The sequence below is a fragment of the Candidatus Pantoea symbiotica genome, from assembly GCF_056491525.1.
Window position 1 is genome coordinate 2,581,120 of sequence record NZ_JBSZHR010000002.1, and the last position, 115,343, is coordinate 2,696,462.

At 54.9% G+C, this 115,343-nt stretch carries 104 protein-coding genes, 1 tRNA gene and 1 pseudogene (2 of these 106 only partly in view); 37 read left to right on the forward strand and 69 right to left on the reverse strand.

Going from position 1 to position 115,343, the window contains the following annotated elements:
- From ACXIZX_RS12560 to yejF, 5 genes are all read left to right on the forward strand, one after another.
- Positions 1 to 1,361: the 3' portion of a cyclic di-GMP phosphodiesterase gene (locus ACXIZX_RS12560; RefSeq protein WP_154155883.1), read on the forward strand. It extends 205 nt beyond the left edge of the window; the window shows 1,361 of its 1,566 coding nt (coding positions 206-1,566); its start codon lies beyond the left edge, outside the window; the stop codon is at positions 1,359 to 1,361.
- Between the two features lie 65 nt (positions 1,362 to 1,426).
- Positions 1,427 to 3,235 carry an extracellular solute-binding protein gene (locus tag ACXIZX_RS12565; protein ID WP_479404283.1) on the forward strand — a complete coding sequence of 603 codons (1,809 nt, stop codon included), beginning with the start codon at positions 1,427 to 1,429 and terminating at the stop codon, positions 3,233 to 3,235.
- A gap of 10 nt (positions 3,236 to 3,245) precedes the next feature.
- Positions 3,246 to 4,337: a microcin C ABC transporter permease YejB gene (locus ACXIZX_RS12570; RefSeq protein WP_479404284.1), complete on the forward strand. Its 1,092-nt coding sequence runs from the start codon at positions 3,246 to 3,248 to the stop codon at positions 4,335 to 4,337.
- Entirely contained in the window at positions 4,337 to 5,359 is a 1,023-nt protein-coding gene (locus tag ACXIZX_RS12575; protein WP_479404285.1) for an ABC transporter permease, read from the forward strand. The genes ACXIZX_RS12570 and ACXIZX_RS12575 overlap by 1 nt, the downstream gene beginning before the upstream one ends.
- Complete coding sequence (yejF, locus tag ACXIZX_RS12580; protein WP_479404286.1) at positions 5,360 to 6,949, forward strand: microcin C ABC transporter ATP-binding protein YejF; 1,590 nt, start codon at positions 5,360 to 5,362, stop codon at positions 6,947 to 6,949.
- On the opposite strand, the gene ACXIZX_RS12585 is transcribed toward yejF, so the two are convergent.
- The 3 genes from ACXIZX_RS12585 to rsuA form a co-directional block, all read right to left on the reverse strand.
- Positions 6,943 to 7,269, reverse strand: coding sequence for a YejG family protein (locus tag ACXIZX_RS12585; protein WP_008105027.1), 327 nt, complete (start codon positions 7,267 to 7,269; stop codon positions 6,943 to 6,945). The genes yejF and ACXIZX_RS12585 overlap by 7 nt on opposite strands.
- A gap of 382 nt (positions 7,270 to 7,651) precedes the next feature.
- Positions 7,652 to 8,845 (reverse strand): Bcr/CflA family multidrug efflux MFS transporter, encoded by a 1,194-nt coding sequence (locus tag ACXIZX_RS12590; protein WP_061717808.1) that lies wholly within the window; start codon positions 8,843 to 8,845, stop codon positions 7,652 to 7,654.
- 12 nt (positions 8,846 to 8,857) lie between these two features.
- On the reverse strand, positions 8,858 to 9,580 hold the full coding sequence (rsuA, locus tag ACXIZX_RS12595) for a 16S rRNA pseudouridine(516) synthase RsuA (protein WP_061717809.1): 723 nt from the start codon (positions 9,578 to 9,580) through the stop codon (positions 8,858 to 8,860).
- Between the two features lie 166 nt (positions 9,581 to 9,746).
- On the opposite strand from rsuA, the gene radD reads away from it, so the two are divergent.
- Both radD and rplY read left to right on the forward strand, forming a co-directional pair.
- The gene (gene radD / locus ACXIZX_RS12600) at positions 9,747 to 11,501 is read left to right on the forward strand and encodes a DNA repair helicase RadD (RefSeq protein ID WP_479404287.1); all 1,755 of its coding nucleotides are present in this window, start codon (positions 9,747 to 9,749) and stop codon (positions 11,499 to 11,501) included.
- A gap of 131 nt (positions 11,502 to 11,632) precedes the next feature.
- Positions 11,633 to 11,917, forward strand: coding sequence for a 50S ribosomal protein L25 (gene rplY, locus ACXIZX_RS12605; RefSeq protein WP_008105033.1), 285 nt, complete (start codon positions 11,633 to 11,635; stop codon positions 11,915 to 11,917).
- A gap of 57 nt (positions 11,918 to 11,974) precedes the next feature.
- Here the strand turns inward: rplY and yejK are convergent, their stop codons facing one another.
- Positions 11,975 to 12,979, reverse strand: a complete 1,005-nt coding sequence (yejK, locus tag ACXIZX_RS12610; RefSeq protein WP_479404288.1) for a nucleoid-associated protein YejK — start codon at positions 12,977 to 12,979, stop codon at positions 11,975 to 11,977.
- A gap of 158 nt (positions 12,980 to 13,137) precedes the next feature.
- On the opposite strand from yejK, the gene ACXIZX_RS12615 reads away from it, so the two are divergent.
- The 3 genes from ACXIZX_RS12615 (at position 13,138) to ACXIZX_RS12625 (ending at position 15,289) form a co-directional block, all read left to right on the forward strand.
- The gene (locus ACXIZX_RS12615; RefSeq protein ID WP_036648480.1) at positions 13,138 to 13,365 is read left to right on the forward strand and encodes a YejL family protein; all 228 of its coding nucleotides are present in this window, start codon (positions 13,138 to 13,140) and stop codon (positions 13,363 to 13,365) included.
- Positions 13,366 to 13,387: 22 nt separating this feature from the next.
- Positions 13,388 to 15,142 (forward strand): LPS biosynthesis-modulating metalloenzyme YejM, encoded by a 1,755-nt coding sequence (gene yejM, locus ACXIZX_RS12620; RefSeq protein WP_479404289.1) that lies wholly within the window; start codon positions 13,388 to 13,390, stop codon positions 15,140 to 15,142.
- A gap of 70 nt (positions 15,143 to 15,212) precedes the next feature.
- Positions 15,213 to 15,289 (forward strand) — tRNA-Pro (locus tag ACXIZX_RS12625).
- 64 nt (positions 15,290 to 15,353) lie between these two features.
- Here the strand turns inward: ACXIZX_RS12625 and ACXIZX_RS12630 are convergent.
- From ACXIZX_RS12630 to ACXIZX_RS12645, 4 genes and pseudogenes are all read right to left on the reverse strand, one after another.
- Complete coding sequence (locus ACXIZX_RS12630; protein ID WP_479404290.1) at positions 15,354 to 16,055, reverse strand: hypothetical protein; 702 nt, start codon at positions 16,053 to 16,055, stop codon at positions 15,354 to 15,356.
- Between the two features lie 226 nt (positions 16,056 to 16,281).
- Positions 16,282 to 16,707 carry an arsenate reductase (glutaredoxin) gene (gene arsC / locus ACXIZX_RS12635; RefSeq protein WP_479404291.1) on the reverse strand — a complete coding sequence of 142 codons (426 nt, stop codon included), beginning with the start codon at positions 16,705 to 16,707 and terminating at the stop codon, positions 16,282 to 16,284.
- A gap of 96 nt (positions 16,708 to 16,803) precedes the next feature.
- Positions 16,804 to 16,905, reverse strand: a pseudogene (locus ACXIZX_RS12640) (ArsB/NhaD family transporter); the annotation flags it as partial.
- A 41-nt stretch (positions 16,906 to 16,946) separates the two neighbouring features.
- The gene (locus tag ACXIZX_RS12645) at positions 16,947 to 17,267 is read right to left on the reverse strand and encodes a metalloregulator ArsR/SmtB family transcription factor (RefSeq protein WP_479404292.1); all 321 of its coding nucleotides are present in this window, start codon (positions 17,265 to 17,267) and stop codon (positions 16,947 to 16,949) included.
- Positions 17,268 to 17,355: 88 nt separating this feature from the next.
- Between ACXIZX_RS12645 and arsH the strand changes: the two genes are divergently transcribed.
- The 3 genes from arsH to ACXIZX_RS12660 all read left to right on the forward strand — a co-directional run bounded on the left by arsH (position 17,356) and on the right by ACXIZX_RS12660 (position 19,278).
- The gene (arsH, locus tag ACXIZX_RS12650; RefSeq protein WP_479404293.1) at positions 17,356 to 18,057 is read left to right on the forward strand and encodes an arsenical resistance protein ArsH; all 702 of its coding nucleotides are present in this window, start codon (positions 17,356 to 17,358) and stop codon (positions 18,055 to 18,057) included.
- 217 nt (positions 18,058 to 18,274) lie between these two features.
- The gene (locus ACXIZX_RS12655) at positions 18,275 to 18,478 is read left to right on the forward strand and encodes a hypothetical protein (protein ID WP_008105079.1); all 204 of its coding nucleotides are present in this window, start codon (positions 18,275 to 18,277) and stop codon (positions 18,476 to 18,478) included.
- Positions 18,479 to 18,555: 77 nt separating this feature from the next.
- A complete protein-coding gene (locus ACXIZX_RS12660) occupies positions 18,556 to 19,278 on the forward strand; it encodes a 4'-phosphopantetheinyl transferase family protein (RefSeq protein ID WP_179450063.1) in 723 nt (240 codons plus the stop codon).
- Positions 19,279 to 19,434: 156 nt separating this feature from the next.
- Here the strand turns inward: ACXIZX_RS12660 and ACXIZX_RS12665 are convergent, their stop codons facing one another.
- The 3 genes from ACXIZX_RS12665 to apbE all read right to left on the reverse strand — a co-directional run bounded on the left by ACXIZX_RS12665 (position 19,435) and on the right by apbE (position 22,963).
- Complete coding sequence (locus tag ACXIZX_RS12665; protein WP_479404294.1) at positions 19,435 to 21,087, reverse strand: multidrug ABC transporter permease/ATP-binding protein; 1,653 nt, start codon at positions 21,085 to 21,087, stop codon at positions 19,435 to 19,437.
- Between the two features lie 185 nt (positions 21,088 to 21,272).
- Positions 21,273 to 21,914, reverse strand: coding sequence for a DNA oxidative demethylase AlkB (gene alkB, locus ACXIZX_RS12670; protein ID WP_312664696.1), 642 nt, complete (start codon positions 21,912 to 21,914; stop codon positions 21,273 to 21,275).
- An 11-nt stretch (positions 21,915 to 21,925) separates the two neighbouring features.
- Positions 21,926 to 22,963 (reverse strand): FAD:protein FMN transferase ApbE, encoded by a 1,038-nt coding sequence (gene apbE / locus ACXIZX_RS12675; protein ID WP_479404295.1) that lies wholly within the window; start codon positions 22,961 to 22,963, stop codon positions 21,926 to 21,928.
- Between the two features lie 402 nt (positions 22,964 to 23,365).
- Here apbE and ACXIZX_RS12680 point away from each other — a divergent pair, with 402 nt between their 5' ends.
- Positions 23,366 to 23,524 (forward strand): hypothetical protein, encoded by a 159-nt coding sequence (locus tag ACXIZX_RS12680; protein ID WP_176973727.1) that lies wholly within the window; start codon positions 23,366 to 23,368, stop codon positions 23,522 to 23,524.
- 3 nt (positions 23,525 to 23,527) lie between these two features.
- Here the strand turns inward: ACXIZX_RS12680 and ACXIZX_RS12685 are convergent, their stop codons facing one another.
- The gene (locus ACXIZX_RS12685) at positions 23,528 to 23,983 is read right to left on the reverse strand and encodes a nuclear transport factor 2 family protein (protein ID WP_479404296.1); all 456 of its coding nucleotides are present in this window, start codon (positions 23,981 to 23,983) and stop codon (positions 23,528 to 23,530) included.
- A gap of 93 nt (positions 23,984 to 24,076) precedes the next feature.
- Between ACXIZX_RS12685 and ACXIZX_RS12690 the strand changes: the two genes are divergently transcribed.
- Positions 24,077 to 24,640 (forward strand): TetR/AcrR family transcriptional regulator, encoded by a 564-nt coding sequence (locus ACXIZX_RS12690; protein ID WP_179450052.1) that lies wholly within the window; start codon positions 24,077 to 24,079, stop codon positions 24,638 to 24,640.
- Positions 24,641 to 24,664: 24 nt separating this feature from the next.
- Here ACXIZX_RS12690 and ompC read toward each other — a convergent pair whose 3' ends face one another.
- The 4 genes from ompC to ACXIZX_RS12710 form a co-directional block, all read right to left on the reverse strand.
- Positions 24,665 to 25,789 carry a porin OmpC gene (gene ompC / locus ACXIZX_RS12695; protein WP_008105096.1) on the reverse strand — a complete coding sequence of 375 codons (1,125 nt, stop codon included), beginning with the start codon at positions 25,787 to 25,789 and terminating at the stop codon, positions 24,665 to 24,667.
- 597 nt (positions 25,790 to 26,386) lie between these two features.
- On the reverse strand, positions 26,387 to 27,556 hold the full coding sequence (locus ACXIZX_RS12700) for a beta-barrel domain-containing protein (protein ID WP_479404297.1): 1,170 nt from the start codon (positions 27,554 to 27,556) through the stop codon (positions 26,387 to 26,389).
- Entirely contained in the window at positions 27,553 to 29,685 is a 2,133-nt protein-coding gene (locus ACXIZX_RS12705; protein ID WP_479404298.1) for a type I secretion system permease/ATPase, read from the reverse strand. Before ACXIZX_RS12705 ends, ACXIZX_RS12700 begins: the two co-directional genes overlap by 4 nt.
- Positions 29,686 to 29,757: 72 nt before the next feature.
- The gene (locus ACXIZX_RS12710; protein WP_479404299.1) at positions 29,758 to 31,221 is read right to left on the reverse strand and encodes an Ig-like domain-containing protein; all 1,464 of its coding nucleotides are present in this window, start codon (positions 31,219 to 31,221) and stop codon (positions 29,758 to 29,760) included.
- A 219-nt stretch (positions 31,222 to 31,440) separates the two neighbouring features.
- Here ACXIZX_RS12710 and ACXIZX_RS12715 point away from each other — a divergent pair, with 219 nt between their 5' ends.
- From ACXIZX_RS12715 to rcsB, 4 genes are read left to right on the forward strand one after another with little or no spacing between them, the layout of a single operon-like run.
- On the forward strand, positions 31,441 to 31,785 hold the full coding sequence (locus tag ACXIZX_RS12715) for a hypothetical protein (RefSeq protein WP_479404300.1): 345 nt from the start codon (positions 31,441 to 31,443) through the stop codon (positions 31,783 to 31,785).
- Positions 31,782 to 32,936 (forward strand): MFS transporter, encoded by a 1,155-nt coding sequence (locus ACXIZX_RS12720; protein ID WP_154155848.1) that lies wholly within the window; start codon positions 31,782 to 31,784, stop codon positions 32,934 to 32,936. Before ACXIZX_RS12715 ends, ACXIZX_RS12720 begins: the two co-directional genes overlap by 4 nt.
- Positions 32,937 to 32,959: 23 nt before the next feature.
- Positions 32,960 to 35,626, forward strand: a complete 2,667-nt coding sequence (rcsD, locus tag ACXIZX_RS12725) for a phosphotransferase RcsD (RefSeq protein WP_479404878.1) — start codon at positions 32,960 to 32,962, stop codon at positions 35,624 to 35,626.
- Between the two features lies 1 nt (position 35,627).
- The gene (rcsB, locus tag ACXIZX_RS12730; RefSeq protein WP_007889370.1) at positions 35,628 to 36,278 is read left to right on the forward strand and encodes a response regulator transcription factor RcsB; all 651 of its coding nucleotides are present in this window, start codon (positions 35,628 to 35,630) and stop codon (positions 36,276 to 36,278) included.
- A gap of 49 nt (positions 36,279 to 36,327) precedes the next feature.
- On the opposite strand, the gene rcsC is transcribed toward rcsB, so the two are convergent.
- Both rcsC and gyrA read right to left on the reverse strand, forming a co-directional pair.
- On the reverse strand, positions 36,328 to 39,183 hold the full coding sequence (rcsC, locus tag ACXIZX_RS12735; RefSeq protein ID WP_479404301.1) for a two-component system sensor histidine kinase RcsC: 2,856 nt from the start codon (positions 39,181 to 39,183) through the stop codon (positions 36,328 to 36,330).
- Between the two features lie 163 nt (positions 39,184 to 39,346).
- Positions 39,347 to 41,986, reverse strand: coding sequence for a DNA topoisomerase (ATP-hydrolyzing) subunit A (gene gyrA, locus ACXIZX_RS12740; RefSeq protein ID WP_008105113.1), 2,640 nt, complete (start codon positions 41,984 to 41,986; stop codon positions 39,347 to 39,349).
- Between the two features lie 176 nt (positions 41,987 to 42,162).
- Between gyrA and ubiG the strand changes: the two genes are divergently transcribed.
- From ubiG to yfaE, 4 genes are all read left to right on the forward strand, one after another.
- Entirely contained in the window at positions 42,163 to 42,888 is a 726-nt protein-coding gene (gene ubiG / locus ACXIZX_RS12745; protein WP_008105116.1) for a bifunctional 2-polyprenyl-6-hydroxyphenol methylase/3-demethylubiquinol 3-O-methyltransferase UbiG, read from the forward strand.
- A 577-nt stretch (positions 42,889 to 43,465) separates the two neighbouring features.
- On the forward strand, positions 43,466 to 45,751 hold the full coding sequence (nrdA, locus tag ACXIZX_RS12750) for a class 1a ribonucleoside-diphosphate reductase subunit alpha (RefSeq protein WP_154190330.1): 2,286 nt from the start codon (positions 43,466 to 43,468) through the stop codon (positions 45,749 to 45,751).
- Positions 45,752 to 45,809: 58 nt separating this feature from the next.
- Positions 45,810 to 46,940 (forward strand): class Ia ribonucleoside-diphosphate reductase subunit beta, encoded by a 1,131-nt coding sequence (gene nrdB, locus ACXIZX_RS12755; protein ID WP_008105120.1) that lies wholly within the window; start codon positions 45,810 to 45,812, stop codon positions 46,938 to 46,940.
- A 2-nt stretch (positions 46,941 to 46,942) separates the two neighbouring features.
- The gene (gene yfaE / locus ACXIZX_RS12760) at positions 46,943 to 47,203 is read left to right on the forward strand and encodes a class I ribonucleotide reductase maintenance protein YfaE (protein WP_061717835.1); all 261 of its coding nucleotides are present in this window, start codon (positions 46,943 to 46,945) and stop codon (positions 47,201 to 47,203) included.
- A 39-nt stretch (positions 47,204 to 47,242) separates the two neighbouring features.
- On the opposite strand, the gene ACXIZX_RS12765 is transcribed toward yfaE, so the two are convergent.
- A complete protein-coding gene (locus ACXIZX_RS12765) occupies positions 47,243 to 48,439 on the reverse strand; it encodes a nicotinamide mononucleotide deamidase-related protein YfaY (protein WP_479404302.1) in 1,197 nt (398 codons plus the stop codon).
- A gap of 145 nt (positions 48,440 to 48,584) precedes the next feature.
- Positions 48,585 to 48,893 carry a stress response protein ElaB gene (elaB, locus tag ACXIZX_RS12770; RefSeq protein WP_008105125.1) on the reverse strand — a complete coding sequence of 103 codons (309 nt, stop codon included), beginning with the start codon at positions 48,891 to 48,893 and terminating at the stop codon, positions 48,585 to 48,587.
- Between the two features lie 291 nt (positions 48,894 to 49,184).
- Here elaB and ACXIZX_RS12775 point away from each other — a divergent pair, with 291 nt between their 5' ends.
- Positions 49,185 to 50,843, forward strand: coding sequence for a glucan biosynthesis protein D (locus tag ACXIZX_RS12775; protein ID WP_179450034.1), 1,659 nt, complete (start codon positions 49,185 to 49,187; stop codon positions 50,841 to 50,843).
- A 29-nt stretch (positions 50,844 to 50,872) separates the two neighbouring features.
- On the opposite strand, the gene ACXIZX_RS12780 is transcribed toward ACXIZX_RS12775, so the two are convergent.
- From ACXIZX_RS12780 to lrhA, 15 genes are all read right to left on the reverse strand, one after another.
- Entirely contained in the window at positions 50,873 to 51,325 is a 453-nt protein-coding gene (locus ACXIZX_RS12780) for a GNAT family N-acetyltransferase (RefSeq protein ID WP_008105129.1), read from the reverse strand.
- A gap of 188 nt (positions 51,326 to 51,513) precedes the next feature.
- On the reverse strand, positions 51,514 to 52,971 hold the full coding sequence (gene nuoN, locus ACXIZX_RS12785) for an NADH-quinone oxidoreductase subunit NuoN (RefSeq protein ID WP_479404303.1): 1,458 nt from the start codon (positions 52,969 to 52,971) through the stop codon (positions 51,514 to 51,516).
- Between the two features lie 6 nt (positions 52,972 to 52,977).
- Positions 52,978 to 54,498, reverse strand: a complete 1,521-nt coding sequence (gene nuoM, locus ACXIZX_RS12790) for an NADH-quinone oxidoreductase subunit M (protein ID WP_036648497.1) — start codon at positions 54,496 to 54,498, stop codon at positions 52,978 to 52,980.
- Between the two features lie 84 nt (positions 54,499 to 54,582).
- The gene (gene nuoL, locus ACXIZX_RS12795) at positions 54,583 to 56,418 is read right to left on the reverse strand and encodes an NADH-quinone oxidoreductase subunit L (protein WP_061717841.1); all 1,836 of its coding nucleotides are present in this window, start codon (positions 56,416 to 56,418) and stop codon (positions 54,583 to 54,585) included.
- Complete coding sequence (gene nuoK, locus ACXIZX_RS12800) at positions 56,415 to 56,717, reverse strand: NADH-quinone oxidoreductase subunit NuoK (protein ID WP_007889334.1); 303 nt, start codon at positions 56,715 to 56,717, stop codon at positions 56,415 to 56,417. Before nuoK ends, nuoL begins: the two co-directional genes overlap by 4 nt.
- Positions 56,714 to 57,265, reverse strand: a complete 552-nt coding sequence (gene nuoJ, locus ACXIZX_RS12805) for an NADH-quinone oxidoreductase subunit J (protein WP_008105138.1) — start codon at positions 57,263 to 57,265, stop codon at positions 56,714 to 56,716. The genes nuoK and nuoJ overlap by 4 nt, the downstream gene beginning before the upstream one ends.
- 10 nt (positions 57,266 to 57,275) lie before the next feature.
- Complete coding sequence (nuoI, locus tag ACXIZX_RS12810) at positions 57,276 to 57,818, reverse strand: NADH-quinone oxidoreductase subunit NuoI (protein ID WP_007889332.1); 543 nt, start codon at positions 57,816 to 57,818, stop codon at positions 57,276 to 57,278.
- Between the two features lie 11 nt (positions 57,819 to 57,829).
- Positions 57,830 to 58,807, reverse strand: coding sequence for an NADH-quinone oxidoreductase subunit NuoH (gene nuoH, locus ACXIZX_RS12815; RefSeq protein WP_479404304.1), 978 nt, complete (start codon positions 58,805 to 58,807; stop codon positions 57,830 to 57,832).
- The gene (gene nuoG / locus ACXIZX_RS12820; protein WP_036648501.1) at positions 58,804 to 61,527 is read right to left on the reverse strand and encodes an NADH-quinone oxidoreductase subunit NuoG; all 2,724 of its coding nucleotides are present in this window, start codon (positions 61,525 to 61,527) and stop codon (positions 58,804 to 58,806) included. Before nuoG ends, nuoH begins: the two co-directional genes overlap by 4 nt.
- Positions 61,528 to 61,630: 103 nt before the next feature.
- Complete coding sequence (gene nuoF / locus ACXIZX_RS12825) at positions 61,631 to 62,971, reverse strand: NADH-quinone oxidoreductase subunit NuoF (RefSeq protein ID WP_176519213.1); 1,341 nt, start codon at positions 62,969 to 62,971, stop codon at positions 61,631 to 61,633.
- A 2-nt stretch (positions 62,972 to 62,973) separates the two neighbouring features.
- Entirely contained in the window at positions 62,974 to 63,489 is a 516-nt protein-coding gene (nuoE, locus tag ACXIZX_RS12830) for an NADH-quinone oxidoreductase subunit NuoE (RefSeq protein WP_008105146.1), read from the reverse strand.
- Positions 63,490 to 63,491: 2 nt separating this feature from the next.
- Positions 63,492 to 65,291, reverse strand: coding sequence for an NADH-quinone oxidoreductase subunit C/D (gene nuoC, locus ACXIZX_RS12835; protein WP_008105149.1), 1,800 nt, complete (start codon positions 65,289 to 65,291; stop codon positions 63,492 to 63,494).
- Positions 65,292 to 65,407: 116 nt separating this feature from the next.
- On the reverse strand, positions 65,408 to 66,088 hold the full coding sequence (locus ACXIZX_RS12840) for a NuoB/complex I 20 kDa subunit family protein (RefSeq protein WP_008105151.1): 681 nt from the start codon (positions 66,086 to 66,088) through the stop codon (positions 65,408 to 65,410).
- A 15-nt stretch (positions 66,089 to 66,103) separates the two neighbouring features.
- Positions 66,104 to 66,547: an NADH-quinone oxidoreductase subunit A gene (locus ACXIZX_RS12845; RefSeq protein ID WP_007889316.1), complete on the reverse strand. Its 444-nt coding sequence runs from the start codon at positions 66,545 to 66,547 to the stop codon at positions 66,104 to 66,106.
- 660 nt (positions 66,548 to 67,207) lie between these two features.
- Entirely contained in the window at positions 67,208 to 68,131 is a 924-nt protein-coding gene (gene lrhA / locus ACXIZX_RS12850) for a transcriptional regulator LrhA (protein ID WP_007889314.1), read from the reverse strand.
- Between the two features lie 796 nt (positions 68,132 to 68,927).
- Between lrhA and ACXIZX_RS12855 the strand changes: the two genes are divergently transcribed.
- The 3 genes from ACXIZX_RS12855 (at position 68,928) to yfbR (ending at position 70,987) form a co-directional block, all read left to right on the forward strand.
- Positions 68,928 to 69,116: a hypothetical protein gene (locus tag ACXIZX_RS12855; RefSeq protein ID WP_139221411.1), complete on the forward strand. Its 189-nt coding sequence runs from the start codon at positions 68,928 to 68,930 to the stop codon at positions 69,114 to 69,116.
- Entirely contained in the window at positions 69,100 to 70,317 is a 1,218-nt protein-coding gene (locus ACXIZX_RS12860) for a pyridoxal phosphate-dependent aminotransferase (protein WP_008105154.1), read from the forward strand. Before ACXIZX_RS12855 ends, ACXIZX_RS12860 begins: the two co-directional genes overlap by 17 nt.
- Positions 70,318 to 70,387: 70 nt before the next feature.
- A complete protein-coding gene (gene yfbR, locus ACXIZX_RS12865; RefSeq protein ID WP_008105157.1) occupies positions 70,388 to 70,987 on the forward strand; it encodes a 5'-deoxynucleotidase in 600 nt (199 codons plus the stop codon).
- Between the two features lie 27 nt (positions 70,988 to 71,014).
- Here the strand turns inward: yfbR and ACXIZX_RS12870 are convergent, their stop codons facing one another.
- The 3 genes from ACXIZX_RS12870 to yfbV all read right to left on the reverse strand — a co-directional run bounded on the left by ACXIZX_RS12870 (position 71,015) and on the right by yfbV (position 72,786).
- Complete coding sequence (locus tag ACXIZX_RS12870) at positions 71,015 to 71,674, reverse strand: sugar phosphatase (protein ID WP_479404305.1); 660 nt, start codon at positions 71,672 to 71,674, stop codon at positions 71,015 to 71,017.
- Positions 71,675 to 71,688: 14 nt separating this feature from the next.
- Positions 71,689 to 72,183: a YfbU family protein gene (locus tag ACXIZX_RS12875; protein ID WP_008105160.1), complete on the reverse strand. Its 495-nt coding sequence runs from the start codon at positions 72,181 to 72,183 to the stop codon at positions 71,689 to 71,691.
- A gap of 150 nt (positions 72,184 to 72,333) precedes the next feature.
- Positions 72,334 to 72,786 carry a terminus macrodomain insulation protein YfbV gene (yfbV, locus tag ACXIZX_RS12880; RefSeq protein ID WP_008105162.1) on the reverse strand — a complete coding sequence of 151 codons (453 nt, stop codon included), beginning with the start codon at positions 72,784 to 72,786 and terminating at the stop codon, positions 72,334 to 72,336.
- A gap of 338 nt (positions 72,787 to 73,124) precedes the next feature.
- On the opposite strand from yfbV, the gene ackA reads away from it, so the two are divergent.
- The 3 genes from ackA to ACXIZX_RS12895 all read left to right on the forward strand — a co-directional run bounded on the left by ackA (position 73,125) and on the right by ACXIZX_RS12895 (position 77,933).
- Positions 73,125 to 74,327 carry an acetate kinase gene (gene ackA, locus ACXIZX_RS12885; RefSeq protein ID WP_479404306.1) on the forward strand — a complete coding sequence of 401 codons (1,203 nt, stop codon included), beginning with the start codon at positions 73,125 to 73,127 and terminating at the stop codon, positions 74,325 to 74,327.
- Between the two features lie 73 nt (positions 74,328 to 74,400).
- On the forward strand, positions 74,401 to 76,545 hold the full coding sequence (gene pta, locus ACXIZX_RS12890; RefSeq protein WP_479404307.1) for a phosphate acetyltransferase: 2,145 nt from the start codon (positions 74,401 to 74,403) through the stop codon (positions 76,543 to 76,545).
- Positions 76,546 to 76,673: 128 nt separating this feature from the next.
- A complete protein-coding gene (locus ACXIZX_RS12895; protein ID WP_479404308.1) occupies positions 76,674 to 77,933 on the forward strand; it encodes a 4-aminobutyrate--2-oxoglutarate transaminase in 1,260 nt (419 codons plus the stop codon).
- A 43-nt stretch (positions 77,934 to 77,976) separates the two neighbouring features.
- On the opposite strand, the gene yfcD is transcribed toward ACXIZX_RS12895, so the two are convergent.
- Both yfcD and yfcF read right to left on the reverse strand, forming a co-directional pair.
- Positions 77,977 to 78,522 (reverse strand): NUDIX hydrolase YfcD, encoded by a 546-nt coding sequence (yfcD, locus tag ACXIZX_RS12900; protein WP_007889295.1) that lies wholly within the window; start codon positions 78,520 to 78,522, stop codon positions 77,977 to 77,979.
- Positions 78,523 to 78,633: 111 nt separating this feature from the next.
- On the reverse strand, positions 78,634 to 79,275 hold the full coding sequence (gene yfcF / locus ACXIZX_RS12905; protein WP_061717846.1) for a glutathione transferase: 642 nt from the start codon (positions 79,273 to 79,275) through the stop codon (positions 78,634 to 78,636).
- A 204-nt stretch (positions 79,276 to 79,479) separates the two neighbouring features.
- On the opposite strand from yfcF, the gene ACXIZX_RS12910 reads away from it, so the two are divergent.
- Complete coding sequence (locus ACXIZX_RS12910; RefSeq protein ID WP_479404309.1) at positions 79,480 to 80,373, forward strand: TIGR01777 family oxidoreductase; 894 nt, start codon at positions 79,480 to 79,482, stop codon at positions 80,371 to 80,373.
- Between the two features lie 32 nt (positions 80,374 to 80,405).
- On the opposite strand, the gene ACXIZX_RS12915 is transcribed toward ACXIZX_RS12910, so the two are convergent.
- Genes ACXIZX_RS12915 through dalD form a run of 3 tightly spaced genes read right to left on the reverse strand, consistent with a single transcriptional unit; the run spans position 80,406 to position 84,583 of the window.
- Entirely contained in the window at positions 80,406 to 81,686 is a 1,281-nt protein-coding gene (locus tag ACXIZX_RS12915) for an MFS transporter (RefSeq protein WP_479404310.1), read from the reverse strand.
- Positions 81,687 to 81,708: 22 nt separating this feature from the next.
- Positions 81,709 to 83,178: a xylulokinase gene (xylB, locus tag ACXIZX_RS12920; RefSeq protein WP_479404311.1), complete on the reverse strand. Its 1,470-nt coding sequence runs from the start codon at positions 83,176 to 83,178 to the stop codon at positions 81,709 to 81,711.
- A gap of 10 nt (positions 83,179 to 83,188) precedes the next feature.
- On the reverse strand, positions 83,189 to 84,583 hold the full coding sequence (dalD, locus tag ACXIZX_RS12925) for a D-arabinitol 4-dehydrogenase (protein WP_479404312.1): 1,395 nt from the start codon (positions 84,581 to 84,583) through the stop codon (positions 83,189 to 83,191).
- Positions 84,584 to 84,778: 195 nt separating this feature from the next.
- Between dalD and ACXIZX_RS12930 the strand changes: the two genes are divergently transcribed.
- Positions 84,779 to 85,726, forward strand: coding sequence for a sugar-binding transcriptional regulator (locus tag ACXIZX_RS12930; protein ID WP_479404313.1), 948 nt, complete (start codon positions 84,779 to 84,781; stop codon positions 85,724 to 85,726).
- A gap of 59 nt (positions 85,727 to 85,785) precedes the next feature.
- Here the strand turns inward: ACXIZX_RS12930 and hisP are convergent, their stop codons facing one another.
- The 15 genes from hisP to ACXIZX_RS13005 form a co-directional block, all read right to left on the reverse strand.
- Positions 85,786 to 86,559 carry a histidine ABC transporter ATP-binding protein HisP gene (hisP, locus tag ACXIZX_RS12935; RefSeq protein WP_008105186.1) on the reverse strand — a complete coding sequence of 258 codons (774 nt, stop codon included), beginning with the start codon at positions 86,557 to 86,559 and terminating at the stop codon, positions 85,786 to 85,788.
- A gap of 8 nt (positions 86,560 to 86,567) precedes the next feature.
- On the reverse strand, positions 86,568 to 87,284 hold the full coding sequence (locus ACXIZX_RS12940; RefSeq protein ID WP_008105190.1) for an ABC transporter permease: 717 nt from the start codon (positions 87,282 to 87,284) through the stop codon (positions 86,568 to 86,570).
- On the reverse strand, positions 87,281 to 87,967 hold the full coding sequence (locus tag ACXIZX_RS12945) for a histidine ABC transporter permease HisQ (RefSeq protein ID WP_008105192.1): 687 nt from the start codon (positions 87,965 to 87,967) through the stop codon (positions 87,281 to 87,283). The genes ACXIZX_RS12940 and ACXIZX_RS12945 overlap by 4 nt, the downstream gene beginning before the upstream one ends.
- A gap of 194 nt (positions 87,968 to 88,161) precedes the next feature.
- The gene (gene argT, locus ACXIZX_RS12950; RefSeq protein WP_008105195.1) at positions 88,162 to 88,944 is read right to left on the reverse strand and encodes a lysine/arginine/ornithine ABC transporter substrate-binding protein ArgT; all 783 of its coding nucleotides are present in this window, start codon (positions 88,942 to 88,944) and stop codon (positions 88,162 to 88,164) included.
- A 278-nt stretch (positions 88,945 to 89,222) separates the two neighbouring features.
- Positions 89,223 to 89,792 carry a UbiX family flavin prenyltransferase gene (locus ACXIZX_RS12955; protein WP_061717852.1) on the reverse strand — a complete coding sequence of 190 codons (570 nt, stop codon included), beginning with the start codon at positions 89,790 to 89,792 and terminating at the stop codon, positions 89,223 to 89,225.
- 116 nt (positions 89,793 to 89,908) lie between these two features.
- Positions 89,909 to 91,426, reverse strand: a complete 1,518-nt coding sequence (gene purF / locus ACXIZX_RS12960) for an amidophosphoribosyltransferase (protein ID WP_008105199.1) — start codon at positions 91,424 to 91,426, stop codon at positions 89,909 to 89,911.
- Positions 91,427 to 91,462: 36 nt separating this feature from the next.
- A complete protein-coding gene (cvpA, locus tag ACXIZX_RS12965) occupies positions 91,463 to 91,948 on the reverse strand; it encodes a colicin V production protein (protein WP_008105200.1) in 486 nt (161 codons plus the stop codon).
- A gap of 237 nt (positions 91,949 to 92,185) precedes the next feature.
- On the reverse strand, positions 92,186 to 92,935 hold the full coding sequence (gene dedD / locus ACXIZX_RS12970) for a cell division protein DedD (RefSeq protein WP_008105201.1): 750 nt from the start codon (positions 92,933 to 92,935) through the stop codon (positions 92,186 to 92,188).
- Positions 92,925 to 94,193: a bifunctional tetrahydrofolate synthase/dihydrofolate synthase gene (gene folC, locus ACXIZX_RS12975; protein ID WP_479404314.1), complete on the reverse strand. Its 1,269-nt coding sequence runs from the start codon at positions 94,191 to 94,193 to the stop codon at positions 92,925 to 92,927. Before folC ends, dedD begins: the two co-directional genes overlap by 11 nt.
- Before the next feature lie 66 nt (positions 94,194 to 94,259).
- Positions 94,260 to 95,168: an acetyl-CoA carboxylase, carboxyltransferase subunit beta gene (gene accD, locus ACXIZX_RS12980; RefSeq protein ID WP_008105205.1), complete on the reverse strand. Its 909-nt coding sequence runs from the start codon at positions 95,166 to 95,168 to the stop codon at positions 94,260 to 94,262.
- A 132-nt stretch (positions 95,169 to 95,300) separates the two neighbouring features.
- Complete coding sequence (locus ACXIZX_RS12985) at positions 95,301 to 95,954, reverse strand: DedA family protein (RefSeq protein WP_479404315.1); 654 nt, start codon at positions 95,952 to 95,954, stop codon at positions 95,301 to 95,303.
- A gap of 27 nt (positions 95,955 to 95,981) precedes the next feature.
- Positions 95,982 to 96,788, reverse strand: coding sequence for a tRNA pseudouridine(38-40) synthase TruA (gene truA / locus ACXIZX_RS12990; protein WP_479404316.1), 807 nt, complete (start codon positions 96,786 to 96,788; stop codon positions 95,982 to 95,984).
- Positions 96,788 to 97,798 (reverse strand): aspartate-semialdehyde dehydrogenase, encoded by a 1,011-nt coding sequence (locus tag ACXIZX_RS12995; protein ID WP_008101230.1) that lies wholly within the window; start codon positions 97,796 to 97,798, stop codon positions 96,788 to 96,790. Before ACXIZX_RS12995 ends, truA begins: the two co-directional genes overlap by 1 nt.
- 101 nt (positions 97,799 to 97,899) lie before the next feature.
- Positions 97,900 to 99,024 carry a 4-phosphoerythronate dehydrogenase PdxB gene (pdxB, locus tag ACXIZX_RS13000; RefSeq protein WP_479404317.1) on the reverse strand — a complete coding sequence of 375 codons (1,125 nt, stop codon included), beginning with the start codon at positions 99,022 to 99,024 and terminating at the stop codon, positions 97,900 to 97,902.
- 58 nt (positions 99,025 to 99,082) lie between these two features.
- Positions 99,083 to 99,862 (reverse strand): AraC family transcriptional regulator, encoded by a 780-nt coding sequence (locus ACXIZX_RS13005; protein WP_479404318.1) that lies wholly within the window; start codon positions 99,860 to 99,862, stop codon positions 99,083 to 99,085.
- 94 nt (positions 99,863 to 99,956) lie between these two features.
- On the opposite strand from ACXIZX_RS13005, the gene ACXIZX_RS13010 reads away from it, so the two are divergent.
- Together ACXIZX_RS13010 and flk are read left to right on the forward strand one after the other, a co-directional pair.
- Complete coding sequence (locus ACXIZX_RS13010; protein ID WP_479404319.1) at positions 99,957 to 100,862, forward strand: DMT family transporter; 906 nt, start codon at positions 99,957 to 99,959, stop codon at positions 100,860 to 100,862.
- A gap of 112 nt (positions 100,863 to 100,974) precedes the next feature.
- A complete protein-coding gene (gene flk / locus ACXIZX_RS13015; RefSeq protein ID WP_008101238.1) occupies positions 100,975 to 102,006 on the forward strand; it encodes a flagella biosynthesis regulator Flk in 1,032 nt (343 codons plus the stop codon).
- Here the strand turns inward: flk and ACXIZX_RS13020 are convergent.
- Entirely contained in the window at positions 102,003 to 102,446 is a 444-nt protein-coding gene (locus ACXIZX_RS13020) for a rhodanese-like domain-containing protein (RefSeq protein WP_479404320.1), read from the reverse strand. The genes flk and ACXIZX_RS13020 overlap by 4 nt on opposite strands.
- An 86-nt stretch (positions 102,447 to 102,532) precedes the next feature.
- On the opposite strand from ACXIZX_RS13020, the gene pdxR reads away from it, so the two are divergent.
- On the forward strand, positions 102,533 to 103,969 hold the full coding sequence (gene pdxR / locus ACXIZX_RS13025) for a MocR-like pyridoxine biosynthesis transcription factor PdxR (RefSeq protein WP_479404321.1): 1,437 nt from the start codon (positions 102,533 to 102,535) through the stop codon (positions 103,967 to 103,969).
- Here the strand turns inward: pdxR and ACXIZX_RS13030 are convergent.
- Positions 103,932 to 105,113 (reverse strand): arabinose transporter, encoded by a 1,182-nt coding sequence (locus ACXIZX_RS13030; protein ID WP_479404322.1) that lies wholly within the window; start codon positions 105,111 to 105,113, stop codon positions 103,932 to 103,934. The two genes, pdxR and ACXIZX_RS13030, sit on opposite strands and share 38 nt — an antisense overlap.
- Before the next feature lie 311 nt (positions 105,114 to 105,424).
- Entirely contained in the window at positions 105,425 to 106,639 is a 1,215-nt protein-coding gene (fabB, locus tag ACXIZX_RS13035) for a beta-ketoacyl-ACP synthase I (RefSeq protein WP_061717863.1), read from the reverse strand.
- Between the two features lie 153 nt (positions 106,640 to 106,792).
- Here fabB and mnmC point away from each other — a divergent pair, with 153 nt between their 5' ends.
- Positions 106,793 to 108,805, forward strand: coding sequence for a bifunctional tRNA (5-methylaminomethyl-2-thiouridine)(34)-methyltransferase MnmC2/FAD-dependent 5-carboxymethylaminomethyl-2-thiouridine(34) oxidoreductase MnmC1 (mnmC, locus tag ACXIZX_RS13040; RefSeq protein WP_479404323.1), 2,013 nt, complete (start codon positions 106,793 to 106,795; stop codon positions 108,803 to 108,805).
- Positions 108,806 to 108,834: 29 nt separating this feature from the next.
- Here mnmC and ACXIZX_RS13045 read toward each other — a convergent pair whose 3' ends face one another.
- The 6 genes from ACXIZX_RS13045 to prmB all read right to left on the reverse strand — a co-directional run bounded on the left by ACXIZX_RS13045 (position 108,835) and on the right by prmB (position 113,463).
- Entirely contained in the window at positions 108,835 to 109,116 is a 282-nt protein-coding gene (locus ACXIZX_RS13045; RefSeq protein WP_008101252.1) for a YfcL family protein, read from the reverse strand.
- A 30-nt stretch (positions 109,117 to 109,146) separates the two neighbouring features.
- Positions 109,147 to 109,692, reverse strand: coding sequence for an elongation factor P hydroxylase (locus ACXIZX_RS13050; RefSeq protein WP_479404324.1), 546 nt, complete (start codon positions 109,690 to 109,692; stop codon positions 109,147 to 109,149).
- A 67-nt stretch (positions 109,693 to 109,759) separates the two neighbouring features.
- A complete protein-coding gene (locus tag ACXIZX_RS13055) occupies positions 109,760 to 110,557 on the reverse strand; it encodes a sulfite exporter TauE/SafE family protein (RefSeq protein WP_008101255.1) in 798 nt (265 codons plus the stop codon).
- Between the two features lie 8 nt (positions 110,558 to 110,565).
- A complete protein-coding gene (mepA, locus tag ACXIZX_RS13060; RefSeq protein WP_176971202.1) occupies positions 110,566 to 111,390 on the reverse strand; it encodes a penicillin-insensitive murein endopeptidase in 825 nt (274 codons plus the stop codon).
- Positions 111,391 to 111,398: 8 nt separating this feature from the next.
- Positions 111,399 to 112,484, reverse strand: a complete 1,086-nt coding sequence (aroC, locus tag ACXIZX_RS13065; RefSeq protein WP_479404325.1) for a chorismate synthase — start codon at positions 112,482 to 112,484, stop codon at positions 111,399 to 111,401.
- Between the two features lie 46 nt (positions 112,485 to 112,530).
- On the reverse strand, positions 112,531 to 113,463 hold the full coding sequence (prmB, locus tag ACXIZX_RS13070; RefSeq protein WP_008101261.1) for a 50S ribosomal protein L3 N(5)-glutamine methyltransferase: 933 nt from the start codon (positions 113,461 to 113,463) through the stop codon (positions 112,531 to 112,533).
- Between the two features lie 159 nt (positions 113,464 to 113,622).
- Here prmB and smrB point away from each other — a divergent pair, with 159 nt between their 5' ends.
- Complete coding sequence (smrB, locus tag ACXIZX_RS13075) at positions 113,623 to 114,171, forward strand: endonuclease SmrB (protein ID WP_061717868.1); 549 nt, start codon at positions 113,623 to 113,625, stop codon at positions 114,169 to 114,171.
- Positions 114,172 to 114,234: 63 nt separating this feature from the next.
- On the opposite strand, the gene sixA is transcribed toward smrB, so the two are convergent.
- Both sixA and fadJ read right to left on the reverse strand, forming a co-directional pair.
- Entirely contained in the window at positions 114,235 to 114,717 is a 483-nt protein-coding gene (sixA, locus tag ACXIZX_RS13080) for a phosphohistidine phosphatase SixA (protein ID WP_036647371.1), read from the reverse strand.
- Positions 114,718 to 114,912: 195 nt separating this feature from the next.
- On the reverse strand, positions 114,913 to 115,343 hold the 3' end of the coding sequence (fadJ, locus tag ACXIZX_RS13085; RefSeq protein WP_479404326.1) for a fatty acid oxidation complex subunit alpha FadJ. It continues 1,699 nt past the right edge of the window; 431 of the gene's 2,130 nt are visible here — the last part of the coding sequence; the start codon falls outside the window, past its right edge; the stop codon is at positions 114,913 to 114,915.

Here is a 115,343-nt window from a genome sequence, read left to right on the forward strand (position 1 = left end):
CGCTTTATCCACTGCAGCAATACACACAATTAACCTGTAACAGCGTCGGCCGTGAGCTGACTTCTCGCGCCGCGTTTGCCGGGAATATCCGCGCCATCCTGCTGGTCCGCGACAGTAATGCTTACTGCTCTTCTGCTACGGGCAGTTTTTTGCTGGCTGCCAACGCGATATCGCCTGAATCTGAACTGGAACGCGATCGCGATATGCGCTTACTGGAAGGCACGCCATTGCTACCAACGAAACCGGCGCTGGCGCTTTGGCTGAAAAATCCAGGTTCGGCAGAGACCGGCATTCTGGCCACCATGAACATTAGCCTGACGCCTTACCAGTTGCTGGCTTCCTATCATCCCGAAATCACCGGTATGGCGTTGGTGATCGGTAATAAGGCGCTACTCAGCGGCAGCAATAAGGTGGTGCACGCCAGTGATTTGCCTGCATCGCTGCATGAAATAGCCTTTAACAATAGCGACCTGCACTTTGTGCTGTTTGGCAGCACCTTAGCGCCACGTGATTACTCACTGACGCTGCTCACTGGGATACTATTTTCCTTACTGGTTTCCGCTTTGAGTTGGCTATTGCTGACTCGACATCAGCGTCCGGGCAAAGAGATCATGCAGGGAATCAAACGCGGGCAGTTTCACGTTGAATACCAACCGCTGGTTACCGCACATGATGGACAACCTTACGGCGTGGAAGCGCTGCTGCGCTGGACGCATCCCACTGAAGGCATGATTCCGCCTGATGCCTTTATAAGCTACGCCGAAGCGCAAAACCTGATTATTCCGCTCACCCAGCATCTGTTTACCCTGGTGGCACGCGATGCACAGTTTCTCTGTAAACAACTGCCGCGTGGCACACGTCTGAGCCTCAATCTCTCGCCGCTGCATCTCGCCTCAGAGAGTTTCCGTCATGATGTACAGGTATGGATTAACGCCATGCCGCCTGATCATTTCAACTATGTGTTTGAGATTACCGAACGCACTATGGTCGGGGAAAAAAATGCCGGTGAAATCTTCGCCTGGCTGCACGAAAACAATTTCAAAATTGCGATTGATGATTTTGGCACCGGACACAGTGCGCTGATCTACCTGGAAAAATATCCTTTCGATTATCTGAAAATCGATCGTGGATTCGTGCAAAGCATTGGTACGGAAACCGTTACCTCGCCGGTTCTTGATGCGGTGCTGCTGCTGGCGAAAAAACTTAACCTGAAAACCGTGGCGGAAGGCGTTGAAACCGGCGACCAAGCGGCATGGCTGGTGAATCGCGGCGTGACGCATTTACAGGGCTATCTGTTTAGCCGCCCGCTACGACCTGAAAAACTCGCCAGTTACTTCCAACGCCAGCGCATACTGAGTTAGCATCACGCGAACCCCATGAAACTGCTACCATAAAGTGCGGAACACCACAGGAGATCGCCTCACTTATGCTGCTGCGTCTTGTCACAGCGTTATTGTTTTGTAGCGCCATTGCGCCGCTGCATGCCGCAACCATCAACGAAAGCTATGCCTTTGCTAAACTGGGCGAGCCGAAATATGCGGTCAATTTCACGCACTACGATTACGCCAATCCCGCCGCACCTAAAGGCGGCATAATCACGCTGGCGGTGGTCGGCACCTACGACAACTTCAATCGCTTCGCCTCGCGCGGCAATCCCGGCATTGGCACCGATACGCTGTATGACGGCCTGTTTACCACCTCCGATGATGAACCTGGCAGCTACTATCCGCTGATCGCTGAATCGGCGCGCTATCCTGACGACTATCGCTGGATGGAAGTCTCGATCAATCCACATGCGCAGTTTCAGGACGGAACACCGATTACCGCGCAGGATGTGGCTTTTACCTTTCAGAAATTCATGACGGAAGGTGTACCGCAATTCCGCGTGGCGTTTCGCGACGTGCAAGTTAAAGCGCTTAACCGCCTCACCGTGCGCATCGACATGCCGAAGCCGGACAAGGATCGGGTTCTCAGTTGGTTGACGCTGCCGGTTATTCCGGAAAAATTCTGGCAAAACAAAAAGTTTAATGAGCCGATTGGTTATCCGCCGCTGGCCAGCGGGCCCTATCGCGTCACCTCGTATAAATCGGGTCAGTTTATCCAGTACAGCCGGGTGAAAGATTACTGGGCGGCCAATCTGCCGGTCAATCGCGGACGCTTTAACTTCGATACCCTGCGTTATGACTATTATCTCGATGACAACGTGGCGTTCGAGGCCTTCAAAGCCGGCGCTTACGATTTGCGTGAAGAGAGTTCAGCCAAGAAATGGGCCACGCAATATCGCGGGCGCAACTTTGATAGTCACGCCATCGTCAAATCAACCATTCCCAACACCGTTTCCACCGACACGCGTTGGCTGGCCTTTAACAACGAAAAGCCGCTGTTCGCCGATCGTCGCGTACGCGAAGCCATCACGCTGGCGTTCGATTTTGAGTGGATGAATAAAGCGTTGTTCTACGGCGCCTATAAACGCACGCGCAGCTATTTCCAGAACACCGAATATGCTGCACTTGGCTATCCCAAAGCCGAGCAGCTGATCCTACTGGCGCCGTACAAGGCGCAGCTGCCAGCGGAAGTGTTCAACAATGAGTATGCCCCGCCCCGTTCCGACGGCAGCGGTTTCGATCGCGGCAACCTGTTGCAAGCCATGAAGCTGCTAAAACAAGCTGGCTGGGAGATTAAAAACCAGCAGCTGGTGAACGTGAAAACCGGCCAGCCGTTCCGTTTCGAATTACTGATGCGCAGCGGCACGCAAAACGACTGGGCGCTGCCGTTCCAGCACAGCCTGCAACGGCTTGGTATTCAGGTCACATTGCGCCAGATTGACAGCTCGCAATATTTACGGCGTTTACGCGAAGGTGACTACGACATGATTCCGTCACTCTATTACGCGATGCCATGGCCCTCCACCAGCTTGCGCACCATCTGGCAGTCTGAGTTCATCAACTCTTCATGGAATACGCCGCGCGTGAAAGATCCCATCGTCGACCATTTTGTCCAGCAGATCGTGGAGCATCAGGGCGATGAGAAAGCGCTGCTGCCGCTCGGCCAGGCGCTGGATCGCATCCTGCTGTGGAATGCCTACATGATTCCGATGTGGTACAGCGCGGAAGATCGCATGGCGTATTGGGACAAGTTTTCCCATCCCGAGATTAAACCCGCGTTTGCTACCGGTCTGGAAAACTGGTGGTACGATGTGAACAAAGCCGGGCGATTGCCGGCCGATCGACGCTGAGGAGCACGGTTTGGCAGCCTATTTTCTTCGCAGGTTACTGCTGATCATCCCCACGCTGTGGGCGATCATCACCCTGAACTTCTTTATTGTGCAGATAGCACCAGGCGGCCCGGTGGATCAGGCGTTAGCCAACGTGCAGTTTGGTCACAGCACCGGTATTCCCGGCTCAGGCGGTGGCGACGCCGGCGCGCGTGGGTCACTGGTGCGCGACAATCCCGGCGACAGCCAATATCGCGGCGCACGCGGCCTGGATCCGGAAGTGATCGCGGAAATTAAGCATCGTTACGGCTTCGATAAGCCGCTGCTGCAGCGTTACGGCGAAATGCTGTGGAACTACATCCGTTTTGATTTCGGCGACAGCCTGTTCCGCAGCGCATCGGTGCTGCAGTTAATCAAAGAGAGTTTGCCGGTCTCGGTCAGTTTGGGATTGTGGAGCACCTTGATCATTTATCTGGTGTCGATTCCGCTGGGCATCAAAAAAGCGGTGCGTAACGGCAGCGCTTTCGATATCTGGAGCAGCACCTTTATCATCATTGGCTATTCGATTCCGGCATTCCTGTTCGGCATCATGCTGATTGTGCTGTTCGCCGGCGGCAGCTACTTCGATTGGTTCCCGCTGCGCGGCCTGACGTCACCGCAGTTTGATGCGCTGCCGTGGTACAGCAAAATCACCGATTACCTGTGGCACATCACGCTGCCGGTGCTGGCGACGGTGATTGGCGGTTTTGCCACGCTGACCATGCTGACCAAAAACTCCTTCCTCGATGAGATCCGCAAACAATACGTGGTCACCGCGCGCGCCAAAGGGCTGGATGAGAAGCGCGTGCTGTACGGCCACGTGTTCCGCAATGCCATGCTGCTGGTGATCGCTGGTTTTCCTGCCACCTTCATCAGCATGTTTTTCACCAGCTCGGTGTTAATTGAGGTGATGTTCTCGCTCAATGGTTTGGGCCTACTCGGCTACGACGCCACCATCCAGCGCGATTATCCGGTAATGTTTGGCACGCTTTACATCTTCACCCTGATTGGCCTGCTGATGAACATTCTCAGCGATCTGACCTACACGCTGGTCGATCCGCGCATTGATTTTGAGGAACGCTGATGCGCTTATCTCCTATTAACCAACAGCGCTGGCAGCGTTTTCGCCATAACCGTCGCGGTTACTGGTCGCTGTGGATTTTCCTGATCATTTTTGTCCTGTCGTTGGGCGCTGAGTTGCTGGCCAACGACAAACCGCTGCTAGTACATTATCAGCAGCGCTGGTACATGCCGCTGCTGTTCAACTACAGCGAAAGTGATTACGGCGGCGATTTCTCTACGCCCGCTGATTATCAGGATCCGTGGTTGAAGCAGCGCATCGATCAGCAAGGTTGGGCGATTTGGGCACCGATTCGCTTTAGCGACAGCACCATCAACTTCGCTACCGATGTGCCCTTCCCTTCTCCGCCTTCGGCGCAAAACTGGCTCGGTACAGATGCTAACGGCGGCGATGTGCTGGCGCGCTTGCTGTATGGCACGCGCATCTCATTGCTGTTCGGCATTATGCTGACGCTGTTCTCCAGCGTGATTGGCATCGTGGTCGGCGCGGTGCAAGGCTACTTTGGTGGCCGCATCGATTTGGTCGGCCAGCGGCTGATTGAAGTGTGGTCCGGTATGCCTTCGCTGTTCCTGCTAATTCTGCTCTCCAGCGTGATTCAGCCCGGCTTCTGGTGGCTGCTGCTGGTTACCGTGGTGTTTGGCTGGATGAGCCTGGTGAGCGTGGTGCGCGCCGAATTCCTGCGTGCGCGTAACTACGATTATATCCGTGCGGCGCGCGCGCTCGGCGTCAGCGACAGCCGCATTATGCTGCGCCACATGCTGCCAAACGCCATGGTCGCCACGCTGACGTTTTTGCCGTTTATCCTGTGCGGCTCAATCACCACGTTAACCTCGCTCGACTTCCTTGGTTTTGGTTTGCCAGTCGGATCGCCATCGCTCGGCGAGCTGCTGTTACAGGGCAAAAACAATTTACAGGCGCCGTGGCTGGGGCTGGCGGGCTTCTTTGCCCTCGCCCTGCTGCTGTCGTTACTGATCTTTATCGGCGAAGCGGTACGCGATGCCTTTGACCCGAGCCGAGGACGCTAAATGAGCCTGCTAACGGTGAATCATCTGGCGGTGGCCTTTCAGGATCGCCGCGTGGTGGAAGACATTTCGCTGCAGATTGATGCCGGCGAAACGCTGGCGCTGGTGGGCGAATCCGGTTCCGGTAAAAGCGTTACCGCGCTGTCGATCATGCGCTTATTGCCGCAGCCGCCGGTCAACTATCCGCAAGGCGAAATTCTGTTTAACGGCCAGGATATTCTGCAGGCCAGCGAACGCACCCTGCGCGGGCTGCGTGGCAACCAGATGGCGATGATTTTTCAGGAGCCGATGGTGTCGCTCAATCCGCTGCACAATGTGGAAAAGCAGCTGTATGAAGTGCTGTCGGTGCATCGCGGGATGCGACGCGAAGCCGCGCGTGGCGAAATGCTCAGTTGCCTGGATCGCGTCGGCATTCGTAATGCGGCGTCTCGTTTGCAGGATTTTCCACACCAGCTTTCCGGTGGCGAGCGACAGCGCGTAATGATCGCCATGGCGCTGCTGACGCAGCCGAAGCTGCTGATCGCCGATGAACCGACCACCGCGCTGGATGTCACGGTTCAGGCGCAGATTCTGCAACTGCTGCGCGAACTGCAGCGTGAACTCAATATGGGCATGCTGTTCATCACCCACAACCTGAATATTGTGCGTCAGCTGGCGCACAGCGTCACGGTGATGAGAAATGGCCGCGGTGTGGAACACAATCGCTGCGATTTGCTGTTTAGCCAACCGCAGCAGCCCTACACGCGTGAGCTGATCGCCGCAGAGCCGGATGGTCAACCGGTGCCGCTGCAGGATGCTAAACCGCTGTTGCAGGTGAAGAATCTGCAGGTTGGTTTCCCGATCCGGCGTGGATTGCTGCGTCGCACCGTGGCAGAGAAGCTGGCACTTAAGGATCTCAGCTTTACGCTGCGGCGTGGCGAAAGCCTGGGATTGGTCGGCGAATCGGGTTCTGGTAAAAGCACCACGGGCCTGGCGCTGCTGCGCTTAATCACCGCGCGCGGTGAGATCTGGTTTGAGGGCCAGCCGCTGCATCAGCTGTCGCCAAAGCAATTATTGCCGCTGCGCCAGCGCATTCAGGTGGTATTTCAGGATCCCAATTCATCGCTCAATCCGCGCATGACGGTGCAACAGGTGATTGCGGAAGGCTTAGCGGTGCATCGTCCTGAATTGAGCAATGCGGAGCAGGAAGCCAAAGTGATTGCGGTGATGCAGGAAGTAGGACTCGATGCCGACAGCCGTTCACGTTATCCGGCGGAGTTTTCCGGCGGTCAGCGCCAGCGTATCGCTATCGCCCGCGCGTTGATCCTTGAGCCGCAGCTGATTGTGCTGGATGAACCCACCTCGTCGCTGGACCGCTCGGTGCAAAAGCAAATTCTGACCTTGCTGCGTCGTTTACAGCAACAGCATCAGCTCGCCTATCTGTTTATCAGTCATGACTTGCAGGTGGTGCGTGCGCTCTGTCATCAGCTAATTGTGCTGCGTCAGGGTGAAGTGGTGGAACAAGGTGATTGCGAAACACTTTTTAACGCACCAGCAGCCGATTACACGCGGCAGCTACTGGCGTCAGCGCAGGGAAAAGATCTGAGTCAGTGACCATCGAAGGTTTCGGCGATAGCAACACCCTGATTTTTCAGGCAGCAGTTGGTCGCGCTTTCGTCATCACGTTGAATCAGCAGACAAGGCTGCCCTTCACACTGAGCGATTTTGCATTCGACCTGAATCTGCGCCAGCGTTTCTTTCAGCTGGTGCAGAATTTCCAGCGCCGGATGACCATCGTGGCTCAGCAGACGCAGCACCACTAAATCTTCAGCATGCACGCCATTCGCAGCTTCCTGACGCTCGATTTCACCCGCATGTTCAAGCGACCAGCGATAATGTTGTGGCAAGCGATGCACAACGGAAAGTTGCAGCATAGTTATACGGCCCCCAGAGACGTTAACTTTATTCACGACGACGGCACAACGTGGTGAATCCCAACCTGGTTAGCTCAGAATACAAACTCAGTCTGCCTTCTCGTTTTAAGCACTAAGCGTGTAGCCAATTTATAATTTGCGAGGCTTCTCACATTTATGCCTATGTTTACCGTGTTCGGCTGCGGTTAACAATCATTTTAGACGCAATCTCGTTACTTTTTTATCTCTAAATTTTCACATAATGGAAACATTAAGCATAACGAATGAATGGGGATTAGCGAGTGAGGGGAGAGATTTAAGTTAGGCCAGGTCGCCATAAATGGCGACCCTACGGAAAGATTCAGGATATGTAAGGTCGCCATTCATGGCGACCTTGAGGATGTCACGCTGCCCGTTGAGGCCGTGAAGCATAGGTGAACAGCACAATCGAGATGGTGGCGCACAGTGCAATCGTAGCCACCATCGGCCATGCGCTGTTAATGCTGACTAATGAGAGCAGCGCGCCAACTAAGGCACCGACACCAAAACGCAGCGTACCCGCCAGCGAAGAAGCCGTGCCCGCCATATGTGGGAACTCATCCAGAATCACCGCCATCGCATTCGACGACACCGTCGAGACGCAGCCAATAAACATCGCCACGCCAAACACCAGCGACAGGAAACCTAAATCCAGCGCGCTAGAGATCAGCAGCCAAACGCCCATCGCAAACTGAATCACCAATCCCAGGCGGAACATTTTCACCGGACCAAAGCGGCGCACGGCGCGGCTGTTGATCAGTGTCATCACGAACAGGAACACCACGTTCAGGCCAAAGTAATAGCCGAAGTTCTGCGGTGAAACGTGGTTCACTTCGATGTACACAAACGGACCGGCGTTGAGGAAGGTGAATAATCCGGCAAAGGAGAAACCGCTCGCCAGCATGTAACTGAAGGCGCGTTTATGGCGCACCAGCGCCACGAAGTTGCCTAAGGTGGTACGCAGATGAAAGCGCTGCCGCTGTTCAGGCTTAAGCGTTTCACGGATTTGCGTCACCACTAGCACCGTGGTAATCAGCGCGGCACCCGCCAGCGTCCAGAAGATGGCGTGCCAGTTCCACAGCAACAGTAGCCAGCCACCGATAATCGGTGCCAGCAACGGCGCTATGGTGGTCACCAGCATCACGAATGACATCATGCGCGAGAAGTCCTCTTTCGAGTAGGTATCGCGCATCAAGGCGTTGATCACCACGCTGGCAGCAGCGGCCGATAAGCCGTGCAGGAAGCGCATAAAGATCAGCTGATCGATGGTTTGTGACAGCGCACAAGCCGCAGCGGCGCAGGCAAAGATCAGCGTGCCCAGCACAATCACCGGTTTACGTCCGTAGCTGTCCGCCAGTGGGCCATAAACTAACTGGCCAATGGCGAAACCGAGGATGTAGAGGTTGAGCGTCATCTGCACGCTGCCCGCCGAAACCGCAAACTCATGGGCGATTTGCGGCATGGCCGGCAGATACATATCAATCGAAAGCGGCATCAACATCGCCAGCAATCCGAGGATGACCACTAAACCAACCGGTGAATTCTTTTCCTTGCGCACCGCGTTCTCCCGCTATTTGCGTTGTTTGAGTTCTTCTGGCAGGCCGATGCTGTCGACCTCTTGCTGGGTCAATTCACGATATTCACCTTCACCGAGATCTTCATCGAGCTCGATGTCACCAATACGTTCGCGATGCAGCGCCGATACATGGTTACCCATCGCCGCAAACATGCGTTTAACCTGATGGTAGCGCCCTTCACTGATGGTCAAGCGTGCCGCTTTCTCATCAAGAATCTCCAGCACCGCCGGTTTGGTGAGCTCTTTTTCATTGTGCAGCTGTACACCTGCAGCAAACTTCTCAACCAGTTCTGGATCGATCGGCTCTTCGACTTCCACCAGATAGGTTTTTTCCAGGTGATGCTTCGGTGAAGTAATGCGGTGTGACCATTGACCATCGTCGGTCAGCAGCACCAAACCGGTAGTGTCGATATCCAGACGCCCCGCCGCATGCAACTTGAACGCCGCAGGTTCTTCGATAAAGAACAGCACGGTGGGATGATCGGGATCGTCGGTTGAGCAGACGTAACCTTGCGGCTTGTTCAGCATGAAATAGCGCGGACCTTGCTGCACCACCAGCGGATTGCCGTCGTATTCGACTTCATCGTCTGGCAATACTTTATAAGCCGCATCGCGCACGACTTCGCCGTTAATGGTGACTTTTTTGGCGCGGATTTCGCGTCCGGCGATAGCACGGCTAACTTCCAGTTGCTGAGATATGAATTTTTCGAGTCGCATGAATTCGCTTTGCCTGTTACTGCGGGGGAAACTGAAACGGTGTTTTTGTCCGTTAAGAAAGTGTGGGCAGTATAGCTTGATCCTTAGACTGCTAACAGTAGTGAACCTGCGTTTAACTGGCTTTCATGCCATAATGCGCGTCCGTTCCAGAAAAAAGTTTGCCCCGATGTCATTCACCCTGCGCCCATACCAACAAGAGGCGGTTGACGCCACGCTCAACCACTTTCGTCGCCATGCTACGCCGGCGGTGATTGTGCTGCCGACCGGCGCGGGAAAGAGTCTGGTGATTGCTGAACTGGCGCGGTTAGCGCGCGGACGAGTATTGGTGCTGGCTCACGTGAAAGAGCTGGTGGAGCAGAATTACAGTAAATATCAGGCGTATGGCCTGCAAGCCGACATCTTCGCCGCCGGTTTGCAGCGCAAGCAGAGCGAAAGCAAAGTGGTGTTTGGCAGCGTGCAGTCGGTGGCGCGCAATCTTGATCGCTTCGACAGCGCCTTTTCGCTGGTGATCGTCGATGAGTGTCACCGCATCAGCGATAACGAAGAGAGCCAGTATCAGCTGCTGTTCACTCACCTGCGGCAACATAATCCGCAGCTGCGCCTGTTGGGTTTGACCGCCACGCCCTTCCGTCTCGGCAAAGGCTGGATTTACCAGTTCCACTATCACGGCATGGTGCGCGGTGATGAGAAAGCACTGTTCCGCGACTGCATTTATGAGCTGCCGCTGCGCTATATGATCAAACACGGCTTTCTGGTGCCGCCGGAGCGCTTAGATATGCCGGTGGTGCAGTACGATTTCAGCCGGCTGATCCCGCAGAATAATGGGCTGTTTAGCGAAGCCGATCTCAACCGCGAGCTGAAACAACAGCATCGCGTGACGCCGCATATTATCCGGCAGATTGTTGAGTTTGCTGAAGATCGACGCGGCGTGATGGTGTTCGCTTCTACCGTGGAGCATGCCCGTGAAATTCTCACGCTGCTGCCTGAAAACAGCGCGCTGGTATCGGCGGAAACGGCGGTGAAAGATCGCGACCGCTTGATTGCTGAATTTAAAGCGCAGCAGCTGAAGTTCCTCGTCAACGTCGCCGTCCTGACCACCGGCTTTGACGCGCCCCACGTTGATTTGATCGCCATTCTGCGCCCCACCGAATCCGTCAGCCTCTATCAACAGATTGTCGGGCGCGGTTTACGCCTGTCGCCCGGCAAAACCGATTGTCTGGTACTGGATTACGCCGGAAACCCACACGATCTTTTCACCCCCGAAGTTGGCGCACCGAAAGGTGCCAGCGACAATCAGCCGGTGCAGGTGTTCTGTCCCGCCTGCGGTTTCGCCAATACCTTCTGGGGAAAAACCACCGAAGATGGACACATCATCGAGCATTTTGGCCGCCGCTGTCAGGGCGCGCTGGAAGATGATGAAGGCGAGCGTGAACAGTGTGATTACCGCTTCCGCTTTAAAAGCTGCCCGGATTGCGGGGCCGAGAATGACATCGCCGCACGGCGCTGCAATCAATGCGACAAAATTCTGGTCGACCCGGATGACATGCTGAAAGCCGCGCTGAAACTGAAAGATGCGCGTGTGTTGCGCTGTTCTGGCATGACGCTGGAGCAAGGACGCGATGACAAAGGGGAATGGCTGAAAGCCACCTATTTCGATGAAGATGGCACCAGCGTCAGCGAGCGCTTTCGTCTGCAAACCCCGGCGCAACGTAAAGCCTTTGAGCAACTGTTTATGCGTCCGCATCAGCGCGCGCCGGGCGTCGAGCTTGGCTGGCAAACCGCAGCGGATGTGATCGCCTTACAGCCTTTATTACGCCATCCGGACTTTGTGGTGGCGCGCGCAAAAGGCCATTTCTGGCAGATCCGCGAAAAAATGTTTGATTATCAGGGGCGTTATCGCCGCGCCAATGAGCTGCGTTAAGCGGCGGAATCATTTGCCCCTGCGGCATCATTGGGGCTATAATGCCGCCCGCTTTTGCATCCGTAAAAGCAGTTTGAATAACCGTCCTGTTGCTGGGTCGCCTGTAGCAGGAACTATTGAAGAGACATCAAATGTTCACTATTAACGCTGAAGTACGTAAAGACCAGGGTAAGGGTGCGAGCCGCCGCCTGCGTGTAGCAAACAAATTCCCAGCCATCATCTATGGTGGAAATGAAGCACCAGTTGCTATCGAACTGGACCACGATGCTGTGATGAACGTGCAAGTTAAAGCAGAGTTCTACAGCGAAGTGCTGACCATCGCTGTTGATGGTAAAGAAATCAAAGTTAAAGCTCAGGCGGTACAGCGTCATCCGTTCAAGCCAAAACTGTTCCACATCGACTTCGTTCGCGCTTAATCGCTGAATGAGTTGAAAAAAAACGCCGCATATGCGGCGTTTTTTTATGGCTGAAATTTATTTACTGCTGGTTCGACGTTGCAACTGATCGCGCAGATTCGGTGGCGTGCCTTTGATGGTCAGCGTGTCAGTAGTGGGATCCCAGAAGATGCGCTCGCCAAGCAGCATGGCATCAAAGTTCAGGGTTAAGCCACCGCCGCTACCAGCGAACTTGGTCAATTGACGCAAGGTGCTGCGATCCGCCGGGAAGGTCTCTTCCAGCTCGTAGCCCTGCTCCTGAGTAAACGCCTGGAAGGTTTTTTCACCCAGCGGCGGTAATTCGCTGGAGAGATCGTGCAGCGCAATTTCTTCGCCGGCCTGCAGCTGATCGTTACAGTATGTGTAAACCTGCTGACGATAGTTCTGGCGCTCGTTTTTATCGAGATCCGATTCGGCGCAGTAATCATCCACCGCTTGCAGCAAGCCACGGTTTTGCGCTTTGGTATCCAGACCGACGCTGGCACCGAGGAAATCCATAAAGAAATCCGCCACTTTACGGCCTACGCGCCCGCGCAGGAAGGTGAGATAACGGGTGGATTCCGGGTTGGTTTCCCACTCGGTGAGATCGATGCGTGCCACGATATCCGCATGATTGATATCGAGATAATGCGTGCTGCTGATATCCAGCTGTTCATTCACGCGCATGCTCGACTGGCTGTTCAGCACCGCAATCAGCAAATACTCAACGGCCAGATAGCGATAGTGCAGGAACAGCACCACGCCGCCTTCCGCAAACGGATATTTACCCAGCTCATCGCGCAGACGTCCGGTTGCCGCACGGCTAAATGCCAGAAAGTCATCTTCCCCTTTGCGGCAGTTACGCAACGCATCGGCCAGTTCGCTGTCCTCGTTAAACAGGCCGTAGGCTTTGCTTTTGGCGCTGTAAACCCGATGCAGCTCTTCTGCCATCTCTTCAACCGCGCGGTTCGCGGGCAGCAAAGTGTCGCGCAGTATCAGTTCCAACTGGTTTTCATCACGTTTAACTAACTGATGCAGGGCAATCTGGTCGATATCCAGACTCATGGTAGACTCTCCTTTTAGCTCAGGCGCGTATTCAAACACCGCCCGCAGTCGCTTTCAACTATCAGCACAAACTGATCGCTCTGCTTGCGATAAAATTGCGGAAAAAAGTGCGTTGTTACGGTAATATACCGCCTTTTCACCCTTGATTAGACGACGATATGCCACAATCATCCCGTTACAGTGACGAACGCGTGGAAAAGCTCCTCGCAGAGATGGCGCAGATTCTTGAAAAAGACAAAGCGCCAACCGACCTTTCCCTGATGGTATTGGGTAACATGGTAACTAACTTGATCAATACCAGCGTTTCACCGGCTCAACGCCGCACTCTGGCACGATCTTTCGCGGATGCGTTGCAGTCATCCGTACGCGACGATAACGCTCATTAATATGCAGATTTGACCTCATAATATGGTAACCAACCGGCAGCGCTACCGCGAAAAAGTCTCCCAGATGATCAGCTGGGGGCATTGGTTTGCCCTGTTTAATATTATCTTCGCGTTTATATTAGGCAGCCGCTACCTGTTGGTCGCCGACTGGCCCGCGTCGCTCGCCGGACGTATCTATGCCTTTACCAGCTGGATCGGTCATTTCAGTTTCATTGTCTTCGCGGGCTATCTGCTGATCATTTTTCCTCTCACCTTTGTGGTGATGTCACAGCGATTGCTGAGGGTGCTGTCGGCGATTATCGCCACCGCCGGGCTGACGCTAATAATGGTCGATAGCGCGGTATTCAGCCGCTTCCACTTGCACCTCAATCCGGTGGTGTGGGAGCTGGTGATTAACCCCGATCAAAGTGAGATGGCGCGCGACTGGCAGCTGATGTTTATTAGCGTGCCGCTGATTTTCCTCGTCGAAATGCTGTTTGCGACCTGGAGCTGGCAAAAGCTGCGTAGCCTTAATCGGCGTTCGTTCGGCAAGCCGCTGGCCGCCCTGTTTATCAGCGCCTTCTTCGCTAGCCATCTGCTGTATATCTGGGCCGATGCCAACTTCTATCGCCCGATTACCATGCAGCGCGCCAATCTGCCGCTCTCCTATCCAATGACCGCGCGTCGCTTCCTTGAGCGTCACGGTTTGCTGGATGCGCAAGAGTATCAGCGCCGTCTGGTGCAACAGGGCGATCCAGAAGCGTTGTCAGTGCAGTATCCGCTGAGTGACATTACCTTCCGCGATGGTGGTACGCGCCACAATCTGCTGGTGTTAACCGTTGATGGTCTGAATAACGCCAGCGTCGATAAAGCGCTGCCGTCGCTCCATCAATTCGCCAGCGAAAATGTGCGCTTCACCCAGCACTACAGCGCGGGACTGCAGCCGGAAAAAGGATTGTTTGGCCTGTTCTACGGCATCTCTTCCAGCTATATGGATGGCGTATTAGCGTCGCGCACGCCTTCGGCCCTGCTCAATGCGCTGAATACGCAAGGGTATCAGTTTGGCTTGTTCTCATCGGACGGCTTTAGCCAACCGCTGTATCGTCAGGCTTTATTAGCAGACTATTCGCTGCCGCAGGCCGATACCCAGCCGAATAGTACCACAGTGACGCAGTGGCAAAACTGGCTCAACGGCCAGAGATCTAACAGCGCGCCATGGTTCTCGTGGATTGCCCTGAACGGTGTCACGGTTAATGGCGACAACCTGAAGGCGCGCCAGCGCAGCTATACGCGTCAGGCAAGCGGTGTCGATGAGCAGATTAATGCGGTGCTGCAAACCTTGCAGGATCGCGATTTGCTGAAAAATACCGTGGTGGTGATTACGGCGCAGCGTGCGGTTAATCTTGATAGCAACGATGATAATCCAGGTAATCGTGCGACCTTGCAGGTGCCGCTGGTGGTGCATTGGCCGAATACGCCCGCGCAAACCATCGATCGCCTGACCGATCAGCAAGACGTGATGACCACGCTGATGCAGCGTCTGCTGCACGTGCGAACTAACCCCGCCAACTTCTCACAGGGTGAAGATCTGTTTGCCGCGCAACGCAGCCACGATTGGGTGGCGAGCAGCGAAGATGGCAAACTGGTAGTGACCACGCCAACCGTGACGCTGGTGCTGAATAACAACGGCAGCTACAGCGCTTACGATGCGCAGGGTCACAAGCTGAAAGATCATAAACCGCAGTTGGCGTTGCTGCTGCAGGTGCTGACGGAAGAGAAGCGATTCGTCGCAAACTGATTAATTATGAGGCAGTTAAATGCTGCTCATATTGCAATCGTGCGCGGAAACAGTAATATTCTTCCACGTTCGGCACGTAGCGCAGCCTGGTAGCGCACGGTCATGGGGTGTCCGGGGTCGGAGGTTCAAATCCTCTCGTGCCGACCAAATCACTGCGAAAAAGGGATTGTCCTTCTGGATAGTCCCTTTTTTCATATCTCAATAGTCTCGCTTACCAGCTACCGTGGAATCCACCGCCCATTGCTGAACCGCCACCAATATGATCACCACCACCTAAGCCATGCGCGCTATGAGTGTTAGCAGCATTATTTGCACCATTGCCGCTGCCACCAACAGAATGTGATGAGCCTTGATCATTGCTTGAGCCTTTACCTGGATTGCGTTCAAAAGCGGGAATATGAGGTACAGCAACCTGCGTAGAAGGTGCAAGGGTTGAAGCCGCTACGGTTTTAGTTACGCCGTTAACTGTTACGCTGATTGGGGTTTTCGGATTCAGGCTACTCACAGCGACGTTTATAGTCGCCACGCCCATAGATTTCTGCTGCTGTTGTTCGATACCCAAACGATAAGAAGCAGCATTAACTGCCGGGCTTGATGACAGTGCAGACTGATTATTTTTAGCATCAAGATACGATTGACCGTAATGGTTATTGTATGTTGCACCGGCATAACGAGCAGCCTCCGCGTCAGATTGACGGGCACGGGCTGTGGCGTCTACTGCATGATTTATCGTGTCCTGACTAAAAGAGCCATCAGCATTAAATCGGCCTGTACCATCACGGCTAGTCGTTTCATTAAAGGCAGCATTAGCTGCATTGCTTTCAGCATCGTTAGCGGCCTGATTAGTATCCATTGCAGCGGCAGCATTAAATGCAGCGACGGTAATAGCTAGAGCGATAAACGTACGTTTCACTTGTTAATTTCCAGTTCAAATTAAGTTGACGTATTTATACGCTTGCTCTTACCAATAAATTTGATCTGTATCACGCAAGATGTCTCTTATATAGAAACGGATGATTTGGATTGTTTTATTTCTGCACTGAGGTTTATTAGGGAAATATGCATTCAAAGGGCATCTCTCCACCGGGTGATCGGTTTGACCACAAATCGGCTTAGTGCCTGTTAATCACTTGTCCGGTCTAAACAATCCGCTTCCCATCATTACCAATCACCTTCTCACCACCTTCCTTGATTAACTCTCCCTGCTGCGCATCAGGCAGGATTTCGAGAACAGATTCAGAAGGCCGACATAAGCGTGTTCCCAGAGGAGATACAACGATCGGACGGTTAATCAGGATGGGATAGTTCAACATCGCCTCGATCAGCTGCTCATCACTAAAACGCTCTTCAGCCAAACCTAATCGCTCGAAAGGTTCGACATTTTTGCGCAGTAATGAACGCACACTGATACCCATCTCACCGATCAACTCCTCCAGCTTTTCACGACGGGGCGGCGTTTCAAGATAGAGAATAATGGTCGGTACAACGCCGCTATTGCGAATTAACGCCAGCGTGTTGCGCGATGTTCCACAGTCAGGATTGTGGTAAATGGTGATGTCAGTCATGGTTGCTTTCCTCTTAATGGGACAACGTCAGGCGCAAGGCCAACGCACTCAGGGTGACCAGCAGCATGGGCAACGTCATCACGACACCCACGCCGGAAGTAAAGCCCCTATCGTTGCTGTCCAGCCAATGCTCAGGCCGCGCGGCTGCAAGATGACAAACACTATGGTCAAAACAAATATTGCGCCTGCCAGAAACATTGCGCCCCCAATGCATTCGAATAATAGAATGTGTTTGATAATTATTCACAACCCATAGCGGCGGAGTTCTTCAGCGATTCACGCACTTCATCACGTTGGCTATTCCAGGCCGTATCGATAATCGACGCAGCCCAGGCCGGCATATGCGGAGAAAGACGATAGTGAATCCACTTGCCTTCACGTCGATCCAGAATCAGCTTAGCATCGCGCAGCAAGGCAATGTGGCGTGAAATCTTTGGCTGTGATTGTTGGGTGACAGCGCAGAGATCGCAGACACATAACTCTCCGGCCTCTCGTAACAGTAAAACGATCGTCGTGCGCGTTTCGTCGGCCAGCAGTTTGAAAAGTTGAACAGGAAGCATCGATTTAGGTTCCAGTGAAAATTTAATACATATGTTAATTCACATGTGTTAGAAGTAAAGGCAGAATTTACAGACTGGAGATTTTCACATGACCTCATTTCCTGCCCTTGTGACTGAACACTTTGATCCTTCCATTGCCGAACAGACCGGTAAATCTGAGCTGCCACCGAAATTTCTCGTTCTTTACGGTTCGGTACGTGAGCGCTCCTTTAGCCGATTCTCGGCAGAAGAAGCCTCTCGCTTGCTGACCAGAATGGGCGCTGAGGTGAAAATATTTAACCCGTCGGGTTTACCGCTGCCTGATGATGCGCCTGAAACGCATGCAAAAGTGCAAGAGTTGCGGAGTTTGGTGAGGTGGTGCGATGGCATGGTGTGGAGCTCGCCAGAACGGCACGGCGCGATGAGCAGCATCCTGAAAGCGCAGATTGACTGGATTCCGCTGACGGAAGGCGCAATCCGTCCTTCGCAGGGCAAAACCCTTGCAGTGATGCAGGTGTGTGGCGGTTCCCAATCATTCAATGCCGTCAATCAGATGCGCGTGCTGGGTCGATGGATGCGTATGTTCACCATTCCCAATCAGTCTTCGATTGAGAAGGCGTGGCAGGAATTTGATGAAGAAGGCCGGATGAAACCCTCGGCGTACTATGATCGGATTGTTGATGTGGTCGAAGAGTTATTCAAAATCACGCTGATCCTGAAAGGCCACGCTGACTATCTCGCGGATCGCTATAGCGAACGTAAGGAGAGTCACCAACAACTCACAGCACGCGTTAATCAGGCGAAGATTTAAGGATGACTGGCTGATCGTGCCTGAACCCACAAGCATTATCAGATTATCGCCAGTAAATGAATAATTATTAGCTTTTAATCAGTAACTTACCGAAAGAAACCTAACCCGAGCCAGATCACATTTCTGGATAAATATGACAGCACTTCATCAAACTGAAACAAAACTGTCACAGAATTCTCTTACTCTTAGGTCTCTTGTTTTTTCGATGGAAACCATTATGGTCATCAAAGCAAAAAACCTGCAGGATGCGGAAGAACTCCTGCACTCGGGTATCAATAAAGTTGAACTGGCTTACGATATCGGCAGCGACGATTTCTTCCGTCTCGCCTCGCGTTGGTGCGATCGCGGTGCGCGCATCACCAAAGGCCATCAGCACTTCGTGGTGCAGATTAAAGGTATGGCGATTCCGCCAAACAACTAAAAGTAGGCGAGCCCCTTTGGCTTGCTCTCCATCCGGCTGACTGGTAAAACTACGTTTTCCGTCAGCCGTGATTTTTTATGTTCGCCTCTCAAACGCCGCTTGTTCTGCCCTCTTCCCCGTTTATCCGCGCTGCTGGCATGTCGCTGGATGTCGTACCGATCGCCTGGTGTGAATTTGATCAACAACACTGGCATGCCGAACTGCATCAGGCGTGGCAATTGCCGCTGCCCGCGTCGCTACAGTGCGCGGTGACCAAACGCAAAGCCGAGCATCTCGCGAGTCGTTGGCTGGTGCAGCAAAACCTTGCGCACTTCGGCTTACCGCATTTTGTATTGTGTAATGCACCTGATCGTTCACCGCTATGGCCCGCCGGCATTCAGGCGTCGCTGTCGCACACGCACAGCGTTGCGGTGATGGCTGCGACGCGCGAGCCATTGTGCATTGGCGTGGACGTTGAGCAGATAATGGCGGAGGAAACCGCTAATGAAACTGCTGAGATGTTAATGAACACGGCGGAAAAGCAGCGTCTGATGGCGCAACCTTTGCCCTTTGCCCAGGCCGCTACGCTGCTGTTTTCACTGAAAGAGAGTGTTTACAAAGCGCTGTGGCCGCAGTTGCATCAGCCGATGGATTTTCTTCAGGCGGAAGTCGTAGAGCTGGACGTGCAGCAAGGCCGCGCAACGCTGCGCTTGTGTCGGGATTTTGATAGGCATTTCACCACGGAAGTATTGCTGCAGGCGCGTTTCTGGCTGGCTGGAAACCGCGTGATTACACTGCTGACGCATCCGCTACCAAAATAAAAAACCGGCTCAGAAATAAACCCGAGCCGGTGACAACACAAGACGACAGAAAAGTGTTCCAGGGACGCAGAAACGAGGATTTCTGCTGGGAGTCACTTTACTCACTCCGCAACCTCTTGCCCAATAAGGGTTTTCGCTAAGCTTTCCCGGCTGGCGTTAATGGCCGGTATCGGTACGTTGCACCGCATCCAGCGTTGCCATCTCGCGTTCGTTGCCGGTCAACTCACTCAGCTGACCTTCGCGCATCTCCAGCAAGCGATCGGCATGGATAAAGTAGTGATCGTCGTGGCTGATGGCGAACACCGTTTTGCCCGATTCCTGTAACCACGGCAGCAGCTCACGATAGAAGATGCGACGGAAATGCGGATCCTGATCCGCTGCCCATTCGTCGAGCAGCAGGATGTCGCGCTCTTCGGCAGCCGCCAGCAGCAGCGCCAGTCGCTTGCTCTGCCCTTTCGACAGTTGCAGATTGAGCACCTTGTTACCTTCCAGCTTGAGTTTATCCTGCATCTTCAGACGCTCCAGCCACTGCTGCACCAGCGCAGGATTGGCCGGTTGCCCCTGGTCGCCGATCAAGCGATCAAACAGATGTACGTCAGTAAACACCGCCGAGAAATGTTTGCGATACGCATCGAGGTTTTGCCAGTCAACCACTTTGCCGTCCAGCAGTAAGCTGCCCGACTGCGGTTGATAGAGGCCAGTGAGCAGCATCGCCAGCGTCGATTTTCCGCTGCCGTTGCCGCCAATCAGGAACACCAACTCGCCGCGACGCAGCGTCAAATTGATCGGCCCAACCTGGAATCCGTGCTCGCCATAGTGGAAGCAGACATCGCGCAGCTCCAGCGTTTGCCAGTCGCTGACATTTGGCAGCGCCTTGAAGGTTTCTTCATACGGCGCCAGTTCGAAGGTGTTGAGTTTGCGGAAGGCAACCTGCGCGCTGAGCAGCGTCGGCAAAGCACCCACCGCCGCCAGCAGCGGTGTACGCAGGAACAGCAGCGTCAGCGAATAGGTTGCCGCCACAGCCGTGTTGGCCCAGCCCAATCCGTTCGCCATAAAGAACACGATGCCAATCGCGCCCAGCATCATGATATTCGACCAGTTCACCGCGCTGAGATGGAAGGTATCGGCACGCACAATATGGTGGCGATAGCTTTTGGCATTTTCCTGATAAACGCTGTCGTAAATCAGCTGCGCACGTTCGCGGTTGAGCTGCAACTCTTTGCGCCCTTCAATAATGGTCTGGAAATCGCGATATAGGTCATCTTCGATTTCACGCAGCTTAGCCATGTGCTGATAAACCCGTGACACCAGCAACCAGCCGCCAACCAGCGTCACCACCAGCCACAGGCAGGTGATCAGCAGCATTTTCGGCGAGAGCCAGGCGAGATAAAGTGCCGAACCGAGCGTAATAATGATGCCCTGAATCAGCTCGGGTAAACGCACGAAGGCGATGGTGATGGCGCGCACATCGCTGGTGAGACCGGCCAGCAACTGGGCATTGCCGATCTGTTCGATGCGCTCCACGCGCGTGTCGAGGATCCGTTTGATGAATTCGCCGCGCAGCCGCCAGACAAAGTGGTGGCCGAGCATGGTCAACGCCAGCTGTGAGCCGAGCGTCACCGCCATCAGCAGGAACAGTTGGCCAAGGAAACTTGGCAGCACCGAAATCGAGGTATTCACCGCGACGATCAGCTCATTATTGATATAGGCAATCAGGCCGATACCGAGCACGGCACTTAACAACGTGAGAAGAATAACGCCAATAAAAGGCCAGCGGTACTGGCGAAAAACGACTTGCAGCAATGCCATTAAAGGGTTCCAGCGGTCAATAAAGCAGCCTGCAGTTTAATGTCGCCTTGGCTGATAGCAAGAATAATTCTCATCTCATAGTTGCCTGAATGAATTGGTCGCCATGAATGGCGACCCTACGGATATATGGCGGGGTTTCGTAGGGTGCGCATTCATGCGCACCTGCATATAAACGCCGAAGATGCCTAAAAAGCGCGGCGGAAAGTGAGGTTGTAGCGGAACGCGCCCGCCTGCGGATGAATGCCGGGTTTGAGCGGCAAAATGCCGTGATAACGCAGGCGCGATGGCCCGCCCCACACCACAATATCGCCATGTTCCAGCAGCACGCGCTGGGTGGCATCACCGCGTTCGAAACCGCCGAACTGGAACACCGCAGGCAATCCTAATGAAACCGATACAATCGGCTGGCGCAGATCCTTCTCATCTTTATCCTGATGCAGCGTCAGTTTTGCGCCGGGTTCATAGCGGTTAATCAGGCAGGCATCAGGATTGAAACCGGCAAAGCCCGCTTCGCGTGCGGTGTGCTGCGCCAGTTCGCGGAATAGCGCGGGCATCGGCGGCCAATGGTGTCCGCTGTTGCTGTCCTGCTCGGTATATTGATAGCCGCGCGAATCGGTGGACCAGCCAAAATCGCCGCAGTTAGTCATCGCCACCGACATGCGATGGCCGCCGGGCGTGATGCGATGGGCAAAGGGATTCTTAGCGGCGACGTCGTGAATCGCCGCCAGCAGCGCATCAGCCTGTTCGCGGGCGCGACGTCGCAGAATCACCGCGCCATCCGCCAGCGGTTCCTGCCACGGCGCTTCGTCACTAAATAAATCCAGCATGTGCGCCTCCTTTATTGAGATGCCTGATCGATGAGGAAGGTTTTAAACTGCGGGGACATCCAGTGAGTAAAGCCGTCGCCCTGCTTGCTGATCAAATAAACCGCCAGATGCTCTTTTAACGCCAACGCTTTAGCGCGTTCGCTGCCGAGCACCATTAAACCGGTATCCCAGCCATCCGCTTCCAGCGCGGTGGTGGCAATCACCGTCGCCGAAACCAGCTTGTGCTCAATCGGTCTGCCCGTGGTGGGATCGATGACGTGCGAAATGCGTTTGCCGTCCAGTTCATAATAGTTGCGATAGCTGCCGGAAGTGCTGATGCCGTGCCCTTGCAGATCGACGCGCGCTTCCACCGCGTTTTCGCGATCGGTGGGTTTCTGGATCGCCACGCGCCACGGCTGTTGATTGGCATTAACGCCACGGCTCAATACCGCGCCACCCACCGAAACCAGATAATTGGTGATGCCTTGCTGCTCCATCAGGCGCGCCAGATGATCGGTGGCATAACCTTCGCCCATGGTGGAGAGATCGACATACAAGCCAGGCAAATCTTTCTGCAGCCATTGGCCGTCAACGCCCTGAATGACGCGCAGATGCTGCAAACCGGTCAGCGCTTTAGCGGCGGCGATTTCCGCCTCGCTGGGCGTGTGCGCTGGCTGCTTCGTCGGGCCAAAGCCCCACAGATTGACCAGCGGGCCGACGGTAATATCCATCGCACCCGAGGTTTTGTGCCCAATTCGCAGCGCTTCAGTGACAATATCCGCCATATCGGCGCTCACCGGCTGCGGAGTATTACCTTGATACTGATTAAAGCGCGACAGCACCGAATCACTTTTCCATGTCGAGAGTTCGCCGTCATCACGATCCAGCTGTTGCTGAATCAGCTGCTGCAACGCCGCTTTGCGCTGTTGATCAACGTCGGCAACACTGACGCGCCACACGGTTCCCATGGTTTTGCCTTCCAGTACCAACGCGGGTTGGCTACTGTTTTTTTCGCAACCGCTGAGTCCCAATGCCAGCAGGCTAATTAGCAGAATATTCTGAAAACGCATCAATTCCTCATCTGTAACGCATTACTACAGCCAATTACAAAGCATAACTCGCTTGTAAAGCAGTCTAAAGCTGCTTGATGTTCGATAAACGCTGACACAGGATAAGCGGTTCCTGCAACGTTATACCTACAGGAGCATCAGATGGTTTATATGATTGTCGCAATTACCGCCGCGCTATTTATTTATGGCAGTTTCAAATGTTGGCAGACTTACCGCCATCGCCTGATTCAGCACTATCCTGCTCGCCGACGTTAAATTATTGCACCAGAAAATCACCCTTCTGCACCGCTTCAGCGCTGGCGCAGTGTAGCAAAGTCGCTGCAAGGCGCGTGGCGCTGAGAGCGGTGCGCTGGCATGAATGCTGCATTGTTGAAGATGAGTTGAACTTCAGCGAGGTGCAGAATGGAAAATACTAAAACACAAAACAGTAAATGGCAGCACTGGCTTAGCTTCTCCGCCTTCACGCTGGCGGGTGTCGCGATGGAAGGCAGCCTGACCGCCATCACCAACCCGCCGCCGCAACCGGCGCCAAAAGCCAAAAAATGGCGCGGTATGCAATAACCGCTATAGCCCCAACTCACTCAGGCCCGGATGATCGTCCGGGCGCGTGCCAGCTGGCCAGTGGAACAGACGCTGGTCTGCGCGGATCGGCAGATCGTTGATGCAGGCGAATCGCTGAATCATCAAACCATCGGCGCCAAAGTGCCAGTTCTCATTGCCATAGCTGCGGATCCAGTTACCGCTGTCATCATGCCATTCATAGGCAAAGCGCACCGCCAGCTTATCTTCGTGCCACGCCCATAACTCTTTGATCAGTCGATAATCCAACTCTTTGACCCACTTGCGATGCAGGAAGGTCACGACTTCTGCGCGTCCATTGACGAATTCACTGCGATTGCGCCAGCGCGTGTCTTCGCTGTACACCAGCGAAACACGCTGCGCATCGCAGCTGTTCCAGGCATCTTCCGCCATGCGGACTTTCTGTAACGCGGTTTGTTGATTGAACGGTGGCACCAGCATGTTATTTCTCCCGATTATGTAGACAGGTCTGTCTACTTGATTCATCCTGCCGTATGTAGACAATTCTGTCTACATGCACACAAGGAATTTTTTATGCTTGAACCTCTGATCTTTGATGCCAGCGCATCCGCGCGCGATCGTATCTTGCTGTGCGCGCAGCAGTTGTTTTACCAACAGGGCATTCGTGCCACCGGCGTGGATAAGGTGATTGCAGAAGCGGGCGTGACTAAAGTGACCTTCTATCGTCACTTTCCGGCGAAAAATGCGCTGGTGCTGGCGTTTTTGCAGCAGCGTCATCAGCGCTGGATGCTGGCGTTTCGTCATGCGCTGAATCAGCACGCGGCGTTGATCGATGCCCTGCCCGCAGCGTTACTGAGCTGGTTCAGGGATGACGATTATCGCGGCTGCGCGTTTATCAATACCGCGGCGGAACTGGGCAGCACGTTACCGGAAGCCAGCGAAATTATTCGTCAGCATAAGCGTGAGATGGCGCAGGCGATAAGCGACAAGTTGATGCCTGAGCAGCAGGTAAAAACGGCGCAAATGGTGTTGCTGGTTGAGGGAGCGATTGTGCAGGTACAGATTGGCGAGGATGCGGAACTGGTGGTCGAGGTGCTGCGTGCCGCGCTGAATGCGCTACTGAAAACGGGAGCGTGACCGGCAAGTCACGCTCCATCACCCTTAGAACTGGTAAACCAAGCCCAGCGCTACGACGTCATCGGTATTGATACCGGCTGCGTCGGTGAAGTTGTTGTCGTCCAGCAGGTTGATCTGGTAATCAACATAGGTCGACATGTTTTTGTTGAAGTAGTAAGTTGCGCCTACATCAATGTATTTCTTCAGGTTCTGGCTGCCGTAACCTTCGATGTCAGTCCCGCGAGAAGAGACGAATGCCAGAGATGGACGCAGGCCGAAGTCGAATTGGTACTGTGCCACCAATTCCCAGTTATCTGCTTTGTTAGCGTAACCGTAAACAGTGCCGCTATCGCTCGCACCAAAACGCGTCGCGTTATATGAACGGCTGTACATTGCGGCCAGGTAAACGTTGTTAGCGTCATACTTCAGCGCGCCGCTGTAAGCTTCGGCTTTATCACCGCGACCAAGAATGTTAGCAGTGCGCGGATTATTACCATTCTGGTTATTGGTACGGTCAGACTGGAACATCGCTGCACCAATACCGAAACCTGAACCCAGATCATAAGTGGTGCTCAGACCGTAGCCATCACCGTTCTCGCCCAGTACATCACGACCAGAGCCAGTAGATTCGGTTGGGTTGTCGTTTTTGCCTTGATACTGAACCGCGAAGTTCCAGCCATCGACTAAACCGAAGAAGTTGGTATTACGATAGGTTGCGAGGCCGTTGCTGCGCTGGAACAGGAAGTTGTCCGCGCCGTAGGTATCGCCACCGAACTCAGGCAGAACGTCAGTCCATGCGCCGAGATCGTACATCACGCCGTAGTTACGGCCGTAATCGAATGAACCTGCATCACCAAATTTCAGACCAGCAAAACCAACACGCGTAAAGCTATTAGCGGTGCCTTCGCTTTCTGCAGTGTTCAGTGCTGCCTGATATTCCCACTGGCCGTAACCGGTCAGCTGATCGGTCACCTGAGTTTCACCTTTGAAGCCAAAACGCAGGTAAGACTGGTCACCGTCTGAGCTAGAGTTATCAGAGAAATAATGCAGACCATCCACTTTGCCGTAGAGGTCTAATTTGTTGCCATCTTTGTTGTAAATTTCAGCTGCGCTTGCTGATCCTGCAACCAGCAATGCAGGAATCATCAGGGAGAGAACGCGACGTTTCATTTTATTACCCTCTTTAATGTGCCTTTATTTTTGCCACTGCGAGCTGAACGATTAAAAATTCAGCCGGCAAGCCATTGTTATTTTATGTTGGGCAATAATCTATCACGAAAATGCTACTAAATTTCCAAAACTGTTTCATTCTATTTAATAGTTATTTCAGTATGTAAATATCGGGGAACTAATAACCAGCACAGATAGGTAAAAAATATAGCACTTTTTGACAACATATAATTTAATCGTTTAAAAACATAAGATTACATAAGTTGCATTTCCGCACTGAATGACAAAACTCTAACCTATCCAGAGCATACAATTATCCCCGCTATCATCATTTATTTCATTATTACCTTCATTCACCCCGAATGATTTGATTTACCCTAATTTCCCGCCGGGCTAGATTGCCCGGCATTTTTTTGCCCGAAATTCAGGTGTCACCTTATATTCCGTAAAGTTAATTATGCGGGTTAAATTAACCACAATAATCGCTACGCATTATTTGTCTCTTTCCGCACATTTTGTTCAATTCATAGTCTTAAAATGGCAATGTTAATTTCGGCACGTAACAAAGATTGCTGCAATAATAGCCGGTGCAGATTATCAACGCTCACGCAGTGATTCCTTCGCTTTATTCAGCGGCTTAAGTAAATAATCCATGACGGTTTTCTGACCGGTTTTAATTTCAACATTGGCCACCATGCCGGGCATGATGGCGAATTTGCGTCCGCTTTTATTGGTCAGCTCGGCTTTTTGCGTGCGCACATAGACGCGATAGTAAAATTCGTCGTGGCGCACGTCGTCCTGCAACGTATCGGGTGAAACGGTTTCGACTTCTCCGCGCAGATCGCCATAGATGGAAGCGTCGTAGGCGGTGATCTTCACTGCCGCAGGCAAACCTGGGCGAATGTAGCCGATATCGCGCGGATTGATGCGCGTCTCAATCAGCAGCTGATCCTCCAGCGGCACAATCTCCATCAGCTTGCCACCCGGCTCCAGCACGCCGCCCACGGTGGTGACGCGCACATCTTTCACAATGCCGCGTACCGGCGAAATCAGCGTGGTGCGTGTCAACGGATCCTGTTTTCCCGCCGCCACCTGCAATTGCGCATCCAGCTCACCGTTGTTCTTCACCTGCTCTTCGTGAGCGCGCACATAATAATCGTTGCGCGCTTCGTCGATTTTGCCGCGCAGATCGCTCACCTGGCGACGCAGACGAATCACGTCCACCTTGCCCGCCGCCCCGCGCAGCATCAGCGGTTCCGTCACGTTGAGTTCTGCCTGCACCAACGTCAGCGATTGCTGCAAATTACCGATGGTCTCGATAAAGTTCTGCCGCCGTGCCTGATAGAGCTGCGTTTCACGCGCCACCAGCTCGGGATGTTGCAGGATATCGGTACTGAATTTCAGTGGCGTATCGCTGAGCTCGGCCTGTAAACGTTCAGAGGAGGCACGCAGCGTGCGTACCCGCGCAATCGCTTCACCAAAATTGGTTTGAAAGCGCGTGGGATCGAGCGTTGCCAGCACCTCGCCGCGTTGCACAATATTGCCTTCGTGCACATCGAGCTGTTTGACGATCCCGCCATCGAGGCTATCAATGATCTGCGCGCGGCTGGAAGGCGTGACTTTGCCGATGCCCACCGTCACTTCATCCAGCACCGCAAAGTGCGCCCACAGCAGAAACAGCAGCAGCGCTACCACGCACAACCAGATGATGGCCGAGGTGCGACGTTCACGCCGCGCCAGATCTTTATCCAACAGCACTACACTCATGCCGCATCTCCTTTTTTACTGGCGGCATGACGCAGAATCTCGTCGCGCGCGCCATCAGCCACAATACGGCCGTTATCCATCACGATAATGCGATCAACCATGCGCAGCAGCGCGGGACGATGCGTCACCAGCACCAGCGTGCGCCCGGTTACCCATTGCGCCAGCTGACGAATCACCTGCGCTTCCAGCTGTTCATCCATCGCCGCCGTCGGTTCATCCAGCAGCACTACCTGCGGCTGGCGCAGAATCAACCGACTGAGCAGCACCATTTGCCGCTGGCCGCCGGACAAGCCGCGTCCGCCCTCATGAATAATGCGATCGAGACTGGCAGCGTCCTGCTGCACCAGCGCTAACGCGCCGCTGATGCGCAGCGCCTGCAGCATCTCCTGCTCGCTGGCGTGCGGATTCCCGAGCAGCAGGTTCTGGCGCAGCGTACCGAAAAACAGCCGCGCATCCTGCGACAGCCAGCCAAGCTGGCGCCGCAGATCGACCGGATCGATGCAGGTGAGATCGACGCCGTCCACCAGCACTTTTCCCTGGCTGGCGCGCGCCTGACCGGCCAGCATTTTCAGCAGCGTCGATTTACCCGCGCCGACTTTACCGAGGATCGCCACACGTTCGCCGGGCGTGATCTGCAGCTGCGGAATGTTGAGCACGCTATTCCCGCTCTCCTCTTCGTAGCGGTAATGCACGTTTTGCAATTGATAGCTGCCGGTGAGCACCGGACAGTGCGCCAGCGTGGCGTGATCGGGTTGGTCGAGCGGCTTTTTCAGCAGCTCATCCAGCCCTTTCATTGCCGATTTAGCATGCTGCCAGCGCGAGAACACCATGGTGAGCTGCATCAGCGGCGCGATGGTGCGTGACGAGAGCAAGCTGCACGCCACTAGCGTGCCGGTGGTGATCTGATTGTCGAGCACCAGATAGACACCGAACACCAACATGCCGGCATAGGTGAGCTGCTGCACGCTGGCCGACCAACCGGTGAGGCGCGCACCCCACAAACGTTGTTGATTGCTGATGGCCGCGCTGACTTCGTGCGTTTGCTCCCATTGCCGCTGAAAATAGGGTTCCGCTTGCAGCGCTTTGATGTCTTCGACGCCTTCAAGGGTTTCCACCAGCACCGCCTGGCGCAGCGCGCTTTCACGCAACCCTTCCTGCGCCAGCCGCGCCATTGGGATTTGCACCAGCAAGCCGGGAATGACAATCAGCGGAATCGCCAGTAACGGAATCAGCACCAGCCAGCCGCCAATCGACGCCATGATCAGCAGAAACAGCAGCACAAACGGCAGGTCGGCGGCGGCATTCACCGTGGTGGAAGTCAGCAGCTCGCGTACCTGATCAATTTCACGCAGTTGGGCAATAAAGGAGCCGGTAGAACGCGGACGCGCTTCGTTGCGGATATTCATCGCCCGCGCGAACAGCATGGCGGATATTTTCAGGTCGATGCGTTTGCCCATCAGATCGGAAACCTGGGTGCGCATCAGGCGAATCAGATACTCGATCGCCGCCGCCAGCACCACACCGGCAAACAGCACCCACAACGTCGGCTGCGACTGCGCCGGAATCACCCGATCGTAGACCTGCATGGAAAACAGAATTCCCGCCAGCGCCAGCACGTTACCGACCAGCGAGGCCAGGCTGATTTCCGCGATGCGCCGTTTCATGCCACGAAAGTTATGCCAGAACCAGTGCGGCTGATACGGCTGCACAAACTCGTCGATGCGCGCATCGCGCGCCCGTGCCGCCACGCCAATTACGCCAACCTGCATGTCTGCCTGCAGTAACAAATCTTGCAGCTGACCTGCGCGCACCACATCGCCACTTTCGCTCAGCCAGTAACGCACGCCACCATTGCTATCCACCTCTTCAATCAACGCCACGCTGCCGTTTTCCAGCAGCAGCAACACCGGCACGATTTCCTGCCGCCAGCGCAGTTTGCTATGCGGCACCAGCATGAAATGCAGGCCTAACAGCCCGGCTAAACGTTCTAGTTGTTGCGTGGGTGCCAGATGTTGAAACCAGCGCATCTGCTGACGCAGCGTGCTGGCGTCTGCTGGTTTACCGAAGCGTGCCGCCACGCGCAGCATCGCCGCGATGCCGTTGTCGCTGTTGAAGGGTTGTGCAGTCATCCCTGTTGTCCCGTGAGCAATGAGAGTGGGCTGGCAACCGCTAGCCGAGGTCGCTAGCGGTTGATGTGCGGATTAAGCAAGGTTCTGAACCTGATGTTGCTGCAGATGATCGGCGAGGGTGTAGCTGCTATCGCTGGCGTTATAGTGGCTTTCCGTGGCGCGCGCATCGCTATGCGGAACGGCGGCGGCGCTGTCGCCTGACGGCTGATTCAGCGTAACGGTCGGCACCTGATGCGTAGCGACGTTGAACAGGTTCTCGATGATTTGCGTGTCGTGGTTACCGTACTCATCCCAGCGCGTGGCCAGCGGCGACACTTCACCATCCGGCAGCGCCTGCAGATCTTCGGCGCTGATGGTCACCATGCCATTGACCGGCGTGTAGTTTTTGCCGTTGAGCGTCAGCTCCTTTACGCCTTCGAGATAGAAACTGAGATCGTGCTGTGCTTCCTGCTGACTCAGCGTGGTATCGCCGCCAATATCAATTTCGTAATAGATGTCTGGCAGTTTGGTGACCACGTTGAGTTCCAGCAATGCGTCGGTGCTGTTGCCGGCGCCATCCTGTGCATATACGCGCACTTCGCCCAGTGAAATAAAATTCGCTACGTCACTGGACGGAATCGTCACCTGCCAGTGACCATCGCTGCCAATCTGTGCGTGATAGACCGCATCACCGCTGCACAGCAACAGTTGCTGGCCCGGCACCATCACCGAGAGGTCGCCGCTAAAGGTGAGATCGTTTTGGCTCTCTTCTTTATTGATCACGTTGTCCGCGGTGACCTTATCGAAGCTGATGTGCGGCAAACTGCTGACGTGGGTAATTAAGGTGACATCCTGCTGATAAGCGGTGGTTTTGCCGTTGGGATCGGTGGCGCTGACTTTCAGGCTATAGATGCCATCCTGTAATGCCTGAAGATCATGTGAGGGAATGGCGGCGGTCCATTCGCCTTTGTCATTAACGCCGCCAATATATTTATTACCGGCTAAGATCACCGTAATGTGGCTGTTCGCCGGCATATGCGTGACGCTACCGTGTACTTCCACGCCGTAAATCCCTTCTGCCACGTTGACCGCGTTATCGCCGCTGATCGGATCTACCGTTAGCGTTGGCTTGATGGTTTTATCCACGTAAACCCCGAAGCCCACCTGCGTATCGGTGCTGTTGCCGGCTTTATCGGTGATGGTTAGCGTCAGCGAATAGGCGCCGTCAGCTAGTCCGTTGAGCACCGAAGGCGGCATCGAGGCATTCCAGTAACCCCATTTATTCACCGTGCTGTGCCAGCTTTCACCGTTAAAACTCAGCGTCACGGTGGCGCCGGGTTCGGATTCGGCGCGGCCGCGCAGGTGAATGTTCCTGCCGGATTCCCACGCGGCGATCACACCATCCATCGCAATGGGTTCATACGGACGTAGCGGCGCAGGTGGCGTGGTATCTACGCTGCGCGTTTGCAGAGTTGACGTGTCGTCTACCACCGGATAAAGGCTGACCGCAGATTGCAGAATCGCCGCTAATTGTTGTTCTGATTGACGTGAAGACATAGGTAACCTCGTTACAGGGAATGTATTGCAGCGGCCATTAAGCTTATTAATGATTTAAGCGTACCGGTGCGCCATACAGGCCGTTAATAAACGGTCCGCTTCACCTGATGAAAACGGGTTACCAGCAGGTAACAAGGATTAAAAGAAGACACAGCAAAACTCTCCCAATCGGGAGAAATAATCTCGATCTCGCTATATTCCGCATCGGGAGCCGATGGGATGACTAACATATCGGTTTTAGGTGGTCGCTGCCTATTGGCGAAAATCCGGAAATGCGTGCTTTGCGACAGCGCCAAAAAATTGACGTGTAAGCCGCGTGTGGCGCGGAATCTTTCATCAGTATACTGCATCATTCAGCAGAAAAAATTTTACTTAAGTCACTCCAGTTATGGCTGGCACATGCCAGGAAAGTTCTGGAAAAGCGTAGCGATGCGTGAAAAATCGGTAATATGCCTGTTTCTGGCGTTTAATCGCTGCCATCCGAATTGTCTGATGCGCGGTGTGACGCCCGCTTTGATGCTAAACTTCGTCGCTTCAACCGCTACTGAAAAATACTCTTTATGACAGCACTGGACGCCGCGCCGCACAATAAATTGCATCACCGTGTCAATCTTGGGACACGCATCGTTTTCCTTATCGCCGGATTGGGCATGTCTGCATGGGCACCGCTGGTGCCGTTCGCCAGCCAGCGTCTGGCGTTGAGCGGCGCGTCATTGGGCGGTTTGCTGCTGTGTTTAGGTATTGGCTCGCTGGCGGCGATGCCGATTACCGGCGGTTTAATCGCGCGTTTCGGTGGTCGTCGGGTGATGTTGTGCTCCACGCTGGTGGTGCTGGCGGTATTACCGCTGCTGGCGACGCTCGATGTGATGTGGCTGATGGCCGCCACCTTGATGGTGTTTGGTGCCGGACTCGGCATGCTAGATGTGGCGATGAACGTGCAGGCGGTGGAAGTGGAAAAAGCCGCACGCAAGCCGATGATGTCCGGTTTCCACGGTTTCTTTAGCCTCGGCGGCATTATCGGCGCGGGCTCCGTCAGCCTGCTGCTCGGCAGCGGCCTGACGCCGTTGCAAGCGGTTGGCGCGGTGATGGTGCTGATTGTGTTGCTGCTGGTGTGGAGCCTGCCAACGCTGATGACCGAGCGCCTGCATCAGCCCGATCAACCGTGGCTGGTGATCCCGCGCGGCTGGGTGGCTTTCCTCGGTTTGCTCTGCTTTATTCTGTTTCTTGCCGAAGGCGCGGTGCTGGATTGGGGCGCGCTGTTGCTGCTGCAAAGCCCGGATATGAGCCCGGCGCACGCCGGTTTAGGTTATGCGGTGTTCTCGGTGGCGATGACCATTGGTCGCCTCACCGGCGATAAAGTGATTCAACGCTTTGGCCGTTATCCGGTGATGTTGACCGGTGCGTTAGCCGCTGCAGCGGGCATGACGCTGGCGGTGTTGTTACCCTGGCCGCAAATCGCGCTGCTGGCTTTCCTGCTGGTGGGTTTTGGTCTCGCCAATACGGTACCGATGTTGTTCAATGCTGCCGGGAATCAACACGATATGCCGTCGAATCTGGCGATTTCGGCCATGACAACGTTAGGCTATGCAGGTATTCTTTCAGGTCCGGCTTTAATCGGATTAATTTCCCAGTGGATCAGCCTGAGTGGTGCATTTTTGCTTATCGCTCTGCTGCTGCTGGCCGTCGCTGCCAGTGCCCGACGGGTTGCGCGCTAATTCCATGATCCTGAGACACTATGCTGCCTTATAAATTTCCTCTGACATCCGGCAATGTAACGCGCTTTTTCGTGGTGTTTAACCTGGTGCTTTTTCTGGCGCTGGGCGCGATGGTGCACAACAGCGTTAATGCCTGGATGACAGAGAAGCGTTATGCGATGACCGATTTGGCGCGCGCGATGCAGAAACGCATCGATGCGTCGCGCTTCGCTACGTGGCAGATCTATGAAAACCTTGCCACCAGCGCCGCCGGATCGTCGCCGAACAGCAACCTTCAGGAAACCCGCCTGCGCCCGGATGTCTATTATCTGGAAAAAACCCGCCGCAAAACCGAAGCGCTGATTTTTGGTTCGCACGATAGCAGCACGCTGGATATGACCATGCGCATGTCCAACTATCTCGATACGCTGTGGGGCGCGGAAAATCCGACCTGGTCGATGTACTTCCTTAATGGTCAGGATAACAGCCTGATTATGATCTCCACGCTGCCGCTGAAAGACATGGCGACGCGTTATAAAGAGAGCGCGATTAATACGCTGGTTGATAGCCGCCGCGCCGAAATGTTGCAGCAGGCTAATGCACTGGATGAGCGTGAAAGCTTCTCGCCGCTGCGCCATTTCGCCTGGCAGAACGATCACTACTTTACGCTGCGCACCACCTTCAATCAGCCAGGCCATTTAGCCACCGTGGTCGCGTTCGATTTGCCGGTTAACGATCTAATTCCGCGCAATATGCCGCTGGAGAATTTCCAGCTGCGTCAGGACGCCACGCAAACTTCCACCACCACCGCCACCACCAGCGACGATACCAGCAGCGAAAGCACCCACGTGGCGCTGGTGAATCCGAATCTGGAGATCGCCGCATCGCTGCCAAGTACGTCGCTGCAGCTTGTATATCGCGTACCGCTCACCAGCCTGGCGCTGGATACGCTGCATAACCTGATGTGGCCGCTGCTGATTAACCTTGTGCTGTTTTTACTGTCGATTGCCGGCATTACGCTGCTGCGTCAGCAATCACTGCGCCCGAACGAAAACCAGAGCGCCGAGCTTGATTCGCTGCGGATGCTGAATGAAGAGATTGTCGCCAGTTTACCGGTCGGCTTGCTGGTGTATGACTTCGCCACCAATCGCACGCTGCTCAGCAATAAAATCGCTGAACATCTGTTGCCGCACCTGAATTTGCAGAAAATCATCAATATGTCGGATCAGCATCAGGGCGTATTGCAGGCCACCATCAATAACGAAGTATATGAGATCCGCCACGCGCGCAGCGTGCTGTCACCGCATACCCAGCTGTTTATGATGCGCGATCAGGACCGTGAATTGCTGGTGAATAAGAAACTGCAGAAGGCGCAACAGGTGCTGGATCGCAATCACCAGATGCGCCAGCAGTTAATGCACAATCTTGGTCATGCGCTGAATCGTCCGCTGCAAAGCATGGTTAAGCAGTTGGTGCAACTCAGCCAGCGTGACGATGACGAAAGCGTGCTCGATCTGCTCGACGAGAGCCAGGGTTTGGCGCGCCTGGTGGATGACATCGTGCTGCTCAATCGTCTTGAAGCGCATGACTGGTCGCCGGATGCCAGCGTGTTCAACCTGCAGGATATGCTGGATGAAATCGCGCTGGAAAGCCTGCCGCTGCTGCGCCGTAAAGGTTTAGCGCTGGTGGTGAACAACCATTTAGCCAATGACGAGATGCGCTTTGGCGATCGTCGTGCGCTGCGTAAAGTGCTGACCACGTTGATGCACTATTCGCTGACTACCACGCGCTGGGGCAAGATTTCGCTGGAGATTAAAACCACTGAAGACAAGCCCAATCATGTGTTGCTGCAGCTGGTGGATACCGGCTCTGGCTTAAGCGTCGATGAACTGGCGAACGTCGATTTCCCCTATCTTGGTGAAACCACGCAAGACCGCTTCGGCCAGGCGTCCGGCATGGCATTTTTCCTCTGTAAGCAACTGTGCAAACAGATGGGCGGCCAGCTGGAGATCATCGCTAAACCCGATATCGGCACACGCTACAACATCCAATTGCCGCTGGCGTTAGAGCAGCAAGGCGAGCAGGAAGAGAAACTGCTGGAAGGCGTGACCGCGTTGGTGGATATCGCCGTCGAAGATGTACACAAGATCGTTTGCCGCCACCTCGAAAACTGGGGCGCGAAATGCCTGACGTCGGATGAGCGTTTAACCGGTCAGGATCATGATGTGCTGGTGACCGACGATCCCGCCCGCCTGAACGGTTGGGCGCTGTTACTGGCCGGTGACGAAATGGGTCATCACGCGTTGAACGATCAACAATTCCGGGTCAACTTCAATCTCAGTAATGCACTGCTTGATGCGCTGCTGGCCCTGATTGAAAAGCAACTTTCTCATGATTTGTTAGAGGAGAGTCGCGAAGATGAAGAAGCCACGCCGCTGATGAGCGGAGGCTATTTCCAGCTGTTTACCGAGACAGTACCGCCAGATGTGAAGAGACTGTATACTGAAGCGGCGGAAAAGGATTATCCCTCGCTTGCTCAGACAGCACATCGCCTGAAAGGCGTGTTTGCCATGCTCAATCTGGGGTCAGGTAAACTGCTTTGTGAAGCGTTAGAACAACACATTAAAGTATGTGACGATTTAACCATTAAAAATACCACCAGTGAAATTGACGCGTACGTCAGCCAACTGCTGCAGCAAGGTAACCAATAAGATGAATAACTTGAACGTAATTATTGCCGATGACCATCCGATCGTTCTGTTCGGTATCCGTAAGTCACTGGAACAGATTGAATGGGTTAACGTTGTAGGTGAGTTTGAAGACTCAACAGCATTAGTAAACAGCTTGCCCAAACTGGACGCCAATGTCCTGATTACCGACCTCTCCATGCCAGGCGAGAAGTACGGTGACGGTATCACCCTGATTAAATACATCAAACGTCACTATCCGGATCTCTCGATTATCGTTCTTACCATGAACAATAACCCAGCGATCCTGAGCGCGGTGTTGGATCTGGATATTGAAGGGATCGTACTGAAGCAAGGCGCGCCAACCGATCTGCCAAAAGCGCTGGCTGCTCTGCAGAAAGGCAAAAAATATACGCCAGAAAGCGTGGCAAAACTGCTGGAGCGCATCAGCGCTGGCGGTTACGGTGACAAACGTCTGTCGCCGAAAGAGAGTGAAGTACTGCGTCTGTTCGCAGAAGGTTTCCTAGTGACTGAGATCGCTAAGAAACTGAACCGCAGTATCAAAACCATCAGTAGCCAGAAGAAATCAGCCATGATGAAACTGGGCGTGGAAAACGATATCGCGCTGCTGAACTATCTCTCTTCTGTTAGCGCCACTCAGGTCGACAAAGAGTAATCCTGAATGGGCGGCGTCTTCTGACACCGCCCGTTTTTTTGCTCGCGTATTACGTCTCTTCCCTGCCCTTTCTGACGCGTTCCGCATACACCGCCAGCGTACTTTTCAGCACATCCAGCGTAACCGGCTTCGACAAACAGTTATCCATGCCCGCATCCATACAGCGCTGCTTCTCTTCCGCTAACGCATTGGCCGTGACGCCAATCACCGGGAAAGTGTGCCCTAACTGACGCAGACGTTGCGTCAGGCGATAACCATCCATGTTCGGCATGTTCACATCGCTCAGCACGATATCGATATGGTTGCGACTAAGCACGTTCAGCGCATCCACGCCGTCCTGCGCGGTTTTGGTCTGATAACCCACGGTGCCGAGCTGTTCTGACAGCAGCATGCGGTTGATCGGATGGTCATCAACAATCAGCACGATGATATCTTCGAAGGTCGCGGCCGCTTTTGGCGCGGTTAACGGCAGCGGCGTGGCGGTTTCGCTATTGATGTTGATGCGATAGATGCGGCCCAACAGCTGCGGCAGATCGTGCAGCATCGCGCTGCTCTGAATCCATTGCCCCGGCGCGTTTTCGTGCGGCATATCGATGTGCTGACCACAAATACGAATATGCGCGCGTCCGCTTTGCGCAGCGGGCTCATCGTGATCGCTGATGATCACATCATCCGCTGCCGCCTGGCCGTGATAATACGCTACCTGAATGCCCTGCTGTTGCAGCAGACGCAGCAGGAAGCTGGCGAGATATTCATTGCGCATGTCCAGCCAGATGGCTTTTTCCTGCAAGCCATCAAGCAACGGTGGCGCCGCCATCTGACCGGAATAGATCGGAATGCGCACGATAAACTGGCTGCCCATGCCCGGTTCGGAATCGACTTCGATATCGCCGTCCATCATGTTGATCAGCTTTTCACAGATCGCCAGCCCTAAGCCAGTTCCCTGGAAGTTACGCTGCACGCCCGAACCTACCTGGAAGAACGGGTCAAACAGGCGCGTCACCTCTTTGGCCGGAATACCGACGCCGGTATCTCGCACGCGGAACGCCAGATAACCCTCTTTGACGTAAGCATGCAGAATGATGCAGCCGGTATGGGTGAATTTGATGGCGTTGTTCAACAGGTTAGATATTACCTGCTGCAGACGCATGGCATCGCCATCCAGGGTCAGCGGTACATCGTTTTCGATAAATACATACAGCGTCAGGCGTTTACGCACCACCAGCGACAGATAGTTGCTGGCAATATGATTGACCACTTCTCGCGGCGAGAAAGGATGTGGCTCAATTTTCAGCTGCTCGGATTCAATCTTCGAGAAGTCGAGGATGTCGCTGATGATCTTCAGCAGCAGGCTCGACGAGTTGTTCATCGCCGTCACCAGTGAATCGACGCCTTTCGGCAGCACTTTGGTTTGCAGCAGATCGAGGTTACCGATAATGCCGTACAGCGGCGTGCGCAGTTCATGGCTGACGGTGGCAAGGAACATCGATTTCGACTGGCTGGCCTGCTCGGCTGAGTGCGCCATCTCCTGCAGCGACTGCTCCATGCGCACGCGCGCCGAGACATCGACCAGCACGCAAATCGCCACGTTTTCATTGCGATAACGCGAATGCACAAAGCTGATTTGCAGGTTGGTGTTGCTACCGGTCAGCACATCGACAAAGTTGACCTGCTGACCGCCAATGATTTCATTCAGACGCTGGCGATCTTCCTGCGTCAGCAGCGTCAGATAGTTATGTGCCAACTCGTTACTCAGAATGTTGGTGCCGTCGCTGGTGCGCAGAATACAGATGCCGACCGGCGCCGAGGCGACAATCTTGCGGTTGAACTGTTCGTGCTCCTCCAGCCGATGCGCATTCTCTTCGGCCGGCAGGAACATGCGGCGCTCAAAAATCCACGCCAGCGTAAACAGAATCACCGCCGTGAAGATGTTGAGCAGCAGCGCGTTAATCAGCATCAGCTTGAGCTGATCCATTAACACGTCGGTGGAAAGCGACCACACCACATTGAGATTCGACGGCGGCAGCGGCTTCTTCAGCACCAGCTGGCGATAGCTGTCGAGATAGCCGAACCAGGTGCTGTTGTCCGGCAGATCGTCAAGCGAGTAGCCCGGGCCGCCGCGACGTGAACTGAGCAGCGGACGGTAATTTTCATCTGTGATGGTGGCCACCAGCGGCAAACCGCCCGGCTGAATGAACTCATCAAGGCGGATATTCTGCTCCACGCCCAGCAGCGCCTGCAGTTTGTTCGCCACATACACCGGCATCACCATATAGAAGTTGCCGACGCCCGGCTGCGCGCTGCTGGTGATCCAATACATCGGCTGGCGGCGCTCTTCTTCATTGCCGTTGCGATAGTGCAGCACGCGTTCACGCAGCGCTTTCAGGCTACGTTCACGATCGACTGAATTGTTGCTGCCGATGGTGAAATCGGCCAGACACTGATTCTCTCCGCCGATGAAGAACACGCGGTTCAATTCATACGCCGAGGCAAAATTGCTTTTCCAGTAATTGATGTAGTAGCTGAGCGAGTCCAGCGAGTTGCGCCAGGTGTTGCTCATTGAGGTGCAGTCGCCATCGGAAAACAGCGGCGTAAACTGCGGCAGCGCGCCTTTGCCTGGCGGCAAACCGTTAAGCACATCCAGACCGTTAGCGCTGCTGCTCAGGCGATTTTCGGTGATGTATTTCAGCTCGCGCATCACATCCGCCGAGTGGCGGACGTACCACTCAGCCTGACCGTAATTGGTGGCAAACTCCTGACGCACCGCGTTCTCTTTCTCGTGCAGCACGTTGATGATGTAGAAAGTGGTCAGCAGCGCACCCAGCGCCCAGAGCAACAACGCCAGCGCACGAAATAGATAGCGCGAAATTCGAAGCGTAGTGCGAAAGGAGACAAGATATTTCAAAAGAGGCTCACTGGCGGTAAGAGTTATCAGGATGTTGAAAAGCTTTCATACACTAGCTTTATCGGCCCTAAAAAGCCAGCTAGCCCGCGCCTTTAGCGGAAAACTCAGATAAAAAAACGGCAGGTCAGTTTCCTGACCTGCCGTTCCATAAAGCCGTTACGAATTACTCTTCGTCGTCAGCTTCTGGTGCTTCGTCGTCGCTGTCCACTTCCGGCGCGATATCATCCTCGCCTTCCGCTACGCTACCGTCGATGGCGTCGAGTTCTTCCTCTTCCACCGGCTCAGCAACACGTTGCAGACCCACCACGTTTTCATCTTCCGCAGTACGAATCAGAATCACGCCTTGGGTGTTACGACCAACCACACTGACTTCCGATACGCGAGTACGCACCAGCGTACCGGCATCGGTGATCATCATGATCTGATCGCCATCCACCACCTGTACCGCACCGATAACCGGCCCGTTACGATCGGTGACTTTAATCGAGATCACGCCCTGCGTCGCACGCGACTTGGTTGGATACTCGGTATTGGCGGTACGTTTACCGTAACCATTCTGCGTCACGGTGAGGATCGCGCCCTCTTCGCGTGGCACAATCAGCGACACCACTTTGTCACTTTCAGCCAGCTTAATACCGCGCACGCCCGAAGCCGAACGGCCCATCGCACGTACCGCAGTTTCAGCGAAGCGCACCACTTTACCGGCGGCAGAGAACAGCATGGCTTCGTCGCTACCGTTGGTCAGCGCTACACCAATCAGCTCATCATCCTCACGCAGGTTGATGGCGATGATGCCCGCACTACGCGGACGGCTGAACTCTTGCAACGCGGTTTTCTTCACGGTACCGCTCGCGGTGGCCATGAAGATGTTGAAGCCTTCGGTGTATTCACGCACCGGCAGAATGGCGGTAATACGTTCGTTGGCTTCCAGCGGCAACAGGTTGACGATTGGACGACCGCGCGCACCACGGCTGGCTTCCGGCAGCTGATAGACCTTCATCCAGTAGAGACGGCCACGGCTGGAGAAGCACAGAATAGTGTCATGGGTGTTGGCCACCAGCAGACGGTCGATAAAGTCTTCTTCTTTAATACGTGCGGCGGATTTGCCTTTACCACCGCGACGCTGGGCTTCATAGTCCGTCAGCGGTTGGTATTTGACATAACCCTGATGCGACAGCGTCACCACAACGTCTTCCTGATTAATCAGGTCTTCGATGTTGATGTCTGCACTGTTCGCGGTGATTTCAGTTCGACGTGCATCGCCGAACTGATCGCGCATCAGCTCCAGCTCTTCACGGATCACTTCCATCAGGCGCTCTGCGCTCTGCAGGATGTGCAGCAGTTCAGCGATCTGATCCAGCAGCTCTTTGTATTCGTCGAGCAGTTTTTCGTGCTCAAGACCGGTCAGTTTCTGCAGACGCAGATCCAGAATCGCCTGCGCTTGCTGTTCGGTCAGATAATATTGACCATCGCGAATACCAAACTCGGCTTCCAGCCACTCTGGACGCGCGGCATCGTTACCGGCACGTTCCAGCATCGCGGCAACGTTACCCAGATCCCATGACTGTGCCAACAGGCCCAGTTTCGCTTCGGCTGGCGTTGGTGCACGACGAATCAGTTCAATGATCGGATCGATGTTCGCCAGCGCAATCGCCAGGCCTTCAAGGATGTGAGCACGATCGCGCGCTTTACGCAGTTCGAAAATGGTACGGCGCGTAACCACTTCACGACGGTGACGTACGAAGGCTTCGATGATGCCTTTCAGCGTCATGATCTTCGGCTGGCCCTGATGTAGCGCCACCATGTTGATGCCGAAAGAGACCTGCAACTGGGTTAGCGAGTAGAGGTTGTTGAGAACCACTTCACCGACCGCATCGCGTTTGATCTCAATGACAACACGCATGCCGTCTTTATCAGATTCGTCACGCAGCGCGCTGATGCCTTCCACGCGCTTCTCTTTCACCAGCTCGGCGATCTTCTCGATCAGGCGCGCTTTGTTCACCTGATACGGCAGTTCGTGCACGATGATGGTTTCACGGCCGGTCTTGGCATCGGTTTCCACTTCACCACGTGCGCGGATGTAAATCTTACCGCGCCCGGTGCGATAGGCTTCTTCGATACCGCGACGACCATTGATGAACGCAGCAGTCGGGAAATCTGGCCCGGTGATATGCTCCATCAAACCTTCAACGGTGATGTCTTCATCTTCGATGAAGGCCAGACAGCCGTTGATCACTTCCGTGAGGTTGTGCGGTGGAATGTTGGTTGCCATACCTACCGCGATACCGGAAGAACCGTTTACCAGCAGGTTAGGAATTTTGGTTGGCAGGACTTCAGGGATCTGCTCGGTGCCGTCATAGTTCGGCACGAAATCGACGGTTTCCTTTTCCAGGTCAGCCAGCAGCTCCGAAGAGATCTTTGCCATGCGCACTTCGGTATAACGCATCGCTGCGGCGGAGTCGCCGTCGACCGAACCAAAGTTACCCTGACCGTCAACCAGCATGTAGCGCAGGGAGAATGGCTGGGCCATACGCACGATACTTTCGTATACCGCGGAATCGCCGTGCGGGTGATATTTACCGATGACGTCACCGACCACACGGGCGGATTTTTTATAGGGTTTATTCCAGTCGTTGCCCAGTTCGCTCATGGCAAAAAGCACACGGCGGTGTACCGGCTTCAGACCATCACGCACATCGGGTAAGGCTCGGCCAACAATGACCGACATGGCGTAATCGAGGTAGGAGTTTTTTAACTCTTCTTCGATATTGACCGGTGTAATTTCTCTCGCAAGGTCGCTCATGGAGCCGCTATCCCTCTACATAATCCCGGATTTAAAGGTGCGAAAGTATATCACATCGCTTCCCTTCGGTGAACGTTAACCAGGCCTTAATCCCGCTTTTCCTTTAGCGTGAGAGATGCGTTCGCGTGACTTAAGCGTTTATACTGAGGGAATATTTTGTCTGGAGTGATGATTCAATGAGTGAACAACCGCAGGAAAGCCGCCAGAACGTTGACCACGCCGAGATTGCTAAGTTTGAGGCCGTGGCATCCCGCTGGTGGGATTTAGAGGGTGAATTTAAGCCGTTGCACCGTATCAATCCCCTGCGACTCGGCTGGATAGCGCAGCACAGCAATGGCCTGTTCGGTAAGAAAGTGCTCGATGTCGGCTGCGGCGGCGGCATTCTGGCGGAGAGCATGGCGCGTGAAGGCGCTGAGGTTACTGGCCTGGATATGGGCGCGGATCCGCTGGAAGTGGCGCGTCTGCACGCGCTGGAGAGCGGCGTTAGTGTTAACTACGTGCAGCAAACCGTGGAAGATCACGCCGCAAGCCACGCCGGGCAATATGATGTGGTGACCTGCATGGAGATGCTGGAGCATGTGCCGGATCCGCGCTCGGTGGTATTGGCCTGCGCGCAGCTGGTGAAGCCCGGCGGCGAAGTGTTCTTCTCCACCATCAACCGCAATCCAAAAGCCTGGCTGCTGGCAGTGTTTGGTGCCGAGTATGTGCTGCGCATGGTGCCGCGCGGGACGCACGACGTGAAGAAGTTCATCCGTCCTGCCGAGTTGCTGAACTGGGTCGATGAAACCCCGCTGCGTGAAAGAAACATGATTGGCCTGCACTACAATCCGTTGACCAACCAGTTCCGTTTAGGTCGCGGTGTCGATGTTAACTATATGATTCATACGCATCGTCAGGAGTGATGTCATCCCGGTGCGCATGAATGCGCACCCTACGAAAAATCGCACCATCACCGTATTCATACCGGCGCGCATCAATACGCAGCATCACCGTAGGGTCGCCATTCATGGCGACCTCTTATCCAGATCAATTTCCTTTTAGACGCGTACCACTCTTTTTTATAGGCTAAGCAAGTCACAAAAAATTCATAAGCAATTTTAGATAAGTTCGCTGCTGGCGGCCTTGTCGGGGCTTTTTTCATCTAAGAAAATTCCTGAAGCGCGGTGGTTGAGCAAGAAACACGCGTCCGATCATAAAGTGAAAAAAAAGTGCTGAGCGGTTGACACTAAGTGCAGGCCTTGCGGCATGCGGATCCAGGATTTTAGCCAGCCGCTAAGGACGATTTTTTAGTGAAAATCAACTCTTGTTAAGAAGAGATTGCTGACTAGAATACTCACCATATTGTTGTTCAAACTTCCCGCACCCCCTATATATAGTGTTTATCCACAGGCTTACTCACAACGAGCGGCTTGTGCATAAACCTTGTGCATAGATGGGGGATAAATACGTCATTCATGCATGGACAGGTAAAAACGCGACATGAACCAAAGTCTGCTCGTTACTAAACGCGATGGCCGCCAGGAGCGCATTGATCTCGACAAAATTCACCGTGTACTGGATTGGGCAGCCGAAGGGCTGAACAACGTTTCCGTTTCACAGGTTGAACTGCGCTCACACATTCAGTTCTACGATGGCATCAGAACCTCTGATATTCATGAGACCATCATCAAGGCTGCCGCAGACCTGATCTCTCGTGATGCGCCGGATTACCAATACCTGGCCGCGCGTCTGGCTATCTTCCACCTGCGTAAAAAAGCTTACGGCCAGTTTGAGCCGCCGAAGCTGTACGATCAGGTGGTGAAGATGGTGGAGATGGGCAAATACGACCGTCATCTGCTGGAAGATTACAGCACCGAAGAGTTCGAGCAGATGGACGAGTTTATCGACCATTGGCGCGACATGAATTTCTCCTACGCAGCGGTTAAGCAGCTGGAAGGGAAATATTTGGTGCAGAACCGCGTCAGCGGCGAAATCTACGAAAGCGCCCAGTTTCTCTACATCCTGGTGGCGGCATGCCTGTTCTCTGGCTATCCGCGCGAAACCCGTATGGACTACGTGAAGCGCTTCTACGATGCGATCTCAACCTTTAAGATCTCGCTGCCAACGCCAATCATGTCCGGCGTGCGTACCCCAACGCGCCAGTTCAGCTCTTGCGTACTGATCGAGTGCGGCGACAGCCTCGACTCCATCAACGCCACTTCTAGCGCCATTGTGAAATACGTTTCTCAGCGCGCCGGTATCGGCATCAACGCTGGCCGCATTCGTGCGCTGGGCAGCCCGATTCGCGGTGGCGAAGCCTTCCACACCGGCTGTATTCCGTTCTACAAGCATTTCCAGACTGCCGTGAAGTCCTGCTCACAAGGTGGCGTGCGCGGTGGTGCAGCGACGCTGTTCTACCCAATGTGGCATCTGGAAGTTGAGAGCCTGCTGGTGCTGAAAAACAACCGTGGTGTTGAAGGCAACCGCGTGCGTCACATGGATTACGGCGTACAGATCAACAAACTGATGTACACCCGCCTGCTGAAAGGTGAAGACATCACGCTGTTCAGCCCGTCTGACGTGCCTGGCCTGTACGATGCGTTCTTCGCCGATCAGGACGAGTTCGAGCGTCTGTACACCAAATACGAAAAAGACGACAGCATCCGTAAGCAGCGCGTGAAAGCCGTTGAGCTGTTCTCACTCATGATGCAGGAACGTGCTTCTACTGGCCGTATCTACATCCAGAACGTCGATCACTGCAACACCCACAGCCCGTTCGATCCAAGCATCGCGCCGGTTCGCCAGTCGAACCTGTGCCTTGAGATCGCCCTGCCGACCAAACCGCTAAATGACGTCAATGACGAAAGCGGCGAAATCGCCCTGTGTACGCTGTCGGCCTTTAACCTCGGTGCAATTAACAGCCTCGACGATCTGGAAGAGCTGGCTACCCTCGCGGTGCGTGCGCTGGATGCGCTGCTGGATTATCAGGATTACCCAATCCCGGCAGCACAACGCGGCGCAATGGGCCGTCGTACGCTGGGTATTGGCGTGATCAACTACGCGTACTACCTGGCGAAAAATGGCGTGCGCTACTCCGATGGCAGCGCCAACAACCTGACGCACAAAACCTTCGAAGCCATTCAGTACTACTTGCTGAAAGCCTCGAACGAATTGGCGAAAGAGCAAGGTGCCTGCCCGTGGTTCAAAGAGACCACTTACTCGCAGGGCATTCTGCCGATCGATACCTATAAAAAGGATCTCGACGCGGTGTGCAACGAGCCGCTGCATCTGGATTGGGAAGGTCTGCGTGAGTCCATCACCACGCACGGTCTGCGCAACTCGACGCTCTCTGCGCTGATGCCATCTGAAACCTCTTCGCAGATTTCAAACGCCACCAACGGTATTGAGCCGCCACGCGGACACATCAGCATCAAAGCCTCGAAAGACGGCATTCTGCGTCAGGTGGTGCCTGAGTATGAGCGTCTGAAAGATCAGTACGAACTGCTGTGGGAAATGCCGTCTAACGACGGTTATCTGCAGCTGGTTGGCGTGATGCAGAAGTTCATCGATCAGGCGATTTCGTCGAACACTAACTACGATCCGAGCCGTTTTGCTAATGGCAAAGTGCCGATGAAACAGTTGCTGAAAGATCTGCTGACCGCGTACAAGTTCGGCGTGAAAACCCTGTACTATCAAAACACCCGCGACGGTGCGGAAGATGCACAGGACGATATGGCGCCTTCCATTCAGGATGATGGCTGCGAAAGCGGCGCTTGTAAGATCTAATCTAATCTCATCTTGTCAGGGCCGGCATTGGTCGGCCCTCTTCACATTTGGACTCAAAATGGCTTACTCCACATTCTCGCAGAACAAGAATAACCAGCTGTTAGAACCGATGTTCTTCGGCCAGTCCGTCAACGTTGCCCGTTTCGATCAGCAGAAATATGACATCTTTGAAAAGCTGATCGAAAAGCAACTCTCCTTCTTCTGGCGTCCGGAAGAAGTGGACGTCTCGCGCGATCGTATCGATTACCAGGCGCTGCCAGAACACGAAAAACACATCTTTATCAGCAACCTGAAGTATCAAACGCTGCTGGACTCGATTCAGGGCCGTAGCCCGAACGTGGCGCTGCTGCCGCTGATCTCTATTCCTGAGCTGGAAACCTGGATTGAAACCTGGGCCTTCTCCGAGACCATTCACTCGCGCTCTTACACCCACATCATCCGTAACATCGTTAACGATCCAGCGGTGGTGTTTGACGATATCGTCACTAACGAGCAGATTCTGGCGCGCGCCGAAGATATCTCGAAGTACTACGATGATCTGATCGAGATGACCAGCTACTGGCATCTGCTGGGCGAAGGTACGCATCAGGTCAACGGTAAAACCGTTACCGTGAACCTGCGCGATCTGAAAAAGCAGCTGTATATCTGCCTGATGAGCGTCAACGCGCTGGAAGCGATTCGCTTCTACGTCAGCTTCGCCTGTTCATTTGCTTTTGCCGAGCGCGAGCTGATGGAGGGTAACGCCAAAATCATCAAGCTGATTGCACGCGATGAAGCGCTGCATCTGACCGGCACCCAGCATATGCTGAACCTGCTGCGCACCGGTGAAGACGATCCTGAGATGAAAGCCATCGCTGCAGAGTGCCGCGACGAATGCTACGACCTGTTCAAGAAGGCAGCCGAGCAGGAAAAAGAGTGGGCAGAATATCTGTTCAGTGGCGGCTCAATGATTGGCCTGAACAAAGACATTCTGTGCCAGTACATTGAGTACATCACCAACATCCGTATGCAGGCGGTCGGTCTTGATCTGCCGTTCCAGACGCGTTCGAACCCGATTCCATGGATCAACTCGTGGCTGGTGTCGGACAACGTGCAGGTTGCACCGCAGGAAGTTGAAGTGAGCTCGTATTTGGTCGGTCAGATTGATTCTGAAGTGGGCGAAGACGATTTCGACGGCTTCCAGCTGTAAGCATGAGCCGCTCTGTTGTTATTCTGCGTAGCTCCGGCTCCCGGCTGGAGTGCGCAGAAGATCACCCCAATCTGCTGGCGACGCTGGAAGCCAATAATCTGTGCGTTGAGTTTCAGTGTCGCGAGGGCTACTGCGGCTCTTGCCGCATGCGCTTACTGAAGGGCGAAGTGGATTATGCGGAAACCCCGTTGGCGTTTGTGCAGCAAGGCGAGATTTTGCCGTGCTGCTGTCGCGCCAAAGGGGAGATTGAGATCGAGTTGTGATTTTTAGTAGGTCGCCATGAATGGCGACCCTACAGCGCGTTAGTTTTTGACTGTTTCTAGAATATCAATCCAACCGTGCCCGGTGCTGACTTCGCTGCCGTGCAGCCAGCGACGCAGCATGTTCATCGCCATCATCGCCACCACTTTCTGCCGCGTTTCCACGTTATGACGTCCATGGGTGAACTTCACGCGTTGGCCCCAGCTCGCTTCCGGCGTATGCAAGGCAATCGACACTTCACCTTCCACCAAATTTCCTACCGACAATGCCAGCGCCGCGCCCTGCTGTTTCGCCCAATCACGTGTGCGCGCAACCTGAGTTTCCAGATCTTCATCCTGCGGCGGCAGAATTTCTGCTTTGCTGAGCGCCACGTCTGCAGCGGCTAGCTGCCAGTTAAGCAAACCGGCGGTAAACTGCTCGCTCAGCGCCAAATGGAAGCCGCGCTGCTGCAACTCGCGCGCCAGTAGCGCCGGTAAACCTTCGGTGCCTTCAAAGATGGTGCACTCAGCCAGCAACAGTTTTACCTGCTGCCACACTTGCTCCATCGCAACACGCTGGCTGGCGGGTCCGGTAAGTTTGATTTCGATAATCGGCATAGATGATCGATAGCCCATCACCACGCCTTCCGGCAGCGGTAGCGGCTCCAACTCGGCGGCAATATCACTCTCGCCACGGCCAAAGGTTGTGAGGCGTAAACACAACGGTGGTTCTGGCAATTCAAAGCGTGCTTTGAGGCGCGGAATGATCTCCTGCTCGACCATCACTTTAAATTCCGACGGCACGCCAGGCGTGAAAAAAATCCAGCAGCGATTGAGCTGCATGGCAAAACCGCACGCGGTGCCGACCGGATTATCCAGCATCTCGGCGATGGCGGGGATCTCTGCCTGCTTGCGATTGCTCGGCGCCATCACGCGTCCGCGACTGGCGAACCAGGCTTCCATTTTTTCCAGCCACTCTTGCTGGATAACTAATTCACTGCCGCTGGCAATGGCTGCGGCCTGCGCGCTGAGATCGTCACTGGTCGGTCCTAAACCACCGTTAACGATCAGCACATCTGCAATCTGGCTGCGGCTCTGCAGCGCCTCCACCAGCGAGCTCATCGCATCACCGACGGTGCTGCGGCTGGTCATCGGCAAACCCTGCTGGAACAGCACATCGGCCAGCCAGGCGGCGTTGGTATCGACAATCTGCCCATGTAACACTTCATCGCCCGTTGAGAGCATTTCTACACGTATCACGTTGCGTTCTCCTTTTCCCTGTCGCTTTACTGTAGGAAGCGCGCAGGCGAAACACAATCGCGGATGATGCGAAACAGGGATTTAGCTGGAATAAGCGGCGGGATAATCAGGAAGCGGGCGCGAAGCGTGTCGCGCCCGTTGGAACTTAACGTCGAGCCAGCAGTAAACCGACAAACAGGCCAGCGGCGGCACCGATGCCAATCCCCTGCCACGGTTTTTCGTGCACATAATCATCGGCGCGGTAAGCCGCGTTTTTGGCACGATAGTAATAGCTGTCTGACGCCTGGCTAACGCGCGATTTCACGTCTTCCAGCGCTTGTTCAGCTTTGAGTTTCAGTTCGATGTATTTCTGATCGGCCGGATCGCCTGATGCGCGTAACACTTCTTCCAGCGTTTCCGTCAGCAGCGCCAGGTCGTCGTCAAGGTGCGTTTCAAATTGGTCTGAAGATGACACTATGTAGTTCCTCCATGTTCCTAACTCGTTGTGGTTTAACTATAGTCTTAAATTCCAGCTTTGCTGGACGGCGACTGCCAGGATTTAACCGAGTTTCGTCCATCTCAATGCAAAGTTGTGTCATGCACGGCCGAGCGGCGCGAATTCTGCTTCGCTTATTTGATTAATCTGATAAATTTTCCGCAGACTGAATTTTTTATTTCCACGACTGTCGTAACCCCCTGTAGTCAGACGTTTCTCGTCTTACGAGAGTCAAAATACACCCGAGCAGCTAAGGATTAGATTTCCGGCATGAATCGTAGAAAATTTATGAAAGCGTCCATGGCCCTCTCCGCTGTTAGCGGCATGACGGGTCTCTCCACGCTGTTTGCACAATCCGCCTGGGCTGATGATGGTATCGCCGACGGTACCGCAGTGCGCTTCGATTTCGACTCACTGAAAAAGAAAGCCTCCGCACTGGCAAAACAGCCCTGGGGCGGCGCACCCGGCCCCTTGCCCGACACCCTGGCCAATCTAACTCCGCAGGCCTATAACGAAATTCAGTACGACGCCAATCACTCGCTGTGGAACAACATCGCCGACCGCGAGCTGGACGTGCAATTCTTCCACGTCGGTATGGGCTTCAAGCGCCGCATCCGCATGTTCTCGGTCGATGCCCAGAGCCGCGAAGCACGTGAGATCCACTTCCGTCCGGAGCTGTTCAACTATCACAACGCCAACGTTGATACCAAACAGCTGGTGGGTAAAACCGATCTCGGCTTTGCCGGTTTCCGCGCGTTTAAGAAGCCAGAACTGGCGCGCCGCGATATCGTCTCTTTCCTCGGCGCCAGCTATTTCCGTGCAGTTGATGAGACCTTCCAGTACGGCCTCTCCGCACGCGGCGTGGCGGTCAACACCTTTAGCAACGGCAAAGAAGAGTTCCCGGACTTCACTGCATTCTGGTTCGAAACGCCAAAAGCGGATGACACCACTTTTGTAGTTTATGCCCTGCTGGATGGCGCGAGCGTTACCGGTGCGTATAAGTTCACCATTCACTGCGAAGAAAAACGCGTGGTGATGGAGGTAGAAAACCACCTGTTTGCACGTAACGACATCCGCCAGCTCGGCATCGCGCCGATGACCAGCATGTTCAGCTGTGGCACCAACGAGCGCCGCATGTGCAACACTTACCATCCGCAAATTCACGACTCCGATCGCCTGGCGATGTGGACCGGTGAGGGCGAATGGATTGCGCGTCCGCTGAACAACCCGCAGCGTTTGCAGTTCAACGCCTATCAGGACGAAAACCCGCGTGGTTTTGGCCTGTTGCAGCTGGATCATGACTTCAAAAATTATCAGGATGTGATTGGCTGGTACGACAAACGTCCAAGCCTGTGGGTGGAACCGATTGGTAAATGGGGCAAAGGCGCCATTAACGTAATGGAGATTCCAACCACCGGTGAAACGCTGGATAACGTGGTGTGCTTCTGGCAGCCATCAGAACCAGTGAAAGCCGGCAGCGAGTTCAACTTCCAGTACAAGCTCTACTGGAGTCAGTTGCCGCCAGTGCGCAGTGGTTTAGCGCGTGTCGATGCCACTCGCACCGGTATCGGTGGCTTCCCGGAAGGTTGGGCGCCAGGCGAACACTTCCCGGAAACCTGGTCACGTCGCTTTGCCATTGATTTTGTTGGTGGCGATCTGAAAGCCGCAGCGCCGAAAGGCATTGAGCCGGTGATTACCGTTTCAGAAGGCACATTCAAGCAGGTTGAGATTCTCTACGTCGAGCCGCTGAACGGTTACCGCATTCTGTTTGACTGGTATCCGAATAGCGACTCAACCAAGCCGGTTGATATGCGCCTGTTCCTGCGTACTAAGGATGAGACGCTGAGTGAAACCTGGCTCTATCAGTACTTCCCGCCGCCGCCGGATCAACGCAAATATGTTGATGACCGGCAGATGACGCCGGGCTGATGATTAACGGCGAGGAGCAATCCTCGCCGTTATGCTTTCTGCATACCGATGTGGGGAATATCATCTTCCATGTAGACTTCAGTCACCGCTTTAAAGCCCAGACGACCGTAGAAACCTTCCAGATGTGCCTGCGCTGAGAGATAGATAGCGCGCTGCGACCAATGCTTCTCGCAGCTCTCCAGCGCCTTCTCCATCAAGCGATATCCCAGCTTCAAACCGCGCGCCTCTTCAGAAACGATCACACGACCAATCAGCACCGGCGCAGAGTCTAGCGCGGGCGTTAACACCCGTGCATAGGCCAGCAGCTTACCGTCAAGGAATCCCAAAATGTGGCGGTTATCAGCGGCTAAATCCTGACCATCAATATCCTGATACGGACAGTTTTGTTCAACGATGAAGACATGATTGCGCAGCGCCAGCAGCGTGTAGAGTTGCTGCGTCGTCAGTTCACTGTGGTGGCAATCAAGCCAAAGCATTTCCATGGTGCTTCCTTGTCTGAGCGAAAAAGTGATCCGTTGAGAATATCACACCGGCTACGCCGAACGCAGTGAGCAGCAGCGGCAGCTGAAAACCTCGTGGTGACTCTGTGCTCAATCTCTCACTACGCCGTGAATTGCAGGCAAAAAAAATCAGGCCCGAAGGCCTGATTCAGTCATGACGCGAGTCTTTATTACATCAGCGGCTGAGCCATCTGCACCAGTGTAATCAGCGGCTGCGGAAAAATACCGAGCAGCAATACCAGAATCGCAGAGATCAGCACCACAACACCACCCGCCGTAAACGCCCAGTTGGCTTGCGTATCGCGGTTGTGCAGTTCCGGCGGGCTGAGATACAGACTCACCGTTACGCGCAGATAGTAGTAAAGACCAATCGCACTACCTGCAACCACCGCACCACTCAACCACCACAGGTGTGCGTTCACACTCGAGGCGATAACGTAGAACTTACCAATGAAGCCGAGCGTCATTGGGATACCGGCCAGTGACAACATCATTACCGTCATGACCGCAGACAGAATCGGACGATGCCAGAACAGACCACGATAGGAATACAGCGTGTCGGCATCCGGACCGCGATACGGGCTCGACATCAGGCTTACTACGCCGAACGCGCCCAGGCTGCTGAACAGGTAACCGGCCAGATATACGCCTGCAGTTTCCAGCGACAGCTGATGGGTTTTCACCGCGATCAGCGCCACCAACAGATAACCAAGGTGCGCGATTGAGGAGTAACCAAGCAGACGCTTGATGTTGCTCTGGGAAATCGCCATCAGGTTACCGAACAGAATCGACGCGAAGGCAATGATGCCCAGCACGGTGCGAACGGCTTCGCTGTCTGTAACTGGTGCGTACATGAACAGGCGCATAATCACGCCAAAGATGGCGATCTTGCTGGCGGTGGCGAGGAAGGTTGAAACCGGCGCAGGCGCACCCTGATAAACGTCCGGCGTCCACAGGTGGAATGGAACCAGCGACAGTTTAAAGCCCAGACCGATAATCATCATGCCCAAACCGAGCAGCAACAGCGGCTCCTGAATCATGCTATCGCTCAGACTTTTACCCAGCTGCACAAAGCTCAGGCTACCGGAATCAGCATAAATCAGCGCGATACCAAACAGCAGGAACGATGAGGCCGCCGCCGACAGAATGGTGTATTTCAGCGACGCTTCCAGCGAACGTTTCTGGCGGAAAGCGTAACCAATCAAACCAAACAGCGGCAGTGACAGCAGTTCGATGCCGATGAACAGCGCCGCCAGATGGTTGGCGCTCGCCAGCACAATCCCGCCGAGTGCCGCAATCAGCACCAGCAGATAGAACTCATCTTTGTTGTCCGGGAAACCAGCCAGCCAAGGATAAGCAAAGGTGCAAGTGGCTAAACTCGCCAGCACCACCAGCGCGGTGTAGAACATCGAATAGCCATCAACGCGCAGCAGCGGCGTGACATCCATCGCTCCCGCCTGGCCAACAAACCACAGAGAAAACAGCGCAATGTTAAGTCCGATCACCGTCAACGTGGCATTAACAAAGTGATTGCGTCGCCACGCAATGGACAGCATCACCACCACCACCGTCAATCCGACGATCAACAGCGGCAGTAACGCGATCAGATGTTGAGGAGTTATTGTCATGGCGAATTACGGCCTTGTAGTTGAAATTGAAGCGGTAAACCACTGCTGAATATTGCTCATCGCAGCATGGGATGTGTCGAGGATTGGCTGTGGATAAATCCCCAGCAGCACCAGTAACACCACCAATACGCCGATAGTCAGGAACTCACGCGGTGACATGCCTGGCAGCGGATCTTTCGACTTGGCTTCGCCGAAGTAAGCGCGCTGCATCATGATCAGGGAGTAAACCGAAGCAAACACCAGACCAAAGGTTGCGATGACGATAATCACCGGCACCACCTGGAAACTGCCGGTCAGAATCATGAATTCGCCAACGAAGTTACCGGTGCCCGGCATACCGAGGTTGGCAACCGCAAAGAACAGTGACAGACCCGGAATCCATTTGATACGTGACCACAAACCGCCCATCTGACGAAGGTCGCGGGTATGCAGACGCTCATACAGCTGACCGCACAAGATGAACAGTGCCGCAGCAGAAAGACCGTGCGCAATCATCTGAATTACTGCGCCCTGGAAGGCCAGTTGGCTGCCGGTGTAGATGGCGATCAACACGAAGCCCATGTGCGAAATAGAGGTGTAAGCAATCAAACGTTTGATATCGAACTGCGAGAACGCCATCCATGCACCGTAGAAGATGCCGATGATACCGAGCCACATGGCAATCGGTGCGAACTCTGCAGACGCATTCGGGAACAGCGGCAGGCTGAAGCGCAGCAAGCCGTAGGCCGCAGTTTTCAGCAAGATACCAGCGAGGTCAACCGAACCAGCGGTTGGTGCCTGGCTATGCGCATCTGGCAGCCAACCGTGTAATGGCACCACCGGCATTTTCACCGCAAAGGCGATGAAGAAGCCGAGCATCAGCAGATACTCAACGGTGTGTGACATCGGCGTTTTCAGCAACTCTTCGTAGCTGAAAGTCCATACGCCAGTAGCGTTGTAGTGCACAAACACCAGCGCCAGAATCGACACCAACATGATCAGACCAGATGCCTGGGTGTAGATGAAGAACTTGGTCGCGGCGCTAATACGCGTTTTACCGTCGGATGCTTTATGGCCCCAAAGTGCGATGAGGAAGTACATCGGCACCAGCATCATTTCCCAGAAGAAGAAGAACAGGAACATGTCGATGGAGAGGAACACGCCAATCACACCACCGAGAATCCACATCAGGTTGAGGTGGAAGAAGCCCTGATATTTCTCAATTTCGTTCCAGGAGCACAGCACCGCCATCAAACCGAGCAGTCCGGTCAGCACCACCATCAGCAGCGACAGACCATCAATCGCCAGATGGAAGTTGATGCCAAAGCGCGGAATCCACGGTACTGAGAAAGTCGATTGCCATTGCGGAATGCCCGCAGCCTGCGTCAGTGAATAGCCTCCCTGCAACCACAGCTGCAGGCCAAGCGCTAGCGTCAGGCCCATGGTGATCATGGCAATCCAGCGCGGTACCTTTGCGCCGAGGCGCTCTGCCAACCAGCAGAGTAAGCCCCCAACGAAGGGGATAATTATTAGCCAAGGTAATAACACGGCGAACTTCCCTTTTTATTGCCTTACTTCAGGCAATTTTTGACATTCTAATTGGGCGAGCGAACCCGCCCCGCTCATCAATCTTTAAATCACCAGCAGCAGCGCCAGCACCACAACGGCACCGACACTCATTGAAGCCACGTACCAGCGCAGATAACCGTTTTCACTCACCACCAAACCTTTATTACCAATGCGCGACAGCAGCGCAGGCAGGTTCATCAGTGAATTCAGCGGATCGCTTTTCAGTAACCAGGCAATGCCGAGATAAGGTTTTACAAACACCTTGTCATACAGCCAGTCGAAGCCCCAGGCCGCGAACCACCAGGTGCCGAAGAAACGACCCGGCGCACTGTTGGCAATGCTGGTCACCAGCTGACGTTTACCCAGCCACAATGCTGCTGCGATCAGGATACCAACAATGGCAACTACGCCTGAGGTGATTTCCAGCATCACTTTGCCGCCTTCACCAAACTCGTTCTGCGGCAGCACGCCCGCCAGAGGAGGCGTAATCAGCGCACCAATAAAGGTGGAGAGCACCATCAGAACAATCAACGGCAGGTGATGTGTAATGCCTTTACCGGCGTGAGCATGAATTTTCTCTTCACCGTGGAACACGATAAAGATCATGCGGAAGGTGTAGATCGAGGTGAGGAATGCACCCACCAGACCCGCCACCATCAGATTGATGTGACCATTCGCCATCGCACCAAACAGGATTTCATCTTTACTGTAGAAACCTGCGGTGATCAGCGGCAGCGCAGCCAGCGCGGCGCCACCCACCAGGAAGCAGACATACACCAGCGGGATGCTTTTACGCAGGCCGCCCATTTTGAAAATGTTCTGCTCATGATGGCAGGCCAGAATGACCGAGCCTGAAGAGAGGAACAACAAGGCTTTGAAGAATGCATGCGTCATCAGGTGGAAAATCGCCGCGTCCCATGCCTGAACGCCCAGCGCGAGGAACATGTAGCCGATCTGACTCATAGTTGAGTAAGCCAGCACACGTTTGATGTCGGTTTGCACCAACGCCGCAAAACCTGCCAGCACCAGGGTAATCGCACCAATGATACCCACCAGATGCAGCACTTCCGGCGTTAACAGGAACAAGCCGTGCGTACGTGCAATCAGGTAAACACCGGCGGTCACCATGGTCGCGGCGTGAATCAGTGCCGAAACCGGAGTAGGACCGGCCATCGCATCTGCCAGCCAGGTTTGTAATGGCAGCTGTGCAGATTTACCGACCGCGCCACCCAACAGCATCAGGGTTGCCCACTGCAGCATATGGTTGTCTGCAGCGAAGTGCGCAGGTGCCAGTTCAACCAGTTCACGGAAGTTCAGCGTGCCCAGCTCGTTGTAAAGAATGAACAAGGCGAAAGCGAGGAACACATCACCTACACGGGTGATGATAAAGGCTTTCATCGCCGCTTTGCCGTTCTCTGGATTACTGTAGTAGAAGCCAATCAGCAGATATGAGCACAGGCCTACGCCTTCCCAGCCGAGATACATCAGCATCAGGTTATCGGCCAGCACCAACACCACCATGCTCGCGATGAACAGGTTGGTGTAAGCGAAGAAGCGCGAATAACCCTCTTCACCACGCATGTACCATGAAGCAAACATGTGGATGAAGAAGCCAACGCCGGTGACGACGGACAGCATGGTCAGAGAAAGACCGTCCAGCACCAGATTCACTTTAATGTCGAAGCTGCCGACGTGAATCCAGGTCCACAGCGCCTGCGTGAACGGCTGCTGACCCTGGTTGAAGAAGTCGAAACCGGCATAAATAGTGGTTAATGCTGCCAGACCAACAGAACCCATACCGATTGCTGCCGACAGGTTCTCCGACCAGCGACCGCGTGAAAACGCCAATAGCAGGAAGCCAATTAGCGGAAATAATACGGTTAAATAGAGAAGATTCATCCGCGCATCTCGCTCACTGTGTCAATGTTCAGCGTCTGACGACGACGATAGAGCTGGAGCAACAGCGCCAGACCAATACTCGCTTCCGCCGCCGCAAGGCTGATCGCCAGGATGTACATCACCTGACCATCAGCTTGTCCCCAATAGCTGCCAGCTACCACCAGCGCTAACGCGGAGGCATTGATCATGATTTCCAGACCAATCAGCATAAACAGGATGTTACGACGCAGCACCACGGAGGTCAGGCCGAGAACAAACAGCACAGCGGCCAGCATCAGGCCGTGTTGTAACGGGATCATGCGTGATCCTCCTTATTCGCTTGCGCATCAGCTTGACGATTGCTCAGCACTTCGCCATGACGCTCTTCACGTCCAATATGGAAGGCCACGACCAGACCGGCGAGCAGCAGCATTGATGCCAGCTCAACCGCCAGAACATAGGGACCAAACAAGCTGATACCGACTGCTTTAGCGTCGATGACGGTGCCATCAATGCCTTGATCGGTTGCTGTGCTAATCGCGTAAATCATTACCGCCAGCAGCAGTAAAGAGACGATGCCCGGACCAATCCACAGCGAAGGCTTCAGCCACTCGCGTTCCTGATCCTGCTGGGTTTTGCCCAGGTTCAGCATCATCACCACGAAGACGAACAGCACCATAATGGCGCCCGCGTAGACGATGATTTCCAGCGCACCGGCGAAGTAGGCGCCCATCGAGAAGAACACGCCTGCAATGGACAGCAGCGAAACGATCAGGTACAGCAGCGCATGTACCGGATTGGTGTGGGTGATGACGCGCAGCGTCGTCAACACCGCCACCAGTCCGCAAAGATAAAACGCAAATTCCATACCTGGCTCCTTAAGGTAACAACCCTTTGACGTCGATCGGCTTGGCTTCGTTTTCCGCTTCGCCCTTCTCTTTTCCGTCGATCGCCATACCAGCCATACGATAGAAGTTGTACTCCGGATATTTACCCGGACCGGAAATCAGCAGGTCTTCTTTCTCATACACCAGATCCTGACGCTTAAACTCACCCAGTTCGAAATCGGGTGTCAGCTGGATCGCGGTGGTTGGGCAAGCCTCTTCACACAGGCCGCAGAAGATGCAGCGTGAGAAGTTGATGCGGAAGAACTCCGGATACCAACGTCCATCCTGCGTCTCGGCTTTCTGCAGTGAGATACAGCCGACTGGACAAGCTACCGCACATAAGTTACAGGCAACGCAACGCTCTGCGCCGTCCGGATCGCGCGTCAACACGATACGGCCACGATAACGTGGCGGCAGATAAACCGGCTCTTCCGGATACATTTGGGTTTCGCGCTTGGCGAAGGCATGCATGCCTATCATCCAGATACTGCGCACTGTCGTGCCGAAGCCAACGACAATATCTTTTAAAGTCATCTCAATGTCCCTTACTGCGCGGTGTACAGAATCACTGCGGCGGTCACCAGCAGGTTCAACAGCGTCAACGGCAGACACACTTTCCAGCCGAACGACAGCACCTGGTCATAGCGTGGACGCGGCAGCGCAGCACGAATCAGGATAAACATCACCATAAAGAACGCTGTTTTCAGAGCGAACCAGATGAATGGCGGCAAGAACGGACCGTGCCAGCCACCGAAGAACAGCGTCACGATCAGCGCTGATACGGTGGTGATCGCTACGTATTCACCCACGAAGAACAGGCCGAACTTCATACCGGCGTATTCGATGTGGTAGCCGTCCGCCAGCTCCTGCTCTGCTTCGGGTTGGTCAAATGGATGACGGTGACATACCGCTACGCCCGCGATGCAGAAGGTAAGGAAGCCAAAGAACTGAGGAATGATGTTCCACAGATGCGCCTGGCTTTCGACGATGGCATTCATGTTGAACGAGCCGGCTTGCGCCACCACGCCCATCAGTGACAAACCAAGGAACACTTCGTAGCTCAGCGTCTGCGCCGATGCACGCATCGCACCCAACAGTGAGTATTTGTTGTTACTCGACCAGCCCGCGAACAGCACCGCATACACCGCCAGACCCGCCATCATCAGGAAGAACAGCAGACCAATGTTCAGGTCGGTGACCATCCAGGTTGGCGAAACCGGCACAATGGCGAAGGCCAGCAGCAGTGATACGAAGGCGATAACCGGTGCCAGCGTAAAGATGAAGCGGTCGGTAAACGGTGGAACCCAGTCCTCTTTAAAGAACATTTTGATCATGTCGGCAGCCAGCTGCAGCGAGCCGCCCCAGCCAACACGGTTCGGTCCGTAACGGTTCTGCCACAGGCCGAGCAGACGACGCTCGGCGAAACTCATGAAAGCACCGCAACCGACAACCACCAACAAGATGACCAGCGCTTTGCCGATGTTGATCAGGATTTCAATAACGTCCGGTGTCAGCCAACTCATTGCGCGGCCTCCTGCAGTTTGTCAATTTGCGCACCTGAGAGGAACGGTGGCACACCCGGCATACCGAGCGGTAAACCAACCTGCCCTGCTTGCAGCGACGCAGAGAAACGTACCGGCAAGCGCAGTGTTTCGCCCGCACAGACCAGCTCAACGGAAGCACCGTTATTGACGCCCAGTTTCTCAGCATCAGCCGGGTTAATCACCAGCGTGGCTGGTGACATGCGTTTCTGGAAGGTGGTTGAACGCTGGGTCATCTCCTCGCTACCAAACAGCTGGTAGTAAGGTGCGACGCGCCACTGGCTGCCTTCAACAAAGCTTTCCGGAATCGCGGTAAACCACGGCAGCGAACGATCGCTGGCTTCGAACAGACGTACGCCTGGATCGCCATGACGCAGTTTGCCGCCCACTTCTGCCTGGAACTTGTTCCATGCTTGCGGTGAGTTCCAGCCTGGTGCCCAGGCAAATGGAATCTGCGAACGCGGTGCGCTTGGTTGGTTGTTACCTTCCATGGAGAAGGCAAACATGGTGTCTTTATCTTGCGGCTGACGCGGTTCATGCACGCTGATGTTGGCGCGCATCGCAGTACGGCCACTGTTACGGTGCGGTGAACGTGCCAGTTTTTGACCACGGATACGGAAGCTGGCGTCTGGCGCAGCATCCTTAATGCCTTTCAGCTGTGGCAGCGCCGCAACGGTGGCATCAATCACGTGATCCAGCTGAGTCCAGTCGATGTGACGGCTTTCAACCGCGCTGTGCAGCGAACGCAACCAGCGCCAGCTTTCCAGCATCACTACGCTGTCATCATAATAAGCGGGATCGTAAACCTGGAAGAAACGCTGCGCGCGGCCTTCGTGGTTGATTGAGGTGCCATCGCTCTCCGCGAAGCTGGCGGTGGAAAGCACCAGACCGGCTTTTTCCAGCGTGGCGGTACGTTGATGATCGACCACAATCACGTTAGCGGTAGTATCCAGCGCCGCATCGACTTTGGCTTTAGGTGCATGACGATAGAGATCGTTTTCCAGCACCACCAGCGCATCGGCTTCGCCTTTACTCAGCTGTTCCAGCGCGCTATCCAGCGATTGGCCGCCCATTAGGCCGAGGCCAAAGCTGTTTGCCGCACCCGCGAGGAAGGTAATACCGACATCGGCACCACGCGCTTTCAGCGCTTTCGCCACGTTAGCTGCGGCTTCAATCATCGCGATGCTACCGGAATGGGTTCCGGAGATAATCAGCGGTTTTTTCGCACCTGCCAGCGCCTGAACCACTACATCAACCTTGCCGTTGAGTTTGCTGTCGAAGCCGCTAACTGCCGGCGCGCTTTCATCCAGCGCATTGGCAATCGCGAAGCCGAGACGCGCCTGATCTTCCACCGGAGCGCGATAGCTCCACGCAGCGATATCATCCAGGCGGGTTTCGTCGACGTTGGTGACGAACAGCGGATGTTTGGCGTGCTGACCGATATTAAGGATGGCCGCGATCTGCCAGTCAGCCACTTTCTGCGCCGCTGCCATCTCACGTGCTTTGCCTTTTACTGCCTGACGAACAGACAACGCCACGCGCGCGCCGACCTGAGTCAAATCTTCACCCAGCACCAGCACCGCATCGTAGCTTTCAATTTCGCGCAGTGATGGCGTGTAGATGCCGCCGTCCTGCAGGACTTTAAGCATCAGCTCAACGCGAGCCTGCTCACCTGCTGGCATACCGGTTGAGAAGTTGGCTGCGCCAACCAGCTCACGCAGCGCGAAGTTGCTTTCAATGCTGGCGCGTGGCGAACCGATACCGATCACTTTTTTCGCCCGACGCAATACATCCGCCGCCGCATTCACCGCTTGTTCAGCATTCAGGCTGACCCAATCGTTGCCGCGTTGCTGGACTGGATGACGTGGACGATCTTTGCGGTTGACGTAGCCGTAACCGAAACGACCGCGATCGCACAGGAAGTAGTGGTTTACGGTGCCGTTGTAACGGTTTTCGATACGACGCAATTCACCATAGCGTTCGCCTGGGCTGGTATTACAACCCACGCTGCACTGCTGGCAGATGCTTGGCGCGAACTGCATATCCCATTTACGGTTATAGCGTTCAGAGTGCGTTTTATCGGTAAATACGCCGGTCGGACAGATTTCCACCAGGTTACCGGAGAATTCGCTTTCCAGCGTGCCATCTTCCGGGCGACCAAAATAGACGTTGTCGTGAGCGCCATAAACGCCGAGATCTTTGCCGTCAGCATAATCTTTGTAGTAGCGCACACAGCGATAGCAGGCGATACAGCGGTTCATTTCATGCGAAATGAACGGACCGAGATCCTGATTCTGGTGGGTGCGCTTGGTGAAGCGATAACGACGGAAACTGTGTCCGGTCATTACCGTCATATCTTGCAGATGGCAGTTACCACCCTCTTCGCACACCGGGCAGTCGTGCGGATGGTTGGTCATCAGCCATTCCACCACGCTTTCACGAAACTCTTTGGCTTCGCCATCGTCGATGGAGATAAAGGTGCCGTCTGACGCTGGAGTCATGCAGGACATGACAAGGCGACCGCGGGTATCTTCGGCATTCTGGAATTGCTTCACCGCGCACTGGCGGCAGGCCCCTACGCTTCCCAGCGCCGGATGCCAGCAAAAATAAGGAATATCAAGGCCCAGAGAGAGACACGCCTGTAGCAGGTTGTCCGCTCCGTTCACATCATATTCTTTACCGTCTACATGGATTGTAGCCATAGTGAACATGCTTCCGTAAGGCTCGCCCTAAGACGAGCGTTAAACATCTAATTCTTTCCCCACGCCATTTCGGCGTGAGGTGAGTTCCGTGTACGGCGGCTGATTACCAGCGCGCTTTCAGCAGGTTCGGCTGAATACCGCCGATGGCTCGGGTATTGCCAAACACCTGCGGCGCAATGCCAGCTTCAAACTCTTCACGGAAATATTTAATCGCGCTCTGCAATGGCTCGACGGCGCCCGGTGCGTGGGCACAGAAGGTTTTACCTGGGCCAAGCTGGCGGCAGAGTTGCTGCAGGGTTTCGATATCACCCGGCTGACCTTTCTTCTGCTCCAGCGCACGCAGGATCTTCACGCTCCATGGCAAGCCATCACGGCACGGCGTACACCAGCCGCAGGACTCACGCGCAAAGAACTCTTCAAGGTTACGCACCAGCGAAACCATGTTGATTTCGTGATCGACCGCCATCGCCAGCGCCGTACCCAAACGGCTGCCGGCTTTACCAATGCTGGCAAATTCCATCGGCAGATCGAGGTGCTGATCGGTAAGGAAGTCAGTTCCTGCGCCGCCTGGCTGCCAGGCTTTGAATTTTAAGCCATCGCGCATGCCGCCAGCGTAATCTTCGAGGATTTCACGCGCGGTGGTACCGAACGGTAATTCCCAGACGCCAGGATTTTTCACGCGGCCGGAAAAGCCCATCATTTTGGTGCCGGTGTCTTCGCTGGTAGAGATGTTTTTGTACCAGTCAACGCCGTTAAGGAAGATGGCAGGCACGTTCGACAGCGTTTCCACGTTGTTAACGCAGGTCGGCTTGCCCCACACGCCAGCACTGGCCGGGAATGGCGGCTTAGAACGTGGGTTAGCACGACGCCCTTCCAGCGAGTTGATCAGCGCTGTCTCTTCACCGCAGATATAACGACCCGCGCCAGTGTGGACGATCAGCTCGAAATCAAAACCGGTGCCGAGAATATTCTTGCCGAGATAGCCCGCTTCGGTGGCTTCCGCAATCGCGCGACGCAAATTGACGGCCGCTTCGATGTACTCACCACGTAAGAAGATGTAGCCACGATAAGCTTTCAGCGCGAACGCACTGATCAGCATGCCTTCCACCAACTGGTGCGGCAATTGCTCCATCAGCAAGCGGTCTTTATACGTGCCCGGCTCCATTTCATCGGCATTACACAGCAGGTAACGGATGTTCATGGATTCGTCTTTCGGCATCAGACTCCACTTCAGGCCAGTGTTAAAGCCTGCGCCACCACGACCTTTCAGACCTGAGTCTTTGACCGCTGCGACGATTTCGTCCTGGCTGAAATCTTTCAGCGCTTTTTCAGCACCGACATAACCGTTTTTACTACGATATTCATCGATCCAAATTGGCTGCTTGTCGTCACGAAGACGCCAGGTCAGCGGATGCGTTTCGGCAGTACGAATGATCTGTTTAATGGTCATTGATACTGCTCCAGCAAGTTGGCGATGCCTTCAGGCGTCAGATGAACGTGGGTATCTTCATCCACCATCATGGTTGGCCCTTTATCGCAGTTACCGAGGCAGCAAGTGGGCAGCAGCGTAAAGCGACCATCCGCCGTGGTTTGGCCCGGCTTGATGTTCAGCTTCTGCTCCAGCGCATCCTGAATCCCCTGATAACCCGTGATGTGGCACACCACGCTGTCACAGTAGCGAATGACGTGACGGCCAACCGGCGTGCGGTAGATTTGGCTATAGAAAGTCGCCACACCTTCAACATCACTGGCAGGAATGCCCAGAACGTCGGCGATAGCGTTAATCGCGCCATCTGGCACCCAACCGCGCTGTTTCTGCACGATCTTCAACGCTTCGATCGAAGCGGCGCGTGCATCTTCGTAATGGTGTTTCTCGTGCTCGATAGCGTGGTGCTCGGCCTCGCTCAGCACGAAGACCTCTGTAGGGTCGATGGTGTGAATAGCAATTTTTTGATCGTGCATAATTAGCGGTCCACGTCTGACATAACAAAATCGATACTACCGAGGTAAACGATCAAGTCGGATACCAGGCTGCCGCGGATCACCGATGGGATCTGCTGCAGGTGCGGGAAGCTCGGCGTACGCACGCGGGTGCGATAGCTCATGGTGCTGCCATCGCTGGTCAGGTAGTAACTGTTGATCCCTTTGGTCGCCTCAATCATCTGGAAGGATTCGTTGGCTGGCATAATTGGGCCCCACGAAACCTGCAGGAAGTGAGTGATCAGGGTTTCAATGTGCTGCAGCGTGCGCTCTTTCGGCGGCGGCGTTGTCAGCGGATGATCCGCTTTGAACGGGCCTTCAGGCATGTTGTTCAGGCACTGTTCCAAAATGCGCAGTGACTGCCACATCTCTTCCATTTTCAATTGAACGCGGGTATACGCATCACTGATGCCAGCGCCAACCGGAATCTCGAAATCGAAGTTTTCGTAGCCTGAATACGGACGCCATTTACGCACGTCAAAATCTAAACCGGTGGCACGTAAACCAGCGCCGGTGGTGCCCCACGCCAGTGCTTCATCCATGTTATACGCCGCAACGCCTTGCGAACGGCCCATCAACACGGTATTGCGCAGTGCGGCTTTGTCATACTCTTTCAGACGCTTCGGCATCCAGTCGAGGAAGTCGCGCAGCAGACGTTCCCAGCCTTTCGGCAGGTCATGCGCTACGCCGCCGATGCGGAACCACGCCGGGTGCATACGGAAACCGGTAATCGCTTCAACCACGTCATAAATTTTCTGACGGTCGGTAAAGGCGAAGAACACCGGCGTCATCGCACCGACGTCCTGAATAAAGGTGGAGATATAGAGCAGATGGCTGTTGATGCGGAACAGCTCAGACAGCATCACGCGGATCACATTGACGCGATCCGGCACGGTGATGCCCGCCAGTTTTTCCACCGCCAGCACGTACGGCATTTCATTTACGCAGCCGCCAAGATATTCGATACGGTCGGTATACGGAATGTAGCTGTGCCAGGATTGCCGCTCGCCCATCTTCTCAGCACCACGATGGTGGTAGCCGACATCGGGAACACAATCGACGATCTCTTCACCATCCAACTGCAGAATGATACGGAACGCACCGTGCGCAGACGGGTGGTTTGGACCGAGGTTGAGGAACATGAAGTCCTCGTTGGTAGTGCTGCGCTTCATGCCCCAATCTTCAGGCTTGAAGGTCAGCGCCTCCATCTCCAGATCTTCTTTCTGCTTAGTCAGCTCGAAGGGATCGAACTCTGTGGCGCGCGCCGGATAATCTTTACGCAGCGGATGGCCTTCCCACGTCTGCGGCATCATGATGCGCGTCAGGTGCGGGTGACCATTGAAAGTGATGCCAAACATCTCCCAGGTTTCGCGCTCATACCAGTTGGCGTTGGCGAAAATTTTGGTGATGGTTGGCACATTCAGATCGTTTTCAGATAAAGCGACCTTGAGCATGATGTCGCGGTTGCGTTCAATTGAAAGCAGATGATAGAAAACGGAAAAATCCGCGGCGGGCAAACCGGCGCGGTTAGTGCGTAAGCGCTCATCAAAACCGTGCAAGTCATAAAGCATGACATACGGCTTTGGCAGCTTGCGCAGGAATTCAACGATTTCTAATAGTTGTTCACGCTTTACCCAGACAACCGGAATCCCGGTGCGGGTAGCCTGAACGGTAAAGGCATCCGGCCCAAAACGGTTACGCAGCTCGCCGACCACTGGGTCATCCAGGTGATCGCGGGTTTGCCATGAAGGCTGTGCGAGATCTTGCGTGGTTAAATCAGTCATACGTTACTCACCATTCCGGCCTGTAATCAGGCGCTCAAAAGAAGGCGTCAGGATGGCGGCGCACATTAAATTGTGATGTTCTGCTGTGGCCGTGGCTCCATCCGTGTACGGGAAGCTTAAACTTCGTCTGGCGATCTCAGATTGGTGACGGCAATACGCTCGCCACGCTTTCTTTCACGCTCTGGCTGCATGTTGGCGCGATAAACACCCTGATCACCTACCACCCAAGACAGTGGACGACGCTCTTTGCCAATCGACTCACGCAGCAGCAATAAAGCCTGCATATACGCTTCTGGGCGCGGCGGGCAGCCAGGAATGTAAACGTCAACCGGCAGGAATTTATCCACGCCCTGCACCACCGAGTAAATGTCGTACATGCCACCCGAGTTAGCGCAAGCGCCCATGGAAATCACCCATTTAGGCTCCAGCATTTGGTCATATAAACGCTGAATAACCGGTGCCATTTTGGTAAATGGCGTACCGGCGATCACCATGAAGTCAGCCTGACGTGGCGAGGCGCGCATAACTTCAGCACCAAAACGTGCCACGTCGTGCACCGCGGTAAAGGATGTGGTCATTTCCACGTAGCAACAGGAAAGGCCGAAGTTATACGGCCAGAGAGAGTTTTTACGACCCCAGTTCACCATGTCATGCAGGGCATGCTCGAGCTTGCCCATGTAGACGCTGCGGTGAACATGTTGTTCCAGCGGATCGGTAACCGTTTCCTGTTTCTGCAGAGGATAACGATCGTTATCGCCGCCCCCGTTCGGGTCTACGCGTGTCAGCGTGTAGTCCATCTTATTGCCTCGCTTTTACTGCTTATGAGGGTTGGTGTGGCTGTGACTGACCGGGACAGATTTGACCACTACGCGACGACGCGCAGGAGCCCAATCCAGCGCACCGATGCGCACCAGATAAACCAGGCCTGCCAAGAGCACCAAAATGAAAATTGCGGCTTCGACAAAGCCGACCCAACCGCTTTCGCGAATGGACGTCGACCATGCGTATAAATAGAGGGCTTCGACGTCGAATATGACGAAGAACATCGCAACCAGATAGAATTTTGCAGAGAGGCGAATATGAGTATCACCGACCGACTCAATACCCGATTCGAACGGGGTGTCCTTGTGACGCGCACGGGCACGACCACCTAACAACCAACCACCGGTCAACATAAAGGCACACAGGCCGAATGCGATAACGATAAAAACAATAAATGCCCAGTGATGAGCGATCACTTCTGTAGTTGTCGACATACTCTTTGCTTACTCATCAAAAGTGGTGATGGCATCCTGCTCTGTTGCAGCAAACACACCACATCGATTCAAGGGAAGGATAAAAAACCTTATAAACTTTGCTGTCATTAGCAATAAAGCAGCAATTTTATAGGGGTTTTTACTCCTTTCTATAACCTTTTGTCAACTTTGACAAAAGTATCCAAACATTATTTTACAGCTGCATCATATTATTAACATTCAACCCTCGAAGCGCCAGCTAAATCGCTTCAGTTTGTGAGGTTAATTTTAGTGTAGCGGGTATTCACATGCGTGGATCGTGCATTTAACAATCATATTTTGACAGGTCTCGCCCGAGATTCCCCCCCCTTATCAGGGGTATTTTTTTGATCTAAAGCACATAACTGGGTTTTATGCTGCAAAAAACAGCGAAGTGGATGAACAAATGCCCTGGTAAAGTTGGCACGAATTGATAAAACCATTCCAAAATAGATAAAAATGGAACACGTTTCATTTTTAAGAATGAGATTGAAATAAAGTCGAGGGAATTACATTTAAAGCGGCAACTAGAATGGTAAAAAAAAAGCCTTAGCCGGTAATTACCACGCTAAGGCCCATTTTTATACGTTTTAACAATTAACTGGTATTCCATTTGCGAGGAATTACCAGCAACTGTAACCCTTACTCTTCGTCATCCAGCAGCAAAGTACCGTCTGGATTAGCGCTCAGATTGTAAGGATCATTGGTAGACTGCATGGCATTGAAGATGGCCAACGCCAGTTCGTTATCGCTGTCTGGATTACGGCACAGCAGATATTGGGTATCCGGCAGCACTGGCAAACCTTCTGCAGCGCCCATCACTCGCAATTCTGGGCTCATCATCTCGACTGGACGCGCTGTCACACCCAAGCCAGCTTTAACCGCCGCACGAACGGCAGCCAGTGTAGAAGCAACATACGAGATGCGCCACGGAATGCCAGCTTCGTTGAGGTGATCAATCGCCATATCGCGATACGGGCTTGGCTCATCCAGCAGGACCAAAGGAATGGCTTCCCCGCGCTGGAAGATATAATCTGCCGCGCAGTACCACAACGTTGGCGAAGTACGCAGTACCTGATGAGTAAAGTTTCCTGGGCTGGACGTCGTCACAACCAGATCGACTTCACCTTGATTAAGCATTTCCATCATGAACGGGTTGCGCTTAACACGCACATCAATGGCCAGCTTCGGATAGACCGACGTTACGCGGTTAAGCAGGAACGGCAGAATGGTATCTGAGGTATCATCTGAAGCGCCAATGGTCAGAACGCCCTGGATGTTGCTGTACATTAAAGAGGTGCAAGCTTCGTCATTAAAACGAAGGATTTTCCTGGCGTAACCCAGCAGTTGAATGCCATGCTCCGTCAGCAATTTATTACGTCCATGTCTGGCAAACAGCTCTTTACCTACCAATTGTTCCAGACGTTGCATCTGCTGGCTCACTGCTGACTGCGTTCTGCACACGGCGGCAGCGGCTGCTGCAAAAGTGTTCAGATCGGCAACGGCAACAAATGTACGCAGCAGATCGAGGTCGAGATTCAGTATCGGACGATTTGCATTAGTCATGTTTTTTCTTCACTTATAAGATTTTTTAAAACTACTACCCTGGTGTATTACCCGACTTATCAAAGAGATAAGAGGCAATGGTGCTTAATGACAGCCCTGTGTGGAGCTGCCATGAAAAAATTTTGTCAGGCGGATGCCGACGATCGCACCACTCTGAGATCAGAGCAGCGTCGTCATTATAGACAGCAGAACTTCTGGGCCGAAAACGTATGTCGTACAGGTGCTGGAAGCTGCGTAGTTGTCTATGTATCCCGCGTAAAGTCCCTGCGGGTTAAAAAGAAATAACATCATGTTATGTAGATGCGAAGCGATAAAGTGCATCAAATAATAAATTATACTTAATCATTTTTACGTTATAAATGGAAATGTTTTTGTTCAAAACATCGCAATTTTTGACCAAAAGCCTTTCCGCACAGATCCTGCCATAACGCTGCTCTTTTTTTAAGCCCCCCAGGTTCTGAATCTTGAGCATCAGCGTTAAAGTGACAGTGCAAATGCTATTTTAAGACTGTTTTACACGATATTAGGTCCGTTACTGACGCTTAATCTCGCCCTTGATAAGTGAATAAGAATGCACTTCATTTTAAGACGCCAGCCAGAGCTTAATCATTGCCAGACATTTTTTCGCCATCTAACAAGAATCACTTAACTATTTCGTTAGGTCGCTATTCTTTTTTTGCACCAATAGTGACTGAAAAATTTCTGAATAGTCTCCTGTGGCGATGGAAGAAGGCATTTACACGTCCAGCCCACCTTACCAGTTTTTAATCTCACTTTTTTTCGCATTAGTGGATTAATGAACCAGATTAATCGATTTTCAATGACTTTTACGCCATATGGCGAGAGAAAAAATGGCAAACGCGCCAAAACCAAGCGCTACCCTTCTTTTGTTAAGGTGAGAAGAGTAAATTGGGCAAGTTTGATTTTTGGTGGCAGGTTAAAGGACTCTGCCCGTAAAGGCGGTAAAAATGAATTTTCAAATTGATAAATCCGGCAAGCTGGAAAATGTCTGTTATGACATCCGTGGGCCGGTACTGAAAGAAGCTAAACGTCTCGAAGAAGAAGGCAACAAAGTTCTCAAACTGAACATCGGCAACCCTGCCCCATTCGGTTTTGAAGCACCTGATGAAATCCTGGTGGATGTCATTCGCAATCTGCCGAGCTCGCAAGGTTATTGCGACTCGAAAGGGCTGTATTCAGCGCGTAAAGCGATCATGCAGCATTACCAGGCGCGTGACATGCGCGATGTCACCGTCGAAGACATCTATATTGGTAACGGCGTATCTGAACTGATTGTGCAAGCGATGCAGGCATTGCTCAACAGCGGCGATGAAATGCTGGTGCCTGCGCCGGATTATCCGCTGTGGACCGCCGCGGTTTCGCTGTCGAGCGGCAAAGCAGTGCATTATCTGTGTGATGAATCAGCGGGTTGGTTCCCTGACCTGGATGACATTCGTAGCAAGATCACCCCGCGTACGCGTGGCATTGTCATTATTAACCCGAATAACCCGACCGGTGCGGTTTACAGCAAAGAGTTGTTACTTGAGATTGTTGAAATTGCGCGCCAGCACAATCTGATTATTTTCGCCGATGAAATCTACGACAAGATTCTCTACGACGAAGCACAACATCATTCAATTGCTGCGCTGGCTCCCGATCTGCTGACCGTGACCTTTAACGGCTTGTCGAAAACCTATCGCGTGGCGGGCTTCCGTCAGGGCTGGATGGTTTTGAACGGTCCGAAGAAACATGCAAAAGGTTACATTGAAGGACTGGAGATGCTGGCGTCGATGCGCCTGTGTGCCAACGTTCCGGCACAACATGCGATTCAGACCGCGCTGGGTGGTTATCAAAGTATTAGCGAATTTATCGCGCCCGGCGGGCGCTTGTATGAACAGCGCCAGCGTGCGTGGGAATTAATTAATGATATTCCTGGCGTCAGTTGTGTGAAGCCGCAAGGTGCGCTGTACATGTTCCCGCGTATTGATGCCAAGAAATTCAACATCTTTGACGATCAAAAGATGGTGCTGGATTTCCTGCTGCAAGAGAAAGTGCTGTTGGTTCAGGGCACCGCGTTCAACTGGCCGTGGCCGGATCACGTACGCATTGTTACACTACCACGCGTGGACGATCTGGAAATGGCCGTCAGCAAGTTTGGTCGTTTCTTACAAGGGTATCGCCAGTAAATTGTGACGCGTATACTGTTCGCATTTCGGGGAAAAGATATCTTCCCCGCCGTGCGAACAGGAACCGTCCATGACTCGTAGCCATTTTTTCGCCCACCTTTCCCGTCTTAAACTGATCAATCGCTGGCCATTGATGCGCAATGTACGCACTGAAAACGTCTCCGAGCATAGCTTGCAGGTGGCGATGGTTGCTCACGCGCTCGCCATCATCAAAAACAAAAAATTTAACGGCAACCTCAATGCCGAGCGCATTGCCATGCTGGCGCTCTATCACGATGCCAGCGAAGTGCTGACCGGAGATTTACCGACGCCAGTGAAGTATTACAACGCGCAGATTGCCCACGAATACAAAAAGATCGAGAAGATTGCGCAGCAGAAGCTCATTGATATGCTGCCGCCCGAACTGCAGGACGCTTATCGTCCGCTGATTGATGAACATTTGCATACCGAAAGTGAGCAATCCGTGGTGAAGCAAGCGGATGCACTTTGCGCCTACGTGAAGTGTCTGGAAGAGTTGTCGGCAGGTAATAACGAGTTTCTGCTAGCCAAAGCACGCCTGGAAAAAACCCTTACGCAGCGCCGTTCACCGGAAATGGATTATTTTGTTGAGGTGTTTATTCCCAGCTTTAGCCTGTCGCTGGATGAAATATCACAAGATACGCCGCTGTAAAAAAACGGGCCGGAACGGCCCGTTACTTTATGCGGTGATAGAAAGAGTAAACTCGGCGTTATCAAATTTGGTGACGTTTACCGGTTCAAGCGTTGCAACGCGGTAGGCCACTTCATTAAGGCGTGGGGCATCGGCTGGCGCATTCATGGCGATCACCGCACTGCCTGCATCCAAACCAGAAATAATGCCCGCAGGCGCATCCTCAACTACCACGCAATGCGTAGCTGAAAGCCCCAAACGCTCAGCACCCAGCAGGTAAGGTTCGGGATTAGGCTTACCGCGCTTGATATTCTCAGCGGTAATAAACACTTTTGGCATCGGTAGATTTGCGGCTTTATGGCGCGCGTGGGCGACCGGAATCGAACCCGAGGTTACAATCGCCCACGGGATCTGCAACTCATTCAACGTTGACAGTAACGCTAACGCGCCCGGAATCGCCTGTACGCCTTGCGTGTCTTCCGCTTCGAGACGTTCAAGCCAGAGAAATTCCGCCTGAATCGCCTCTTCAGATTGCCCTGCCATGAAATGGCGCAACGAATTGATGGCAGGCTTCCCGTGTATATAGCTCAGGACTTCTTCCGCCGACAAACCATGGCGCTCGCCCCACAGTGACCATGCGCGAATCACTGCAGGCAATGAATCCACCAGCGTACCGTCTAAATCAAACAGAAAACCCCTGTACTTCACGCATCGCTCCTTATTCAGGCATTGATAATCTGCGCGATCTCATTCGCGCTGAGATGATATTGACGCGGACAAGTGTGCCACACCGTTAACATGCGTTGGTATTTTTCCCACATCGGCGTTTGAGCATTGAAGCCGTGGGTGCCGGAATCAAAGTGGGTATAGCGCCCTTCAACATTCACCATAAAGCGCACGTAGCCGAGATAGCGCGCTTCGGTGGCCGCATCAAAACCAAGAAACGCCAGGCGACGCTCGTCAATCGCGCTGCCATCTTTGAGGTTCGACCAGGAAACATGCAGCGCATGGTGCATTTCCATAATATCGATGAGCAGGCGACAGGTCGCTTCCGTTAACTCGCCGAACTCTTTGTCGAGCTCGCGTAACTGCAAGCCATAGCCGCGTTCAATAATGGTTTGATAACGACGATAGCGCTCAGCGTTATCCGGCTCAAGCATCGCCATCATTTTGTATTGATTGGAGAGGATCAGTCGTTGTGCGTGGGTCATTTCCATGGTTTTCTCCCGGGCCAGCAGGCCGCTTAAGATTTAAACAATGAAGAAATGATTACACAAGGAGAGTGATGCGTGTATGTCCGCACCACTTTTCTTTGATTTGAACCGGGATTTGGCTCAAATTCTCTGGCAGGTAAAAGCGTCAGCAGATCAAAGATCGTCGAGGAAAGTGCGATCAAGCTGCTTAAAGGCACGTTTCAACACTTCGGCGAGTGACTGATATGTCGGCTTACCATCAACCGGTGCTATCGCCTGCCCCGCTTCTTCCAGCTTGGTGCGCACTTCATGAAACCACTGCAGCAACGTCGGCGGCAACGGCGTCACAGAACGTTTCCCCAACCACCACAATCCTTGCATCGGCAGGCTGCAGGCAAACAGCGCAGTTGCAATCGCAGGGCCGAGTTGTCCACCCATCGCGATTTGCCACGTCAGCGTGAAAATCGCCAGCGGCGGCATAAAACGAATGGCAAAGCGGGTTGCATTGACCACGCGATTTTCAGGAAACACCGGCGCCAGGCGCTTGTCTGTAGGCCAGGTCTTCATGTATCGCTGTCCGCGCTGGAACAAGCCGAACCAGCCGGGATTGTCTGTCTCATTCGCCATGATAGACCTCAACTAAATCTGCAATATTTAAAATAAACCGATAACTACACAACTTTACGTGACATCCTTCAAAAGTTTTTGTCTTTGCGGGTGACAGTGAGTATTCTGACGCCGTTTCAGTAACATTACCGGAAGCTTTAGCTCAATAAAAGAGCGGCCAGAGCCATGTTTCGCTAAGTGCTTATCAAAAATAAGCGTAAAATCACCAAAATTTTTTGCATGTCAGTGAAATTTTGACTAGCACATGATGTTTATCATTAACCTACCAGCTTTCATGGGCTACGCTGTTAGTCTGATTGCGTTTTTTTTAGCCACTATTTAACAAAATAGGTACTTCCATGTCGACGAAGTTAGTTCTGGTTCTGAACTGCGGCAGCTCTTCACTTAAGTTTGCCATCCTTAACCCTGTTACCGGCGACGAATACTTGTCCGGTCTGGCTGAATGCTTCCACTTACCGGAAGCACGCATTAAGTGGAAACTGGACGGCAGCAAACAAGAAGCTCAGCTTGGCGCGGGTGCGGCACACAGCGAAGCACTGAACTTCATGGTTAAAACTATTCTGGCACAAAAACCAGAGCTTTCGGCACAAATCGCTGCAATCGGCCATCGTATTGTTCACGGCGGCGAGCAGCTGACCAAATCGGTCATCATCGACGAATCCGTTATTCAGGGCATCAAAGACGCCTCTTCTTTTGCGCCACTGCATAATCCTGCGCATTTAATCGGTATAGATGAAGCGCTGAAAAACTTCCCGCATCTTTCTGATAAAAATGTGGCGGTTTTCGACACCGCATTCCATCAGACAATGCCGGAAGAGTCCTATCTCTATGCTCTACCGTACAAATTGTATAAAGAGCACGGCGTTCGTCGCTACGGCGCACACGGCACCAGCCACTACTATGTGACGCAGGAAGCCGCGAAAATGCTGAACAAACCGGTTAGCGAACTGAACATCATCACTTGCCACCTCGGCAATGGCGGTTCTGTTTCTGCTATTCGCAAAGGCCAGTGTGTTGATACCTCAATGGGCCTGACACCGCTTGAAGGTTTGGTGATGGGCACCCGCAGCGGTGACATTGATCCGGCCATTATCTTCTTCCTGCATGATTCCCTGGGCATGAGCGTTGATTCCATCAACAAGTTGCTGACCAAAGAGTCTGGTCTGCTGGGTCTGACCGAAGTCACCAGCGACTGCCGCTATGTGGAAGACAACTACGCCACCAAAGAAGATGCCAAGCGTGCGATGGATGTGTTCTGCCACCGTCTGGCGAAGTACATCGGCAGCTACACCGCGCTGATGGAAGGCCGTCTGGACGCAGTGGTCTTCACCGGCGGTATCGGTGAAAACGCCGCGATGGTACGCGAGCTGGCGCTGCAGAAACTGGGCCTACTCGGCTTCGAAGTCGATCACGAGCGCAACCTGGCGGCACGCTTCGGCAAATCTGGCTTCATCAACAAAGAAGGTACGCGCCCGGCCGTGGTGATCCCAACCAACGAAGAGTTGGTGATTGCTCAAGACGCCGCGCGTCTCACCGCTTAAAAACACTTCTCTCCGTCAGCTTAGGCTGACGGAGTTGTTTTAGACAGTCTGCAACACCTGAGAGGTTTCTATCGTGTCACGTACAATTATGCTCATTCCTACCGGCACCAGCGTCGGTCTGACCAGCGTCAGCCTCGGCGTGATCCGTGCCATGGAGCGCAAAGGCGTGCGCCTGAGCGTATTCAAGCCCATTGCCCAGCCACGTGCGGGCGGCGATGCGCCCGACCAAACCACCAGCATTATCCGTAAAAGCTCCGCGATTCCTGCCGCTGAACCGCTGCAGATGTCACGCGTTGAGTCGCTGCTCGGTTCTAACCAGCAAGATGTGCTGATGGAAGAGATCATTGCCAACTACCACGCGAACGCCAAAGACGCGGAAGTGGTGCTGGTAGAAGGCCTGGTTCCTACGCGTAAACATCAGTTCGCCTCTGCGCTGAACTATGAGATCGCCAAAACCCTGAACGCCGAAATCGTCTTCGTGATGTCGCTGGGCAACGATTCTCCGGCGCAGCTGAAAGAGCGTATCGAGCTGACGCAAAGCAGCTTTGGCGGCAGCAAGAACAAAAACATCACTGGCGTGATCATCAACAAACTGAATGCGCCGGTGGATGAGCAAGGTCGTACGCGCCCGGATCTGTCAGAGATTTTCGATGATTCCACTAAAGCCAGCATCGCCAACATCGCTCCTAAGCAGCTGTTTGCCAACAGCCCGCTGCCGGTACTGGGTTGTGTGCCGTGGAGCTTTGACCTGATTGCTACCCGCGCCATCGACATGTGCCGTCACCTGAACGCCGATATCATCAACGAAGGTGAAATCCAGACGCGCCGTGTGAAATCCGTGACCTTCTGTGCGCGTAGCATTCCGCACATGCTGGAGCACTTCCGTCCGGGTTCACTGCTGGTGACTTCCGCCGATCGTCCTGATGTGCTGGTTGCCGCCTGTTTGGCCGCGATGAATGGCGTTGAAATCGGTGCAGTGCTGTTGACCGGTGGATATCAGATTGAAGCGCCAATCGCACGCCTGTGCGAACGTGCGTTCCAGACCGGCCTGCCAGTATTTATGGTGAAAACCAACACCTGGCAGACGTCACTCAGCCTGCAGAGCTTCAACCTCGAAGTGCCGACTGACGATACGCAACGCATCGAAAAAGTGCAGGAGTACGTGGCCAGCTTCATCAATGAAGATTGGGTGGAATCGCTGACTGCAACTTCAGAGCGCAGCCGTCGCCTGTCTCCACCGGCATTCCGCTACCAGCTCACCGAGCTGGCGCGCAAAGCCGGCAAACGCATCGTGCTGCCAGAAGGTGACGAGCCGCGTACCGTCAAAGCGGCGGCGATTTGCGCCGAACGCGGCATCGCCACCTGTGTGCTGCTCGGCAACCCGGAAGAGATTCAGCGTGTTGCGGCTGCGCAGGGCGTTGAACTCGGCAAAGGCATCGTGATCGTGGATCCAGAAGTGGTACGCGAAAACTATGTGCCGCGTCTGGTTGAGCTGCGTAAGAGCAAAGGCATGACCGAAGTGGTGGCGCAGGAACAGCTGGAAGACAACGTGGTGCTGGGCACCATGATGCTGGAAAGCGGCGAAGTTGATGGTCTGGTATCCGGCGCGGTTCACACCACGGCGAACACCATTCGTCCACCGCTGCAGCTGATCAAAACCGCGCCAAACAGCTCGCTGGTGTCGTCGGTGTTCTTTATGCTGCTGCCGGAGCAGGTTCTGGTGTATGGCGACTGCGCCATCAACCCGGATCCTAATCCAGAACAGCTGGCAGAAATCGCGATTCAGTCTGCCGATTCAGCCAAAGCCTTCGGTATCGATCCACGCGTCGCGATGATCTCCTACTCCACCGGTAACTCCGGTGCCGGTAGTGACGTTGAGAAAGTGCGTGAAGCCACGCGCATCGCGCAGGAAAAACGCCCTGATCTGGTGATCGATGGTCCGCTGCAGTACGACGCCGCGATTATGGAAGACGTTGCCAAATCCAAAGCGCCAAACTCTGCGGTTGCAGGTCGCGCTACCGTGTTCATCTTCCCGGATCTGAACACCGGTAACACCACTTACAAAGCGGTACAGCGTTCTGCTGACCTGATCTCCATCGGGCCGATGCTGCAAGGCATGCGTAAGCCGGTGAACGATCTGTCACGCGGCGCACTGGTGGATGACATCGTTTACACCATCGCATTGACGGCGATTCAATCCCAGCAGGCCGAAGGCTAATCCCTTCCCCGCCCGGCAAAAAAGCATGCACTTCGGTGCGTGCTTTTTTTTTGCCCTGCACTTCACTGGCATAAACCCTGCGCTGCGCTAACACTGATTGAAGTCTGCCGCTAATTGCGAGGTGAATAATGAGCAACAGTGATGTGCACAGCCGTCGTTTACAAGCCACGCCGCGCGGCGTAGGCGTGATGTGTGATTTCTATGCGGTGAAAGCCGAGAATGCCACGGTGTGGGATCAGCATGGCCGCGAATACACCGATTTTGCCGCAGGCATCGCGGTGCTTAACACCGGGCATCGTCACCCGAAAGTGATGGCGGCGGTGCATCAGCAGCTTGAATGTTTTTCCCATACCGCATTTCAAATTATCCCTTATGAGAACTACATTCACCTCGCTGAGCGGCTTAATGCGTTAGTGCCGATTAATGGCGCGGTGAAAACCACCTTTTTCTCAACCGGTGCAGAAGCGGTCGAAAACGCGGTCAAAATTGCGCGCGCGGCCACCGGTCGTCCCGGCATCATCGCCTTCACCGGCGCGTTTCACGGCCGCACCAATATGACAATGTCGCTAACCGGTAAAGTGGTGCCGTATAAAACCGGCTTCGGCCCCTTCGCCAGCCCGGTGTTTCACGCACGCTATCCCAACCCGCTGCACCACGTCACAGTTAGTGATGCGCTCGATAGCCTGGAAGCGATTTTCCGCAGCGATATCAGCCCGCAGCAGGTGGGGGCAATTATCTTTGAACCGGTTCAGGGCGAAGGCGGTTTCTACAGTGCGCCGCCAGAGTTTGTCGTTGCACTGCGTGAGTTATGCGATCGTCACGGCATTCTGCTGATCGCCGATGAGATTCAGAGCGGTTTTGCGCGCACCGGCAAGCTGTTCGCCAGCGACTATTACGCCGTGCAGCCCGATCTTATTACCATGGCGAAAAGTCTGGCCGGCGGTTTCCCGCTCTCGGCGGTGTCGGGACGCGCGGAAGTCATGGACGCGCCTCAACCTGGCGGCCTGGGCGGAACCTATGCTGGCAGTCCACCGGCGATTGCAGCGGCGCTGGCGGTGTTAGAGATCATCGAAGAGGAAGCGCTGTGCAGCCGCGCCAATCAATTAGGCAGCCGATTAAAACAGGCGTTACAGCGTGCGGATTGTAAAGCGCTGGTGGAGATACGCGGATACGGCTCGATGATAGCGGCGGAATTCAATGATGTGGCGGGTAAGCCGTCGGCGGAGATTGCCAGAGCTATTCAGCAGCAAGCGCTGGAACAAGGCTTGATTCTGCTGACCTGCGGCGTGTACAGCAACGTGATTCGCTTCCTCTATCCGCTGACCATTCCCGATGCACAGTTCGAGGATGCTTTGACGCTGTTGACGGGTATTCTGCGGGAACATTAACAATGTGTATAAGGTCGCCATAAATGGCGACCCTACGGCATGATTATGCTTCGCTGCTCTGTTTACGACGTGCGGCATCGCTGTTTCGGCTCAGCCACAGTGATAGCGCCTTAAGCGAATCATCGGTGAACTCGTCACAGCGCGCAGTGATCTCTTCCGGCGTCATCCAGAAGATCTCGTCTACTTCCTCTTCCTGCATGGCAAACGGACCATGGGAAACGCAGCTGAACAGCCCGCCCCATACGCGGCAATGCTGATCTTCAAAGTAGAACTGTCCGTGCTCGGCGAACGGAACGGCCGCAATACCCAACTCCTCTTCCGCTTCACGACGTGCCGATTCCAGCAGGTCTTCCCCGCTCTGCACCACGCCACCGGCAGTGGCATCCAGCATACCCGGCATGAAGTCTTTGATTTCAGTGCGACGCTGCACCAGAATTTTGCCCATGCCATCGTGCACCACAATATAGGTCGCACGATGACGCAGACACTGCGCACGCATCTGCGCACGGCTGGCCTGCGCAATGACTTCGTTCTCTTCGTTAACGATATCAACCCACTCGATACCGTCACCTGCCGTTTGATCCACCATCCGTAACCCTTTTCTGTTTTCGGCGTGCCCAGCACGCGCCTGTTTGCCATGCTTTATTAGAATGAGCGGTAAGGTAAAGCGTTCTTTTCGCCATCGCAAGGCGCATCGTGCTCAGCGTGTTTTACCCGATTCCGCTAACCAAAGTTGCACCGAAGCACGCTGCCACTGGAACTCAGCATAGTGCTGTAGCTTCACCGGCAGCGCATCGCCGTGCAGCGCCAGACGATTAATCATCACGGCTAAATCGGTATCCGCAATCGACCATTCGCCAAACAGATTTTGCTGTCCGTCAGGCAAAAGGCGCTGCACCGCAGCAATGAGTTTATTAGCGGCTTGCTCACCCGCTGGCGTAAGCGGCGCAAAACGTTCGCCGGCGAACAGCACTTCGGTGGGACGCTCGGAGCGCAGCGCCATCAAATCGCTGCGCAGCCACGCCTGCACTTCGCGCGCATGCGCGCGTTTCTCGCGATCGCGCGGATAGAGCCGCTCGAACTCTGGCGCCGGAAAACGCTCTTCCAGATACTCGGCAATCGCGGAAGATTCCGTCAACAGCACATCATCGATTTGTAGCGTAGGCACGCGACTGGTCAGCGACAGCGCGCGGTATTCATCATCCCACTGCGCATTCTGCGATAAATCGACGCGCTTCAGGGTGAAGGGTATGCCCTTCTCGGTTAGCGCAACATAAACCGACATGGCGTAAGGACTGAAAAAGCAAGAATCTGACCACAAGGTAATGGTTGGATAATTCATTGGCTGCCTCAGGAAAGCGTCAGGTGTGCATCATGTTTACCGATTTTTATTTGTTAAGGCAATGGTGCGCTGGTCGGATCTTTACCCTCTAAGACCAGCGCTGACTTTTCCTTTTTCTTCATAAGCGTAAGCCGAGTCACGCCGCGCGCACGCTTCTCTTCTATGCTCAATCTGAGCAGATAAAAAATGACAAGGAGGCTCAACATGCATTTACTGATCACCGGCGGCACCGGCCTGATTGGCCGCCACCTGATTCCGCGTCTATTGCAGCTTGGCCATCAGGTGAGCGTTGTTACGCGCGATGTGGCCGCCGCACGCGAGAAACTCGACGCCAGCGTCGCGCTGTGGTCCGGCATCAATCAGCAAACCGATTTAAACGGCATTGATGGCGTTATCAATCTCGCGGGTGAACCGATCGCCGATAAACGCTGGACCGAACAGCAGAAGCAGCGGCTATGCGAAAGCCGCTGGCAGATTACCGAGCAGTTGGTGTCGCTGATTCACGCCAGCAGCAATCCCCCACAATTTTTGATTTCCGGCTCGGCTACCGGCTTTTATGGCGATACCGGCGATCTGGTGCTGACCGAAGAGGATCCGGGGCACGACGAGTTTACCCATGCGCTGTGCGCCCGTTGGGAGCAATTGGCGCTCACTGCGCAGAGCGATCGCACCCGCGTCTGCCTAATGCGAACTGGCGTGGTGCTGGCGAAAGAAGGTGGCGCGTTATCGAAGATGAAGCTGCCGTTTAAGCTTGGCGTCGGCGGCCCGATTGGCAGCGGCAAACAGTATCTGCCGTGGATTCACATCGACGATTTGGTTAACGCGATGCTGTGGTTGATCGACCATGCTGAACTGCGCGGCCCCTTCAACATGGTTGCGCCTTATGCGGTGCGCAATGAGCAGTTCGCCGCCACGCTCGGCCATGTGATGCATCGTCCGGCCTTTATGCGCACGCCATCCAGCGCCATCAAGCTAATGATGGGTGAATCGGCAGTGCTGGTGCTCGGCGGACAACATGTGTTGCCGAAGCGCTTAGAAGAGTCTGGCTTTGGTTTTCGCTGGTACGACCTGGAGGAAGCCTTGCGGGATGTCGTGTAGGGGCGCCATTAATGGCGCCCGCCTATCACAGATTAACTCCTTTGCTGCGCCACACGTGATTTCAATGCCGCCGGTTCATGCGTATGTCCCGGCTGCGGCACGCGAATAATAAAGGTCAGCACACCAGCAAACACATACAGCGCGGTATACGCCCACACCACGCCAACGATATCGAAAAACGGCAACATCACCGAAGCGATCGCAGGCGCAACAAAGTTACTCAGTCCAGCCGACAGATTGTAAATCGATACCGCAGCACCTTTATGATGCGGCTCCAGCGTTGGAAACACCGCAGTCATCGGCACAAAGGCCGCGACAAAAATCCCCAACATCACCGCCGGAATCAACGCCACCCAGAAGTTATGTCCGGCATACAGCGGCAGGTAGTAAAACGCCAGACTGGAAATCGCCATACCGAGGCAGCCAAACCAGCGCACCTGACGGATCCAACCCAGTTTCTCGCCGGTAATGCCCCAGAAGATGTTAGTAAAAATGGTGACGAAGAAGAATACCGCCCAGATTTGCAGCCACTCGGAAATGGTAAAACCAAGGCGATCGACGAACAGCAGCGGCATGATAATAGCGAAACCAAACAACGACAGCGTGTTAATGATGCGAATCAGGCAGGCATAAAAAACGTGCTGGTTGGTAAACAGAATGGTTACCGCGCGCGACATTTCGGTCATTTTGTCACGCATCGGCAAATTGACGCGCGAACGGTCAACCGGCACATGACGCAAGCTGAAGTAAGCCAGCACGCCACCACAGGCAACCCAAATGATCGCCAGCCACAGCGTGCCAGTTTCGCCCAGCATCGGGATGGTCAGACTCGGCAAATAGCTGCCGACCACACCGATGCCGACTGAATACATCGCCCAGAACCAACCGGTGGCGGCCGCCAGTTTTTCCCGCGGCAGCACCTGCACCAGCATCATCATGAATGAGTAGATAAATAGCGGATACGCCAGGCCGCGAATGCCGTAGAACAACACCATCAACGGATAGTTGCGCATGCCAAGGCCGAGTGACATAAACAGCGTGTGCATCACGATCCACAGCACGAAGCCAATCATCATGGCACGCTGAGGCGTAATAAGTTCCGCCACCACGCCCGATGCCCAGGCGGCCAATGCTGCAGCCAGCCCGTAGAAGGTAAACACCACCGCTGACTGCGCCGGCGTGAAGCCCATATCGGTGATATGGCGCGACAGGAACGCCATTTCAAAGCCGTCACCCGCCATAAAAATAGCGATGGCGAGGAAGCCCCAAAACATCTTTTTCGGTAAGCCAAACCAGTAATCATTCGATTGCATCTCATTCATCCTCTGTTTGGAATTATTCAGGTAGCAACGCTCGCGCCTGCTGCTGTTGGGCATAGAGCGTGCGGAACAGCTGCAATCGCTGCTGCAAAACCTTGCCGCGCGCAGCATCTGGCTGATAACGCGCCTGCACTGGTGGTTTGAGGCAAACGTCGCTCTCCACACCACCAGCGGCCAGCCACGCCAGACGCGCAGCCCCTAAAGCGCCGGACGCGCTGGCGGGATGCGTGACAATCGGCAGTTGCAGCACATCGGCGATCAACTGCGCCCACAGCGTGCTGCGCGCCCCGCCGCCGGTCAGGCTGCACTGCAGAATCTGGCGCTGCGCATCACCGAGCACCGCGAAACCGTCGGCCAGACCAAATGCCACGCCTTCAATCACCGCGTAGCCAAGCAGCGCGCGTGGCGTTTCATGGCGCAGATTGAAGAAGGAACCGGAGGCGTCAGGATCGTTGTGAGGCGTGCGTTCACCAGAGAGATAGGGCAGGAAAACCGGCGCATGCCGCCGCTGTTCTTCGCTGAGTTGCGCCATCTCATCCATCAGTTGGCTTTCGGTAACGGAGAGCAGATTGCACAGCCAGCGCAGGCAGCTGGCGGCACTGAGCATCACGCTCATCTGGTGCCAGCGTCCGGGCAAGGCGTGGCAGAAAGCGTGCACGCCCGATTGCGGATCGGCCAGCAAACGGTCGTTGACCACAAAAATCACGCCGGAGGTTCCCAGCGAGATAAAGGCATCGCCCGGATTGACCGCACCAACGCCGACTGCCGAAGCAGCATTGTCGCCAGCGCCACCCGCCACGCACACCGCGGCCGACAAGCCCCATTCACTTGCCAGATCGGCTTTTAATGTGGCGCTGACGGCGCTGCCTTCCACTAACTCCGGCATGTTGGCGCGCGTCAGTCCGGTGATGGCCAACAGTTCGTCGGACCAATCGCGCTTTGCTACGTCGAGCCACAGCGTGCCCGCCGCATCTGAAGGTTCACTGACAAAGCGTCCAGTCAAACGCCAGCGCAGATAATCTTTCGGCAGCAGCACTTTGTCGATGCGACGGAAAATCTCTGGCTCATGTTCTGCCACCCAGCACAGTTTGGGTGCGGTAAAGCCCGGCATGATCATATTGCCGCTAATTTGCATCATCTCTGGATGTTGCCTGCTCAACGCTTCACACTGCGGCGCGCTGCGCGTGTCATTCCACAGAATGCACGGACGCAGCACCTCGCCCTGCGCATCCAGCAGCACAGCGCCGTGCATTTGTCCCGACAAGCCAATGGCGCGAATCTCGCTCCATGCCTGTGCAGCCTGCTGGCGTAATCCAGCAAGCACTTCACCGCACGCTTGCCACCAGCGTTCTGGATCTTGCTCCGCCCAATGCGCATGCGGACGCTGCACATTGAGCGTGGCGTGATTCGAGGCGATGATCTCGCCCTGCGCATTGATGATCAGCGCTTTGAGCTCCGAGGTACCAATATCAATTCCCAGATACATGCTGCGCTCCTTACACCGCGGCCAGCGCGCGTTCTGGCTGTTTCAGCCACAGCTGCAGATCCGCCACGCTGCGCGTCACCAGCGCATGAAACGCCTTGTCCTGTGCCAGCTCGCCAAACAGCGCGCTATCGCTGAGGAAAGCATTCAGTGCATCGGAGCGGCTAAACTGCTGGCGCAGCGCATCAGCTTGCAGCACGCCATCCTGATAGGTGTAAGGCAAATCATCACTGGCCCAGCGTTGCAGAAACAGGAAGAACAGCGCAGGCAGTACGGCGGTGGCCGCCGGTTCTGCACCGCGCTGATAGCATTCGCGCAGTGTTGGCGTCACCATGCCGGGGATTTTCGACAAACCATCTGCACCTACACGCTGGTTGGTGTCTTTGATGTAGGGATTACTGAAGCGTGCCAGAACCACATCGCGGTACTCGGCTAAATCCAGCGGGCTGGGCGACAGCGATGGCATCACATCCTGCGTCACGTAGTCATACGCCAACTGATAAATCGTTGGCTGACGCGTGCTGTCATCGATGTAATTGAGGCCAATCAGCGTGCCTGCCCAGGCAATCGCCGCATGCGTGGCGTTGAGGATACGGATTTTCGCCTCTTCCCAAGGCAATACCGATTCCACCAGCTCCACGCCAACCTTCTCCAGCGCCGGACGTCCGGCAATGAAGTCATCTTCAATCACCCATTGAATAAAGGATTCGGCCATCACCGCCGCGCCATCGTCTTTACCGGTGGCGGCCTTGACGCGCTCAGCCACATCCGGCGTCGGGCGCGGCGTAATGCGATCCACCATGGTATTGGGCGACGTGGTATTTTCGCGCACCCAATTCGCTAAGGCGTTATCGCCTTTGGCCGCAAGAAACGCGAGAAAGCCGTGACGGAAACGTTCGCCGTTGTGGCGCAGGTTATCGCAGTTGAGCAGCGTAACCGGCGCGCCACCGTTCGCCACGCGCTGCGTGAGGATGCGCGCCAGCGCGCCATAAATCGTGCGGATGTCGCCTTTTACATCGGCCTGCACATCCAGCTGGGTGAGGTCCAGTTCGAACTCCGGCGTCAAATAGTAACCGGCTTCTGTGACGGTAAAACCGATCACACGGGTTTCACTTTTCGCACCCTGCTCAATCAGCGCGCTGATGTTGTTATCCCACGGCAGGATTTTGCGCAATGAAGTGATGGTTTCGTAGGCCCGTTCGCCCTCTGGCGTCACAGTTTCCAGCACATACTCGCCATCTTGCGCAGCGAGTTGCTGCAGCAACGGCGCGGCATCATTGCGGATATTGCCGAGAGCGATGCTCCAGCTGTCATCGCCCTGCTCACGTAATTTATGCAGATACCACGCCTGATGAGCACGGTGAAAAGAGCCTGCGCCGATATGCATCCATACTGATTGATTGGTCATAGCTGCCTCAAAATAAACATTTGCCACGATTAAGGGCATTTGCCCGATGACGCGTAGCATAGTGCGACCCCGCAGCCATGTTCTGAGAGCCAAATCACAATTAATACTTTTGCTCTTTTTTAGGGCTTTTGCTCAGTTAACACTTAACCGGCATCTCGCGTTAACATGGCGCACCGGTTTTGACGGAACAGCGCGATGAGCAGAGAAGAGAAAAAACAAGAACTGGCAGCACGTGCGGCCTGGATGTATTACGTGGCGGGCGTGACGCAGCAGGAGATTGCGCGCGCATTAGGATTGTCGCGTCAGGTGGCGCAGCGTTTGGTCTCCAGCGCGCGTGAAATGGGCATGGTCAGCGTTAAGATCGATCATCCCGTCACCCACTGTTTGCATCTGGCGCGCGAGGTTCAGGAGAAGTTTGGCCTGCAACTGTGTCGCGTGGTGCCTTCCGCCAATCTGGATGACGACGCTATTCAGCAGATGCTGGCAGTTGAAGGCGCGGCGGTGATGGCGCAATACATCAGCGAGGAGCAACCGCAGGTGTTTGGCATTGGTTCTGGTAAGACGCTGCGCTCGATGATCGATGTGCTTCCCTGGGTTGAGCGACCACAGCATCAATGCGTGTCGATGATTGGCGCGATTGCGCGGGACGACTCGGGTACGCGCTACGACGTGCCGCTGAAGATGGCGGAGAAGATGCAGGGCAAATATTTCTTCATTCCTGCGCCGCTGTATGCGGATACGCCCGAAGACAAAGAGATGTGGATTCAGCATCAGGTTTACCAACGCGTGACACAGCGGGCATTGCAGGCGGATGTGGCCTTCGTCGGCATTGGCGAAGTGCAACCCGGCTGCCCGCTGCATGCCGAAGGCTTTATCACCGATGCGCAAGTTGCAGCGCTCAACGCGCGCGGCGTGGTCGGCGAAATGCTGGGGCACTTTTTCAATCAGCAAGGTGAACGCGTGTTGGGTGAAACCGATGAACTGCTCACCAGCGTGTTGCTGGAGAGTAAGACGCAACGCCAGATTATTGGCTTTGCCGGCAGCGAACGTAAATATCCGGCGATCCGCGCCGCGCTGCAGGGCGGATGGGTGTCAGGTCTGGTGACCGATGAGGATACAGCGCTGAAGTTGTTGCGGGAATAAAAGAGTGCGCATAAATGCGCACCTTAGGCCGTAGGGTCGCCATTTATGGCGACCTGCAACTACTTCAACGATCCCTTCAAAAACTGCTGCAAGCGTGGGCTTTTCGGGTTGCCGAACAGCTCATCTGGTGAACCTTGTTCCTCAATCTTGCCCTGATGCAGGAAAATCACGTGATTAGAGACGTGACGAGCAAACTCCATCTCGTGCGTCACCACCACCATGGTTTTGCCCTCTTCCGCCAGCTTTTGCATGATGCGCAGCACTTCGCCGACCAGCTCTGGATCAAGTGCCGAAGTGGGTTCATCAAACAGCAACACTTCGGGCTCCATCGCCAATGCACGCGCAATCGACACGCGCTGCTGCTGACCACCGGAAAGGTGCACCGGGTATTTGGCGCGCGCACGCGCATCAATGCCGACTTTATCCAGATACTTAATCGCCCGCTCACGCGCTTCCGCTTTGCTCAGCCCCAGCACCTGAATCGGCGCTTCGGTGACGTTATCCAGCACCGTCATGTGGCTCCACAGGTTGAAGTGCTGAAACACCATCGTCAGACGCGTGCGCAGCATACGCAGCTGCTCTTTATTCGCGACTTTCAGTTGGCCATCGGTGTCGCGCACCAGATTGATCTGCTGGTTGTTGACCACAATGGTGCCTTCGCTCGGTTTCTCGAGGAAGTTAATGCAGCGTAAGAAGGTACTTTTCCCGGAACCGGACGAGCCAATAATGCTGATCACATCGCCGGCATTGGCCTGCAGCGATACGCCTTTCAGAACTTCATGTTCACCGTAACGTTTGTGCAGTTCGGTAACGCTTAATTTATTGTCAGCCATAGTGATACTCAATGCGATGAAGAAGGTTTTACGTGCGCCAGGAAGCGTTGTTCAGCTTTGCGGAACAAGCTAATCAGCCCGTAAGAGATAATCAGATACAGCACCGCAGCGATGCCAAACGCGGTAAACGGCTGATAGGTGGCCGAGTTGATATCGCGCGCGATTTTTAACAGATCCGGCACCGTCGCGGTAAACGCCAGCGCGGTGGAGTGCAGCATCAGGATCACTTCATTGCTGTATGCCGGCAGCGCAGTGCGCAGCGCCGAAGGCAGAATTATGCAGCGATACAATTTAAACGGCGAGAAGCCATAGGCGCGCGCCGCTTCGATTTCCCCGTGCGGCACCGAACGAATCGCACCGGCAAAGATTTCGGTGGTATAGGCGCAGGTATTCAACGTGAACGCCAGCAGCGTACAGTTAAGTCCACTGCGGAAGAAAGCGTTCAGCAGCTCAGTGCCTTTCACCACTTCCAGCGTGTACATGCCGGAGTAGAACACCAGCAGCTGCACATACAGCGGCGTGCCGCGAAACACGTAGGTGAACAGCCAAACTGGCGTGGAGATAAAGCGGTTAGAGGAGACGCGCGCAATCGCCAGCAACACGGCGAGCGAACCGCCGATCACCACCGAGATGATCAATAACCACAGCGTAATCGCGATGCCGGTAAAACGGTAACCATCGGTCCAGAGCAGCTGTTTCCAATACTCCTGAATAATCTCAATCATAGCTCTGCCCTTTTCACACCCACCGTGTAGCGACGTTCAAGCCACCACAGCACGCCGTTCGACAGCGTGGTAAACACCAAATAAATCACACCCGCCACGATGGCGAAGTAGAACGGTTGCCAGGTACTTTTGCCGGCCAGCTGCGTGGCTTTCACCACATCTTCCAGCCCCAGCAGCGAAACCAGCGCCGTGGCTTTGAGAATAACCTGCCAGTTGTTACCGATGCCCGGCAGCGCAAAACGCATCATGGCCGGGAACAGAATGCGACGGAAGGTTTGCGAGCCGGTGAAACCGAACGCGGTTGCCGCTTCGATCTGCCCTTTAGGCACCGCCAGAAACGCACCACGGAAGGTTTCGGTGAAGTAAGCGCCGTAGATGAAGCCGAGCGTGATGATACCGGCGACCATTGGGTCGATATCAAATTGCGCCAGTCCCAGCGCATCGGTGAGGGTATTCAGCGCGATCTGCAGACCGTAGAAGATCAGCAGCATCAACACCAAATCCGGCACACCGCGGATTAAGGTGGTGTAGCCTTCAAACAGCATCGCCAGCGGGCGACTGCGGGAAAGTTTGGCGCCAGCGCCAATTAAGCCGAGCACCACCGCCAGCAACACGGAACTGAGCGCCAGCTCCAGCGTCACAAGGGTGCCCTTGAGGATTACTTCGGAATAGCCATACAACATGGGTTCAATCCTGTCGTGAGGGTAAATTACAAACGCTGCCCAACTGACGGACAGTCCTAACCAGGAAATTTGAATCGCAGGATGGATGGCGGCAAGCGTATGAAGCCGGGCAGTTTACATATGTAAGCGCCCGGAGTGAATACTTATGTGCAACCTTCCTGCATTTCACAGACCAGGATTAGGAAACAGGATAATTAATCGCCGTACACGTTGAAATCAAAGTACTTCTTGGCAATTTTGTCGTAAGTGCCGTCTTTACGCATCTCGTTAAAGGCTTTATCAATCGCCGCTTTCAGGTCTGCGTCATCTTTACGCAAGCCCATACCGGTACCCACGCCAAAGACTTTTTCATCTTTAACTGCTGGACCCGCAAAAGCATACTTAGCGCCAACAGGCTGTTTCAGGAAGCCTTCGCTCGCCTGCACTTCGTCCTGGAACGCGGCATCAATACGACCGGCATTCAGATCCTGATACACCAGATCCTGATTAGCGTAAGGCGTAACGGTGACACCTTTTGGCTGCCAGTACTCTTTTGCATAAGTTTCCTGAGTGGTGCCCTGCAGCAGACCGATGTTTTTACCTTTCAGTGATTCAATAGTCGGTTGCAACGTTGAACCTTTCGGTGCCACTAAGCGCGCGTTGGCGGCGTAGAGTTTTTCAGAGAAGTTGATCTCTTCCTGACGCTTTTCGGTGATTGAGAGAGAAGAGATGATGGCGTCGATCTTCTTCGCTTTCAGCGACGGGATCAGCGCATCGAAATCACTTTCCACATAAGTACATTTAGTCTTGATACGCTTACAAATTTCGTTCGCCAGATCGATATCAAAGCCAACCAGCTGACCTTGCGCGTTCTTGGATTCGAATGGCGGATAAGTCGGGTCAGTTCCGATGCGCAGCGACTGCGGTACAGCGGCGAAGACACTCGCGCTACTTACCATTGTCAGCATCAGAGAAAGAGCCAGAACTCGCTTTTTCATAGGTAACCCTCAAGTGAAGTGCTTATTGTTATGTGGTGCGTGATGTGTTGGTTTGCGCTGTAAGCTGTGCAGGTTTCATGCCAGTTGTGCGAATTGGCTAAACGCTGCGCAAGCGCGCTAAATACTGCGCCGGTTAGCGGCGCAAGCACTTAGTTTGTGAGGGAAATATAACAGCGGTGTGAGGAAGAAAAAGCGACATTGTTAACTTTTGGTGCACAAGATGCACGAAGAGTGATCGCACACGCGAATTTGCACACGAGCAGTGCATTAATGCACCATTATGCGCCACTCCAGCGAGTGAAAAGATCTTCAGGCAGCTCAATATCGAACTGATCGAGCACGCGATTCACCGTTTGATCGACTAAATCACCGATCGATTGCGGACGATGATAGAAGGCCGGCACCGGCGGCATAATCAGCGCGCCCAACTCTGCTGCGGTGGTCATCATGCGCAGATGTCCCAGATGCAGCGGCGTTTCACGCACACACAGCACCAGCTTACGCTGCTCTTTCAGTACCACGTCAGCGGCGCGGGTCAGCAGGCTGTCGCTGTAGCTGTGCACAATGCCCGACAGCGTTTTCATCGAGCACGGCGCAATCGCCATGCCGAGGGTTTTGTAAGATCCGGATGAGATGCTGGCGGCGATGTCGCGCACGTCATGCACCACATCGGCCATCGCTTGCACCTCGCGCAGGCTGAAATCGGTCTCCAGCGCCAGCGTTTGCCGTGCGGCGGGGCTGATCACCAAATGGGTTTCCACTTCTGCCAGCGGTTGCAGCACTTGCAACATGCGCACGCCGTAGATCGCGCCGCTGGCGCCGGAAATGCCAATGATCAGTCTTTTCATAATTCAGCCTTGCAGGTTCAGATTGCGGCAATGATAGCGGCTCGCTGAGCAAAAATACAAAAACAAACAGGGCGGGATTGCGCCCGCCCTGCTTTTACTCTGCCACAACCTCTGGCTTAGCCTTCGTTGTGCAACTCCAGACCTTCCACTTCAGTCTGACGCGCAATGGCTTTGGAATCGTCATTACGCAGCGACTGCAGATACTCAAGGTACTGTTGATCGACGTCTTTGGTGACGTAGATACCATTAAATACCGAGCACTCGAAGTTGGCGATATCCGGGTTCTCTTCACGAACCGCTTCGATCAGATCGTTGAGATCCTGGAAAATCAGCGCATCGGCTTTGATCAGCTGGCAAATCTCATCCACTTCACGGCCGTGCGCAATCAGTTCGGTCGCGCTTGGCATGTCGATGCCATACACGTTCGGGAAACGGATTTCCGGTGCCGCCGAGGCGAGATACACTTTTTTCGCGCCCGCTTCACGTGCCATCTCAATAATTTGCTCAGACGTGGTGCCGCGTACGATGGAGTCATCCACCAGCAACACGTTCTTATCACGGAACTCAGCACGGTTGGCGTTCAGCTTACGGCGTACCGCGCTGCGACGCTGCTGCTGGCCAGGCATGATAAAGGTGCGGCCAACGTAGCGGTTTTTCACGAAGCCCTGACGATACGGCTTGTCGAGGATGCGCGCGATTTCCAGCGCGATATCGGTCGAGGTTTCTGGAATCGGAATCACCACATCGATATCCAGATCTTCCCACTCGCGGGCAATTTTGTTGCCCAGCTTGGTGCCCATGCGCACGCGCGCGCTGTACACCGAGATTTTGTCGAGGAACGAATCCGGGCGGGCAAAATAGACGTACTCGAACAGGCATGGATTGGTTTTCGGGTTCTCGGCGCACTGACGCGTAGAGAGCTGGCCCTGCTCGGTGATGTACACCGCTTCGCCAGGTGCTACGTCACGAATGAACTCGAAGCCCAGCGTATCCAGCGCGACGCTTTCTGACGCCACCATGTATTCGGTGCGGCCATCGGCGATAACGCGCTTGCCCAGCACCAGCGGACGAATACCGTTGGGATCGCGGAAGGCGACCATGCCGTGTCCGATGATCATTGAAACCACTGCGTAAGCGCCGCGCACCTGCTGATGCACCGCTGCCACCGCAGCAAAAATGTTGTCAGCTTCCAGCGGATAGTGCTGAAAACGGTCCAGCTCCTGCGCAAAGATATTCAGCAGGATTTCGGAATCTGAGGTGGTATTGACGTGACGGCGACCCGTTTCGAACAGCTGTTTACGCAATTCATGGGCGTTGGTCAGGTTACCGTTATGCGCCAACGTGATGCCGTAAGGGGAGTTCACGTAGAAAGGCTGCGCTTCAGAGGCGCTGGAGCTGCCTGCGGTTGGGTAGCGCACATGGCCAATGCCGATGTTGCCCTGTAAACGCTGCATGTGGCGCGCTTCGAACACATCGCTGACCAGGCCGTTAGCCTTACGCAAACGGAAGCAGTTAATAGCATCGATGGTACAAATGCCGGCGGCATCCTGCCCGCGGTGCTGAAGCACCGTTAACGCGTCATAGATTGACTGGTTTACTGGCATAAAACCGGTGATACCAACAATACCGCACATATTGTCTTTTCCTCATTAGCCGCACGCCCGATGGTGTCACCGGGGTAAAAAACTCGACGTACTTTTCAGGTAATCGAAAAACCACCTGATGATGTAACTGAATTCGGGGATAAGTTGCGACTGTTGCCAGTCCGGACTTTTCGAAAAGCCGGTGAATGTATCGAGGAAGAACAGCATAGCAGACACGATCAGCACGCCACGCAACGCCCCGAAACAGACTCCCAACACCCTGTCGGTTCCCGACAAGCCAGTTTTTTCAACCAGCGAGCCGATGACATAGTTGACGATGGCACCCACAATCAGGGTAGCAACGAATAACACCGCGATGGCGATGCCGTTGCGCACCAGTTCGTCGCTAAAACCGGTAAACCAGACTGCAAGGTAGGCGTAATAATGACTGGCGACAAAAAACGCGCATCCCCAGGTAACGAGAGATAAGGCTTCCCGGACAAACCCACGAATCAGGCTGACCAGAGCCGAAAAACCAACTACCGCAATAATGACGTAATCAATCCAGATCATGAACTCTTCCAGCCCAGTGCTATCGCACCCCTGCATCCAGTTCGGGGCGCATTCTAACAGAAAAAGAAAACGTTTGCGTAGGGTTTTCCGGTTCTGTTTTCGCAAAAAGGGCGATGAAAAAAACTTTCCTCGCCCTGTGTATTATCAGGGATTTAATTCCCTGATATTCAATGATTTTATCGCCGCGCTTCGCTACGAAACTTTTGTAAAGCCGCGCCTTTTTCTGTTATCGGCGCTTTATCTGGCGCTATACGGTTTCACTACGCCACCGAGGCCGGAAATGCTTTGTAGCTCACTCAGCGAGCCTTGCAGCTTGGCTTTGTTCGCATCCGGACCGACATAAATGCGGGTGATTTGTCCCTGCACCGGCGTCGACGGCACGGTAAAGGCGCGATAACCGGAAAGCCGCAGCTGTGCCACAATCTCACTCACTTTCGCCGCGTTCTTCAGCGCACCGAGCTGTACCACAAACGCCTGACCGGCTGGCGCGGCAGGTTCACTCTGCTTAGGCGTTTCCACCGGTTTTGGCTGTTCGACCGGCTTAGGCTGCTCAACAGGCTTCGGCTTCGGTTGCTCAACAGGCTTCGGCTTCGGCTGTTCAACCGGCTTCGGTTTCGGCTGCTCGACCGGTTTTGGCTTCGGCTGTTCAACCGGTTTCGGCTGCACTTGCTGATGCACCGGCGGCGGCGTTACCACGCTTGGCTCGCTATTCTGCGTTGGCTGCTCGCTGCCGTTGGTGGCGGTCTTACCGCCGTTCTGATTTTGTGCCGCGCCCGCCCCTTCCGGCGGCTGTGCCGGTAAAGGTTGCGTCACCGGCGGCACCATTTCGCTATCCTGCTGATCGTCCGGTTTTGGCACCAGCGGAATGGCGGCGAACTCTTCTTTATAGTGCTTCTTCTTACCGTCCAGCAGGCCGGGCAACACGATGACACCAATCGCCACCAGAATGACCGTACCGACTAAGCGATTTTGGAACTTACTTGCCACTGCCGTTCTCCGCTGCCATCGATTCCATAACCTGCGCTACGGTGTGGAAAGAGCCACACACCAGAATCACATCTTCGGGACGCGCCTGCTGGCGCGCCGCTTGCCAGGCTGCATCAACATTGCTATAAGCCACGCCGCCATCCAGATGAGCGAGGAGCTCATCGGCGGAGGCACCGCGCGGGCCGTCGAGCGGCGCGCAGTACCAGCGGTCAACCTGAGGCGCCAGCGCCGCCAACGTCCCCGCGATATCTTTATCGTGCAACATACCGACCACCGCATGCACTTCACCGCTGTGCGGCTCTTCAGCCAAGCGTGAAGCCAGATAATAAGCGGCATGCGGATTGTGCGCCACATCGAGAATGACGCGCGGCGCTTCGCTGACGGTCTGGAAACGCCCCGGCAGAATCGCGAGCGGCAGATGCTGACGAATAATCGCTTCGCTCACCGTTAAACCTGACGCACGCAGCGCGGTCAGCGCGGTGGCGGCATTGGGTAACGGCACCTGCGGTAGCGGTAAATCACGTAGCTCGCCGTGCGCATCCTGCAACGTCCAGCTGGCGCCGGTTTGCTGCCACTGCCAATCGCGATTGCGCTGCAGCAGCACCGCGCCCTTCTCGGCCGCAACATCCGCGATGGTGCCCGGCATATCGGCTTCACCGACGATTGCCGGTTTACCTGCACGGAACACGCCGGCTTTTTCCCGGCCGATACTTTCACGATCCGGCCCCAGCCAATCGGTGTGATCCAGCGCGATGCTGGTGATCACCGCCACATCGGCATCGACAATATTGGTGGCATCAAGACGTCCGCCCAGGCCGACTTCAAGGATCACCACGTCGAGATTCGCCGCGCGGAACAGATTGAAGGCCGACAAGGTGCCGAACTCAAAGTAGGTCAGTGAAATGTCACCGCGCCCGGCTTCAATCGCGGCAAAACTGGCGCTGTGCTGCGCTTCATCCAGTTCAGCGCCCTGCACACGTACCCGTTCGGTGTAACGCACCAGATGTGGCGAGCTGTAAACGCCCACGCGATAGCCCGCAGCCAGCAACAGCGTTTCCAGCGTGCGGCAGGTGGTGCCTTTGCCGTTGGTACCGGCGACGGTGAAGACGAAAGGAGCGGGTTTAAGCAGGTCGAGGCGTGCGGCGACGCGTTGAATACGATCCAGACCCAGTTCAATGGCCTGCGAGTGCAGATGCTCAAGATAATGAAGCCACGTGGCCAAAGGCGACGTGGCTTGAGGAAGGAGAAGATTATCCATGTGTCCCGTTTACTGATTTACGGTGCATTGATAAAAAGGCGCATTGCTGCGCCTTTCCGTTGCCTGTCAGGCTTCGTTGCTCTCCGGCTCAGCCACATTAGGCTGATCACCATCCAGCTGCGGCGCTGGCAGGTTCATCATTTTCGCCAGCAGGCTTGCCAGCTTAAAGCGCATTTCCGGACGACGGATGATCATGTCGATCGCGCCTTTCTCAATCAGGAACTCACTGCGCTGGAAGCCCGGCGGCAGTTTTTCACGCACGGTCTGCTCGATAACGCGTGGACCGGCAAAGCCGATCAGCGCTTTCGGTTCCGCCACGTTGAGATCGCCCAACATCGCGAAGCTGGCTGAAACGCCGCCCATGGTTGGGTCGGTCAGCACGGAGATGTACGGCAAGCCGCGCTCCTGCATTTTCGCCAGTGCCGCACTGGTTTTCGCCATCTGCATCAGCGACTGCAGCGCTTCCTGCATACGTGCACCGCCTGAAGCGGAGAAGCAGATCAGTGGGCAGTTGTCTTCCAACGCCTGCTCAACGCCACGCACAAAGCGCGCGCCAACCACTGAACCCATTGAGCCGCCCATAAAGGAGAACTCAAAGGCCACCGCAACAATCGGCATGCCGTGCAGCGTGCCTTTCATCGCCACCAGCGCATCTTTCTCACCGGTGTCTTTCTGTGCAGCGACCAAACGGTCTTTATACTTCTTCGAGTCGCGGAACTTCAGCAGATCCTTCGGTTCCAGCTCGCTACCCAGCTCAACCAGCGAACCTTCATCCAGCATGCTATGCAGACGCTCACGGGCGTGCATGCGCATGTGATGGTCGCACTTCGGGCAGACCTCGAGGTTACGCTCCAGCTCGGCGCGGTACAGCACCTGTCCACAGCTATCGCACTTGGTCCACACCCCTTCCGGGATGCTGGCTTTGCGCGTTGGCGTGGCAGTGCTTTTATTCAGTATGCGTTCAATCCAGCTCATTGATGACCTTTCTATTTAATGCTGACCTGGTCCAGTCTTCTCATTGCTGCTGAAATCACCTTCAGCAGGCCGTAAATGTCGCTCATTAAACCACAACCCGTTCACGCTGTGGATAAAAATCTGGTAACGAGCTTACTGTGACTTCTGCTGGCGGCGATGACGCCACACTTCAATTACGCCTGGCAGTATGGAAACCACGATGATGCCAACGATCAGCAGCTTCAGGTTCTCCTGCACAATCGGCAGGTCGCCAAACAGGTAACCGGCGTAAGAGAACAGCAGCACCCACAGCAGTGCGCCCGTAACATTGTAGAGCGCGAAGTGGCGATAAGACATGTGTCCCATCCCTGCCACAAAGGGGGCAAAGGTTCGCACGATTGGTACAAAGCGCGCAAGTATAATGGTTTTGCCACCGTGGCGATCGTAGAACGCGTGGGTTTTATCCAGGTAACTGCGACGGAAAATTTTCGAGTTCGGGTTGCTGAACAGCTTCTCACCGAACAGACGACCAATCGTGTAGTTCACCGCATCACCGAGGATGGCGGCAATCACCAACAGCGTCACCATCAGATGCACGTTGAGATCGTTACCCGGCAGCGCCGCCAGCGCACCGGCAACAAACAGCAGGGAATCGCCTGGCAGGAACGGCGTGACCACTAAACCAGTTTCACAGAACAGAATCAGGAACAGAATGGCGTAAATCCAGATGCCGTACTGCGCCACCAGCTCGGCCAAATGCACATCAATATGCAGAATAAAATCGATCAAAAAGTGGATGAACTCCATACAACTCCCGACTTCTTAAATTAACGGTTAATCCGCGAGGAACAACGGTCCCAACGCAGGCTGAGGTAATGCAAAGTGGGATGGATAATCCACCGCCACCAGATAAAGCCCCTCGGCTTTGGCGGTCGCCGCCGCCAGCTTACGATCTTTGGCCGCCAGCAGCGTCGCCATCCACTCTTCCGGCTGATTGCCGGTGCCGATTTCCATCAGGCTGCCAACAATGTTACGCACCATGTGATGCACAAAAGCATTGGCTTTAATATCCACCACCACATACGGCCCATGGCGCGTGACGTTGAGGTGCATCACGTTGCGCCACGGCGTGCGTGACTGACACTGCACCGCGCGGAACGAGGTGAAGTCATTCTCGCCAATCAGCGCCTGCCCGGCGCGCTGCATCTTCTCCGCATCGAGCGGATGGTAATAATGGGTAATGCCATTGCCCAGAATCGCCGGACGCAGCCGATGGTTATAAATCACGTAGCGATAGCGGCGCGACGTCGCGCTAAAACGCGCATGGAACTCCTCCGGCACCGCTTTCACCCAACGCACCGCGATGTCATCAGGCAGATTGGCGTTCACACCCAACGTCCAGGCCGCGTCGGCACGCGGCGAAGTGGTTTCGAAATGCACCACTTGTCCGGTACCGTGCACGCCAGCATCGGTGCGGCCCGCGCAGAACACCACCACCGGATGATCGGCCACTTTCGACAGCGCCTTTTCCAGCTTTTCCTGCACGCTGCGCACTTCATTTTGCCGCTGCCAGCCGTAATAACGGCTGCCATCGTATTCAATACCCAACGCCAGCTTAAGCGTCTTACCTTCAGGCAACATTAATAGAAATACTCCTGCACCAGTTTTTCAGCAGTTTTTACCGCCATCAGTGCACCGCCGAAACGGATGTTGTCTGCCACAGACCAGAACTGCAGCAGCTCTGGGATGCCGTAATCATTGCGCACGCAGCCAATGCTCAGCACGTCGCTGCCAGATGCATCACCCACCTGCGTTGGGTAATCGCTCTCTTCACTCAGGTTGATATCACCGGAGCGACCCAGTTCATCGCGCGCTTCTTCAGCTGAAAGCGGGCGCAGATTCTCCACGTGCACGATCTGCGCGTTGCCGTAGAACACTGGCGCCTGCACGCTGCTTACCGCGATCGGCAAACCTTCGTCCTGCAGCACTTTACGCACCTGCTCAACCACGCGGCGCTCACTCTCGACGCTGCCATTGCTGTCAGCCAGCAGCGGCAAAATGTTGAACGCCAGCTGGCGGCCAAAGTAGTGCTGCTCCGCAGGTACGCCGTTCAGCAAACGCGCACTTTCACCGGCCAGGCCATCAACCGCCGCTTTGCCGTGACTGGAAGCCGCAATCAGGTTGGTAACCTGCAAACGGCTCAGACCGGCGAGATCCACCAGCGGTTTGATTGCGCACAGCAGCTGGCTCACCAGGCTGTCGGCAACGGTAATGATGTTGCGATTGCGGTAGTCCGCCAGCACTTGTGGATTCACATCTGGCACCACCAGCGGCACATCCGGCTCGAGCGCGAAAAGATCGCTACTATCGATCACCAGACAACCCTGGCTGGCAGCTTCTTCAGCATAGCGCGCCGAGGCTTCACGACCCGCAGTGAAGAACGCCAGCTGCACCTGCGTCCAGTCAAATTCGGCCACGTCCTGCACCAGCACGGTACGCCCCTCGAAACGTTTGTTCTCACCGGCACCGTTTTCACTCGCCAGCAGATACAACTCACCAACCGGGAACTGGCGTTCAGCCAGCAATTCCAGTACAGCGTTCCCTACTGCGCCTGTTGCGCCTAATAGCGCGATATTCCAGCCGTCAGACATGTTGGTTACTCCAGAGATTGACACAAAAACAGAAGGCGATGAAAACATCGCCCGAGATTTAGGAATTATCCCCCGCAATATTGCAGGTGATTGAAATTTCTTTACAAACTGGCGCGGAAGCCAAGTTGATTTAGCATTGCCGCCGTCTCCGCATCATCGCAATGCACCTGCAGCGATGACCATTCACGACGCTCTTCATATTGCTTGCGCAGGCGATCAAACTCGCCTGGCTTTGCCGCCACTTTACGCAGTGGCGCATCGTCGCGGCGCACATCATACACCAGATGCACTAAGCGTTTTAGCGTTGGCTGATCGAGCTTGCCACGCAGGGTGATAGAACCAAATTCCGGTGCGGGCAGCAGGCTTTCCAGCGCGACCTGTTGCGGCTGGCCGATAAAGTCGCACCAGGCTTCAAATACTTGCGTGGTGCCGCGCGCTTTACCTTCCAGCGTGTAGCCGGCGATATGTGCGGTGGCGATATCAACTTTATCCAGCAGCTCGAGCGACAGATCAGGTTCTGGCTCCCACACATCCAGCACCACGCTGAGATCGTGGCGCATTTTCAGCACTTCCAGCAGCGCTGCGTTATCCACCACCGGACCGCGGCAGGCGTTGATCAAAATGGTGTTGGGTTTAAGCGCCATCAGCAGCGCGGCGTCGGCCAGATGCCAGCTTTTATACGGACCATCTTTAAACAGCGGCGTGTGGAAAGTCAGAATGTCGGCCTGCGCCACCAGATCGTCCAGCGAATGGAAGGTTTCCTGATCGCCACGATCGGCGCGCGGTGGATCGCACAGCAGCGTTTTCACGCCCCAGGCTTGCAGACGCTTCTGCAGGCGGCCGCCGACGTTGCCCACGCCAACAATGCCCACCGTGCGATCGCGCAGTTCAAAACCATCGCGCTCCGCCAGCAGCAGCAGCGAGGAGAAAACATATTCCACCACCGCAATGGCGTTACAGCCTGGCGCCGCAGAGAAGCTGACGCCTGCCGCCGCCAGCGATGCATCATCAATATGATCGGTGCCCGCCGTCGCGGTGCCGACAAACTTCACCGGCGTACCGGCCAGCAGCGCCGCATTCACTTTGGTGACGGAACGCACCATCAGGCCATCGGCATCTTGCAACTCGGCTTCCGGCAACGGACGTCCCGGCACCGCCACAACATCGCCGGTGCGGCTGAACAGTTCACGGGCATAAGGCATATTTTCATCGACGAGAATTTTCACTGCGGCGGTCCTGTCTGCTGAGAATTTAAAGGCGCGTATTTTGCCATAAAGCCGGGGATTAACCTAACCGACTGCGATAGCGATCGGGGGTGGTACCGGCCTGCTGCTGGAACATCACAATCAGCGCCGAGGCGGAACTGTAGCCCAGCTCATGGGCGATGCCCTGCACGCTGCAGCCCTGCTCCAGCAGCGCGATAGCGCGCAGAAAGCGTAAACGCTGCCGCCACTCGCTGAACGACATATTCAACTGCTGCTGACAGCGTCGCGCTAGCGTACGCTCGGTGGTGAACACGCGCTTCGCCCATTGTGCCAGCGTGGTGTTATCGCCGGGATGCGCTTCAAGCGCGCGCAGAATCGGCGCGAGGAATTTGTCATCCGACATCGGCAAATAGCTGTTGTGCACCGGCGCCAGACGCAGGCGATCGATCAACACTTCACACATGCGCCAGTCGGCTTGCGTCTGCGGCTGCTCCAGTTCACGGCGGGCAAAATCATTCATGATGGCGTGCCCAATGGCATCGACATGCAATAAGCAGGCTTTATCCGGCAGGCCCGCGCAGAGATCGGCGGCGAGATTAAAGGTACGAAAACGCGCATCGTTGTGGTTGTAGCTGCTGTGACGATGGCCGGGTGGGATCCAGATCGGAATATCGGCGGGTGTCAGCAGACGTTCGCCCTCCACTTCCATCTCCAGTACGTGGCTGGTGACAAAAATCACCTGGCCCCAATCATGCGCATGCGTGAGGTATTCGGTTTTGGCGTTGACCTCGTCGTAACGCATAAAGAAGCGCAGCAAGGGTGCATCAATCGGCGGCTGGTATTCGACTTGAAGATTCATTCTGTCCGGTCACTAACAAATATTGTCCGATTTTAACTATCTACTTTAAACCGGTCAAACGTAAACTATTCGCGATTATCTGAGGAGCTGTATCATGAATTTACTGTTTCCGCTGATCGCGGTGCTGATCTGGTCGATCAACACTATCGTCAGCAAACTCTCAGCGGGAAGTATCGATCCTGCGACGATCTCCTTCTATCGCTGGCTGCTGGCGCTGGTGGTGCTGGCACCGTTTTGCCTGCCGGGCGTGTGGCGCCATCGTCACACTATTAAAGCCAACGGCTGGCGATTGCTGATCCTCGGCCTGCTCGGCATGGTGCTGTATCAAAGCCTCGCTTATTACGCAGCGCACAGCGTTTCTGCGGTGATGATGGGGATTCTCGGCGCGACCATTCCGCTGCTGACCATTCTGCTCAGCCTGGTGGTACTGCGCCTTGCGCCGACGCGCGGCATTCTGATTGGCGGCTTGCTGTCTTTCGCCGGTTTGGTGTGGCTGGTGAGCGAAGGCAATCCGGCGCAGTTGCTGAATCAACGGCTCGGCAATGGTGAATTGATGATGCTGGCAGCGTCCACTTCCTACGCCTTGTACGGCGTGCTGACCAAACGCTGGGCGATTCCGCTGCCAACCTGGCAAAGCCTGTATGTGCAGATTTTCTTTGGCGTGCTGCTGTTGCTGCCTGGCTTCCTGCGCGCGCCGGATGTCACGTTGAACATGCACAATCTGCCGCTAGTGCTGTATGCCGGACTGTTTGCGTCAATCATCGCACCTTTCCTGTGGATCCTCGGCGTGCAGCGTCTGGGTGCCAGCACCACCAGCATTTTTATGAATTTCGTTCCGGCGTTTACGGCCATTATTGCCGTGATGTTCCTGCATGAGCAGCTGCATGGCTATCACTGGATTGGCGGCGGCATGACGTTAGTCGGCGTGATTCTGGCGCAACGCCTGAAAACCCCGCTGCGTAAGCCGCGTAGCGCAACCCTAGCCGATCCCGCCGCCTGATTTTATTATCCGGAAAGGCCGCAGCCCCCGTGGATTTCCTGGGGGCTTTTGCTATCATGTGGCCTCTTTTTTCCGGCGCACCCGGATCTGACCCGTTTTCAAGGATTCCGCCATGCAACCTCTCAGCGGTCCCGGTGTGCCCGCGGGCGATCGTTCCCCTTTATCTCAGGCCACTGGCCCGACGCGTCCTGGCGGTCCAGCCGGTGAGCAGCCGCTCTCTCCTGCCCAGCGCACCACGCTGGAACGCCTGATTGTGCGCATCATGTCTTTGAGTACGCTGAAAGCGCCGGAACTCTGGGCTGGCGTGCGGCATGAAGTTGGGGTGAAGAGTGAAGCGGAGCTGCAATCGCGCCACTTCCCGGCGGCGGAACAGCATCTCAATGGTCGCTTGACGCAAGTGCAAAACAGCCTCGCTACGCGCCAGCTGTTGCAGCAACTGCTGGAGAAATTGCCGCAGGGCAATAATCGCCAGGCGGTGAGCGAATTTATTCGTCAGCAGTTTAATCAAACGGTGTTGAGCGCGTTGTCGCAGGATCAGCTGCGTCAGGTGCTGACCATGTTGCAAAACGGCCAGATGGCGATCCCGCAGCCGCAGCAAACGCGCGTGTCCGATCGCAGCTTGTTGCCGGCAGAACAGCAATCGCTGAATCAGCAGGTTACGCGTCTTGCGGCGAAAACCGGTGAATCGCCGGTGAAACTGCTGGCCGATACGCTGAAGCTGGTGCATCTGAAAAGTGGCGATCCGATTCCATCACGCCACTTCCCGCTGCTAACGCAATATTTGCAGGTGCGTCAGACGCTGGCTCAGCACAGTGCGCCGACTTTGCAGATGCTGGAAACCTCGCTGCGCCAGCCGTTAACCCACGATGAGCAGCGACTGCTGGAAGATTACAGCCAGCAACGTTTCCAGGCGCTGCCGACCACCGTGCTGACGCCAGCGCAGACGCAGGATCTGCTGAATCTGCTGTTTAGCCGCCGCGCCGAGAAACTGCACGAACAGCCGCTGGCCGATAGCCAAATTCGTCCGCAGCCAATCTGGTCGCCGTTTATCCAGATGCTGCCGCAGCCGCTGGCCCAGCGCCCGGCACTCACGCTGATTGCCGGTATCTTCCTGTTTATCTTCCTGCTGTGGCTGTTTATCTAGCAGCCGCAGTTGGCAGCGGGCGTGGCGTGCGGCCATTCACCCGCTGCCGCGTCCCACGCCATTGGATGGCCATCGCGTTTCCAGAAATCCAGCCCGCCAATTAACTCCTTGACCTGAAAACCCAGCGACGCCAGCTTGAGCGCAGCTTTGGTTGAACCGTTACAACCGATGCCGTCGCAATAGGTGATGTAAACTTTGCTGCGATCGAGATGCGCAGTGGATTCCGCATTCATGGTGCGATGCGGAAAAGAGAGAGCTCCGCAAATATGGCCGGCCTGATACACCTCGTCAGAGCGCGCATCGATCACCACGACTGCCTTGATGCCCTGCGCCAGATCCTCCGCTAAATCCCACGCATCGGTGTAGTACGCCAGTTTATGTTGCAGATACGCCACGCTTTCACTGGCGCTGGCTGGAGCAATTTTTAAGACCGCTGACATCGCATTCTCCTGTTGTGATTTCCCCTCAGTTTACGGCAAAGTGGTCTGCATATTGATACCACTTCCAGCAGAGCGATAAGACCATTGTGACCACATCATTTCTCGCGCTGTTTAGCCATCAAACTCAGGGCGGTTTACGTGAGCGATTGTGCAATACCTTGCGTCAGGCCATCGCCAACGGGCATCTGCGGCATGAGCAGAAGTTGCCGTCCAGCCGCCAGTTAGCCAGCGATATATCGCTGTCGCGCGTCACGGTGGAGGCGGCTTACGCGCAGTTAGAGAGCGAAGGTTATCTTCAGCGTCACGCTGGACGCGGGACGTTTGTTTCGATTCGCATGGCGTCGCCCACCCTGAAACCCCGCATCGAGCGATCACCGCACTTTTCCCAGCGTGGCCAGCAGGTTTTGGCAACGGGCGGCTGTCAGGATGCGCCCTTTCCTCACGCCTTTGCCGCCGGGTCACCCGAGTTACGCGCCTTCCCGCACGCGCAGTGGCGTCGTATCAGCAATCAGGTTCAGCGCTCGCTGGGCAGCAAAGTGATGGGTTACGGCGATCCGCTTGGATTGCCGTCGCTGCGCCAAGCGGTGGCGGATTATCTGGCGCTGTCACGCGGCGTACGCTGCACCGCAGAGCAAGTGGTGATCCTCACCAGCTCGCAGCAGGCGCTACAGTTGCTGGCGCTGATGTTCCTCGATGCGGGTGACGAAGTGTGGCTGGAAGAGCCGGGTTATCCCGGCGCGCGCAATGCGTTTCTTGCCGCCGGAGCGCGCTGTCGCGCGATGCCGCTGGATGCGGAAGGCGCAGTGCCGCTGAGCAGAAGCGCGAAACTGGTCTATCTGACACCAGCACATCACTATCCCACCGGCACAGCGATGAGCCTGGCGCGGCGCTTGCAGTGGCTGGCGTGGGCGCAACAGCAGGATAGCTGGCTGATTGAGGACGATTACGACAGCGAATTTCACTACGAGGATCGCCCCGCTCCGGCGCTGCAAGGATTAGCAGCGGATGGTCGAGTAATTTGCCTTGGTACCTTTTCCAAAACGCTGTTCCCATCGTTGCGGCTGGCGTGGATGGTGGTGCCACCACAATTGGTGGAGCCGTTGGGCCGCGCACGTAGCGTGATGGATGGTCACAGCGCGTTGCTGCCGCAGGCGATATGCGCGGAGTTTCTGCAGCAAGGCCATTTCGCCAGCCATTTGCGCCTGATGCGCCAACTCTATCGCAGCCGACGTGACTGCTTGCTGGCGCAAATTGAAACGCGCCTACAACCGTGGCTCAAACCGCTGCCAGCGGCGGGCGGCTTACAGTTGACGGTACAGCTGTTGCAAGGAGATGAAGCGCGACTCACGCAACAAGCCAGCGAAGTCGGATTGCTGCTGCCGCGCCTGTCACCGCTTTATGGCGGTGAAGTGCAGCAAGCGGGCTGGCTGCTGGGCTTTGCCGCGCTGACGCCCGGTGAGATTGTCAGCGCCTGCGATAAGCTGGTTACGCTGTTGTCGCACTCCGCGCAAACGTCCAGGTGACCAGAATGCCCAGCGCCGCACAGCAGGCACCCGCAACATAGACCGAGCCGTAACCCAGCGCCGTTGCCAGCAAGCCGGTCAACGGGCCGCTGGCACCGTAGGCGATATCCTGAAACGCCGAGAAACCGCCGAGCGCGGTGCCGCGAATCTGTGGCGATACGCGTTTGATTACTTCGACGCCCAGCGCCGGGAAGATCAGCGAGCAGCCGCAGCCGGTCAGAGCCGCACCAATCAGCGCCATCCAGCCGGAACTGGCAAACGCCAGCAACAGCAGACCGGCGGTTTCCACCAGCAAAGAGACCATCGCCACTTTTACGCCACCGTGTCGATCCGGCAAGCCGCCAAAGAACACGCGCACCAGCACAAACGCACAGCCAAAAGCGGTCAGCGCGAAACCGGCATTGCCCCAGTTTTCTGCAGCAAAATAGAGTGATGTAAAGGTGCCGATTACCGCAAAGCCGGTGCCCTGCAGCGCCAGCGCCAATCCCGGCTGAAAGATAATCTTCACTACGCTGAACAGCGATGGCCGCTCGCCACCGGCGACCGGCACTTTACCAATCCAACTGTTGATCCCCAGCGCCAGCAACGGCAGAACCAGTGCGACAGCGCCCAACGCAGCAAAACCGCCGTGCTGATTGATCAGCAAGCCGAGCGGCGCACCAGCCGCCAGCGATCCGTAAATCGCCATGCCGTTCCACGACATCACTAATCCGGAACGTTTGCTGCCCACCAATCCCATGCCCCAGGTCAGATTGCCGGTCAGCAGCAGGCTTTCGCCGAACCCTAACAGCAAGCGTCCCACCGCCAGCAAACCAAACTTCGTCCACGGAGAAACCGGTAACAACGCCGCCGCCAGATACGCCACGCCCACCAGCGCGATGGCCAGCATGCCGTGCTGGGTGGTGAGTTTTGCACCGTGCTGATCGGCACGACGTCCGGCAAAGCTGCGCGTTAACAACGTGGCAAAGAACTGAATCCCCACCGCCACGCCAACCATCAGGTTGCTCATGCCGAGTTCATGATGGACATACAGCGGGATCACCGGCAGCGCGAGGCCAGCGGTCAGATAAGTGAGGAACACCGCAAATGAGGTGCAGGCCAGCGGCATAACGGATTGCGTCTGCGCGTCAGCAGTCGTGGTCATGATGGGTCTAACTCCTTGTACTAACCAGACACGCGCTTGCTGCCAAAACAGAAACGGGATATTTGGTTCACGTTAGTGTGAAGTGATAATTTTGTTTCGGATGGAGTGAGAGTGTAGGCAAGCAGGAGGTGGATTGTCAAAAACAACAAGGGCCAGATTAACTGGCCCTTGAGAAATTAGAATCATCTATAACTCTAAATAATTCGAGTTGTGGGAAGGCGGCAAGTATGTGAATCCCCAGGAGCTTACATCAGTAAGTGACTGGGGTGAACATACGCAGCCAACGCACCCACGGCTCGAAGTATGACGAGTTATAGCTTGCGCATTGTTAGGGTGGCGTTGGTGCCGCCGAAACCGAAGCTGTTCGACATCACGGTGGTCAGCGCTTTTTCAGTTGGCTTGGTCACGATGTTCAGACCTTTACCCGCTTCATCCAGCTCTTCCACGTTGATGCTTGGCGCGATGAAACCGTGCTCCAGCATCAGCAAGGTGTAGATCGCTTCCTGCACGCCCGCCGCACCCAGTGAGTGACCGGTCATGGCTTTGGTAGCAGACAGTGATGGGCAGTTATCGCCGAACACTTCACGAATCGCACCCAGCTCTTTCACATCACCAACCGGCGTAGAGGTGCCGTGGGTGTTGAGGTAATCGATTGGGGTATCGAGACCTTGCATCGCCATCTTCATGCAGCGCACTGCGCCTTCGCCTGAAGGAGCAACCATATCTGCGCCATCAGAGGTTGCGCCGTAGCCAACGATCTCAGCGTAGATGTGTGCACCACGTGCCAGAGCGTGTTCCAGCTCTTCAACCACCACCATACCGCCGCCGCCGGCGATGACGAAACCGTCACGGTTGGCATCGTAAGTACGTGAAGCTTTTTCTGGGGTTTCGTTGTACTTGGTCGACAGTGCGCCCATCGCATCGAACTCGCAGGCCATTTCCCAGCTCAGCTCTTCGCCGCCGCCAGCAAATACGATGTCCTGTTTGCCCAGCTGAATCTGCTCAACCGCGTTACCGATGCAGTGTGCAGAAGTGGCACAGGCTGAGCTGATGGAGTAGTTCACGCCGTGAATTTTGAATGGGGTTGCCAGGCAAGCAGAAACACCTGAACCCATCGCTTTGGTCACCACATAAGGACCGACCGCTTTCAGGCCGCGTGGGCTACGCATCGCGTCAGCACCAAACACCTGATAACGCGGAGAACCGCCGCCAGAACCGGCAATCAAACCGACACGTGGATTCTGCTGATACTGCTCTTCAGTCAGGCCAGAATCTTTGATCGCTTCGGCCATGGAAAGGTAAGCATAAATAGAGGCATCACTCATAAAACGCACGATTTTGCGATCGATGAGCCCGTTGGTATCCAGTTTGACGTTGCCCCATACGTGGCTGCGCATACCGGCATCTCTCATCTCTTCAGAGAAAGTAATACCGGAACGGCCTTCACGCAGAGAAGCCAGCACTTCTTGCTGGTTATTACCAATGCTGGAAACAATACCCAGGCCAGTAATCACTGCACGTTTCATTCAATAATCCTCGTTCCACATATTTGGATGACGTGCACTCTAGCGTACAGTTGTAAGCCGAACAAGTCCGATCAGCCATTTCCCTTTGTAAATTTGCGTCATGTGACGTCTATCGCTAAACTCGCGCCACTGCCTGAAATATGAGCCTTTCCCGTGAAATTAACCCCGGTTGAACACGCCCAAATAAACTGGAATGAACAGGGTACACCTGTGTCCCGAGCGTTCGGCGACGTCTATTTCTCCAACGATAATGGACTGGAGGAAACGCGCTATGTGTTCCTCGATGGCAACCACATTCCGCACCGTTTTGCCGCACATGCGCGCGATTTATTTATTGTCGCCGAGAGCGGTTTTGGGACTGGTCTGAACTTTCTCACCCTGTGGCAAGCCTTCGATCGCTTCCGTAATGAGCAACCCAACGCCACTTTGCAGCGTCTGCACTTTATCAGCTGCGAGAAATTTCCGCTGACGCACGCCGATCTTGCTGCCGCCCATGCCCATTGGCCGGAGCTGCAGCCGTGGGCCGAACAGCTGCAACAGCAGTGGCCGCAGGCATTGCCGGGTTGTCAGCGCCTGCTGTTTAATGGCGGCGAAGTCACGCTGGACCTCTGGCTTGGTGATATTAACGCGCTAATTCACACCTTTGATGACAGTCTTAATCGTCAGGTGGATGCGTGGTTCCTTGATGGCTTCGCGCCAGCAAAAAATCCAGAGATGTGGACGCCAGAGCTGTTTGCCGCGATGGCGCGCCTCGCCCGTCCGGGCGGCACGCTGGCAACCTTCACCGCATCAGGTTTTGTGCGACGCGGGCTGCAGGAAGCCGGTTTCAGCATGCAGAAGCGCAAAGGCTTTGGTCACAAGCGTGAAATGCTGGTCGGCGTAATGGAACAGGCTGCTGAATTACCGCACAGCCAGCCGTGGTATGCGCGCCCGCCAGCCAGCAGCCAGGATGTGGCGCTGATTGGCGGCGGCGTCGCTAGTGCAGTATTGGCGCTGGCGCTGTTACGACGCGGTTGGCGCGTGACACTTTATTGCGCGGATGACGCGCCCGCGCTGGGCGCATCCGGCAATCGTCAAGGCGCGCTCTATCCGCTGCTGAACCAGCACGATCCCGCGCTGGCCACCTTCTTCCCGGCGGCTTTTGGTTTTGCCCGTCGTCTGTACGATCGGCTGCCAGTGGAGTTTGAGCATGACTGGAGCGGCGTGTTGCAGCTGGGCTGGGATAGCAAAAGCGCGGAGAAAATCGCGCAGATGCTCAATATGGAACTGCCGCATGACATCGCGTACGGCGTTAATAAAGAAGAAGCGCAACAGCTGGCAGGCGTCGAGCTCGCCGTCGGTGGGATTTTCTATCCGCAGGGCGGCTGGCTATCACCCTCTCAGCTAACCAGTAATCTGCTGGAATACGCGCAATCACTGGGATTACGCCTTCACTGGCTGCATCGCGTCACGCAGTTAACGCGCGATGAAGATAACTGGACGTTGCACTTTAGCCAGCAGCCGCCAGTGCAGCATCCCCAAGTGGTGCTGGCGAATGGTCACGCGTTGCTGGAACTCGATCAAAGCAAAATGCTGCCGGTCTACGCGGTGGCGGGACAGGTGAGCCACGCGCCGACCAATCCGTCATTAGGCGCGCTGCGCACCGTGCTGTGCTACGACGGCTATCTCACGCCGGTCAGCCCGAACTTCGCCACCCATTGCATCGGCGCTAGCTATCATCGCGGCGATACCGCGACGGATTTCCGCGCCGACGATCAGCTGGAGAATCGCCAGCGGCTGATCAACTGTTTACCGGAAAGCCAATGGCCACAGCAGGTTGATGTGTCAGATAACCAGGCGCGCAACGGCGTGCGCTGTGCCACGCGCGATCATCTGCCGATGAGCGGCAGCGCGCCGGATTATGACGCCACCCTGGCGCAGTATGCCGATCTGCCAGAACAGCGCGCGCGTGGTGCAAATGTAGCTGATGCGCCGGTGCATAACGGTTTGTTTGTGTTGGGAGCATTAGGTTCGCGTGGCTTGTGCAGCGCACCGCTGGCGGCCGAAGTGCTGGCAGCGCAGATGAGCGGCGAACCGCAGCCGCTGGATGCTGCCACGCTGGCGGCGATGAATCCAAATCGCTACTGGGTACGAAAACTGCTGAAGGGTAAAAAAGCGGGTCGATAATCTGCGGGGCGAGCGATCGCCCCGAGACGTTAAGCGGTTTGACGTGCCTGCAGGAACAGATTGTCCCACATGCCGGTGACCAGCGCCTGATCGCGTGGCGACAGTTCACCGGCAGCAATGGCTTTTTGCAGACTGTTGGTGACGTGGGTTTGCAGCGCTTCCGGCGTGTGTTCACCGCTCAGCTCAATCTCCGCCACTGCCAGGGTCAGATGACCACGCAGATAGCCGCCCGCAAACAACTCGTCATCGCTGGCGTGATCGACCATATCGTCAATCAGGGCCAGAATTCGGGTTTCAAATTCTACGATCATCTCTTCCTCTCTTCTTATAACCTTCGCGGATTACAGATCTTCCGGCCAGGGAAATTGTGCCGCCGTCAGTGCCGGCGTGCCGTAATAATTCGTCAGCGCATCAATGAAACGGGCCGGTCGCATCGGAATGCCCTGCTCCAGATACGTCATCACTTGCGCATGAACCTTACGCTGAAACGCGATGCGATCTGGCTCACAATCGCCTTCGAGATTGTCACAACTGACGTTGAAGGGAAAGCCCGCCGCCACGCAGAACAACCACTCCAGCGCCTGCGGTTTCACCTCAACCGATTCGAACTGGCTCTGCGTTTGCGCATCGCGTCCGTCCGGACAATACCAATAACCAAAATCTACCAGCTTGCGGCGCGCCTCACCGGCGATGCACCAGTGGGAAATTTCATGCAGCCCGCTGGCGTAGTAACCGTGCGCGAACACCACGCGATTCCACGGTGAGGTTTCATCCGCTGGAAGATAAATAGGTTCGTCGTCGCCTTTAATTAGACGGGTCTGAAAATCGTCAACGAAGCAGCCATCAAAGATGGCAATCAGCTGATCGTAATGGTGTGTTGTACTCATAATTTTTAATCTTTAAAAAAAACCGGCGCCATTGTCGCATTGGCAGCCGGTCTTGACGAGTGTTGGATTACAGCGTGGCCAGCCAGGCCATCAATTCTCCACCGTGACTGTCCCATAACAATTTGGCGCTCATCACCGCAGAAACGATCACCACCATGGGGCGAATCAGTTTCTGACCGCGACTCAACACCAGCCTGGCGCCGAGACGCGCGCCGATAACGGCGCCGAGCAGCATAATCGCGCCGGTGCCCCACACCACTTTGCCGCCGAACATAAAGAACAGCAGACTGCCAAAATTCGAGGTGAAATTTAGGATTTTGGCGTGGGCGGTAGCTTTTGCCAGATTGAAACCGCACAGCGTAACGAAGGCCAGCGCATAGAACGAACCGGCGCCTGGACCAAAGAAGCCGTCGTAGAAACCGACACAGCCGCCGCCCACCAGCGCATAAGGCAAACCGTGCAGGCGACGTTCGCGATCTGCTTCACCCAAACGCGGCATCAGCAGGAACCACAAACCGATGCAGATCAGCAGCAGCGGCAAGATTTGGCGCAGCACATCCGCTTGTAAGTGCTGAATCAGAATGGTGCCGGCAATTGCGCCGAGAAAGGTCATGGCGATATTCAGCCACTGCTCGTTCAGCTTCACCGCACCGCGACGGATAAAATAGAGGCTGGCAGAGAACGAACCACCGACCGATTGCAGCTTATTGGTGGCTAACGCCTGCGCTGGAGAGAGTCCGGCCGCCAGCAATGACGGCACGGTGAGCAATCCACCACCGCCAGCAATGGAGTCGATAAATGCCGCCAGCATTGCCACGAAAAACAGCACACCAACGACTAGCGGGCTAACAACGAACCAATCCATTGAAATACCTACAGAAGATGCTTATCGAGTAAAGCCTGACAAGACGGCGGTAGTGGCGGCGGCGTTTTCTTCACCGGCGGCGTGCTGCCTGGTTTTTTCGGCAGGAACCAGCTATCCAGCTCTGCGCCACAGCCATCGCCTGCAGGTTGAGGAGCCTGATCTTCACACTCCAGACTGCCCGCCGGGCAACGCAAACGCACATGCATGTGCGCGCGATGGGCAAACCACGGACGTACTTTATTCAGCCACGCACGATCGCTACCGGCATCGGCACACAACTGCCGTTTAATCGCTGGATTGACGAAGATACGCGTCACTTCGTCGTCTTTCGCTGCCAGTTTAATCAGGCTATCAATTTGTGGTTGCCAGTGACGTGCGATCACCTGCTTATCATCGGCAGAAACCAAATCGAGCGGCTGCGGCTTGAGCAATTGCTGCGCCGTCCAGCGGGTTTTCGGCAGTTGCAGCCAGATATCAACATCCAGACCGGTTTGATGGCTGGCGTGGCCGCTGCTAAAACGACCGCCCGCCGCCATGCCCATATCGCCAATAAGCACTTGTCCCAGCTGAAGCTGATGAACCTGGGTGCTGAGACGCTGAATAAAGGCAATTAAATCGGGATGGCCGTAATAACGACGCTGATCCTGACGCATCACCTGATAATTGGGTGAGTTGAGCGGCAGCTGTTGCGCACCAACAATACAGCCGTTGGCGAAGCCGCCAATCGACTGCGGGCTGCCGGCGATCGGCTGATGAATTTGCTGCCACGGCGTGGCGGCAACCGCGGCCGCACTGCATAACAGCGCGGCACAGGTAATAAGCAGACGGCGCATCATCGGGCTTACCAGCGCGGCACGCTGCTGTTGACGTCACCGTTTTGCGCGCGCTGGCGCAGCAGGTGATCCATCAACACAATCGCCATCATCGCTTCGGCAATTGGCACCGCGCGAATACCAACGCACGGATCGTGACGACCTTTGGTGATCATCTCAACTTCTTCGCCGTCGCGGGTGATGGTGTTGCCCGGCACGGTAATGCTGGAGGTCGGTTTCATCGCCAGATTGGCGCTGATGGTTTGGCCGCTGCTAATGCCGCCTAAAATGCCGCCCGCGTGGTTGCTCTGGAAACCGTTGGCACGAATCTCATCGCGATGCTGGCTGCCGCGCTGATTGATGACTGCGAAACCGTCGCCAATCTCCACGCCTTTCACCGCGTTGATACTCATCAGCGCATGCGCCAAATCCGCATCCAGACGATCAAATACCGGCTCGCCCAATCCCGGCGGCACGTTTTCTGCCAGCACCGTGACTTTGGCGCCGATGGAGTCGCCCTCTTTCTTCAGGCCGCGCATCAGTTCATCCAGCGCTTTCAGCTTGGAGGCATCCGGGCAGAAGAACGGGTTCTCTTCCACGATGCCCCAGTCTTTCAGCTCGCAAGCCACATCGCCAATCTGCGCCAGATAGCCGCGCACCACGATGCCGTGCTTCATCTGCAAATACTTCTTAGCAATCGCACCGGCCGCTACGCGCATCGCGGTTTCACGCGCCGAAGAGCGTCCGCCGCCACGATAGTCGCGCAGGCCGTATTTCTGTTCGTAGGTATAATCGGCATGGCCAGGACGGAACAGATCTTTGATTGCGCCGTAATCCTGTGAACGCTGGTCGGTGTTCTCAATCAGCAAACCGATTGAGGTCCCCGTCGTCACGCCCTCAAACACGCCGGACAAAATTTTCACCTGATCCGGCTCGCGGCGCTGCGTGGTGTAGCGCGACGTACCAGGACGACGACGATCGAGATCGTGCTGAATATCAGCTTCCGTTAACGGAATGCCGGGCGGCACACCGTCAACGATGCAGCCCAGCGCAATACCATGCGACTCGCCAAAAGTGGTTACGCGAAAAACTTGTCCGATGCTGTTTCCGGCCATGCTGGTTCCTTGTTGCGATGTTGCGGGCGAGCGCTCGCCCTCTTATTTAGTCTTTGTAGAATGAGAAGTGATGCTGTGCCGCGACGATTTGCTCGCGCGTCAGCATAAACACGCCGTCACCGCCGTTATCAAACTCCAGCCAGGTAAACGGCACGTCTGGATACTGATCGATCATGTGCACCATGCTGTTACCGACTTCGCAAATCAGCACGCCTTGTTCGGTGAGGTAATCCGGCGCACAGGCCAGAATACGGCGCACCAGTTTCAGGCCGTCGCTGCCTGCTGCCAGACCGAGTTCCGGCTCGTGGCGATATTCGTTCGGCAGATCGTCCATATCTTCCGCATCCACGTAAGGTGGATTGGTGACGATTAGATCGTATTTCACCGGCGGCAAGTTGCGGAACAGATCGGCGCGGATTGGCGTGACGTGGTTCAGCAGGCCGTGCTCTTCGATGTTCTGCTCGGCAACCGCCAGCGCATCGGTGGAGATATCCACTGCATCCACTTCCGCTTCCGGGAAGGCGTAAGCGCAGGCAATGGCGATGCAGCCGCTGCCGGTACACATATCGAGAATGTGATTAGGCGAATCGCTGATCAAACCGGCAAAACGGTTCTCAATCAGTTCACCAATCGGTGAACGCGGCACTAACACGCGCTCATCAACGTAAAATTCGTGGCCGCAGAACCAGGCTTTGTTGGTGAGATACGCCACCGGAATACGCTCGTTGACGCGGCGAATCACGCGCTCAACAATGCGATGACGCTCGCTGGCCGTCAGGCGCGCATTGCGCATATCTTCTGGAATATCCAGCGGCAGCCACAGCGTGGGCAGAACCAGTTGGACTGCTTCGTCCCAGGGATTATCCGTGCCGTGGCCGTACCAAATGCCTGCCGCCGAAAAACGGCTGACAGCCCAGCGCAGCATGTCCTGAATGGTGTGCAGTTCATTCACTGCCTCATCGACGAATATCTTGTCCACGTAGCCCTCCGCAGGCCATAAAATCAATCGGCCGATAGTGTGCCACGAAGCCGGACAGAATTCAGCGCAGCGAGGCGAAAAAGCTGACATTTGTTAACGCTAACGGTTAAGGTATGCGACTTGATGTTTATCAGCCTTTTCTGACCCCAGCACAGAGCCATGAGTAAAAAAACGCCGCTAAGCCAGGACGATCAGCAGATGTTCCGCCAGTTAATGACCGGAACGCGCAAGCTGAAACAGGACACCATCGTGCACAAACCGGTGGTGAAAACGCGCCAACTGCCGTTGAAACGCCTGATATCAGAGCAAGCCGACAACAGTCATTATTTCTCTGACGAGTTTCAGCCGCTGCTTTCCAGCGAAGGTCCGGTACGCTACGTGCGCGCTGATGTCAGCCATTACGAGCAGAAAAAGTTGCGTCGTGGCGATTACACGCCGGAAATTTTTCTCGATCTGCATGGCTTAACGCAGATGCAGGCCAAGCAGGAGCTCGGCGCGCTGATCGCTGCCTGTCGCCGTGAGCATCTGTTCTGCGCCAGCGTCATGACCGGGCACGGTAAACACATCCTCAAGCAGCAAACACCGCTTTGGCTGGCACAACATCCGCATGTAATGGCGTTTCATCAGGCACCGAAAATGTTCGGCGGCGACGCCGCGCTGCTGGTGCTGATAGAAGTAGAAGAGTGGCAGCCGCCTGAATTGCCGTGACGTGCCGCGCTACAAAAGGATAGGGCCGCGAATGCGGCCCACAGTAGTTGCAATTTCAGAGAATTAAATTGCTTTAGCCAATTTTGACGGGCTGACCTGCCACTCCAGCTTGCCTTCGCAGGCATCTGCATCAAAGTCCACACAGGCTATCGCGGAGGTGGCGAACATCGGCGGCGCTTCCTGCGGGCAGAGTTCAGACACTAAATAACCCACCAGCGGCAGATGCGAAATCACCAGCGCCGATTTAACCCCTTTCTGCGCCAGCACCTGCAAATAGCTGGCTACCATCGCGGGATCGCCGCCTGGCGTCAGTTCCGGCAACACATCCTGCCCTTCCGGCAAATTCAGCGTTTCACGTACCGTTGCCAGCGTTTGCTCGGCGCGCAGATACGGACTCACCAATACCCGATCGATTGCTGGCGTTTTGCTGTTGAGCCAACTCGCCATCGCTCTCGATTCATCACAGCCACAGAGGGTGAGAGGTCGAACTGAATCACTCGCTGCTTCCAGAGCTGCGTCGCCATGACGCATGATAAAAACTTGCATAAAGCACCGCTGTTGTTTGTCGATATCGCCCGGTACCACAGCACCAGACGCTTCATTCTGCGAATGAACGGTGTGTTTTACCCCAATGGCTTCAGTATAGTCAACCGGTTGTTTATTAAATAAGCATATCTCAGAATGGTGCTGCGCTTACCGCTGCGCAGCCCTCTGACTAACCCGCTGAATCAGTGCGCCTATTCACGATTGTGCAGAAGTGTAAAAATTCGTTTGCTGTTCTGACATTGCGATCAGCGCCTCACTCGGCGTAAAACGTTCGCCGTGTTGCTGCATTAATGAGCTTAATGCTTTAACGATATCGCCAATGCCGCGCTGATCCATATAGCGGAACGGACCGCCGAGGAACGGCGGGAAACCGATGCCAAATACCGCTGCAATATCGCCATCGCGCGCGTTGCGAATCACCGCTTCATCGAGACAACGTGCCGCTTCGTTCAGCATCATCAATACGCAGCGCTCGGCGATCTGCGCTTCGCTCTGCTTCGCCTGCGGTTTGATGTTCAAGAGCGTGTAGATTGACGCATCGGCTTTGCGCTTGCCCGGCCAGCGCGAACGTTGGTAGAGGTAGAACCCTTTGTGGTTCTTACGCCCTTTTCTGCCGTCAGCCAGAA

Bases quoted from the DNA above. Each gene is read 5' to 3' on its own strand.
- ACXIZX_RS12565 (WP_479404283.1), top strand. From the start codon at position 1,427: ATGCTGCTGCGTCTTGTCACAGCGTTATTGTTTTGTAGCGCCATTGCG.
- ACXIZX_RS12575 (WP_479404285.1), top strand. From the start codon at position 4,337: ATGCGCTTATCTCCTATTAACCAACAGCGCTGGCAGCGTTTTCGCCAT.
- yejF (WP_479404286.1), top strand. From the start codon at position 5,360: ATGAGCCTGCTAACGGTGAATCATCTGGCGGTGGCCTTTCAGGATCGC.
- ACXIZX_RS12585 (WP_008105027.1), bottom strand. From the start codon at position 7,269: ATGCTGCAACTTTCCGTTGTGCATCGCTTGCCACAACATTATCGCTGG.
- rsuA (WP_061717809.1), bottom strand. From the start codon at position 9,580: ATGCGACTCGAAAAATTCATATCTCAGCAACTGGAAGTTAGCCGTGCT.
- radD (WP_479404287.1), top strand. From the start codon at position 9,747: ATGTCATTCACCCTGCGCCCATACCAACAAGAGGCGGTTGACGCCACG.
- rplY (WP_008105033.1), top strand. From the start codon at position 11,633: ATGTTCACTATTAACGCTGAAGTACGTAAAGACCAGGGTAAGGGTGCG.
- yejK (WP_479404288.1), bottom strand. From the start codon at position 12,979: ATGAGTCTGGATATCGACCAGATTGCCCTGCATCAGTTAGTTAAACGT.
- ACXIZX_RS12615 (WP_036648480.1), top strand. From the start codon at position 13,138: ATGCCACAATCATCCCGTTACAGTGACGAACGCGTGGAAAAGCTCCTC.
- yejM (WP_479404289.1), top strand. From the start codon at position 13,388: ATGGTAACCAACCGGCAGCGCTACCGCGAAAAAGTCTCCCAGATGATC.
- arsC (WP_479404291.1), bottom strand. From the start codon at position 16,707: ATGACTGACATCACCATTTACCACAATCCTGACTGTGGAACATCGCGC.
- ACXIZX_RS12645 (WP_479404292.1), bottom strand. From the start codon at position 17,267: ATGCTTCCTGTTCAACTTTTCAAACTGCTGGCCGACGAAACGCGCACG.
- arsH (WP_479404293.1), top strand. From the start codon at position 17,356: ATGACCTCATTTCCTGCCCTTGTGACTGAACACTTTGATCCTTCCATT.
- ACXIZX_RS12655 (WP_008105079.1), top strand. From the start codon at position 18,275: ATGGTCATCAAAGCAAAAAACCTGCAGGATGCGGAAGAACTCCTGCAC.
- ACXIZX_RS12660 (WP_179450063.1), top strand. From the start codon at position 18,556: ATGTTCGCCTCTCAAACGCCGCTTGTTCTGCCCTCTTCCCCGTTTATC.
- ACXIZX_RS12665 (WP_479404294.1), bottom strand. From the start codon at position 21,087: ATGGCATTGCTGCAAGTCGTTTTTCGCCAGTACCGCTGGCCTTTTATT.
- alkB (WP_312664696.1), bottom strand. From the start codon at position 21,914: ATGCTGGATTTATTTAGTGACGAAGCGCCGTGGCAGGAACCGCTGGCG.
- apbE (WP_479404295.1), bottom strand. From the start codon at position 22,963: ATGCGTTTTCAGAATATTCTGCTAATTAGCCTGCTGGCATTGGGACTC.
- ACXIZX_RS12680 (WP_176973727.1), top strand. From the start codon at position 23,366: ATGGAAAATACTAAAACACAAAACAGTAAATGGCAGCACTGGCTTAGC.
- ACXIZX_RS12685 (WP_479404296.1), bottom strand. From the start codon at position 23,983: ATGCTGGTGCCACCGTTCAATCAACAAACCGCGTTACAGAAAGTCCGC.
- ACXIZX_RS12690 (WP_179450052.1), top strand. From the start codon at position 24,077: ATGCTTGAACCTCTGATCTTTGATGCCAGCGCATCCGCGCGCGATCGT.
- ompC (WP_008105096.1), bottom strand. From the start codon at position 25,789: ATGAAACGTCGCGTTCTCTCCCTGATGATTCCTGCATTGCTGGTTGCA.
- ACXIZX_RS12700 (WP_479404297.1), bottom strand. From the start codon at position 27,556: ATGAGTGTAGTGCTGTTGGATAAAGATCTGGCGCGGCGTGAACGTCGC.
- ACXIZX_RS12705 (WP_479404298.1), bottom strand. From the start codon at position 29,685: ATGACTGCACAACCCTTCAACAGCGACAACGGCATCGCGGCGATGCTG.
- ACXIZX_RS12710 (WP_479404299.1), bottom strand. From the start codon at position 31,221: ATGTCTTCACGTCAATCAGAACAACAATTAGCGGCGATTCTGCAATCT.
- ACXIZX_RS12715 (WP_479404300.1), top strand. From the start codon at position 31,441: ATGACTAACATATCGGTTTTAGGTGGTCGCTGCCTATTGGCGAAAATC.
- ACXIZX_RS12720 (WP_154155848.1), top strand. From the start codon at position 31,782: ATGACAGCACTGGACGCCGCGCCGCACAATAAATTGCATCACCGTGTC.
- rcsB (WP_007889370.1), top strand. From the start codon at position 35,628: ATGAATAACTTGAACGTAATTATTGCCGATGACCATCCGATCGTTCTG.
- gyrA (WP_008105113.1), bottom strand. From the start codon at position 41,986: ATGAGCGACCTTGCGAGAGAAATTACACCGGTCAATATCGAAGAAGAG.
- ubiG (WP_008105116.1), top strand. From the start codon at position 42,163: ATGAGTGAACAACCGCAGGAAAGCCGCCAGAACGTTGACCACGCCGAG.
- nrdA (WP_154190330.1), top strand. From the start codon at position 43,466: ATGAACCAAAGTCTGCTCGTTACTAAACGCGATGGCCGCCAGGAGCGC.
- nrdB (WP_008105120.1), top strand. From the start codon at position 45,810: ATGGCTTACTCCACATTCTCGCAGAACAAGAATAACCAGCTGTTAGAA.
- yfaE (WP_061717835.1), top strand. From the start codon at position 46,943: ATGAGCCGCTCTGTTGTTATTCTGCGTAGCTCCGGCTCCCGGCTGGAG.
- ACXIZX_RS12775 (WP_179450034.1), top strand. From the start codon at position 49,185: ATGAATCGTAGAAAATTTATGAAAGCGTCCATGGCCCTCTCCGCTGTT.
- ACXIZX_RS12780 (WP_008105129.1), bottom strand. From the start codon at position 51,325: ATGGAAATGCTTTGGCTTGATTGCCACCACAGTGAACTGACGACGCAG.
- nuoN (WP_479404303.1), bottom strand. From the start codon at position 52,971: ATGACAATAACTCCTCAACATCTGATCGCGTTACTGCCGCTGTTGATC.
- nuoL (WP_061717841.1), bottom strand. From the start codon at position 56,418: ATGAATCTTCTCTATTTAACCGTATTATTTCCGCTAATTGGCTTCCTG.
- nuoK (WP_007889334.1), bottom strand. From the start codon at position 56,717: ATGATCCCGTTACAACACGGCCTGATGCTGGCCGCTGTGCTGTTTGTT.
- nuoJ (WP_008105138.1), bottom strand. From the start codon at position 57,265: ATGGAATTTGCGTTTTATCTTTGCGGACTGGTGGCGGTGTTGACGACG.
- nuoI (WP_007889332.1), bottom strand. From the start codon at position 57,818: ATGACTTTAAAAGATATTGTCGTTGGCTTCGGCACGACAGTGCGCAGT.
- nuoH (WP_479404304.1), bottom strand. From the start codon at position 58,807: ATGAGTTGGCTGACACCGGACGTTATTGAAATCCTGATCAACATCGGC.
- nuoG (WP_036648501.1), bottom strand. From the start codon at position 61,527: ATGGCTACAATCCATGTAGACGGTAAAGAATATGATGTGAACGGAGCG.
- nuoE (WP_008105146.1), bottom strand. From the start codon at position 63,489: ATGCACGATCAAAAAATTGCTATTCACACCATCGACCCTACAGAGGTC.
- nuoC (WP_008105149.1), bottom strand. From the start codon at position 65,291: ATGACTGATTTAACCACGCAAGATCTCGCACAGCCTTCATGGCAAACC.
- ACXIZX_RS12840 (WP_008105151.1), bottom strand. From the start codon at position 66,088: ATGGACTACACGCTGACACGCGTAGACCCGAACGGGGGCGGCGATAAC.
- ACXIZX_RS12845 (WP_007889316.1), bottom strand. From the start codon at position 66,547: ATGTCGACAACTACAGAAGTGATCGCTCATCACTGGGCATTTATTGTT.
- lrhA (WP_007889314.1), bottom strand. From the start codon at position 68,131: ATGACTAATGCAAATCGTCCGATACTGAATCTCGACCTCGATCTGCTG.
- ACXIZX_RS12855 (WP_139221411.1), top strand. From the start codon at position 68,928: ATGAACCAGATTAATCGATTTTCAATGACTTTTACGCCATATGGCGAG.
- ACXIZX_RS12860 (WP_008105154.1), top strand. From the start codon at position 69,100: ATGAATTTTCAAATTGATAAATCCGGCAAGCTGGAAAATGTCTGTTAT.
- yfbR (WP_008105157.1), top strand. From the start codon at position 70,388: ATGACTCGTAGCCATTTTTTCGCCCACCTTTCCCGTCTTAAACTGATC.
- ACXIZX_RS12875 (WP_008105160.1), bottom strand. From the start codon at position 72,183: ATGGAAATGACCCACGCACAACGACTGATCCTCTCCAATCAATACAAA.
- yfbV (WP_008105162.1), bottom strand. From the start codon at position 72,786: ATGGCGAATGAGACAGACAATCCCGGCTGGTTCGGCTTGTTCCAGCGC.
- ackA (WP_479404306.1), top strand. From the start codon at position 73,125: ATGTCGACGAAGTTAGTTCTGGTTCTGAACTGCGGCAGCTCTTCACTT.
- ACXIZX_RS12895 (WP_479404308.1), top strand. From the start codon at position 76,674: ATGAGCAACAGTGATGTGCACAGCCGTCGTTTACAAGCCACGCCGCGC.
- yfcD (WP_007889295.1), bottom strand. From the start codon at position 78,522: ATGGTGGATCAAACGGCAGGTGACGGTATCGAGTGGGTTGATATCGTT.
- yfcF (WP_061717846.1), bottom strand. From the start codon at position 79,275: ATGAATTATCCAACCATTACCTTGTGGTCAGATTCTTGCTTTTTCAGT.
- ACXIZX_RS12910 (WP_479404309.1), top strand. From the start codon at position 79,480: ATGCATTTACTGATCACCGGCGGCACCGGCCTGATTGGCCGCCACCTG.
- ACXIZX_RS12915 (WP_479404310.1), bottom strand. From the start codon at position 81,686: ATGCAATCGAATGATTACTGGTTTGGCTTACCGAAAAAGATGTTTTGG.
- xylB (WP_479404311.1), bottom strand. From the start codon at position 83,178: ATGTATCTGGGAATTGATATTGGTACCTCGGAGCTCAAAGCGCTGATC.
- dalD (WP_479404312.1), bottom strand. From the start codon at position 84,583: ATGACCAATCAATCAGTATGGATGCATATCGGCGCAGGCTCTTTTCAC.
- ACXIZX_RS12930 (WP_479404313.1), top strand. From the start codon at position 84,779: ATGAGCAGAGAAGAGAAAAAACAAGAACTGGCAGCACGTGCGGCCTGG.
- hisP (WP_008105186.1), bottom strand. From the start codon at position 86,559: ATGGCTGACAATAAATTAAGCGTTACCGAACTGCACAAACGTTACGGT.
- ACXIZX_RS12940 (WP_008105190.1), bottom strand. From the start codon at position 87,284: ATGATTGAGATTATTCAGGAGTATTGGAAACAGCTGCTCTGGACCGAT.
- ACXIZX_RS12945 (WP_008105192.1), bottom strand. From the start codon at position 87,967: ATGTTGTATGGCTATTCCGAAGTAATCCTCAAGGGCACCCTTGTGACG.
- argT (WP_008105195.1), bottom strand. From the start codon at position 88,944: ATGAAAAAGCGAGTTCTGGCTCTTTCTCTGATGCTGACAATGGTAAGT.
- ACXIZX_RS12955 (WP_061717852.1), bottom strand. From the start codon at position 89,792: ATGAAAAGACTGATCATTGGCATTTCCGGCGCCAGCGGCGCGATCTAC.
- purF (WP_008105199.1), bottom strand. From the start codon at position 91,426: ATGTGCGGTATTGTTGGTATCACCGGTTTTATGCCAGTAAACCAGTCA.
- cvpA (WP_008105200.1), bottom strand. From the start codon at position 91,948: ATGATCTGGATTGATTACGTCATTATTGCGGTAGTTGGTTTTTCGGCT.
- folC (WP_479404314.1), bottom strand. From the start codon at position 94,193: ATGGATAATCTTCTCCTTCCTCAAGCCACGTCGCCTTTGGCCACGTGG.
- accD (WP_008105205.1), bottom strand. From the start codon at position 95,168: ATGAGCTGGATTGAACGCATACTGAATAAAAGCACTGCCACGCCAACG.
- ACXIZX_RS12985 (WP_479404315.1), bottom strand. From the start codon at position 95,954: ATGGAGTTCATCCACTTTTTGATCGATTTTATTCTGCATATTGATGTG.
- truA (WP_479404316.1), bottom strand. From the start codon at position 96,788: ATGTTGCCTGAAGGTAAGACGCTTAAGCTGGCGTTGGGTATTGAATAC.
- ACXIZX_RS12995 (WP_008101230.1), bottom strand. From the start codon at position 97,798: ATGTCTGACGGCTGGAATATCGCGCTATTAGGCGCAACAGGCGCAGTA.
- ACXIZX_RS13005 (WP_479404318.1), bottom strand. From the start codon at position 99,862: ATGAATCTTCAAGTCGAATACCAGCCGCCGATTGATGCACCCTTGCTG.
- ACXIZX_RS13010 (WP_479404319.1), top strand. From the start codon at position 99,957: ATGAATTTACTGTTTCCGCTGATCGCGGTGCTGATCTGGTCGATCAAC.
- flk (WP_008101238.1), top strand. From the start codon at position 100,975: ATGCAACCTCTCAGCGGTCCCGGTGTGCCCGCGGGCGATCGTTCCCCT.
- ACXIZX_RS13020 (WP_479404320.1), bottom strand. From the start codon at position 102,446: ATGTCAGCGGTCTTAAAAATTGCTCCAGCCAGCGCCAGTGAAAGCGTG.
- ACXIZX_RS13030 (WP_479404322.1), bottom strand. From the start codon at position 105,113: ATGACCACGACTGCTGACGCGCAGACGCAATCCGTTATGCCGCTGGCC.
- fabB (WP_061717863.1), bottom strand. From the start codon at position 106,639: ATGAAACGTGCAGTGATTACTGGCCTGGGTATTGTTTCCAGCATTGGT.
- ACXIZX_RS13045 (WP_008101252.1), bottom strand. From the start codon at position 109,116: ATGATCGTAGAATTTGAAACCCGAATTCTGGCCCTGATTGACGATATG.
- ACXIZX_RS13050 (WP_479404324.1), bottom strand. From the start codon at position 109,692: ATGAGTACAACACACCATTACGATCAGCTGATTGCCATCTTTGATGGC.
- ACXIZX_RS13055 (WP_008101255.1), bottom strand. From the start codon at position 110,557: ATGGATTGGTTCGTTGTTAGCCCGCTAGTCGTTGGTGTGCTGTTTTTC.
- mepA (WP_176971202.1), bottom strand. From the start codon at position 111,390: ATGCGCCGTCTGCTTATTACCTGTGCCGCGCTGTTATGCAGTGCGGCC.
- aroC (WP_479404325.1), bottom strand. From the start codon at position 112,484: ATGGCCGGAAACAGCATCGGACAAGTTTTTCGCGTAACCACTTTTGGC.
- smrB (WP_061717868.1), top strand. From the start codon at position 113,623: ATGAGTAAAAAAACGCCGCTAAGCCAGGACGATCAGCAGATGTTCCGC.
- sixA (WP_036647371.1), bottom strand. From the start codon at position 114,717: ATGCAAGTTTTTATCATGCGTCATGGCGACGCAGCTCTGGAAGCAGCG.